This is a genomic window from Tepiditoga spiralis (assembly GCF_014701195.1).
Lineage (GTDB): Bacteria > Thermotogota > Thermotogae > Petrotogales > Petrotogaceae > Tepiditoga > Tepiditoga spiralis.
The window spans coordinates 2240315-2355657 of the sequence record NZ_AP018712.1 but is presented as its reverse complement, the minus strand read 5'-3'; the positions used below and the strand labels follow the sequence as shown (position 1 = coordinate 2355657).

At 24.7% G+C, this 115343-nt stretch carries 104 protein-coding genes (1 of these 104 cut by a window edge); 56 read left to right on the top strand and 48 right to left on the bottom strand.

Translation table 11 applies throughout. The annotated features are described in order from the left end of the window. Nucleotides 1–731, top strand: the 3' end of a protein-coding gene (locus IGS63_RS10950; protein ID WP_190614880.1) for a methyl-accepting chemotaxis protein. 1273 nt of this gene lie to the left of the window's left edge; only the last 731 of its 2004 coding nucleotides appear in the window; the start codon falls outside the window, past its left edge; its stop codon occupies nt 729–731. 213 nt (nt 732–944) lie between these two features. Here IGS63_RS10950 and IGS63_RS10945 read toward each other — a convergent pair whose 3' ends face one another. From IGS63_RS10945 to IGS63_RS10910, 8 genes are all read right to left on the bottom strand, one after another. Then, nucleotides 945–1406 carry a YfcE family phosphodiesterase gene (locus IGS63_RS10945; RefSeq protein WP_190614879.1) on the bottom strand — a complete coding sequence of 154 codons (462 nt, stop codon included), beginning with the start codon at nt 1404–1406 and terminating at the stop codon, nt 945–947. Further along, nucleotides 1403–2122 carry a class I SAM-dependent methyltransferase gene (locus IGS63_RS10940; protein WP_190614878.1) on the bottom strand — a complete coding sequence of 240 codons (720 nt, stop codon included), beginning with the start codon at nt 2120–2122 and terminating at the stop codon, nt 1403–1405. Before IGS63_RS10940 ends, IGS63_RS10945 begins: the two co-directional genes overlap by 4 nt. Nucleotides 2123–2251: 129 nt before the next feature. Then, nucleotides 2252–3190: a 5'-nucleotidase, lipoprotein e(P4) family gene (locus IGS63_RS10935; RefSeq protein WP_190614877.1), complete on the bottom strand. Its 939-nt coding sequence runs from the start codon at nt 3188–3190 to the stop codon at nt 2252–2254. A 66-nt stretch (nt 3191–3256) separates the two neighbouring features. Beyond that, nucleotides 3257–3823, bottom strand: coding sequence for an orotate phosphoribosyltransferase (gene pyrE, locus IGS63_RS10930; RefSeq protein WP_190614876.1), 567 nt, complete (start codon nt 3821–3823; stop codon nt 3257–3259). Beyond that, nucleotides 3823–4605, bottom strand: a complete 783-nt coding sequence (pyrF, locus tag IGS63_RS10925; protein WP_190614875.1) for an orotidine-5'-phosphate decarboxylase — start codon at nt 4603–4605, stop codon at nt 3823–3825. Before pyrF ends, pyrE begins: the two co-directional genes overlap by 1 nt. Before the next feature lies 1 nt (nt 4606). After that, nucleotides 4607–5512: a dihydroorotate dehydrogenase gene (locus tag IGS63_RS10920; RefSeq protein WP_190614874.1), complete on the bottom strand. Its 906-nt coding sequence runs from the start codon at nt 5510–5512 to the stop codon at nt 4607–4609. Beyond that, a complete protein-coding gene (locus IGS63_RS10915; protein ID WP_190614873.1) occupies nt 5500–6204 on the bottom strand; it encodes an iron-sulfur cluster-binding protein in 705 nt (234 codons plus the stop codon). The genes IGS63_RS10920 and IGS63_RS10915 overlap by 13 nt, the downstream gene beginning before the upstream one ends. Nucleotide 6205: 1 nt before the next feature. Next, nucleotides 6206–7387: a dihydroorotase gene (locus IGS63_RS10910; protein ID WP_420856932.1), complete on the bottom strand. Its 1182-nt coding sequence runs from the start codon at nt 7385–7387 to the stop codon at nt 6206–6208. 337 nt (nt 7388–7724) lie between these two features. Between IGS63_RS10910 and IGS63_RS10905 the strand changes: the two genes are divergently transcribed. Then, on the top strand, nt 7725–10052 hold the full coding sequence (locus tag IGS63_RS10905) for a methyl-accepting chemotaxis protein (RefSeq protein WP_190614872.1): 2328 nt from the start codon (nt 7725–7727) through the stop codon (nt 10050–10052). 35 nt (nt 10053–10087) lie between these two features. Here the strand turns inward: IGS63_RS10905 and IGS63_RS10900 are convergent, their stop codons facing one another. Genes IGS63_RS10900 through IGS63_RS10880 form a run of 5 tightly spaced genes read right to left on the bottom strand, consistent with a single transcriptional unit; the run spans nt 10088 to nt 16775 of the window. After that, a complete protein-coding gene (locus tag IGS63_RS10900) occupies nt 10088–11767 on the bottom strand; it encodes an ABC transporter permease (RefSeq protein WP_190614871.1) in 1680 nt (559 codons plus the stop codon). Between the two features lie 13 nt (nt 11768–11780). Next, nucleotides 11781–12752 (bottom strand): ABC transporter permease, encoded by a 972-nt coding sequence (locus IGS63_RS10895; RefSeq protein ID WP_190614870.1) that lies wholly within the window; start codon nt 12750–12752, stop codon nt 11781–11783. Nucleotides 12753–12810: 58 nt separating this feature from the next. Next, on the bottom strand, nt 12811–14562 hold the full coding sequence (locus tag IGS63_RS10890) for an ABC transporter substrate-binding protein (RefSeq protein WP_190614869.1): 1752 nt from the start codon (nt 14560–14562) through the stop codon (nt 12811–12813). A 30-nt stretch (nt 14563–14592) separates the two neighbouring features. Continuing rightward, entirely contained in the window at nt 14593–15747 is a 1155-nt protein-coding gene (locus tag IGS63_RS10885) for an ABC transporter ATP-binding protein (RefSeq protein WP_420856931.1), read from the bottom strand. Further along, nucleotides 15744–16775, bottom strand: a complete 1032-nt coding sequence (locus IGS63_RS10880) for an ABC transporter ATP-binding protein (RefSeq protein ID WP_190614867.1) — start codon at nt 16773–16775, stop codon at nt 15744–15746. The genes IGS63_RS10885 and IGS63_RS10880 overlap by 4 nt, the downstream gene beginning before the upstream one ends. Nucleotides 16776–16935: 160 nt before the next feature. Between IGS63_RS10880 and IGS63_RS10875 the strand changes: the two genes are divergently transcribed. Then, nucleotides 16936–17160 carry a S4 domain-containing protein gene (locus tag IGS63_RS10875; RefSeq protein WP_190614866.1) on the top strand — a complete coding sequence of 75 codons (225 nt, stop codon included), beginning with the start codon at nt 16936–16938 and terminating at the stop codon, nt 17158–17160. A gap of 52 nt (nt 17161–17212) precedes the next feature. Here IGS63_RS10875 and IGS63_RS10870 read toward each other — a convergent pair whose 3' ends face one another. Further along, complete coding sequence (locus IGS63_RS10870; protein WP_190614865.1) at nt 17213–18445, bottom strand: AAA family ATPase; 1233 nt, start codon at nt 18443–18445, stop codon at nt 17213–17215. A gap of 80 nt (nt 18446–18525) precedes the next feature. Between IGS63_RS10870 and hflK the strand changes: the two genes are divergently transcribed. From hflK to IGS63_RS10850, 4 genes are read left to right on the top strand one after another with little or no spacing between them, the layout of a single operon-like run. Next, entirely contained in the window at nt 18526–19503 is a 978-nt protein-coding gene (hflK, locus tag IGS63_RS10865) for an FtsH protease activity modulator HflK (RefSeq protein WP_190614864.1), read from the top strand. Then, a complete protein-coding gene (gene hflC / locus IGS63_RS10860; protein WP_190614863.1) occupies nt 19500–20351 on the top strand; it encodes a protease modulator HflC in 852 nt (283 codons plus the stop codon). The genes hflK and hflC overlap by 4 nt, the downstream gene beginning before the upstream one ends. Continuing rightward, nucleotides 20348–22075, top strand: a complete 1728-nt coding sequence (locus IGS63_RS10855) for a hypothetical protein (protein ID WP_190614862.1) — start codon at nt 20348–20350, stop codon at nt 22073–22075. Before hflC ends, IGS63_RS10855 begins: the two co-directional genes overlap by 4 nt. Further along, nucleotides 22068–22751, top strand: coding sequence for a tRNA1(Val) (adenine(37)-N6)-methyltransferase (locus IGS63_RS10850; RefSeq protein WP_190614861.1), 684 nt, complete (start codon nt 22068–22070; stop codon nt 22749–22751). Before IGS63_RS10855 ends, IGS63_RS10850 begins: the two co-directional genes overlap by 8 nt. Nucleotides 22752–22755: 4 nt before the next feature. Here the strand turns inward: IGS63_RS10850 and IGS63_RS10845 are convergent, their stop codons facing one another. From IGS63_RS10845 to IGS63_RS10820, 6 genes are all read right to left on the bottom strand, one after another. Beyond that, nucleotides 22756–23736 carry an ABC transporter substrate-binding protein gene (locus tag IGS63_RS10845; RefSeq protein ID WP_190614860.1) on the bottom strand — a complete coding sequence of 327 codons (981 nt, stop codon included), beginning with the start codon at nt 23734–23736 and terminating at the stop codon, nt 22756–22758. Continuing rightward, nucleotides 23733–25313, bottom strand: a complete 1581-nt coding sequence (locus tag IGS63_RS10840; protein WP_190614859.1) for an HD-GYP domain-containing protein — start codon at nt 25311–25313, stop codon at nt 23733–23735. The genes IGS63_RS10845 and IGS63_RS10840 overlap by 4 nt, the downstream gene beginning before the upstream one ends. 80 nt (nt 25314–25393) lie before the next feature. After that, complete coding sequence (locus IGS63_RS10835; RefSeq protein WP_190614858.1) at nt 25394–25981, bottom strand: NUDIX hydrolase; 588 nt, start codon at nt 25979–25981, stop codon at nt 25394–25396. A 4-nt stretch (nt 25982–25985) separates the two neighbouring features. Next, entirely contained in the window at nt 25986–26342 is a 357-nt protein-coding gene (locus IGS63_RS10830) for a nucleoside triphosphate pyrophosphohydrolase family protein (RefSeq protein WP_190614857.1), read from the bottom strand. Beyond that, nucleotides 26342–27340 (bottom strand): lysylphosphatidylglycerol synthase transmembrane domain-containing protein, encoded by a 999-nt coding sequence (locus tag IGS63_RS10825; RefSeq protein ID WP_190614856.1) that lies wholly within the window; start codon nt 27338–27340, stop codon nt 26342–26344. The genes IGS63_RS10830 and IGS63_RS10825 overlap by 1 nt, the downstream gene beginning before the upstream one ends. Before the next feature lie 44 nt (nt 27341–27384). After that, complete coding sequence (locus IGS63_RS10820; RefSeq protein ID WP_190614855.1) at nt 27385–27852, bottom strand: chemotaxis protein CheW; 468 nt, start codon at nt 27850–27852, stop codon at nt 27385–27387. A 102-nt stretch (nt 27853–27954) separates the two neighbouring features. Here IGS63_RS10820 and IGS63_RS10815 point away from each other — a divergent pair, with 102 nt between their 5' ends. From IGS63_RS10815 to IGS63_RS10765, 11 genes are all read left to right on the top strand, one after another. Continuing rightward, nucleotides 27955–28476, top strand: a complete 522-nt coding sequence (locus tag IGS63_RS10815; RefSeq protein WP_190614854.1) for a hypothetical protein — start codon at nt 27955–27957, stop codon at nt 28474–28476. Then, nucleotides 28469–29146 carry a 16S rRNA (cytidine(1402)-2'-O)-methyltransferase gene (gene rsmI, locus IGS63_RS10810; RefSeq protein WP_190614853.1) on the top strand — a complete coding sequence of 226 codons (678 nt, stop codon included), beginning with the start codon at nt 28469–28471 and terminating at the stop codon, nt 29144–29146. Before IGS63_RS10815 ends, rsmI begins: the two co-directional genes overlap by 8 nt. Beyond that, entirely contained in the window at nt 29121–30497 is a 1377-nt protein-coding gene (xseA, locus tag IGS63_RS10805; protein WP_190614852.1) for an exodeoxyribonuclease VII large subunit, read from the top strand. The genes rsmI and xseA overlap by 26 nt, the downstream gene beginning before the upstream one ends. 3 nt (nt 30498–30500) lie before the next feature. Further along, a complete protein-coding gene (locus IGS63_RS10800) occupies nt 30501–30749 on the top strand; it encodes a hypothetical protein (protein ID WP_190614851.1) in 249 nt (82 codons plus the stop codon). A 13-nt stretch (nt 30750–30762) separates the two neighbouring features. Beyond that, nucleotides 30763–32523: a phosphoenolpyruvate carboxykinase (ATP) gene (locus tag IGS63_RS10795; RefSeq protein WP_190614850.1), complete on the top strand. Its 1761-nt coding sequence runs from the start codon at nt 30763–30765 to the stop codon at nt 32521–32523. Between the two features lie 426 nt (nt 32524–32949). Then, nucleotides 32950–33459, top strand: a complete 510-nt coding sequence (locus IGS63_RS10790) for an NADH-quinone oxidoreductase subunit NuoE family protein (protein ID WP_420856930.1) — start codon at nt 32950–32952, stop codon at nt 33457–33459. Between the two features lie 13 nt (nt 33460–33472). Continuing rightward, a complete protein-coding gene (locus tag IGS63_RS10785; RefSeq protein WP_190614848.1) occupies nt 33473–33868 on the top strand; it encodes a (2Fe-2S) ferredoxin domain-containing protein in 396 nt (131 codons plus the stop codon). Between the two features lie 14 nt (nt 33869–33882). Further along, the gene (locus IGS63_RS10780; protein ID WP_190614847.1) at nt 33883–35706 is read left to right on the top strand and encodes an NADH-ubiquinone oxidoreductase-F iron-sulfur binding region domain-containing protein; all 1824 of its coding nucleotides are present in this window, start codon (nt 33883–33885) and stop codon (nt 35704–35706) included. A gap of 17 nt (nt 35707–35723) precedes the next feature. Further along, complete coding sequence (locus IGS63_RS10775) at nt 35724–37463, top strand: NADH-dependent [FeFe] hydrogenase, group A6 (protein ID WP_190614846.1); 1740 nt, start codon at nt 35724–35726, stop codon at nt 37461–37463. Nucleotides 37464–37669: 206 nt separating this feature from the next. Next, entirely contained in the window at nt 37670–39157 is a 1488-nt protein-coding gene (locus IGS63_RS10770) for a phosphoenolpyruvate carboxykinase (ATP) (protein ID WP_190614845.1), read from the top strand. 37 nt (nt 39158–39194) lie between these two features. Continuing rightward, nucleotides 39195–39623 (top strand): hypothetical protein, encoded by a 429-nt coding sequence (locus IGS63_RS10765; protein WP_190614844.1) that lies wholly within the window; start codon nt 39195–39197, stop codon nt 39621–39623. Nucleotides 39624–39647: 24 nt separating this feature from the next. Here IGS63_RS10765 and hutH read toward each other — a convergent pair whose 3' ends face one another. After that, nucleotides 39648–41180 (bottom strand): histidine ammonia-lyase, encoded by a 1533-nt coding sequence (hutH, locus tag IGS63_RS10760; RefSeq protein WP_190614843.1) that lies wholly within the window; start codon nt 41178–41180, stop codon nt 39648–39650. A gap of 206 nt (nt 41181–41386) precedes the next feature. Between hutH and IGS63_RS10755 the strand changes: the two genes are divergently transcribed. Genes IGS63_RS10755 through IGS63_RS10730 form a run of 6 tightly spaced genes read left to right on the top strand, consistent with a single transcriptional unit; the run spans nt 41387 to nt 45003 of the window. Further along, on the top strand, nt 41387–41872 hold the full coding sequence (locus tag IGS63_RS10755) for an alpha-ribazole transporter (protein ID WP_190614842.1): 486 nt from the start codon (nt 41387–41389) through the stop codon (nt 41870–41872). Beyond that, nucleotides 41850–42575, top strand: coding sequence for a hypothetical protein (locus IGS63_RS10750; RefSeq protein ID WP_190614841.1), 726 nt, complete (start codon nt 41850–41852; stop codon nt 42573–42575). The genes IGS63_RS10755 and IGS63_RS10750 overlap by 23 nt, the downstream gene beginning before the upstream one ends. A gap of 3 nt (nt 42576–42578) precedes the next feature. Then, nucleotides 42579–43103, top strand: coding sequence for a bifunctional adenosylcobinamide kinase/adenosylcobinamide-phosphate guanylyltransferase (cobU, locus tag IGS63_RS10745; protein ID WP_198423053.1), 525 nt, complete (start codon nt 42579–42581; stop codon nt 43101–43103). Then, a complete protein-coding gene (gene cbiR / locus IGS63_RS10740) occupies nt 43100–43747 on the top strand; it encodes a cobamide remodeling phosphodiesterase CbiR (RefSeq protein ID WP_190614840.1) in 648 nt (215 codons plus the stop codon). The genes cobU and cbiR overlap by 4 nt, the downstream gene beginning before the upstream one ends. After that, nucleotides 43740–44447 (top strand): adenosylcobinamide-GDP ribazoletransferase, encoded by a 708-nt coding sequence (locus tag IGS63_RS10735; protein ID WP_190614839.1) that lies wholly within the window; start codon nt 43740–43742, stop codon nt 44445–44447. Before cbiR ends, IGS63_RS10735 begins: the two co-directional genes overlap by 8 nt. Nucleotides 44448–44457: 10 nt before the next feature. Continuing rightward, nucleotides 44458–45003 carry an NUDIX domain-containing protein gene (locus IGS63_RS10730; RefSeq protein WP_190614838.1) on the top strand — a complete coding sequence of 182 codons (546 nt, stop codon included), beginning with the start codon at nt 44458–44460 and terminating at the stop codon, nt 45001–45003. A 224-nt stretch (nt 45004–45227) separates the two neighbouring features. On the opposite strand, the gene IGS63_RS10725 is transcribed toward IGS63_RS10730, so the two are convergent. Together IGS63_RS10725 and IGS63_RS10720 are read right to left on the bottom strand one after the other, a co-directional pair. Further along, nucleotides 45228–45947, bottom strand: coding sequence for a hypothetical protein (locus IGS63_RS10725; protein ID WP_190614837.1), 720 nt, complete (start codon nt 45945–45947; stop codon nt 45228–45230). Then, on the bottom strand, nt 45940–47868 hold the full coding sequence (locus tag IGS63_RS10720; RefSeq protein ID WP_190614836.1) for a RecQ family ATP-dependent DNA helicase: 1929 nt from the start codon (nt 47866–47868) through the stop codon (nt 45940–45942). Before IGS63_RS10720 ends, IGS63_RS10725 begins: the two co-directional genes overlap by 8 nt. A gap of 192 nt (nt 47869–48060) precedes the next feature. On the opposite strand from IGS63_RS10720, the gene IGS63_RS10715 reads away from it, so the two are divergent. After that, nucleotides 48061–52503: an MG2 domain-containing protein gene (locus IGS63_RS10715; protein WP_190614835.1), complete on the top strand. Its 4443-nt coding sequence runs from the start codon at nt 48061–48063 to the stop codon at nt 52501–52503. Further along, nucleotides 52503–52901: a hypothetical protein gene (locus IGS63_RS10710; protein WP_190614834.1), complete on the top strand. Its 399-nt coding sequence runs from the start codon at nt 52503–52505 to the stop codon at nt 52899–52901. The genes IGS63_RS10715 and IGS63_RS10710 overlap by 1 nt, the downstream gene beginning before the upstream one ends. Nucleotides 52902–52921: 20 nt before the next feature. On the opposite strand, the gene IGS63_RS10705 is transcribed toward IGS63_RS10710, so the two are convergent. Next, nucleotides 52922–53275, bottom strand: coding sequence for a carboxymuconolactone decarboxylase family protein (locus IGS63_RS10705; RefSeq protein ID WP_190614833.1), 354 nt, complete (start codon nt 53273–53275; stop codon nt 52922–52924). 99 nt (nt 53276–53374) lie between these two features. On the opposite strand from IGS63_RS10705, the gene IGS63_RS10700 reads away from it, so the two are divergent. The 3 genes from IGS63_RS10700 to IGS63_RS10690 all read left to right on the top strand — a co-directional run bounded on the left by IGS63_RS10700 (nt 53375) and on the right by IGS63_RS10690 (nt 55867). Beyond that, on the top strand, nt 53375–54565 hold the full coding sequence (locus IGS63_RS10700; protein WP_190614832.1) for a hypothetical protein: 1191 nt from the start codon (nt 53375–53377) through the stop codon (nt 54563–54565). Between the two features lie 11 nt (nt 54566–54576). Next, on the top strand, nt 54577–55044 hold the full coding sequence (locus IGS63_RS10695) for a deoxycytidylate deaminase (RefSeq protein ID WP_190614831.1): 468 nt from the start codon (nt 54577–54579) through the stop codon (nt 55042–55044). A 235-nt stretch (nt 55045–55279) separates the two neighbouring features. Continuing rightward, entirely contained in the window at nt 55280–55867 is a 588-nt protein-coding gene (locus IGS63_RS10690) for a hypothetical protein (protein WP_190614830.1), read from the top strand. A 31-nt stretch (nt 55868–55898) separates the two neighbouring features. Here IGS63_RS10690 and lpdA read toward each other — a convergent pair whose 3' ends face one another. The 4 genes from lpdA to IGS63_RS10670 form a co-directional block, all read right to left on the bottom strand. Then, on the bottom strand, nt 55899–57257 hold the full coding sequence (gene lpdA / locus IGS63_RS10685; RefSeq protein WP_190614829.1) for a dihydrolipoyl dehydrogenase: 1359 nt from the start codon (nt 57255–57257) through the stop codon (nt 55899–55901). Nucleotides 57258–57268: 11 nt separating this feature from the next. After that, nucleotides 57269–59305, bottom strand: coding sequence for an HD domain-containing phosphohydrolase (locus IGS63_RS10680; RefSeq protein ID WP_190614828.1), 2037 nt, complete (start codon nt 59303–59305; stop codon nt 57269–57271). Between the two features lie 14 nt (nt 59306–59319). After that, nucleotides 59320–62694: a DEAD/DEAH box helicase gene (locus IGS63_RS10675; protein ID WP_190614827.1), complete on the bottom strand. Its 3375-nt coding sequence runs from the start codon at nt 62692–62694 to the stop codon at nt 59320–59322. A 76-nt stretch (nt 62695–62770) separates the two neighbouring features. Then, nucleotides 62771–63145, bottom strand: a complete 375-nt coding sequence (locus IGS63_RS10670) for a hypothetical protein (protein ID WP_190614826.1) — start codon at nt 63143–63145, stop codon at nt 62771–62773. Nucleotides 63146–63308: 163 nt separating this feature from the next. Here IGS63_RS10670 and IGS63_RS10665 point away from each other — a divergent pair, with 163 nt between their 5' ends. From IGS63_RS10665 to IGS63_RS10630, 8 genes are read left to right on the top strand one after another with little or no spacing between them, the layout of a single operon-like run. Beyond that, nucleotides 63309–64112 carry a hypothetical protein gene (locus IGS63_RS10665; protein WP_190614825.1) on the top strand — a complete coding sequence of 268 codons (804 nt, stop codon included), beginning with the start codon at nt 63309–63311 and terminating at the stop codon, nt 64110–64112. Continuing rightward, nucleotides 64099–65229: a radical SAM family heme chaperone HemW gene (hemW, locus tag IGS63_RS10660; RefSeq protein WP_190614824.1), complete on the top strand. Its 1131-nt coding sequence runs from the start codon at nt 64099–64101 to the stop codon at nt 65227–65229. The genes IGS63_RS10665 and hemW overlap by 14 nt, the downstream gene beginning before the upstream one ends. 43 nt (nt 65230–65272) lie before the next feature. Beyond that, nucleotides 65273–66100, top strand: a complete 828-nt coding sequence (locus IGS63_RS10655; protein ID WP_190614823.1) for a 2-oxoacid:ferredoxin oxidoreductase subunit beta — start codon at nt 65273–65275, stop codon at nt 66098–66100. After that, nucleotides 66100–66711: a 2-oxoacid:acceptor oxidoreductase family protein gene (locus IGS63_RS10650; protein WP_190614822.1), complete on the top strand. Its 612-nt coding sequence runs from the start codon at nt 66100–66102 to the stop codon at nt 66709–66711. Before IGS63_RS10655 ends, IGS63_RS10650 begins: the two co-directional genes overlap by 1 nt. Next, nucleotides 66708–67163 (top strand): diacylglycerol kinase family protein, encoded by a 456-nt coding sequence (locus IGS63_RS10645; RefSeq protein WP_190614821.1) that lies wholly within the window; start codon nt 66708–66710, stop codon nt 67161–67163. The genes IGS63_RS10650 and IGS63_RS10645 overlap by 4 nt, the downstream gene beginning before the upstream one ends. Continuing rightward, nucleotides 67156–68205: a protein-glutamate methylesterase/protein-glutamine glutaminase gene (locus IGS63_RS10640; protein ID WP_190614820.1), complete on the top strand. Its 1050-nt coding sequence runs from the start codon at nt 67156–67158 to the stop codon at nt 68203–68205. Before IGS63_RS10645 ends, IGS63_RS10640 begins: the two co-directional genes overlap by 8 nt. Nucleotides 68206–68223: 18 nt before the next feature. Next, nucleotides 68224–69060, top strand: coding sequence for a peptidoglycan DD-metalloendopeptidase family protein (locus IGS63_RS10635; protein WP_190614819.1), 837 nt, complete (start codon nt 68224–68226; stop codon nt 69058–69060). Further along, nucleotides 69060–70421, top strand: a complete 1362-nt coding sequence (locus IGS63_RS10630; protein WP_190614818.1) for an N-acetylmuramoyl-L-alanine amidase family protein — start codon at nt 69060–69062, stop codon at nt 70419–70421. Before IGS63_RS10635 ends, IGS63_RS10630 begins: the two co-directional genes overlap by 1 nt. Nucleotides 70422–70592: 171 nt before the next feature. Here the strand turns inward: IGS63_RS10630 and IGS63_RS10625 are convergent, their stop codons facing one another. The 17 genes from IGS63_RS10625 to IGS63_RS10545 all read right to left on the bottom strand — a co-directional run bounded on the left by IGS63_RS10625 (nt 70593) and on the right by IGS63_RS10545 (nt 90704). After that, nucleotides 70593–72659, bottom strand: a complete 2067-nt coding sequence (locus IGS63_RS10625; protein ID WP_190614817.1) for a heavy metal translocating P-type ATPase — start codon at nt 72657–72659, stop codon at nt 70593–70595. A 13-nt stretch (nt 72660–72672) separates the two neighbouring features. Continuing rightward, the gene (locus tag IGS63_RS10620) at nt 72673–72981 is read right to left on the bottom strand and encodes an ArsR/SmtB family transcription factor (RefSeq protein ID WP_420856929.1); all 309 of its coding nucleotides are present in this window, start codon (nt 72979–72981) and stop codon (nt 72673–72675) included. A gap of 190 nt (nt 72982–73171) precedes the next feature. Continuing rightward, complete coding sequence (gene rsmD, locus IGS63_RS10615; protein ID WP_190614815.1) at nt 73172–73729, bottom strand: 16S rRNA (guanine(966)-N(2))-methyltransferase RsmD; 558 nt, start codon at nt 73727–73729, stop codon at nt 73172–73174. Nucleotides 73730–73739: 10 nt separating this feature from the next. After that, on the bottom strand, nt 73740–76061 hold the full coding sequence (gene recG, locus IGS63_RS10610; RefSeq protein ID WP_190614814.1) for an ATP-dependent DNA helicase RecG: 2322 nt from the start codon (nt 76059–76061) through the stop codon (nt 73740–73742). Beyond that, on the bottom strand, nt 76058–76939 hold the full coding sequence (locus tag IGS63_RS10605) for a DegV family protein (RefSeq protein WP_190614813.1): 882 nt from the start codon (nt 76937–76939) through the stop codon (nt 76058–76060). The genes recG and IGS63_RS10605 overlap by 4 nt, the downstream gene beginning before the upstream one ends. A 1-nt stretch (nt 76940) precedes the next feature. Then, entirely contained in the window at nt 76941–77180 is a 240-nt protein-coding gene (locus tag IGS63_RS10600; protein ID WP_190614812.1) for a hypothetical protein, read from the bottom strand. A gap of 6 nt (nt 77181–77186) precedes the next feature. Continuing rightward, nucleotides 77187–79802, bottom strand: coding sequence for an O-antigen ligase family protein (locus IGS63_RS10595; RefSeq protein ID WP_190614811.1), 2616 nt, complete (start codon nt 79800–79802; stop codon nt 77187–77189). Nucleotides 79803–80114: 312 nt separating this feature from the next. After that, entirely contained in the window at nt 80115–81281 is a 1167-nt protein-coding gene (locus IGS63_RS10590) for an alkaline phosphatase (RefSeq protein WP_190614810.1), read from the bottom strand. A gap of 4 nt (nt 81282–81285) precedes the next feature. Further along, on the bottom strand, nt 81286–81969 hold the full coding sequence (locus IGS63_RS10585) for a metal-dependent hydrolase (protein WP_190614809.1): 684 nt from the start codon (nt 81967–81969) through the stop codon (nt 81286–81288). Next, nucleotides 81966–82772, bottom strand: coding sequence for a hypothetical protein (locus IGS63_RS10580; protein ID WP_190614808.1), 807 nt, complete (start codon nt 82770–82772; stop codon nt 81966–81968). Before IGS63_RS10580 ends, IGS63_RS10585 begins: the two co-directional genes overlap by 4 nt. Then, nucleotides 82744–83256 carry a hypothetical protein gene (locus IGS63_RS10575; RefSeq protein WP_190614807.1) on the bottom strand — a complete coding sequence of 171 codons (513 nt, stop codon included), beginning with the start codon at nt 83254–83256 and terminating at the stop codon, nt 82744–82746. The genes IGS63_RS10580 and IGS63_RS10575 overlap by 29 nt, the downstream gene beginning before the upstream one ends. Beyond that, a complete protein-coding gene (gene lgt / locus IGS63_RS10570; RefSeq protein ID WP_420856928.1) occupies nt 83253–84059 on the bottom strand; it encodes a prolipoprotein diacylglyceryl transferase in 807 nt (268 codons plus the stop codon). Before lgt ends, IGS63_RS10575 begins: the two co-directional genes overlap by 4 nt. 94 nt (nt 84060–84153) lie before the next feature. After that, complete coding sequence (locus IGS63_RS10565) at nt 84154–85371, bottom strand: hypothetical protein (protein ID WP_190614806.1); 1218 nt, start codon at nt 85369–85371, stop codon at nt 84154–84156. After that, complete coding sequence (locus IGS63_RS10560; protein WP_190614805.1) at nt 85350–87821, bottom strand: esterase/lipase family protein; 2472 nt, start codon at nt 87819–87821, stop codon at nt 85350–85352. The genes IGS63_RS10565 and IGS63_RS10560 overlap by 22 nt, the downstream gene beginning before the upstream one ends. A 9-nt stretch (nt 87822–87830) precedes the next feature. Further along, entirely contained in the window at nt 87831–88682 is an 852-nt protein-coding gene (locus tag IGS63_RS10555) for a polyprenyl synthetase family protein (protein ID WP_190614804.1), read from the bottom strand. 31 nt (nt 88683–88713) lie between these two features. Further along, nucleotides 88714–89937 carry a tRNA uracil 4-sulfurtransferase ThiI gene (gene thiI / locus IGS63_RS10550; RefSeq protein ID WP_190614803.1) on the bottom strand — a complete coding sequence of 408 codons (1224 nt, stop codon included), beginning with the start codon at nt 89935–89937 and terminating at the stop codon, nt 88714–88716. 23 nt (nt 89938–89960) lie between these two features. Next, a complete protein-coding gene (locus IGS63_RS10545; RefSeq protein WP_190614802.1) occupies nt 89961–90704 on the bottom strand; it encodes a lysophospholipid acyltransferase family protein in 744 nt (247 codons plus the stop codon). Nucleotides 90705–90997: 293 nt separating this feature from the next. Here IGS63_RS10545 and IGS63_RS10540 point away from each other — a divergent pair, with 293 nt between their 5' ends. From IGS63_RS10540 to IGS63_RS10450, 19 genes are all read left to right on the top strand, one after another. Then, nucleotides 90998–91570 (top strand): TetR/AcrR family transcriptional regulator, encoded by a 573-nt coding sequence (locus IGS63_RS10540; protein ID WP_190614801.1) that lies wholly within the window; start codon nt 90998–91000, stop codon nt 91568–91570. Between the two features lie 24 nt (nt 91571–91594). Next, complete coding sequence (locus IGS63_RS10535; protein ID WP_190614800.1) at nt 91595–93037, top strand: radical SAM/SPASM domain-containing protein; 1443 nt, start codon at nt 91595–91597, stop codon at nt 93035–93037. A gap of 71 nt (nt 93038–93108) precedes the next feature. Then, nucleotides 93109–94074, top strand: a complete 966-nt coding sequence (locus IGS63_RS10530) for a 1-phosphofructokinase family hexose kinase (protein WP_190614799.1) — start codon at nt 93109–93111, stop codon at nt 94072–94074. A 16-nt stretch (nt 94075–94090) separates the two neighbouring features. Beyond that, a complete protein-coding gene (locus IGS63_RS10525) occupies nt 94091–94540 on the top strand; it encodes a CBS domain-containing protein (protein WP_190614798.1) in 450 nt (149 codons plus the stop codon). A 2-nt stretch (nt 94541–94542) separates the two neighbouring features. After that, nucleotides 94543–95823 (top strand): tRNA (N(6)-L-threonylcarbamoyladenosine(37)-C(2))-methylthiotransferase MtaB, encoded by a 1281-nt coding sequence (gene mtaB, locus IGS63_RS10520; protein ID WP_190614797.1) that lies wholly within the window; start codon nt 94543–94545, stop codon nt 95821–95823. Next, complete coding sequence (locus IGS63_RS10515; protein WP_190614796.1) at nt 95813–96631, top strand: aminotransferase class IV; 819 nt, start codon at nt 95813–95815, stop codon at nt 96629–96631. Before mtaB ends, IGS63_RS10515 begins: the two co-directional genes overlap by 11 nt. Nucleotide 96632: 1 nt before the next feature. Continuing rightward, nucleotides 96633–96926, top strand: a complete 294-nt coding sequence (locus IGS63_RS10510) for a DciA family protein (RefSeq protein WP_190614795.1) — start codon at nt 96633–96635, stop codon at nt 96924–96926. A gap of 3 nt (nt 96927–96929) precedes the next feature. Continuing rightward, nucleotides 96930–98855 carry a DNA gyrase/topoisomerase IV subunit B gene (locus IGS63_RS10505; RefSeq protein ID WP_190614794.1) on the top strand — a complete coding sequence of 642 codons (1926 nt, stop codon included), beginning with the start codon at nt 96930–96932 and terminating at the stop codon, nt 98853–98855. Then, nucleotides 98856–99320 carry a hypothetical protein gene (locus tag IGS63_RS10500; RefSeq protein WP_190614793.1) on the top strand — a complete coding sequence of 155 codons (465 nt, stop codon included), beginning with the start codon at nt 98856–98858 and terminating at the stop codon, nt 99318–99320. It abuts the gene before it with no gap. A gap of 14 nt (nt 99321–99334) precedes the next feature. Then, on the top strand, nt 99335–100615 hold the full coding sequence (locus IGS63_RS10495) for a cell division FtsA domain-containing protein (RefSeq protein WP_190614792.1): 1281 nt from the start codon (nt 99335–99337) through the stop codon (nt 100613–100615). A 16-nt stretch (nt 100616–100631) separates the two neighbouring features. Next, nucleotides 100632–101735 (top strand): cell division protein FtsZ, encoded by a 1104-nt coding sequence (gene ftsZ / locus IGS63_RS10490; protein WP_190614791.1) that lies wholly within the window; start codon nt 100632–100634, stop codon nt 101733–101735. Beyond that, nucleotides 101713–102783, top strand: coding sequence for an ATPase, T2SS/T4P/T4SS family (locus tag IGS63_RS10485; protein WP_190614790.1), 1071 nt, complete (start codon nt 101713–101715; stop codon nt 102781–102783). Before ftsZ ends, IGS63_RS10485 begins: the two co-directional genes overlap by 23 nt. Next, the gene (locus IGS63_RS10480; RefSeq protein WP_190614789.1) at nt 102780–103976 is read left to right on the top strand and encodes a hypothetical protein; all 1197 of its coding nucleotides are present in this window, start codon (nt 102780–102782) and stop codon (nt 103974–103976) included. Before IGS63_RS10485 ends, IGS63_RS10480 begins: the two co-directional genes overlap by 4 nt. Further along, nucleotides 103976–104854 carry a DUF5685 family protein gene (locus IGS63_RS10475; RefSeq protein ID WP_190614788.1) on the top strand — a complete coding sequence of 293 codons (879 nt, stop codon included), beginning with the start codon at nt 103976–103978 and terminating at the stop codon, nt 104852–104854. Before IGS63_RS10480 ends, IGS63_RS10475 begins: the two co-directional genes overlap by 1 nt. Nucleotides 104855–104998: 144 nt before the next feature. Then, entirely contained in the window at nt 104999–105463 is a 465-nt protein-coding gene (locus IGS63_RS10470; protein ID WP_190614787.1) for a hypothetical protein, read from the top strand. Between the two features lie 4 nt (nt 105464–105467). Then, entirely contained in the window at nt 105468–106766 is a 1299-nt protein-coding gene (locus IGS63_RS10465) for an ArsB/NhaD family transporter (RefSeq protein WP_232521232.1), read from the top strand. Between the two features lie 78 nt (nt 106767–106844). Further along, nucleotides 106845–107336, top strand: a complete 492-nt coding sequence (locus tag IGS63_RS10460; protein ID WP_190614786.1) for an HD-GYP domain-containing protein — start codon at nt 106845–106847, stop codon at nt 107334–107336. Nucleotides 107337–107988: 652 nt separating this feature from the next. Next, nucleotides 107989–109716, top strand: coding sequence for an ABC transporter ATP-binding protein (locus IGS63_RS10455; protein ID WP_190614785.1), 1728 nt, complete (start codon nt 107989–107991; stop codon nt 109714–109716). Beyond that, on the top strand, nt 109716–111500 hold the full coding sequence (locus IGS63_RS10450; RefSeq protein WP_190614784.1) for an ABC transporter ATP-binding protein: 1785 nt from the start codon (nt 109716–109718) through the stop codon (nt 111498–111500). The genes IGS63_RS10455 and IGS63_RS10450 overlap by 1 nt, the downstream gene beginning before the upstream one ends. 138 nt (nt 111501–111638) lie before the next feature. Here IGS63_RS10450 and IGS63_RS10445 read toward each other — a convergent pair whose 3' ends face one another. From IGS63_RS10445 to IGS63_RS10435, 3 genes are all read right to left on the bottom strand, one after another. Further along, nucleotides 111639–113360, bottom strand: a complete 1722-nt coding sequence (locus IGS63_RS10445; protein ID WP_190614782.1) for a proline--tRNA ligase — start codon at nt 113358–113360, stop codon at nt 111639–111641. 286 nt (nt 113361–113646) lie between these two features. Continuing rightward, nucleotides 113647–114525, bottom strand: coding sequence for a CPBP family intramembrane glutamic endopeptidase (locus tag IGS63_RS10440; protein ID WP_190614780.1), 879 nt, complete (start codon nt 114523–114525; stop codon nt 113647–113649). Between the two features lie 300 nt (nt 114526–114825). Further along, a complete protein-coding gene (locus tag IGS63_RS10435; protein WP_190614779.1) occupies nt 114826–115113 on the bottom strand; it encodes a hypothetical protein in 288 nt (95 codons plus the stop codon). Nucleotides 115114–115343: the final 230 nt, after the last annotated feature.

Here is a 115343-nt window from a genome sequence, read left to right as displayed (position 1 = left end):
AAATCTCAAATCAATCTAATGATTATCAATCTGTTTTAAAATCAACTTTTTCTGGAATTGAAGGAGTTGGAAATAAAATAATGAATACTTCAAATAAAATAAAAACAGTTGCAGATGAATTTGAGGAAATAAATACATCAACTAAAGAATTAATATCACATACAAAAACAATAGAGGGTATTATTGATACTGTATTAACTATATCAGAACAAACAAATCTATTGGCATTAAATGCAGCAATTGAAGCAGCAAGAGCTGGAGAAGCTGGAAAAGGATTTGCAGTAGTTGCAGATGAAATAAGAAAATTAGCAGAAGGAAGTAAAAATGCAGCTGAACAAATTGCAGAAATTCTTTCTACAGTAACTAAAAGTATAAATAATGTATCACAAATGATTAATAAAGAACATGGACATGTTGAAACTTCTTCAAACGAGCTTTTAAATGTTTCTAAAGAAACCAAGGAAGCAATATCAAAAATAGGAAGTGTTCAAACTTGGATAAATGATATAATAGTAGAATTTAATACAACAACACAAAGTTTAATGAGTATAGAAAAAGATGTTGATAGCTTGGCAGCAGTATCAGAAGAAAATGCAGCAACCTCTGAAGAAATTTCTGCCATAGCAAAAGAATTAAATATTTCATCTAAATCATTAAATACATCGTCTGAAGAATTAAAAGACTTATCTTCAACTTTGATAGCAAATATAAATAAATTTAAAATTAATTAAAAAATGAAATGAGGTTTCCTCATTTCATTTTTTTATTTACACAAAATTTTTTATGGTCTCCTATTTATTACCAAAAATCCTACTAAAAAATTCTGAAATTTACTCTTAAAGCATATTTCAATATAGTCGATAATTCTTATGGAAATACTTTAAAAATAATAACTAATTTTATTTATTTTTACCCTCCAAGAAGAGGCGTTTACACAAAAGTTTTTATGCTACCTTCATTTTTATATTTATCTTATCATTTATAATTATTTCTGCATATTTTCTATCACAAAAAGCTCCTGGATTTAAAACTAAAGTTTTTCCTATTTTTCTTAAATCTTTTACATGTGAATGACCATAAATCATTAAGTCTAAATTTTCAAATTTGTTAATAAGTCCTTCTGTATATCCTCTACCAGTTTGATGACCGTGTATTATCCCTATTTTTTTATCATTTATTTTTATAATCTTTTTTTCTGGTAAAATGCTCTTTAAATAATAATCATCCATGTTTCCATATACAGCATGTAAAATAGCATTTTGTGAGTTTAAATAAAAGTATGTATCTTCATCTGTAATATCTCCAGTTACTATTATATGAGAGTATTCATTCATATTTAAGGTTAAAAGCTTTTCAAACTTACATCTTGTGGGAATGTGTAAATCGCTTAAAACTAATATTTTCATTTTTTTGCTATAATAACCTTTATTTCTACTTCAGCTTGTTTTGCATTTTCTGGTATATGATTGTGACCACATCCACTACAAGAATGTTCTTCCTCTTCTCCACCACAGCTGCAAGAATGATCTTCTTCATGATTACAACTACATTCATGGTGTTCTTCTTCAACTTTTGAATCGTCGTCTAATAAATGAATTTTATATGTTCTTAAAGATTTTTCAAAATTTTTTTCAAATCCCATATTATTTAAAATAGTATTTAATTCGTTGCTATTTTCTCCAAGAGTTAAATTTTCTCCACCAATTATTATATCTTCATATTTTTTTTCATTTATATAGAATAATATTATTTTTCCATTATTTTTTAAAACTCTATTGCATTCTTTATAAATATCATGGTTATATTCATTTATATTAATGAAAACAAAATCCATTGAGTTATCTTCTAAAGTAAAATTTTTATCAAATTTATAATAAGACGTATTTTTACTACCTAATTTAGTCATTAATTGATTTAAAACACTTTCATGTTCTTCAAAGAGATGTATACTCTTTGCTCTATTCATCATAGTATAAGTTAAAAAACCATTGTCAGAACTCAATATACAAACATTACTGTCTTCTTTTACTTCACACTCTTCAATAATTTCTTTCATAAATTCCTCAGAAGGAATACCAAATCTAAGTTGGTCTGTTAGTTCTTTTTTTACTGCTAAATTCATACTTTTACCTCACTTTTATTATTTAATTTTTTCACAATTAAAATATTTCATAATCTATTTTATCAAATATTTGTATACAAAATAATTAGAATTTGTAAAAATAAAGTGCGACTAAGTCGCACTTTATTTTTATTTGCCTTCATATTTAATTATGTGATCTTTTCTTGCTTTATTTTTTTCTGAAGGATTCATACCCCAATTTCCATTGTATATAGCTCCTTCCCAATCACCATATATTGGATTAGGTAAAACTACAAACTTAATTCCAAACTTATCTTTATCTTGGTCAACTATGCTATTTCTTTCTTCTAAACTTTTATGTCTATACATTGAAGTAAAGTCATTCAAATTATCTCCCATGAGCAATACTACTCTATGATCTTTTTCAACTATTTCTCTTCTTGGACCTTTATCAGAAGTTGTCGTTTTTAATAAAACATGTTCAACATCTGCTTCTGGAAATCCTTCTGCTTTTAAATTTTTTATAGTAGCTTCTTTTAAAGAATCACTTCTATTTGAAATATAATAAACATCTCCACCATTTTTAACAACATAATTTAAAAAATCTACAGCTCCTGGTAATGCTTTTGCTACTGCTGCTTCACACCATTCTTTCCAACCAGTTGGATATGATGTATCTTTTCCTATGTGTTCTGCATCTGCTGGACTATTGTTGAAAATAGTTTCATCTATATCTACAATAACTGCTCTTTTTTCTGTACTTGTATTATTTTTCATATCATTATCATAAATCATCTTTGCTACATTAAATGCTTGATATGATAAAGCTTTCATTTCACCTGATGTTTGATACCAATTTAAAGCCATAACCATTTGTTCGTTTAAGTCTTTTTTAGTATAAGCTGGAACAAGTCTTAATTTTTGTCCTACTTTTATTAATCCATTTTTATTAAGATTATTAAATGAAATAATATCATTAACACTTACACCCGTAGTTTGAGATATTTTTGAAACTGTATCTCCTGATTTTACAACATAAAATTCAGTACTTGCAAATACTGAAAGAGCAAAAATAACAATTAATAAGATACTAAGACCCTTTTTCAATTTTACTACCTCCCTGTGTTTAATTATGTTACGCAATATTAATTTTACTCTTATTTTTATAATTTGTCAAATTTTTTTTCTACTTCCTGGTTTTATTGGTGTACTTCCTTTTTTACACATTGGGCATTCCTCTTTTGTATAAGTTTTAGCATCTACTTTTAAAAGGTATATGGGGTCTTTTTTATTTATTTTTACTTCATTGCTTCTATTTATTATACATGCAGTACCTACAACTATTCCGCCTTTTTCTTCTATTAACTTCACTACTTCTTTTGTTGATTTTCCAGTTGTGATAACATCTTCAACAACAAGAACCTTTTGACCTTTTTCTATATTAAAATTTCTTCTGAACACCATAGTACTTTCATCGTTTCTTTCTGTAAAGATAAAAGGTACTTTTAAAGAACTTGCTACTTCATGACCAATTATTAATCCACCCATTGCAGGAGATACAACAATATCAACATCAACATTTACTTTATTTGCTATTTCTTTACCAAATTCTTCTGCATAATTTGGATACTTTAAAACCTGTGCACATTGAACATATGTATCAGAATGTAGTCCTGAAGATAATAAAAAGTGACCTTTTAAAAGTGCCTTTGTTTCCAATAAAATGTTCATAATATCCATCATAATCCCCTCGCTTTATTTAAGTTTTCTTTTAATTCTTTTGCTGATTTTTTAGGATCTTCAGAAAATATTATTCCTCTTGAAGAGTTTATTACTATATTTTTATAACCATTCAATCCTTTAAACAATTTTTCTATACTTCCTCCTTGAGCACCTATTCCAGGTATCAAATAAACCATATTTCCTGAATTTTTTGTTATTTTTTCTATATGTTCATCATTAGTAGCGCCAACAACAATTCCTATTTTATCTTTAAACTTTTTATTGTATTCATTAACATTTTTTATTACTTTTAAGTATAAGTCATTTTCTAATTCAAAGTCTTTAGCACCTTTGTTTGAAGTTAGTCCAAGAACAAATACATGGCTATTTTCTAATTCAATATAAGGATTTATTGTTTCCATTCCCATATAGGGATTTATAGTTATTGAATCAACCTTTAAATATTTAAAAAATGCTTCTGCATATGCTGCTGCAGTATTTCCAATGTCTCCTCTTTTAGCATCGATAATAATTGGTAATTCTGTATACTTTTTTATGTATTCAACAGTTTTTTCGAGTGCTTGTATACCTTTATAGCCATGTTTTTCATAAAAAGCTATGTTTGGCTTATAACCACAAACATATTCATTTGTTTGCTCTATTATGTATTTATTGAATTCAAAAATACCAATTGCATCTTTTGAAAATTTAGAATTAAATTTATTTGTATCACTGTCTAACCCAACTATCAATACAGAATTATTTTTTTCTCTCATTTTTAAGTATTTTTCGTAAAACATTTTATACCTCCTGCGCAGATGAAAAAATTTCATCTAATTTTTTATTTTTTTTCAATAAAAAATTGTTCAAATTTTTTATTATATTCACTGGGATTTCATGATCTATCATTACTCCAGTTCCAATTCCAACTAAACTTGCACCAGCCATCATAAACTCTAAAGCATCTTCAAAATTCATGATTCCACCCATACCGATTATTGATAAATCAGGATATTTATTTTTTATCTTGTATACTGTTGCAAGTGCTATGGGTTTAATTGCTGGACCACTCAATCCTCCAATTTTTCTTTTTAGAATAGTTTTTCCTGTGTTGATATCTATTTTCATACCTTTTATACAGTTAATTAAAGTTACTCCATCTGCACCAGCTGCAACGGTGTTTTCTACCAATTCATCCACATTTTCTATTCCAAACTTTACAAAAATAGGCTTTTTAGAAATTTTTTTTGCATTTTTTACTACTTCATATACTAAGTTTGGATTTTGAGATATTACTGCTCCTCCTTTACTAACATTGGGGCAAGACAAATTCAATTCAAATGCTTTTATTTTTGTACTATTTAATTCTTTTATCATTATTTCAAATTCTTGTGAATCGTAACCACCTAAACTTGCAATTATATTTGTATTTAAACTTTCTAAAAAGGGTACAGTATTTTTTTTAAATTCAATATATCCATCATTTTGAAGTCCTATTGAGTTCAACATACCTCCATCAACATTTATAATTCTTGGAGGAGGATTTCCAATTTTTGAATTTAAGGTTATTGTTTTTGATGTAAATCCACCTAATTTTGAAATATCAATTAATTTATTTAACTCTTCTCCATTACCTGAAGGGCCAGACGCTGTTATTACTGGATTATTGAAAGTAATTCCACAAACCTTTGTTTTTAATCTTTCCATTCTAATACCTCCTTTGAATCAAATAGAGGGCCATCTTTACAAACCATTTTTACACCATTTGTAGTCATTACAGGGCATCCTTTACACATTCCTTCTCCACAGCCCATATTTTCTTCAAGGGACATATAAATCTTTTTATTTGGGTACTTATTTAATAAAGCTTTTTGCATTCCCTTACTTCCACAAAAAATTATTCCATTTTTTTCTTTTAATATAGTATCTAATTTATCTAATGGATTTCCACTTTCTTCATCAATAAATAAACTTTTGTGTTCAAAAATTTTTCTTATACTGGAATTTTTGAATCCATAAAGTTCATTTTCAACAAGATTAGGATAAATTTTTTTAAAGTATATCAATGAAACAGCACCACATCCACCGCCTACTAAAACATACTTTAAATTTTTGTCTATTTTATTTATATAAGGAACTCCAAGAGGTCCTTTTATATTCAATATATCATTTTCTTTTAACTCACTTAAAAGTTTTGAAAACTTTCCTACTATTTTTACAAAAAAGGTTAAAACTCCATCTTCAAAGTCCATTACTGAAAACGGTTTTGATAACTCTTTTTTTAATGGATGAGATAGCATAACAAATTGTCCCGGTAAGATATTCATATCTTCAGTTAGTTTTACCTTTAAAATACAATATTCTTTGGATATCTTTTTTAATATTATCTTTCCTTCCACATTATCCCTCCTCATATTTTATTACACCATTTATTATTGTTTTTTCTACTACTCCTGGAATGTTCATATTCAAAAATGGTGTATTTTTTCCTTTTGAATATAATGTTTCTTCTGTTACCTTCCAATTTTTATTTGTATCGAAGATAGTTAAATCAGCATTGTATCCTTCTTTTATATCTCCAACATTTTTTAAATTGAATATCTTTGCTGGATTATGAGTAACCATGTTAATTAATTTTTTTAATGGTATAGAGTGTTTTTTAGAAATCATTAGTATTCCTGAAAGAAAAGTTTCAAGTCCACTAATTCCAAATGGAGAATTTTCAATATTTCTTTCTTTTTCTTCTTTTGAATGAGGAGCGTGATCAGTTATCAATATGTCTATTGTTCCATCTTTTATTCCATTAATTAACTCTTCTAAGTCTTCTTGTGTTGGAAGAGGAGGATTTACCTTGTAATTTGCATTTTTTACATCAATATCTTTAAATAAAAAATGATTATGTGTAGCTTCACAAGTTATATTTATGCCTTGTTTTTTTGCATCTCTTATTATTTTTACGGTTCTTTTAGTTGATATGTGAGCTATGTGTATATGAGCTCCAGTATTTCTTGAAACTTCAATATCTCTAAATGCCATTATTGTTTCAGAAATATCAGGTATACCTTTTATTTTGTACAAATTAGAATATACACCTTCTCTCATACTTCCATTTAATCCAGTAACTTCACAATGATCAATTATTGGCTTTTTAAGAATTTTTAAAGCTTTCAACATTAAATTTGTATTATTAATAGGACTTCCATCATCACTAAAACCTACAGCATAATTTTGTATTTCAGAGATATTTACAAGTTCTTTTCCATCTCTATTTTTAGTTAATGCAGGAATAAATAAAACATTTGATAAATTTATTTTTTTAATTTGTTCATTTAAATTTTTTATTAGTTCTAAAGTATCTATTGTTGGATTAGTGTTTGGCATCATTCCAATAGTTGTAATTCCACCATGTACAGCAGCTTTTAATCCAGTTTCTAATGTTTCCTTGTATTCGTATCCAGGCGACCTTAAGTGTACATGCATGTCTATTATTCCTGGAATTATAAGTTTATTGGAAGCATCAATAACTTTTTCATTTTTAGTGCTTATATGATCAGATATCTTGATTATTTTTCCATCCTTTATTAAAATATCTTTTTTACCAGAATTACTGTGAGAAATTAAAGTTCCATTTTTTATTAAAATTTTTATTCACCTCCATAAAAAAATATCCGTCTCAAATAGAGACGGATATCATTATTAATTTAGATAAGAATACTCTTTTAAGGAAATTTTTCTTTTTCAATTTAAACATAAATTCACCTCCAAGAGTATTTTCATAATATTTTAGCATTTTAACTACAAATAAAATTTAATTTTTTGTAACAAATAAATATTTTTTTTATTAATAAAAAATTTTATTACTTCTTTTATGTTATAATTAAATTAATAAACAGTTAAAAATACACAGGGGGGTGAGAAAATGAGTTTAAAAAAGTTTTTTTATTTTATTTTTCCTAGTGTTATAGTAATTTCTTTAATTTTGTCAATGTTATTTATGTTTTTTGCACAAGTGAAGGTTAAAAATTTTATAGTTGAAAAACAAAAAAGAGATATTATTAATCAAACAAAAACTATTATAAATTTAGAAAATAAAAAAGCTGAAGTATCTCTTATAACTTTAATGCAAAACGAAAAAGTAAAAGAATTGTTTTATGAACAAAAGAGAGATGAATTATATAATTATTTAAAAAGTTATTATTCTACTATAAAAAATGATTTTTATATGTCAACACTTCATTTTCATAATAAAGATATAACTTCATTTTTAAGATGGCATTCTCCAGAAAAATATGGAGATAGTTTAACATGGAGAAATATGTTAGTTGAAGCAAACAAATCTAAAAAAAGATTAGATGGTATAGAGGTTGGTAAAGCTGGTTTAGTTATAAGAAGTATAATACCTGTATTTTTTAAAAATGAATTTATAGGAACATCTGAAATAGGAATTACAATATCAAAAGAATTTTTAAAATCAATAATTGGAGATAATATTTGCTATGTTCCTTATGACTACTCAGGAAAAAGAATAGATAAATATATTATTGAAGATGATGATTTTTCTAAATTAATTAAAAAAGATAAATTAGATAAATTAATAAATGGTGAAGAAAAAGAAATAAATTTTATAAAAAAGAATTTTTTGTATGTAACTATACTTATTAAAGACTATACAGGTAAAAATGTTGGCGTATTGATAACAAAAGATAATATTACATCTTTAAATCTTATATTTAATAATGTTAGAAAGAGTTTAATTATTGTATTTTTAATAATAATATTTGTTTCTATATATTTGTTTATAATCATTGGAAGAAATATAGTGAAAAAAGCAAAAGATATTCAATATATTTCAAACAATGTAGAAAATAATAATTTAATAATAAAAGTAAAAGTAAATGAAAATTCTAAAAATGAAATAACTCATTCTGTAAGTAAGTTAAACAATGCAATAAAGAATTTAAGAAAAATGTTTTTGAATACAATAAATAATTTAAAAGAGAATGTTGTAGTTTTTAGAAATACGGAAATTTTATTAACTTCAGAAAATAAAAAAATAAAAAAAATTGGTGAAAAGATATATGATTCTAAGGAAAATATCCATTCAATATCTTCTTCAATTGAAGAAGTAAACTCAGGGGTTGAAGAAATAAGTGCTGGAGCAACTTCAATAGAAAAAACATCTCAAAATATAGTATTTATAACTAAAGAACTAACTAATTTTTCTGAAAAAAGCAATGAATTTGTAAAGATAATTAATGATAATATGAATCATTTATCTAATTTATCTTCAGAATTTGTGATTACAGTAGATGAATTATTTAATAAAACAAATAATATAGCAGATATAGTAAATACTATTAATACTATAACAGAACAAACAAATTTATTATCTTTAAATGCAGCAATAGAAGCAGCAAGTGCTGGAGAAGCTGGTAAAGGTTTTGCAGTAGTTGCAGATGAAATAAGAAAGCTTGCAGGAAAATCAAAAATTGCAACTGAAAAAATAGAAACAATATTAAATGATATAAAAAATAACATAGTAATTGTTGATAAAAAAACTAAAGAAATAAATAAAAATGTTATAGATTCAACAAATAAAACAGATACTTTATTTGAACAAATAAAAAATATTACAGATAAGACAATAGAAGTAAATGATGAAATGGTTAATTTAGCTGCAGTAAGTCAACAACAATCAGCATCTACAGTTGAAATTTCACAATCGATGGATAATTCAACAAAACAACTTTTTGAAATTACAGAAATTTTTGATGAGTTATATGAAAATATGAAAGAATTAATAGTGATCTTTGATAAAATAACAGAAAATTCCAAAAAATATGAAGAAATATCTTATGAAAGATATTCAGAAAATAATAAAAAATATACTTTATATACAAATTTGGATTTAATAAATGAAATAGAAAATATGAAAGAAAGTCATATAAATTATTTAAAAGAAGTAGAGAATATTTTAAAAACAAAGAGATTGAAAAATTTAGAAATTAATCCAAAATATTGTAATTTTGGAATATTTTATAATTCTTATAAAATCAATAGTTTATATAAAGAAGAATGGAAAAAAATTGGGGATATTCATAATTTAATTCATAATGAAACAGAAAAAATATTAAAGTATATCTTAGAAGATAATATAAATGAAGCTAAAAGAATATATGAAAATATAAAAAATAAAAAAGAAGAGTTATTTCAAATATTAAATGAATTAATAAAAAAATTAAAATAAAAAAATGTACGGATTAAATATCCGTACATTTATTATTAATGACCTAAAGCTCTTGGATCTAAAGCATCTCTTAAAGCATCTCCAAAGAGATTAAATGAAAGAGCAGTTATAAATATTAAAAGTCCTGGTATAAGAAGCCATGGATAATTTGTTAAAGCTTCTAAGCTCTGTGCTTGTGATAACATGAGTCCCCAAGATGATGAAGGTTCTGTAATTCCTAAACCAAGGAAAGACAAACTTGCTTCACCGATAATATATGATGGTATTGCCATAGTAGCAGATACAATTATATATGTCATAGTGTTAGGTATCATATGTTTCCAGATAATTCTTCTTCCAGGATAACCCAAAGCTACGGCAGCTTCAATAAATTCAGAAGATTTCATACCAAGAGTCATACCTCTAATAACCCTTGCCATACCTGGCCAACTTATAAATGAAAGTATGACGATGATGAGCATATATCTTAATGCCGGAGATAAATCACCCGGTAATAATGCTCCAAGAGCTATAAGTAAATAAAAACTTGGTAATGACATTAATATTTCAGTAAATCTCATTAATCCTTCATCTACCCAGCCACCATAATAACCAGCAGCTCCACCAAAGAAGAGACCTATTGTAAATGTTATTAATATACCTACAAAACCAATTGAAAGTGATACCCTTGAACCATATAAAAGTCTAGAAAGCATATCTCTGCCAAATTTATCTGCTCCCCAAAGATAGAATATACCATCGTTTGAGATATAATCTTTTAAAGAAGGTAATTTGGTTTTTTCTACACCAATAAAATGTACATTTGTAGGGATAAAACCTAATAGTTTATAATCCCAAGATTTGATGAAAAACTTAACATCGTATCTTTTAAAGGTAACTCCTTGTATATCTGCTGGATAAATATCAACTTCATCAAAGTTATCAGTTCCAACATAAATATAGTCTAACTTAAAGTATTTATTTATTTTTACTATATCTTTATCTTTTATTTTAGAACCATACTTCCAATTACTCTTTGCTTCGTCAATTGCTATATCTCTTTTGTCTTCTTTATAGAGCACTTCATTTCCTGTTAAAAAGTTTGAAAAATTAGGCTTTAAAAATCCATCTTTATCTCTTACAGGTGCTGTAGCTTGTTTATCTTTTTCAAATAAAGAAATAGGAAGTAAAATTTGATCATTTACACTTTTTTTATCTAAAAGTATTTCTTGACCATCTTTTGTAACTGCTTTATTCACTATATAGTAATTAAAGTACATTTCAGTAATGGTAGAATTAAAAGTTTCACTATACTTTCCAAGTTGATATGTTTCTTCTTTACCATTATCAGAATTAATAGCTTTTAATTTATCAAAATGAGTAGCTTCAACAAAAGTTCCTTTTCTTGTAACTGGATCTCTTTCTAAAGTGTATAAGTTTACATATCTCTTTGTTTTTTCTCCAGTTATTAAGTTTGTACTGTGCATCTTTGTTGAATGCATAAATCTATATTCAATGTGGTTTTTATAAGGGTCCATTGGTGAGAAAAAGTCAGCAAATATTGCAAAAAAGTAAAGTATTGCAAGAACCCACATTGAAATAACACCAAGTTTATGTTTTTTTATGATTCTCCAAACTAATTGTGGAGTAGATAAAAATTCTTGTTCAAAAACATCTTCTTTTTCATTTTCTTTATTTTTTGTATCATTATTTATCTTATTTTTATCAGGATTCATCCTTTTACCTCCGTTAAGAAAGTCTAAATCTTACTCTTGGATCAACAGCAGCAAGTAAAATATCTGCTACTAAATTACCAATTATAAGTAAAAATGCACTCAACATAAGATTAGCCATAACTAAAAATTGATCTTGCATATTTAAAGCTTGTAACATTAATGAACCCATTCCAGGCCATCCAAAGATATTTTCTGTAATTAAAGAACCACCAAGTAATCCAGCAAGTGTATACCCTAATGCAGTAACAATAGGATTAATGGCATTTCTTAAAGCATGTTTATATATTTTTGTTTTTCTTGGCATACCCTTTGCTTCTACAAATTGAACATATTCTTTATTCATTTCATCTAATAATTGACCTCTCATAATTCTCATTGTACTGGCAAGAGAAGCATAACCCAAAGTAACCATTGGTCCTATTACATGCCAAAAATAATCTCCTATTTGTTTCCACCATGGAAGATTATCAAATGAATTTGAAATCATTCCACCAACAGGGAACCAATGTGTCTTTGCTGACATAAAAAGCCATAACAATGAAAAAAAGAACGTAGGAATAGAAATTCCAATAAATCCAAATACTGTTAAAAATTGATCAGACACTGTGTATTGATGCAGTGCTGAGTATATCCCCAGTGGGATTCCAATCCCCCAGGAAAAAATAAATGTTGTAATACTTAATAAAAGAGTAGCTTCAAGTCTTCCACCTAAAATATTCCATACAGGCATTTTATAAGAGAAAGAATAACCCCAGTTTCCCTTAAGAACATTCTTTATCCAAAGACCATACCTTATAAAGACGTTTTTGTCTAAACCATACTCTTTTTCAAGTTGATGAATCTTTTCTTGCTTAATAGTAGGATTCATTCTTTGTTGATCCAAGAAATCCCCAGGTGCCAAAGCAATTATTAAAAATGCAATGAAAGAAGCACCAATTAAAACAGGTATTGAAAAGAGTAATCTTCTCAAGATGTACTTTAACAACTTTTTCATCCTCCTTTAAAAAATATAGCAGGAGAGCTAAGCTCTCCATGCTAAATTATTATTTTGTTTCTTTCCAAATACAGTATCTTTTCCAAAGTGTTGGTGCTGCTGGAGATGGTGTTGGGTTGAATATATGTACTGATTTTTTATAAGCAACTAAGTAATTTTGAGCTACTGTATAAACTAATATTTGATTTTGAGCTACTAACATTTGATATTCATTGAAAAGTTCTTTTAATTTGTCTTGATTTAAAGTAACTGCTTGTTCTTTGAAGATTTCATCAATTCTCTTTTCATAATCAGGAACAAAATAATCATCTTTATCTACCCATTTTTGACTTTCAGGGCTATAGTTCCAGAAATGAAGACCACCGTCTAATCTATTTACATTCCAACCGTCACCGAGATCTACTCCACCTGTAAGACCTATAATTATTGAATCCCAATCTCCACCAAATAACTTTTGAACGAGAGTATTGAATGCAATAGGTCTAAATACAACTTCTATACCAAGTTTAGCAAGAGAGTCAGATAAAATATTTCCAATTTCTTCTCTTACATTGTTACCAACATTTGTTGAAAGTGTGTATTTAACAATATTTCCATCTTTATCAACTAATTTACCGTCTGCATTCCATGTAAATCCTGCTTTTTTCAAGTATCTCTTAGCTTTTGAAATTGAGAATCTGTAACCTAAGTTTTCTACTTCTGGATCATAGAATCCTGATGAAGAAGAAGTTGGTCCATAAAGAGGTACTCCTAATCCATTGTAAAGATTATCAATTATTGATTGTTTATCAAAAGCAAATGCAATAGCTTTTCTAAAGTTTACGTTTCTAAACCATGCTCTTTTATATTTGTCTGGAGCATTAAAGTTAAATGCAATAAATTGAGAACCGAGTGCTGGTCCACCAACAACAACATTCCAACCTTTTTCAGAAGCTTCTGATTTAATTTGTGGGAAATCTTTTGCATTTGGTGCAAAGATATCAGATTCACCAGCTTCAAACTTAAGTAATTCTGTATTAGTATTAGGAACTATATTGTATACAACTTCATCTAAATAAGGTAATTGTACTCCGTCTTTAGATTTTGCATAGTAATAAGGGTTTCTTTTTAATACTAATCTAACGCCTTCTTTATATTCTGATAAAATAAATGGTCCAGAAGTAACTAATTTATCAATTTGATCTACAGTCCATGTTTGTTTAAAATGTTCAGGTGTATCAACTTTATCAGCAAAATAATGTTTTGGGAATATAGTCATTCCACCAAGCATTGTGTAACCTTGTCTGAATTTTGATTTTTCATAAGTAAATGTTACAGTGTAATCATCAACTTTTTTTACTACAGGTAAGTTATCTTTATCATCAAGATAAGCACCATTTCCATTTGCTGTCATTTCATTAACAAATGCAATTTTTTCTGCTGTAAAAACAAAATCATCAGCTGTTATTGGTACACCATCAGACCATTTTAAGCCTTTTCTTAAGGTGAATGTGTATTTAACACCAGTGAATGTACCGCTTTGTGTTTCTTCTACGCTAAAAGATTTTGCCATAGCTTGTAATGAAGTAATACCTTTATTATTACTTTGCATAGCAGAATCAAATAACCATGCTAATATATCTGTACTTGAAGTTTCTTGTGCTTGATAAGAGTTTAAAGTTTTTGGGCCATCAGTGGTTGTTAAATATAATGTTCCACCTCTTTGACCTCCGCTAACATTTTCAACTAACCATTCAACATCATCAGCAAACATAGCCAATGCTGCAAAAACAACAACAAACAACACTAAAAGTTTCTTCATGTAATGCCCTCCCCTCTGAGTTTTTTTGTATCACTTATATAAGAAACATCCTACTTTGTGATTTTCTCCAACATCATAGTAATTTGGGAATGATTTTTTACATTCAGCCTTTACATACTTACATCTTGGACTAAAGAAACAGCCACTTGGTCTATTTATTGGAGATGGAATTTGACCCTTTATTATAAATTGTTTTCTATCTCTTCTTTTATGTGGATCTGGAATTGGAGCAGAGTTTAATAATGCTTCTGAATAAGGATGCTTTGGATTATCAAATATTTCATCTGAATTTCCAAATTCAGCCATTCTTCCCAAATACATTACACCAACATAAGAAGAAATAAATCTAACAACACCCAAATCATGAGAAATAAATACAAATCCAGCATTCAATTCTTTTTGTAAATCTTTTAATAAAGCAATAATTTGTGCTTGAACCGAAACGTCAAGTGCTGATGTTGGTTCATCCAATATTATTAATTTTGGTTTTAACACTATTGCTCTTGCAATTGCAATTCTTTGTCTTTGACCACCAGAAAATTGGTGAGGATATCTATCTACATGATATCTTTTTAAACCAACTTTTTCAAGTAAGTCCATTGCAATATTTTTAGCTTTTTGCTTACTAGTAACAACTTTATGAAACAACATAGGTTCTATTAAAGTTTGACCAACGGTCATTCTTGGATTTAATGATGAGGTAGGATCTTGGAAAACCATACCAACATTCTTTCTAAAGTAAGCTCTTTTTTCATGCAAATTATGCATCATTTCATTATAGAATGCATCTTCACCTTCATCGTATATTTTTTTAAAGTACTTTCTTTGGTATTCTGGTATTTGATCAAGAGCATTAGTCTTATATTTTTTCTTTAAATCTTTTGCAACTTCAACATATTCTGTTTTTAAAAATGATTTAGCTTCATTATGTTTCATAAAGTAATGAGCTGTTTCTTTATCTTCTAAATAAATCTTACCAAATGTTGGATCATGAAGTCTTATAATAGTTTTTCCAATTGTAGTCTTTCCACATCCAGATTCACCAACTAGTCCATATGTTTCTCCTGAATCAATTGAAAAAGAAACTCCATCAACAGCCTTTACATATCCTACAGTTCTTTCTATGATAAATCCATGTTTCATTGGAAAGTATTTTTTTAAATTGTCAACTCTGAGCAACATTATTTATCATCCTCCGTTTTTTTCGTTATAACCGGATTAAAACATCTTATAAAATGATTTTCTTCTATTTCTGTTAATTCCGGCCATTCTTTTTTACATCTTTCGGTTGCTCTTGGACATCTTGGTAAAAATGGACAAAGAGCAGGAGGATTTAACATTATAGGTGGTTGTCCTGGAATAGGATTTAATTCTTCATTTTTTGCATCATGCCTTGGAATACAAGAAAGCAAAGCATGAGTATATGGATGCATAGGTCTATCAAAGATTGTATTAACATCAGCAAGTTCCATTTGATTTCCACCGTACATTACCATAACTTTATCAGCAATTTCTGCAACAACAGAAAGATCATGCGTTATATATATCATACCAGTTTGATATTCTTTTTGCAAGTCTTTCATTAATTCTAAAATCTGAGCTTGAATTGTAACATCTAAAGCAGTTGTAGGTTCATCTGCAACTAAAACTTCAGGGTTACACGAAAGCCCTATAGCAATTATAATTCTTTGCCTTTGACCACCAGAAAATTGAAATGGGTAGTCGTCAATTCTTTGTTCTGGATTAGGTAAACCAACTTTTTTTAATAGTTCAATAGCTATTTTCCTTGCTTCTTCTGGAGTAACATCTTGATGATAAACGATTGTTTCAATCATTTGATCAGCAACTGTATACATTGGATTCAAAGAAGCCATTGGATCTTGGAAAACCATTCCAATATGTTTTCCTCTGATTCTTGTAAAAGCTTTTTGACTTAATTTAGCTAAATTTACTTGTTCCATACTTCCATCGTGTGAAAATTCATTAGTGTTAAAAAGAATCTGACTTCCATCTACTATGTAACCAGGTTTTTTAATCATACCCATTATTGATTTCATAGTAACACTTTTTCCAGATCCAGTTTCACCAACAACACCCAATGCTTCGTTTTTGTGTAGAACAAAAGAAACACCATTAACAGCCTTAACAGTTCCTTCTGCTATATCAAAGTACGTTTTAAGGTCTTTAACAACCAATACTGGTTCATTCAACATTCTCACCCCATATTTGAATTTTGCCTCTGATATATTATAATAAATATGAACTTTAAATGTCAAGTCATAAATTTTTGTTGAACGTTCTTTAAGTGTGTTAAAATATAGTTAAGATTAAAAAATGAAAAAATTTTCATCATTTCAAATGGAGGTACTTTATATGAGATTGGATAAGTTTTTAATGAACTCAAAGATTGTAAAAAGGCGTGTTTTAGCTCATGATTTGTGTGAAGGAGGAAAGGTCAAAAAAAATGAAAAAATTTTAAAACCATCATATAAATTAAAGGAAAATGATTTAATAACTATTGAACTTGCAAATAGAGTAATAACAATAAAAATAAAAGAAAATACTTCTTTTGAAATTTTAAAAGAACATAGAAAATAATTTATATTTTAATGACTAAAGTAATAGTTGAGTTTACTCCACTTATATTACTTTAGTCATATTTTTTTTTATTTTCCCACAATTTTTTTAATTTTTCTTCTATCTTTTTTTCAACAGCATTTTTTTGTGGATTATAAAAAACATAGTTTTCTAAGCCTATTGGCATATAGTTTTGTTTTACAAAACCATTAAAATCATGTGGATACTTATAACCAATTCCAAAACCTTGTTTTTTATGATTTTTATTAATAGAGTTAATTAGATGTTTTGGAATTTTAATATTTTTTTCTTTAATTATTTTTTTTGCTTTATTGTAAGCAATTCCAACGCTATTGGATTTAGATGTAACGCTTAAATAAATTGTAGCTTGAGCTAAAGCATAATAACACTCAGGATATCCTATTTTTTCAACGGCATTTAATGCAGAAATAGCTATATTAAGAGCATTTGGATCTGAAAGTCCAATGTCTTCAGAAGCCGATATTACCATTCTTCTTGCTATATAAATTGGATCTTCACCGCTTTCTAACATATAAGCAAGATATAAAATAGCGGCATCTGGATCGCTTCCTCTTATACTTTTTATATAAGCAGAAATATATGAATACTTATCATTTGTGTTATATGAATTAATTTTATCAATAAATGGAGTTAAAGAATCAATAGTTATATCTTTAATGCCACTTTCAAAAACAGCTTCTATTATGTTTATTATTCTTCTAATATCATATGAATAATTATATAGTACGTTCCTTATTTCATTATTTATTTTTATATTATAGTAATTTTCAATTTTTTCAAATAAAGATTGAAAGTCAGTTTTATTTAATTGTTCAATTTTAAAAGTTAAAACTCTAGATAAAAGAGCTGGATTTATACTTATTGCAGGATTTTCTGTAGTAGAACCCAATAAAATTATTTCTCCTTTTTCTACACTCAACAACAATACATCTTGTTCTGCTTTATTCAGTCTATGAATTTCATCTACAAAAAGTATTTTAGGTTTTGAAAATAAAGTTTTTTCACTTTTTATAATATTTTTTAAAGTTTTAGAACCTTCCATAGCTCCTGAAATTTTGTATAAATCGTAATAATTAGATACTTCATTTAAAAAAGCATTTATAATTGATGTTTTACCACAACCAGGATCTCCGTATAGTATAAAAGATTTTACAACTTCATTTTTTATCCAATTTTTTAAAAGAGTTTTTAATTTGTTATTTCCAAAAATTTCATTTAAATTTTTTGGTCTTAGAATTTCATAAAGAGGTTTTTGATCTTTCATATTTTCTCCTTTTATGGTATAATTTTTTTAGTGTATTTTTTCTTAATACAAAATATTATACACCAAAGGAGTGGTTTTTTGTGTCTGAGTTTGAGGTTTTTGATTCAGAATCACCAAAAAAGAGTAACAAAAAAACAAAATTATTTTTATGGATTACAATTGTTGTTGTTATTTTATTGTATATTTCAACAGGAATTTTTCAAGTTGGACCATCTAAAGTGGCTTTAATCCAAACATTTGGAAAATACTCTTATTCAAAAGGTCCTGGTATTGGTCTCCATCTACCTTTTCCTTTTCAAACTCATATAATCTATGATATTAGATCATTAAAAAAGAGAGAAATTGGTTTTAGAACTACTTTTTATAATGGTAAAACAGACTATATTGATGTTCCAGGTGAATCAAATATGATTACAGGAGATGAAAATATTCTTTCAATTCAAGCTGCTGTACAGTATAGAATAAGTGATCCAGTAAAGTTATACTTTAATTTAATTAAATATGATGACTTAGTTAAATTGACAACAGAAAGTGTTTTAAGAGAAAGAGTTGCTCTTTCTAAAATAGATGCTGTTTTAACTACTGAAAGGGATAAAATCGCCATGGAAACAGCTGAAGAAGTTCAAAAGATTTTAAATTCATACAATGCAGGAATAAATATAGAAAATGTTTACTTACAAGACGTGGCACCACCTAAAGATGTTGTAGAAGCTTTTGTTGATGTAAACAATGCAAAGCAAGATAAAGAAAAGCTAATAAATGAATCACAAAAGTATGCAAATGATGTTATACCACGTTCTCAAGGACAGGCAGAACAAATTTTAAAAGATGCAGAAGGTTATGCTTATGAAAAGGTAGCTCTTGCTACAGGTGAAGCAGCAAGGTTCAAATCTATTTTAAAAGAGTATGAAATTTCAAAAGAAATAACAAAAAAACGTTTGATTTTAGATGCAATAGATGCAATGATAAAAAATTCTAAATTAAAGATAGTATCAGAATCAGGAAATACATTAAAGCTTCTCAATCTTGATACTGTATTAAAGGAGGCAACAAAATGAAAAAAATAATATCTATAATAATATTAATTGTTGCGATTTTCTTTTTGTTTTCTTCTTTTTATATAGTTAATCAAACGCAACAAGCAGTAGTATTACGTTTTGGTCAAATACAAAAAATAAAAAGTAATCCTGGACTTGGATTTAAGACACCCTTTGTAGATAATGTAGTAAAGTTTGAAAAAAGAATAATGCTTTATGATATAAAACCAGAAAAAGTAATTACATCAGATAAAAAAACTATAGTAGTTGATACTTATGCTCTTTGGAAAATTACTGATGCTAAAAAATTCATGGAAAGTATGAATAGTGTTTCAAGAGCATTAACAAGAATTGATGATGTTGTTTACTCTCATGTTAGAGATATAATTGCAAAATACAACTTTACACAGATATTATCTATAAAGAGAAAAGAAATTTTAAATGAGATAACTAGTAGATCAAGAAACAGTTTAAAGGATTTTGGAATATACGTTCAAGATGTTAGAGTAAAAAGAACAGATCTACCTCCTGAAAACACACAATCGGTTTACAATAGAATGAAAGCAGAAAGATATTCAATAGCAGAATTAATAAGAGCAGAGGGGCAAAGAGAAGCTCAAAAAACAAGAGCAGAAGCAGATAAACAAGTCAAAATAATACTTTCAGATGCTCAAAAAAAGTCTGAAATAATAAAAGGTACAGCTGATGCAAGTGTAATTACAATTTTAGCAAATGCTTTTGAAGAAGACAAGGATTTTTTTGAATTAACCAAAATAACAGACATGTATAAAAATTCTTTTAAAGATAGTATACTTGTAATTCCTCAAGATTCCCCAATTTTAAAGTATTTTAAAGAGGTTAATAAATGAAAAAAGTTTTTTTTGTTTTGAGTTTTTTAATACTTTTATTCTTATTAGTTAGTTGTTCTCAAAGTATTAAATATAAAATAAATATACCAAATCTCAAAGTTTCAAAAAATTTTCCTTTAGCAATAAAAACAAATTTTAATTATTCAAAAATAAAAATGTCAATTGATAGTTCTCCGGTGAATTTTATAGCTTCACCGGAGGGATTTTATATAAAGAATTTAGAAAATGGATTGCACAAGTTAAAAGTAGAGTTTTTAGATAATAAAGATTCTTTAATTACAGATGTTTCTACAGAATTGTTTTATGATTCTATTTTGCCTAAAATACAAGATATAAATAAAGAAATTGAAAATGGAAAATTAAAAATAAAATTTAAGATAGATTCTAGTGATTATGCTTATTCAAATATTTACTTGAACGAAGTTTTTGAAGGTACAACAAAAGATTCTTCAATAACCATACCATTAATAAAAAATTCTGGAAACATAAAAGTTAAATTAAAAGTTTTTGATAAATTGAAAAATGAGAGTGAAACAAGTTTTATGTTAGACACATCTAAAGATTCCACACCTGTTATATTATCTGATACTTTAAAGTTAAATTTGTTTTCTAATTTAAATATTTTAACAAAAGATGATTGGGATAAATCTCTAAAGACCTTTATCTATAACGATTCAAAATATTTGTATCCATATGAAATATTATCTACAGATTCAACACAATCAACTGTAATAGTTTTTGATTCATCAAGAAACTATTCAAAAAAATTAATGAACATTTCATTTGATACTAAAATACCAAACGTAGTAAAAAATACAACTATTTTATTATCAAATAAAGATACATTGTTTTCTTGGGAAACAGATCCAAATATACAATCATATGTTGTTGAACATTATGAAGATAAATGGGGATGGAAACCATTTTTAGAAACAGAATTATCTTTTGCTGAAGTGAAAAATAATGATATAATGTTTGTAAGAAAAAAAACAAAAAATGGAACATTGGGATTTCCATCAACTCCAATTTATAGATTTTCGTCAAATATTAATTTCTATTCAGCAAGTACAATTGAAAATATAAAAAATAGTACATATCTTTTAAAAATAAATTCCCCATTTTTTGTACCTTTTGATTTTTTAATTGAAAAAGGGAAAACTTTATTTGTGGAATCTGGAAGTGAAATACGCTTTTCGAATAATGCAAGAATGATAATAAAAGGAACATTGTTTATTATGGAAGGTATTGAAAAATCAAAACTGTCTGGGAAAGGAACTATATATTTAGATGGTGGAACAATAATAATGTTCGATACTGATATAGAATCAATAAATATTGAAGGAAGAGGAAATGTAATCTTTATACAAAATTCTAATTTTTTAAATAAATCAATTATAAATTTAAAATCTATAACAAGGTTTTGTTCATATTATAATAAATTAAAAGATGTAAATATAAATTTAAATAATTCATCTGGAGTATACTTTTATAATACAAAAATGAATGATTTGAAAATAAGTAATGTAGCTGAAACATTAATTGAAGGCAGTATTTTTAATTCAATAAATACAAAAATAAAATCAAGAATATTATTTGAAAACTCAAATGTAAATATTTTTTATTTAGATACATTTTCTTACTTATATTCTCATAATTCAATTATAAAAGATTTAAAGAAGAATAGTTATTCTATTTTTGTAAAAAGAAGTGATAGAATTGATTGAAGTTTTAAAGAAAAAATTTATTGAAATAGATAATGTGTATAGAAAATTAAAAATAAAAGCACCTTCTAAAACTCACATGCCAAATCATGCGAGTTCTTTTTTAATATTAACATCTACTATTAAAAATAATATGAAAGTAATCGAATTTGGAAGTGGAACTGGTCACGTATCTATTTGCTTATCAAAACTTTATAACATAAATATAACAGGTATTGAGCTACAAAAAGATTTATTTACAAGTTCTATAAAAAATGCTGCAATTAATGATTCTAAAGTAAATTTTATAAATGATGATGTGAAAAATATAAAGAAGTATTTTTTAGCTGAAAGTTTTGATTATATAATATCAAATCCACCACATTATTCAGGAGGAATAATCAGCAAAAATGTTGATAGAAAAACGGCAAGAACATTAGAAAAAAATACTTTGATAAATTTTTTAGATTCTACAAAGTACTTATTAAAAAATAAAAAAATATGTAACTTTGTAATTCATCCATCAATATTTACAGACTTTATAAATATTGCTAAAAGTAAAAAATTAGAACCTCAAGAAATGTATATTGGATATGGGAAAAAAGATGGAGAAGCTCAATTAATTTCAATTATCATGAGAAAAAATGGAGGAACAAACTTTAAAATTCATCCTCCAATTTATTTAATTTCTTCTAATTAAATTTTTATTTAATAATTAAAAATGATGGTTCTCTTTCAGTAAAGCCTTGTTTATTTATTTTAAACTTTCCACCAAGTCCTGTAAAGGTTTCTCCTCTAATATTTTTTGAAATATTTTCTGGAGAATGATACTTATTTATAAGATAAGTTAAAAAAGAATAAGAATCATACGTATTTATGAAGGAAGTATTGAGATATTTATTATCTTTGATAGTTTTTTTTGCATAATCACGATTGTATAATAAAAATATTTTTGTACCTTTTATTGAAGAACCGCCGTATTCTCTAAATTGTTCATTATCAATATAATCACTTCCATATATTAAAGCATTTGGATAAATATTTTTTATTTTTTGTACAGCTAAAGCGGCATTTTTGGGTTCCAAAAGCAATAAAACTGCATTGATTTTATTATTTAAATTAATATTTTGATAATTTGTTATTTCGTATTTTCCATTAAAATTTTTTAAAAATAAATTTATATATGTATTTATATAAACAGAATTTTTGTCACTTTTAATTATTAATACTGAGGTACTACTTTTGCTTATTTCTTTAGCTATAAGTTTTGATTGCAAGTCATCACTAATGCTTATACTATAAAAGTAAGGATTTTTACCAATTACTTTTGGTGAAGTAACTGTAGATCCTATTCCAAATATTTTCTTTTCTTTAACAATGTCATCAATGTAAGAAAAAATTGTACTGCTGGTAGCATGAATAAAATACTTAAATTTGTATTTATTTAAAGAAGTTTTAAAAATACTTCTAACTTCTTCTCTTTCAACTGAGTCATATGGTATATAAACTATTTTAAAGTTTTTTCCTATTCCATTTTTTATAGCTGTTTCTATAGCTTCTCTTGGATAACTTTCTAAATCATTTGTAAATAAATTAAAAACTGCTATAGTTTTCTTTTTAGGAAGAAAAACAAAAATGGAAATAATAATAAAAACACTAATTAGTAAAATCAAGAATTTTTTCATTTTTTAATCTCCTCTCGATTTTTTTCATAAATTTCAACAGCTTTTAAAAATGCATTAAATAAATCTGGATTTAATTTTATACCTTGAACAGATTTTATTAATTTTATGCTTTCTTCTTTTGATAATTCATTGTGATAAACTCTTTTATTTCTAATTGCATCATACATATCAGCATAAGCAACTATTTGTGCTTCTAATGGAATTTCATTTTTATTAAGTCCTTCAGGATAGCCACTTCCATTCCAATTTTCGTGGTGATACTTTATAATGTTTTTTGAAATTTGCAAATTAGATATAGGTTTTAAAAGTTCATATCCATATTGAGGATGTTTTTTTATTTCTTTAAATTCATCTTTTGATAGTTTACCTGGTTTGTTTAATATTTCATCTGGAATAAATATTTTACCAATATCATGAAGTATACATCCAATTTCTACTTGCTGCATAAAATTTGTATCTTTTTTTAAATTTAATTGATTCATCATGTATTTAGTAAGTTCTAAAACTCCTTTAGAATGCCCAAGGGTATATTTATCTTTTAATTCTATACCTTTAGATAAAGATAAAAGAATTTGTGAATTTCTTGTATAAAGTTCTTTATTTAGTTTATTTAATTCTAAATATTTTTCTGAGAGTTCTTCTGAATAACTTTGAAGATTTTCTATTAAATTTATATAAACAGTATTTATTTTATCTAATTCTATTATATTAGAATTTTTAATATTTATAGTTTCTTTAATTGCTATATTTTTATCAAATTTACTCAGTTCCATACTAAATTCACTTATATAATCAACAATAAATGAAATTTTAGAACTTATAGTATTATAAAATTTAAAAAATATTATTGAAATAGTTATTAAAATTCCAAATAAAATAAAGAATAAAAATTTAAAAAAACTATTTAAAGAAACAGTATATACAAAGTATAAATCATTAGGTATTTCTTTTTTTATAAAAAATACATATTTATTAAATAATTTTGGAATTAAAAACATTGTATTGTTTTTCCAGTTTTCTATATTTTTTCCTATTGTAGAATTGTTATTAGACAAAAGAATTATATTTTCTGAGTTGCACAAATAAAATGTTTCATCTTTTTTAAAATTTAATAAATCTAAGATTTTATCTAAGCATATTTCTGCATAAAGATAATTATCATCTTGTTCTTTTCTTAGGATTTTTAAAGTATGTTTATTGAAAAATATGCCACTATCAATTTTGTATAATTTTTTATCATTTATCCAATTTGAAAGGTCAATGTAGCCATCTTTTGTTTTAAGTTTATTGTTAGTTATAATTGAAATGATAGTATTTTCATCTAAGTTAGCGGGGTATTTTCTGAAAGTCATAGTTTTTGAAGATAATATATCAAAAATAAAATTAATTTTTTTATTTATAAAAAAATTAAAGGTTTTAACTATCTCATTTGCACTTTCAGAAGCTTTTGTTTCATACATTTTTTCAAATCCTAAAAATATGGATAAAAATATTATTAATATTACTAATATAGTAAAAATAATGAAATTTATTTTAAAATTCTTTAAAACAAAAGTGTTTAAAGTCAATTTAATCATCTCGCTCTTTTTGATTAAGGTTAATAATAGATTTTAATTGTATAACAATATTATATCATATTCTGATTAAAAAAATTTATTTATAATTTTTCAATTAGTTTTTTAGTAAAAAATGCTGTTAGTCCCCATATATAATATTTGTTGTATTTATAAAAATAAACATTGTAAGTTCCCTTTTTCCATTTATATTTTTTACCATTTGGTATTCTGTTGTAGGGAAATAAATTTGGTTTAGCAATAATATTTACATTGTATAATTCTGGTTTTTGTAGTTTTAAATGATTTATTGGAACAAATAATAGTTTTTCTACTTCAGCTTTATTTATTTTAAAATCATTGGTATTAATAGTACAAATATAAGAATGAATTAAAAAACCAAAGGGTGAATAAAAATCATCACCTTTATTTAATATATTTATATTTTCTTTTTTTACACCAATTTCTTCATATGTTTCGCGAATAGCACATTCTTTGTAAGATTCATTTTCTTCTACTTTTCCACCTGGGAATGAAATTTCAGATGGTTGATTTTTTAAAGTTGAAGATCTAAGTTCATATAATAAAAAATATTCATTATTCTTTTTTATTAATGGTATTAATATTGAATAGTGATTTTTAATACCAATTGTTTCATTTTTAAAATTTTTAATTTTTTTTATGATTTCCATATAATTAATCCTTAAACATATTCATATGTTCTTTTTCATAATCTCTAATCATATTTTTCTCAAATTTTTTTATATAAATTTTAGAAAATTCTTCAGCGCTTATATTATAAGAAAGCATTATTTTAGTAAAGTAAAATATTATATCTGACATTTCTTCAATAAATTTTTCTCTTACAAAAGTATTTTCCATTATTTCGCTTTCTCCACGTTTTTTTAAAATTTGTATTGTTTCTCCAATTTCTTCAATCATCCATAAAAAAGTATTACGAGCTTCTTGTGGATTTAATGGAGACCACTTATCTTTATTTTTTTCCCAAATTTTATATGACATATCTTTTAATTCAGAAATTTTTAAATCCATTACGTGCTCCTCCTATTTTTCTTTGAAATAAGAAAAAATAAACTACCAATAAATAAAACAAAATAATATGTTGATAAACGCCATATTAATACTGACGTATTTAAAACATAAATACTGGCTTTATTAGAAAATATTAAGTAATAAAATCCTTCAGCTCCACCAGATGTTCCAGGTGTTGGTACAACAGAAGATCCAACATCTAAGATTAAACTTCTAAAAAATAAATCTAAATTTAATTTTATTCCAAAACCATTTAATATTATCATACTTGTAAAAACATAAAGTAATAATTGAATAATACTTAAAATAAATATACTAAATAATGAAACATAATTTTTTGAATTTTTTTTAAAAAAATTTACAAATTCCTCAACTTTATTCATTATTTCTTCCATATGTTTTTGTGGATTTTTTAATATTTTTATTTTTTTTAAGAAAAGAGTCGTTTTTTTGACAGTTTTTTTTGATAATTCCTTGTTTAAAGAAAAAAATAATATTAAAAAAACAACAAAACCGTTTAGTAAAATTCCAGATATTAAAATAATAAATATATAATTATTTAAATGTGAAGAGTACTGTAAACCAATAAATCCCATTAACACCATAACTATTTGAAAAAACATTGATTTATAAAGTATAGAAGCCGTTGCTACACTTGGATTTATCTTTTCTTTAGATAAGTAATATACTTGAAGAGGTTGACCTCCAGTATAAAACGGAGTTAAATAACTAAAAAATTGACCTAAAATAATTATTTTGAATAATTTAAAAAAAGATATTTTTTTTCTTTCATCAAATAAAGATAATTTTAAAATTAAAGTTTCCACAAACCATTTTAAAATTATTATAAACATAGAAAAAAAAGCGAACTTAATGGAAAAATTTTTAAGTTCTTTAATATTTTGTTTTACACCACTAGTAATTGTAAAAGAAGAAATGATTAATGTAGTTATTATTACTGAAAAAATGAACCCATTTAAATATTTACTTTTTTTCAACATCTGCCTCCATTAAAAATAATGGCGCTGAGCGCCATTATAGACTATATTTTTTTTACTAAAGAGTCTAATTCCATTTTTTCTTCAGCTGTTAAAAGTTTATCCATATCAAGGATAATTAACATTTCATTATCTAAACGAGCTATACCACTTATAAATCTAATATTATTCATTCCACCAACGGCAGGCGTTTCTTCAATAGAATCGGAGCTTATGTTTTTTACTTCTTTAACATCGTCTATCATTATACCAATTTTTCTATCCTCTTGTTTAATTATTAAAATTTTACATTTAGATTTATCTTCAAAATCAGGGAGTTTAAATTTTTTCCTCATATTTATTAAAGGTAAAACAAATTCTTTTCTAAAGTTTATTACACCTTCAACATAGTCTGCAACATGTGGAATGACTGTAACATCCTCGTATTCGGCTACAGTATCAATTTTCATAATGTCAAGAGCAAACTTTTCATTTCCAAGATTAAAGGTTACTATTTTTATTTCTGTTGACATAATAAACCCCTCCTTTTTTATATTTTTTTATATACTCAATGATAACATAAAATTGGGTAAAATTACAACTGTTCATGATATAATTTTTTGAGGTGATTAATTTTGATTGAAAAAGAAAAAAAATATATATTAAATGAAAAAAATTTCAAAAGATTAATAAAAAATGCAATTAAATATTCTGTTATAATTCAGTGGTATAATGAAAAAAATGAACGTATAAGAGTTGAAATATTAAATAATGAAGAATTATGGACAAAGAATATAAAAATTCCATTGAATGAATTGAAAAGAATAGAAAAAGAATATAAGATTTCAAAACCAAATATGGATTCATTAAAAGATTTTAAAGTTGTTATAAAAAAAAGATACTATCTTTTTTTTGATCCTGAAATAATTATTGATGAAATTTTAAATCCAAAAAATTCAATAAAGTATAAAAATTATGAAAAAATAAGATATTTACTTGAAATAGAAGAAAAAAGTAAAAGAATAGATTCTTTTGATAATTACATAAAGAATAAATTTGATTTTTTACCAAAAGCAGCAAACTTTTCAAATTATTTTCTTTCTGAAAAATGTAATATTTCACCAGAAGAACTTTTAGTGGAGGGAAAAAATGTCTAAATTATATTTAATAGGAACACCCATTGGAAACATGGAAGATATGAGTCCTAGAGCAATAAGAATTTTAAAAGAATCAGATGTAATATTTACAGAAGATAAAAGGGTCACTTTAAAATTAATAAATAAATTAGAAATAGGACAAAAAGAATTATTTACGTTTAATCAAACAAATGCAGAAAGAGTTTTAGAAAAAGCATTTGAATTGATTGTAAAAAATAATGTGTGTTCTTTGGTTTCAGATGCTGGAATGCCTGTAATATCCGATCCGGGATCTCATTTAGTTAAAAAATGTAGAGAAAATAATGTGAAAATAGATGTTGTCCCAGGTCCAAGTGCACCTCTTACAGCATTAGCAGCCAGTGGATTTCCCGGTTCTAAATTTTTGTTTCATGGGTTTATTCCAAGAGATAAGAATAGAAGAAGGTTATTTAGAGATATAGTAGATTTACCATATTTACATATATTTTTTGATTCCCCAAATAGAATTTTAAAAACGTTAAAGGATATAAAAAATATAATGGGAAACAGAGAAATTTTTCTTGCAAGAGAAATGACAAAAATTCATCAAGAGTTTTTTAAAGGAACTGTAGATGAAGCTATTTCTTTTTTTGAAAGTAAAGATAGTATAAAGGGGGAGTTTACTGTTGTTCTTTCAGGAAAAAATTCTTGAATTTAAGACATTATCTGAATTATTAGATTATTTAACTAATTTTTATAAAAGATCAGAAATTTATAATACTTCTGTTATTATAACAGGAGATATTACTTCTGCAAAAAAGAGTAAAAATGGAGATTTATATTTAGAAATCTCTCAAAGAGATAAAAATACTAATTATTCATTGACTGTATTTTTTTCAAAATTAATGATACCTTATTTGCTAAAAAGGTTAAATTTAAATAATGAAAGAGAGTTATTAAATAAAAAATGGAAAATAGAAGGAACACTTCAATTATGGAAGTATAATGCTAAATTTGTTTTAAATGGGTCTTCAATTATTCCATTTGGAAACTCTGAAATAGATAAAAAGAAAAAAGAAATTTTGTTAAAATTAAAAAAAGAAAATTTAATTAATAAAAATCAAAATAGTTTATTAGATCTTGAACCGATAAAAAAAATAGCTATTATAACTTCCCCAACAGCTGCTGGATATGGAGATTTTAAAAAAAATATTCAATACGCTAAAAATATTCCTATTATACATTTATATTCTTCGAGCATGCAAGGAGCTAAAACTGTTCCTAATATCTTAAAAGCGCTTTCAAAAATTAAAAAATCAAAAATTAATTATGATGTAGTAGTAATAACACGTGGCGGTGGATCAAAAAGTGATTTGATATACTTTGATAATTTTAATTTAGGCAAAGAAATTGCTTTATTTAAAATACCAATTTTAAGTGCAATTGGTCACGAACAGGATACAACTATTCCTGATTATACTTCTTGGAAAAGATATTCAACTCCAACTGAAGTTTCAAGAGATATTGTAAATCAAATAAATTATTTTAATGATATTTTATTGAATTTAGAAAAAAACCTAAAAGTATCCTTTAATTTCTTTTTTAATATATTTGAGCAAAATACAGTAAAAAATTTTAAATCGAATTCCAATTATTTATTTAAAGAAATAATAAACTATAATAAAAAAATAAATAACATTTCTACTTTTATAAAATTAAATTTAGAAAGATCTACTAAAGAAATAGTTTTGCCTAAAGTAAACTTTTTAAAAAATTTTTTTCATAAAGATATTGAAAAAGAAATAAAAAATTTGAATAAAATATTTATTAAAAATGATAAATATTTTTCTACCAATATTTTAATGGTTGAGAATAAATTTACAAAAGTGTTTTCTAAATTAACAGAAAATAGTCCTTTTTCTGCATTTTTAAGTGGAGGAGCTGTTGTGAAAAAAAGTAAAAAAATAATAAAAAGTATAGATGAACTTGAGGTTAATGATGAAGTTGATATTTTATTTAAAGATGGTAATGCTAAAGCAAAAATTAAACAAAAAGAGGTGTAAAAAATGGAAAAAATTTTGAAATTGAAAAAATCTGAAATACAAAAACTTTCTTTGAAAGAATTAATTTCTATTTTAGAAAGTATAAATAGTTACTTTGAAAGCAATCAAGAAAATACTGATATTGAATTATCTTTAGATCTTTATAAAAAATCTATGGAAATAATGACGTATGCTAAGAAAAAAATGATATTAATAAAAGAAGAAAAAGAAAAAATTGATGAAATGTATAAAAATATAATTTCTGAAGAATAGGGAGGGATAAGTTATGCGAAGTATTATTATTAAAGGTGACGTTTCATTTAATGCCAATTCACAACTTTTAAATTCAAATATTTTCAAATTATTAATTGGGGAAATAATTGAAGATTCAGAAAAGAAAAAGAATTCTCTTATGCCATTTTTTGATCTTTTTTTAGTTGATACGGATGTTGTAGATACATTAAAGAAATATGATATAAATGCAATTATACAGCTTCTCTTAATATTGACTAAAAATAAAATTGAAGAAGTAGATGGCTCACCATATTATTGTTTTCCAAAATTGGGAAATAAAAAAGACTTACTCGTAAAATTTGTTGAAAATTTATTTAATTTGTGGAGAAATAAACATAGGTTTATAGTTAAGGAAGATAAGTTTACTCATAATAGATTTGAAAGAATATTCAAACAAATGGTTTTAGTAAAAACAAATTCAGATTTAAAAAGTTTGGTTTTGAGTATGTATAGACAAATTTTAATAAATATTTCAGATACTAGATTAAAAATTCTTAGACAACTTCCAGGCGGAGCACAAGTTGGATTTATTGTTGATACACCAAATGTAAAACAAAAAGCTAAAATAAATGCAGAATGGTTGTATAAAATGGAACATGTGTGGAGCTTTGTTTTTGAACCACCAGTAATTTTTTATACTAAATCTAATAAAAGAAGAGGTTTGTTTAAATTAAAAGAAAAAGGAATTTTAGATAAAATAAAATTAAATCCTCAAAATTGGTTTGTATTCCCAATACATGTTTGTAAAAAATTAATTCATGTAGTAGTTAATAAAGAATATTTAGCTTTGGCAGCTGGATTAGGAAACTTGTTTGAATTGGCAAGTTTTGAAATAGTAAACAATGTAAAACCAGATGGTATTTATATTTTAGGAATGGATAAAAATTTTTTTGAAGAAGATGATGATTATAATGGAGTAATATATCATGAAAAAGATGGAACTTATGTTGGAATAGTTGGAGATGATCCTTCAATAGATTATTTTGGATATATGAAAAAAGTTATTTTAACAATACATAATCTAATAGTTATAGATGAAAATAGATTACCTATACATGGAGCACTTGCTGAAATAAAACTTAGAAATGGTAAAAAAGCTAATGTAATGATTATGGGGGATTCTGGAGCGGGAAAATCAGAAACTTTAGATGCTTTAAATAGGCTACATAAAAATGTTTCAGAAGTAAATATTTTAATTGATGATATGGGATCATTAGATATATTAAAAACTGGAGAAATAGTTGCATATGGAACTGAAACAGGAGCATTTGTTAGATTGGATGATTTACAACCTGGATATGCTTATTCTGCAATGGATAGAAGTATATTTATGAATCCTAATGAGATAAATGCAAGAATAATAGTTCCTTATTCTAATTATTCAGAGATAATAAAACCTACAAAGATAGATTATTTCTTTTATGCAAATAATTATGAAAAAGTTAAGGAAAATGAAAAAGCAATAGAATTTTTTGACTCATCTGAAAGTGCATACGAAATTTTTTCAAAAGGAGCAAGAATGGCAAAAGGTACAACTTCAGAAAAAGGATTAACTTATAGTTATTTTGCAAATCCTTTTGGTGCAATACAAAAAAAGCAACAACATGATAAAACTGCAAAAATTTATTTAAAAAGTATGATATCTTCAGGTGTTAAGGTTGGACAAATAAAAACTCAATTAGGAATTGCTGGTTTCGAAAAAGATGGGCCATATAATGCAGCTCAAGAACTATTAAATTTAATTAACAATTAAAATCATAGTTGACATTATTAAAAAAAATATGGTAGAATGACTTTGTTCAAAATCATTCTACCTTTTTTATATTTTAATTACTAAAAAAATCACAAAGTGTTTTTTATAATATTTATTAATAATAATATCAAAAAATATTTTTAAAAAGCTTTGAAATTATTGTTATTATTAAATAATACAACTTTTAATTTATTTATAAAAAATCAATATATAAATAATATATATATATTATATAAAAAATAAACAAAACTTAAAATTTAATTTAGATAATTTTAATCTTAAAAATTTTTTATGATGTATACTTGTATTAAGGGACATTATTTAAATTAAACATTGAATTAAAAGGTTTTTAAAAATGTGAATATGTGAAATAAAAAACAATTTAGATAAAATTTATCTTATTTAGGAGGGAAGAAGATGTCAGATATGTTAGAAACTCAGTTGAAACAAGTTGAAGCTTACATCGACTCTCTTGGCGTTGAAAACAAGAGCGAAGAGGAAAGAAGAAGTTATTTGATTAATTGTCTTCATAAAGCACAGGATTTAATAGGTTATCTTCCTGTTGAAGTACAAAAGTTGATAGCAAAAAAATTAAAAGTACATACTTCACAAGTTTATGGAGTTGTTACTTTTTATAATTTCTTTTCTATGAAACCAAAAGGTAAATATCCTATTAGTGTTTGCCTTGGTACTGCTTGTTATGTTAGAGGATCTGGCGATCTTGTTGATGAACTAAAGAAGGTTCTTGGAATTGAAGAAGGTGAAACAACAGAAGATGGCTTGTTTTCACTTCATACTGTAAGATGTGTTGGAGCTTGTGGTCTTGCACCAGTTGTTATGATAGGAGATAAAGTACATGGAAGGTTAAAAAAATCTGATATGAAAAAACTAATTGATGAATATAGAGCAAAAGATAAGGAAGCTGAAACCATATAAAGGAGGGAATTTTATGGCTAAAATAAAAAGTCTTGAAGACCTTTTAAAAATGAAAGAAACTGCTAAAAAGAATTTAACAATAAGAAATGCAGCTAATGATGAAAATAAAATAATACTTAAAGTAGCTATGGGAACTTGTGGTATTGCAGCAGGTGCAAAAGAAACATTTAATGCTCTTGTTGAAGAAATAGCAAAAAAAGGATTAGAAAATGTTGTTGTTGTACAGACAGGATGTATGGGATATTGTCATGCTGAACCAACAGTAGAAGTTAATGAAGTTGGTAAAGAACCAGTTTTATACGGAAACATAAAAGCTAATAGAGCTTCAGAAATAATTGAAAAACATATTTTAAATAATGAATTGTTACAAGACTCGATTATAGGCGAAACACATCAAAGAGCTGAATAATAGGAGGTTAAAAAATGGCTAACTATAAACAGTACATTCTAGTTTGTGGCGGAACAGGATGTACATCATCAGGAAGTAATGATATAATAGATATTTTTAATGAAAAACTTGAAAAAAATAATTTGAATAAAGATATACAGGTTGTAAGAACAGGATGTTTTGGATTTTGTGAACAAGGACCTATTGTAAAGGTACTTCCAGACAATACTTTTTATGTAAAAGTTGAAGAAAAAGATGTGGAAGAAATAATTAACGAACATGTTATAAAAGGTAGAAGAGTTGAAAGATTGTTGTATGTTGAACCAGAAAAAAATGAAAAAATAGAAGAATCACCTAAAATGCCATTTTATAAAAAACAAGTAAGAGTTGCACTTAGAAATGCTGGTTCGATAAATCCAGAAGATATAAACGAATATGTAGCAAATGATGGATATATTGCACTTGCAAAGGCTTTAACTGAAATGTCAAGAGATGAAGTTGTAAAGACAGTTTTAGATTCAGGTTTAAGAGGAAGAGGGGGAGGCGGATTCCCTACAGGTTTAAAATGGAACTTTGCTAAAAAAGCTAATGGAGATATCAAATATGTAATATGTAATGCTGATGAAGGAGATCCAGGTGCTTTCATGGATAGATCAGTACTTGAAGGAGATCCACATGCTGTTCTTGAAGGTATGGCACTTGCTGGTTATGCCATTGGTGCAAGTAAAGGATTCATTTATATAAGAGCTGAATATCCATTAGCAGTTCACAGACTTGAAATTGCAATTAAACAAGCAAAAGAACTTGGTTTCTTGGGAGAAAATATATTTGGAACTGATTTTTCATTTGATATAGAAATAAGACTAGGAGCTGGTGCTTTTGTTTGTGGAGAAGAAACAGCTTTAATACATTCAATTGAAGGATATAGAGGTGAACCAACAACAAAACCACCATTTCCAGCAAACAGTGGATTATTTAACAAGCCAACATTGATAAATAATGTTGAAACTTATGCTAATGTTGCAATTATAGTATTAAAAGGTGCAGATTGGTACAGATCTTTTGGAACTGATAAATCACCTGGTACAAAGGTTTTTGCTCTTGCTGGAGCAATTAATAATGTAGGTCTTGTAGAAGTTCCTATGGGAACAACTTTAAGTAGAAGTTCCTATGGGAACAACTTTAAGAGAAATTGTTTTTGTGAAATAGGTGGAGGAATTAGAAACAATGGTAAGTTTAAAGCTGTTCAAACAGGAGGTCCATCTGGTGGTTGTATACCTGCAGCATATTTAGATACACCTATTGATTTTGATAATTTAATGGCTCTTGGTTCTATGATGGGATCAGGTGGAATGATTGTAATGGACGAATCAACTTGCATGGTTGATGTATCCAAATTTTATTTAACCTTTACAGTTGAAGAATCTTGTGGTAAATGTACACCTTGTAGAATAGGAAATGTAAGACTTTTAGAAACTCTTGAAAAAATAACAAGTGGAAGAGGAAAGCCAGAAGATTTAGAAAAATTAGAAACTCTTGGAAAGGTAATAAAGGATACATCTTTATGTGGACTTGGTCAAACAGCACCAAATCCTATTCTTTCAACTATGCATTATTTTAGAAATGAATATGAAGCACATGTTAATGAAAGAACCTGTCCAGCTGGTGCATGTAAGAATTTAATAAAATTTGAAATTGATCCTGAAAAATGTGTTGGATGTACAGCTTGTGCAAGAGTTTGTCCAGTTGAAGCTATAAAAGGTGAAATTAAAAAACCTCATCAAATCGATCAGGAAAAATGTATCAAATGTGGTGCTTGTTATGCAACTTGTAGATTTGGTGCAATCACTAAATCATAATAAGGAGGGACTTGTTAATGCCAAAGGTAATAGTGAATAATATAGAGGTTGAAGTTGCTGAAAATGCAACTGTACTTGATGCAGTAAAAAAGACTGGTGGATATGTACCAACTCTTTGTTATATGAATCTTGAAGAAATAGGAATTGAAAATAAACCAGCTTCATGTAGAGTTTGTGTTGTAGAAGTTGAAGGTAGAAGAAATTTAGCTCCTTCTTGTGCTACACCAGTATTTGAGGGAATGAAAATAAGTACTCATTCAAGAAGAGCTGTTAATGCAAGAAGAACTGTTGTTCAGCTTTTATTATCTGATCATCCAAATGATTGTTTAAAATGTCCTAAAAATGGAGAATGTGATCTTCAAGACTTAGCAGCAGAATTAAATATAGTTAGAAATCCTTACATAGGAAAAAAATCTACATATGATAAAGATATATCGTCTGCAATAATAAGAGATCCATCAAAATGTGTTATGTGTAGAAAATGTGAAACTGCATGTAATGTTTTTCAAACAGTTGGTGTATTATCAGCAGTTGATAGAGGCTTTGAAGCAACAGTTAAGCCTTCATTTGATTTACCTCTTGAAGAAACAGCATGTACTTTCTGTGGACAATGTGTTGCAGTATGTCCTACAGGAGCTCTTTCTGAAAGAAGTTATATTGATGAAGTTTGGAATGAAATAGAAGATCCTAAAAAACATGTTGTTGTTCAAACTGCTCCTGCTGTAAGAGTTGCTATTGCAGAAGAATTTGGATATGAACCTGGAACAATATCAACTGGTAAATTAGTAGGTGCATTAAGGGCTCTTGGCTTTGATGCTGTTTTTGATACAAACTTTGCTGCCGATCTTACTATAATGGAAGAAGGAACAGAATTTATTCATAGATTAAAAAATGGTGGATTCATGCCTATGTTGACATCATGTTGTCCTGGATGGGTTAAGTTCCTTGAACATCAATTCCCAGGACTTACACAAATGCCATCAACAGCAAAATCTCCACAACAAATGTTTGGAGCTATTGCAAAAACATATTATGCTAAAAAGGTAAATAAAGATCCAAAAGAAGAATTGAAAGTTGTTTCAATAATGCCTTGTTTAGCTAAGAAATATGAAGCAGGAAGGCCAGAAATAAATTCTAGCGAAGAGTATCAAGATGTTGATTATTCATTAACTACAAGAGAACTTGCAAAAATGATAAAAGAAGCAGGTTTGAACTTTGATAATATTCCTGAAGAAGAATATGACTCTCCACTTGGTGAATCAACTGGTGCTGCTGATATTTTTGGTAGAACAGGAGGAGTTGCAGAAGCTGCTTTAAGAACTGCTTATGAAGTTTTAACAGGAGAAACTTTAGAAGAAGTTGAATTTAAAGATTTACATGGTTATGAAGGGACAAGATTTGCAGAAGTAGAAATAAATGGTAAACCTATAAAAATTGCTGTAGCATTTGGACTTGGTAATGTTAGAAAACTTCTTGATGATATATGTAAAAAGAAAATTGAATTGCATTTAATAGAAGTAATGGCATGTCCTGGTGGATGTGTTGGTGGAGGTGGACAACCTTATCACCATGGAGATTTGAGTATAATAAAAAAGAGAGCTGAAGCATTGAATAATGTAGATAGAAATAAAAAAGTTAGAAAATCTCATGAAAATGAATCAATTAAAACTTTGTACAAAGAATTTCTTGGTGAACCTGGTAGTGAAAAAGCTCATCATTTATTGCATACACATTATGTAAAAAGAGAATGGATGTAATATAAAACAAAAGAAGGTGTTTACACCTTCTTTTGTTTTATATATGAAAAAAATTTCATTATTTTTAATTACAAATAATAAAATGTGTTTTTACTTAATTGTTATAGAAAATTTTTGATTTGCTTTAAAATATAAACTTACATTTTTTTAAATAAAATGTTTTAATATGTATATAGAATTATAATTTTAATGATGGAGGTTTTAAAATGTTATCAACAAAGATTGTTCACGTTAACTCATCAAGAGCTTATCTTATTGAACAAGCAATAAAAAAAGGTGAAGCAAAACTTTTATCGAATGGTACTATAAACACTATAACAGAGCCTTATACAGGTCGTTCTCCAAGAGATAAATTTGTAGTAATAGATGAAATAACTAAAGATAAAATAAATTGGAACTCTATTAATCAACCATTTTCTAAGTATAAATATGTTGATTTGAGAAATGACTTAAAAGAACATATTGAAAACACAGAAGAAATTTATATTGAAAATGGCTATGCTGGTGCTGAAGAAAGATATAAGTTAAAAGTAAAGATTATTACAACTTCACCAATACAAGCACTTACATTTAAAAATTTAGTAATAAATGCCAAAGAAGACTTTAAAGAATCAGATATGAATATATATTCTTCTCCCGAATTTTCAGCAGATAAAAAACTCCATGGTACAAATTCAGATGCCTTTATAATATTGAATCCAACTGATCATGAAGTTATAATAGGAAAAACAAGGTATGCTGGTGAAATAAAAAAATCTATTTTTTCATATATGAATTATTTTTTACCACTTCATGGAATTTTTTCAATGCATTGTTCTGCAAACACAGATTTAAATGGTGAAAATCCAGCATTATTTTTTGGACTTTCTGGAACTGGAAAAACAACCTTATCTTTAGATGAAAATAGATTAATGGTTGGAGATGATGAACACGGTTGGCATGATGAAGGTATTTTTAATATAGAAGGTGGAAGTTATGCAAAAATAATAGGTGTTTCTGAAGATAATGGTAAAGAAATATATGATACTTTAAAGTTTGGTGTTTTTACAGAAAATGTAGTTCATTCTGATAAAAGATTACCAGATTATTTAGATTCGTCAATTACAGAAAATACACGTGCATCGATTCCTCTTTCTTTTTTTGGTAATACAGTAAAAAAAGATGGAATTGCAGGTCATCCAAAAACGATATTCTTTTTATCAGCAGATGCTTTTGGAATCTTACCGCCAATATCTGAATTAAATGAAGATCAAATTTTTAAATATTTTATGCTTGGATATACTGCTAAGTTAGCAGGAACAGAAAGAGGAGTTAAAAATCCTACAGCAACATTTTCAGAAGGATTCGCTAAACCATTTTTACCATTAAAACCTGAAGTTTATGGAAAAATGCTTGTGAAAATGGTAAAAAAACATGGTTCAAAAGTTTTTCTTGTTAATACTGGATGGATAGGAGGACCATATGGTATTGGAAGTAGAATAAAATTAAGGTATACCAAAAGACTTGTTGATGCAGCTATTAATAATGAATTTGAAGAATTTGAAGTATTTGAGCCTTTAAATTTAAAAATACCAACAAATTGTAAAGAAGTTCCTTCAAATATACTTAATCCTAGAAATACTTGGGAAAATCCTGAAGAATATGATGCAAGTGCAAATAAATTGTATACAATATTTAAGAAAAATTTTGTATAATAAGTTGTGTATAAAAATACAAATATGAGGTGATAAAGTGCACACTTATGCTATGATAATAAAAGCAAAGTCAGAAAATGAAGCATATTCAAATGCTAAAAAAGCTTCTTTAAGATATGGAGAATCAAGTGTTTCATCGTGCATAAATTATAAGAATGATAAAAATTTTTTTGAAGAAACAGTTAATACTATGATGAGTATGTACAAAGGATTAAAAGAAGCAAATGAAAATATGATAAAAAGGGTTGAAGGGAAAGTTCCTGAAGATGATTTTATTTTAAATCAAATGAAAGAAAATTTAAAAAGATTTAATTTGGGGAATTATGCATTTCCTGAAGAATGGAAAGTTGTTTACTATGATGGATATGATTTTAATCATATAGATGAAGATAAATATTGGGAAACAGTAAAAAAGGAAGTTTCAGAAGATGAACTTTATTTAACAATAATAGATACATCAAAATAAAAAAGCAGCTAAGCTGCTTTTTTATTATATTTTTATTTCTCCTATTATGTTTTCAACTTCTTTAACTATTGAATTATTTAAAATTAATTCTGCAGCATTATTTATATCAGGATACATTTCTCTATCTTTTTCCCAATATGAAATATTTTTTCTAATTAAATTATAAACGGATTTAGTAGCTGGACTTAATTTTTCTTTTCCTCCACGTAAATCAATAGCTTGAACAGCTGCAATTAGTTCAATAGCTAAAACTCTTGATGCGTTGTATATTATTTCTCTAGCTTTCCTTGATGCAATTGTTCCCATACTAACATGATCTTCTTGATTAGCTGAAGATGGTATTGAATCAACACTTGCTGGGTGTGCCAAAACTTTATTTTCTGAAACAAGAGCGGCAGCAGCATATTGAGCTATCATGAATCCAGAATTTACTCCACCATCTTTTACTAGAAATGCTGGAAGTTTACTATGTTCTGTATTAACTAATCGTTCAATTCTTCTTTCAGAAACATTAGCCATCTCAGATATTGCAATTGCCAAAAAATCCATAGCAAGTGCTACTGGTTGACCATGAAAGTTACCTGCTGATATAATTTTATCTTCATCAGGAAAGATTATAGGATTATCTGTAACAGCATTTATTTCATTGTTAATAACATTATTTACATAATTAAAAGCATCTTTACTTGCACCATGAATTTGTGGAACACATCTTAATGTATAAGCGTCTTGAACTCTTTTTTCACCTTGTTTTGTTGTGTTTTTTGAACCATTTAAAATTCTTCTTAAGTTTTCTGCTGTGATTATTTGACCAGTTTGATTTCTAACTTCATGTACTAATGAATCATAGGCATCTGTAATACCTTCTAAAGCTTCTGAAGTCATTGAAATTGCAATATCTGTAGTTTTTAATAATATTTTTGAATCATAAATAGCTAGTGCACCTATTGAAGTCATAACTTGTGTTCCATTTATTAACGCAAGACCTTCTTTTCCTTCTAATTCTATAGTCTTTATATTAGCTTTTTTCATAGCTTCTTTACCGCTTAATCTTTCGTTTTTGTAATAAGCTTCTCCCATCCCAAGCATAACAAGTACCATATGAGCTAAAGGAGCTAAATCTCCACTAGCACCTAAAGATCCTTTTTCTGGTATAACTGGTATAACATTTTTATTTAGCATTTCAAGTAAGGTTTCAACTGTAGAAATTCTTATTCCAGAAAAACCATTAGCAAGAGCATTTGCTCTTAAAAGCATAATACCTCTAACAGCATCTTCTTTTAAAGGGTTTCCAACGCCACAAGCATGACTCATTATTAAATTTTTTTGCAAATTTTTGCTTTCTTCTTTTGAAATTTTCACATTACAAAACTTTCCAAATCCAGTATTAATACCATAAACTGGTTTTTCATTTTCAACAATTTTTTCTACAACATCTCTTGATTTTTGCATTTTTTCTTTGGCTTCTTCAGTTAAATGAACTTCATAATGGTTTCTTGCTACATTTATAAAATCTTCTATATTAAGACTTTTACCATCTATAAAAAGTTTTTTCACTTTTATTCCCCCTATATAATAAATTTTCCGATTTTATTATAACAGATTATAAAATTAAAAAAAATTAAGTTATAGACGTTTTTGTTAGAAAAAATACTATCAAATATCGATTATTAATAAAAATTATATTTTTTATGCAAAAATTTTTTCTTAGAAGAAAAATATAGTATAATAAGATGATTAAACTTTTAAAGGAGTGATTATTTTTGAAAAAAGTTTCTAAAATAACTTTAGTTGGAATTTTTGTTGCTTTTTCTTTTGTATTGAGTTTTATTAAATTACCTTCTCCATTTGGATCTGTTGCATTGGATTCATTTCCAGGATTTTTTTTGGCTACTTTTTCTCCATTATTAGGAGGAGTTGTGGCACTTTTAGGACATTTTTTTACGTCTTGGAATTCTGGTTTCCCTTTTGGGTTTTATCATATTTTTATAGCAATAGAAATGTTATTAATAACTTGGATTTTTGGAAATTTGTATTTAAAAAATAAAATAATTGCTATTATTATTGGTGTATTTTTAAACGGGATAATTTCACCATTAACTGTAATACCTTTAATTGGATTGAAAGCTGTTATTAGCTTTATTCCATTTTTGATTTTTGCAAGTTTTATTAATATAATATTTGCATTCATTACTAACTTGGGGGTACAAAAATATCCAAAGGTTGGTGAACTTTACGAAAAAAATTAATACTTTTAGAGATATAAGCATTTTTAAAAAAGAAAATACTTACTTTGTCTTTGCTGTAGACAGTGTTGGAGCCATTGGCGAAAAAGAAAATGACAAATTAAATATTCCGGTTAAAATATCAGCTAAATATAACATGAGAGTGTGTTTAAACGAAATTTATTCTGTTGGAGTGAAGCCAGAAGTTGTTTTTTCTATTGTTAGTAATGAATGGAATGAAACGGGAAAAAATATTTATTCTGGTATTTTATCTGAATTAAAAGAAAATAATTTAGAAAGTATAGAAGTTAATGGAAGTACAGAAGAAAACTTTAAAACTTCTATGACTGCTTTTGGATTAACAGTGATGGGAACAAGTAATAAACTTTATTTCAGAAATACAAAAAAAGGAGATAAAGTATATTTAATAGGTTTACCAAGAGTTGGAAAAGAAGTTTTAAAAAATGAAAAAGATAATTTAAATCCTTTAATGATAGAAGAGATATTTAAAAATCATAAAATTGGAGATTTTTTACCATGTGGATCTAAAGGTATCTCAAATGAATTAAAAATATTAGAAAAAGAAAATAATTTAAAAGTAAATATAATAGAAATGTATGATATTGATTTTAATAAATCTGCAGGACCTGCAACTTGTGGTATATTTACTTCTTCAGAAAATATAATATTAAATAATGTAAAATTTATAGGTAGAATGGAGGAATAATATTTGAAAATTGTATTGATTACTGGTGGACAGGCATGTGGAAAATCAACTTATGCTCAAAAACTTGCAGAAATGGAAAAAAAACCAAGAGTTTATATAGCAACGGCAAGACCATATGATGAAGAAATAAAAGAAAAAATAAGGAAACATGTTGAAATGAGAAAAAATAATTTTATTACAATTGAAGAATCAGTAGATTTATCTTCTGCATTGTTAAAAGAAAAAGCGGAAGTTGTATTAATTGACTGTTTAACTATGTGGACTTCAAATATTTTATTGGATAATGAAAATAATTATGAAGAAATTATTGAAAAAGAATTATTAAAATTAAAAGATACACTTAAGAAAATAAGTAAAAAAACCAAAAAAGTAATTTTTGTAACAAATGAAGTTGGATGGGGAATAATTCCTTCAAATAAACTTTCAAGAATTTATGTTAACTTGTTGGGAAGAGTAAATAAATTTATAGCATCGATATCAGATGAAGTATATATGATGATGTCGGGAATAGAGGTGAAAATAAAATGATAGGAGTTACTTCATGGCAAGTACCAGGAAATTATTTAGAAAATATAAAAATATTTAAAGATAATGTGGATTTTACAGAACTTTTAGTTTATACATGGAATGATGAAGTTAAAGAGTTATTGGATAAAGAAATACCAGAAATACTAAAAATTATGAAAATATCTATACATCTTCCAACTGATTCTTTAGATAATTGTTTAAAAGCTATACATTACTTTAAAAATATAGATGTTTTTGCATTGACAATTCATCCATTTGGAGATATAAAAGAATTTAAAAAAGTATTTGAAGAAGGTAAAAACTTATATGGTGAAAAACTTTGTATAGAAAATTTAGAAGATGGAAATTTTAACAAATATTATAGAGCAATTAGTGCACTTAAACCATCAATTACTATGGATTATGGACATTTATTGATGTTAGAAGAAAAACCGGATTCGTTTTATAGAAGGTATGAAAATTTAATTAAAGAAATACATTATCATGGAGTAAAAAATTCAAAGGGGCATACTTTACCAGATGAAAATCAATTTAATGTTTTCCTTAAATTTTTAAAAAAATTTAAAATTAAATTACCAATTTGCATAGAATTATTCAAACTTGAAGATACTCTGAGTGTGGTGAAAAAATTAAAAAATGTTTAAAGATATTTTTGTAGCTTTTGGAAGTATAAGTAAAATACCAGTGCCAATAGTTAAAAATATAAACTTGAAAAGATCAACTATATATTTTCCATTAGTTGGAGTTTTGGCTTCATTAATAAATTACTTAACTTTTTTTCTATTGAAAAATATATTGACATTAGAACAGCTTTCGGCATCAATTATGATAATTTATTACTATTTATTTCAATACTTCCATTTTGATGGTTTTGTAGATATAATAGATGGATTTGGAGCACAAATAAGAAGCAAAGAAGAAAGAATAAAGATAATGAAAGATTCAAGAACAGGAGCTTTCGCATTACTTTTTGGAATTCTTTATTTAATTATTTATTATTCTTTTTTGAAAGAATTTATATTAGGATGTTTTTTTGCACCTATTTTTTCTAGATTATCTATGGTATACTTGATTTCGATATCTAAACCAGCAAAAAAAGAAGGATTAGGATCACTATATTTTCCATTTAAAAAAAAATATACTTTTTATTCTACTTTAATTACATTTTTAATAATACCATTTGGTTATAAATTTGTTATTTTGGGTATTTTAATAGCTTTTTTTTCGGCTTATATAATGAAAGTAAATTCTTATAAAAAAATAAATGGTATAACGGGAGATGTTATAGGAGCTACTTGTTTAATTTCAGAAATTTTATATCTGATACTATTAAAGTTTATATGATGGAGGAAATATGAAAAAATTATTTGAAAGATATAATATAAATATTGATATAAAAAGATTAAAAAAAAATGAATTACAAAAAAAAGCAGTTATATGTTATGCTGAAAATGAAGATGATGAAGTTTTAATGTTAGAAAGAATAAAAGAACCTTTTTTTGGAAAATTAGTTGCTCCAGGGGGTAAAGTAGAAAAAAATGAAAGTATAGAACAAGCTGCTAAAAGAGAATATTTTGAAGAAACAGGAGTTAAATTAGATAATTTAGAATTGAAATTAATTACTGTTGAAACTGGTCCAGAATATTATAATTGGATCTTATTTATATTTAAATCAACTATAAAAAAGTTTACTCCTAAGTACTGTAATGAAGGTGTTTTAAAATGGATAAAAAAAGAAAATTTAAAAAAAGAAAACTTATCAAATATAGACAAAAAAATTATTCCATATATATTTGAAAAAAATGGTATTTTTTTTATAGAAATAGAATATGATAAAGATAAAAACGACAAAATTTTAAATATTGAAAAAATAAAGAATTTTTATGAAGTAGACAATTAAATTAAAATATTGTAGACATAAATGCATGGTTTCGATATTTTAAAGAATCCATGCATCTTATTTTTAAAATATAGGACAATTTTATATATTTTTCTGTTGGCTTAGATATATCAACTCTATGTTCTTTGTATTTCTAGATATTATTGACATACAACTTTAATACCTTCTAATAAACAATCTAATTTTTTAATTAGATTTTCTATTTTGAAAGTATTTTATCAATTTTATACTCTTATTAACTTATTTTTCAATATTTTTATTTGAGTAAACTTACTTTGTTTAAAGTTTAAATCATTATCTATAAAAAGTATAGGTTCTTTTGGAATATAAAAATTTAAATTTGGAACTTCAATAAAAAATATATAGTCTGATATAATATAATAAGGAAAATCATTATTTCCAATTATTAAAATTTCATTATTTGAGTATAATTTGTACTCTTCTTTTGAAATTTCAAAGGTATCAATATCAATCATATGTATGCATTTATTTTGAGTAAACTCATTATTTATTAAAATATTATCTCCAGAATTTTTTATTATATACTCATATTTTTTATTTTTTCCATAAATATAATAAAGTTTATGTTTTAAAAGCTCTTTATTTCCCTTTATAAAAATTAAAATGGGTCTAAATTTTAAAGGGATTCGCTGAAATCTTACAGGAAAATGCTTTGAAGTACATGGAATAATTTCATATCCATCATTTTCTATCTTTTCTAATATAAAGGTAAAATTTGCTAATTTGTTTTTTGTTTCTTTTAATTCTTTTGTTTCTTCTTCGTTTAATTTAAACTTTGATTTCCATATACATTCTTTTTCAAAGAAATCTTTAAGCGTATAATTATAGTTATATAAAAAATAAATAATTTTATTTCTCTTTTCTAAAGTTATACTTTTTATCTTTGAAAAAGCCATAAAATAAACTAATTCATTTTTATTCAAAAGTTTCATCCTCCCCTATAGCAATTGTTAAAGGAATTACCTTTTTAGCACCTAAACGTTTTAATAAATTAGCAATTAAATTAATAGTATTTTTTTTATATACAGCATCTATTATTAAAATTTTTTTACCCACAAATTCATAAGATCTAGTACATTCAAATCCATATTTTGATAGTTTTAAATAATATTTTACTGGTATATTCAAAACTTTTCCTAGTTTAGCTGAAAATCTTTTTATATATATTTCATCTTCATTTGGAACATATAATGCCATATCAAAGTCTTCATTATCAAACTTGCTTTTAAAAGCTTTGGCTAAATTTAAAACCATATAATAAGGAAAATCTTCTTTATTTTTTATTATATAATTTATTTTTTTTGAATCTTTAAAAAAAGCCACTCCATTATTTAAGATATCATTTTTTGTATCAACTTTTATTTGAGGATACAATAAATCAAAAAAATCGAATATTTTTTTATTTTCATCATCATTTATTTTAACTGCATACTTTATTTTTCTATCATTATCACAATTATTGCATACTTCTGTTGTTTTATCATCTAAATAATTTCTTAGAAAATTCATTCTGCATTTATTTGTTAAAGCGTAATTAATCATACTGTTTAATTCTAAATACTTTCTTTCTCTTAATTTTTCAATGGCCATTTCATCAAAAACATTTGAATTTGGAATATATTCATAATAACTTTTTGAATTTTTTCTAATTATTTTTTGTTCTATTAAATCTGAGAGTATAGTTTTTAATTGTACCTCTTTTATTCTAAAACTTTTCATCAAATCAGATAGTTTTAAAGGTTCTTCTTTTAATTTTTTTATTACTTTGTTATACTTTGTTACAGAAGGTTTTGAACTTTCAATAAAGCTTTCTTGTAATTTTTTATCTTTTTCATTGTACATTAAAAAAATCCAAGCTTTTTTCCCATCTCTTCCTGCCCTACCTATTTCTTGATAGTAATGTATTGGTGAAGAAGGTATTTGAGTGTGTATTATAAATCGTATATCTGATTTATCTATTCCCATCCCCAATGAATTTGTAGCCACAACACATTTTACTGTATTGTTAATTAACTTTCTTTCGATCGTATATTTATCAGAAGATTTTAATTTTGAATGATAATATACAGAATTTATTCCATTAAACTTAAACCATTTTGAAAATAGTTCTGCATTTGAAGTTGTTCCAGTATAAATTATTCCAGTTCCTGGAACTCTATTTAATATTTGTTTTATAAACACCATTTTTTCATGTTCGTTTTTTACACTTACAACATTTAAAACAAGATTTTCTCTTAACAAATCTCCTCTTATTATTTTAGATTTTCCACCAATTTGTGTATGAATATCATTTTGGACTTTTTTAGTTGCTGTAGCTGTTAAAGCCAATACAGGTATTGATTCTGGAAGCAATTTTACTAGTTCAATAATTCTCCTATAAGCTGGTCTAAAATCATGTCCCCAAACCGATATACAATGTGCTTCATCTATTACAATCATAGAAATTTTTATTTCTTTTATTATTTCAAGCCAATTTGAATCTTCCATACGTTCTGGAGATATATATAATATTTTTATTTCACCATTTTTAGCTTTTTCTATTGCAAGATAATTATCTGTTTCATTCCTATCACTATTTATTGTTTCAACTGGTATACCTGCATTTGTAGCACTTTTTATTTGATCTCTCATTAAGGCTTTTAGTGGCGAAAATACAATTGTAACTCCATCAAATATAATAGAAGGAAATTGATAACATAAACTTTTTCCATATCCAGTTTTTTGAATTAAAAGTACTTTTTCATTATTTAATAAATAATTAATTGTTTTCCATTGTTCTTCATAAAATTTCTCAATTTTAAATTTGGATTTTAATATATATTCTGCTTTTTTTCTATCAATCATAAGTGCCTCCTTGAATTCATTATAACAAATTTAAAATTAGAAAAAACAAATTATATGTTAAAGATATTTATATAAAAGTTTTATTTTTTACAAATGAAAAAAGATATTATATAATTTAAGTAAAAATACATTTATTTAAATTAAAATATGTTAGAATTAATATAAAGACAAAATTAAAAAGGAGATGTTATTATGAAAAAAAGTATTAATTTTATTATTTTTATTTTATTTATAACTATTAACTATGCTTATGTTTATATTTCAGGAAATAATGTTATATTACCCAATCAAAAAATAAAGATAATTGGCAATAATGAAAATCAAATAATGATGAAAGTTTACAAGATAATATATCCAGAAAAAATATTTTTAGAAGGATATCCACTAGAAAAAGTATCTAAAAGATTTGTAATGGATAAAATTATAACTGGTAAAAAAATCGAATATTCTTTTAAAATATCTGAGCCTGGATATTATTTTATAACATTTGAAAAAAATAATAAAATTATTTCTTCTGGCCAAGTAATGGTAACAAATGTTGATTTTATAAATATTTATGATGGTAAAAATTTATTTGTTAAGACTTATGATTCTAATGGAAATAATGTAAAAGCGGATATTTACTTAATTACAGATAAAATTGAAAAATTCTCTAATATTTCAGAATTAAAAATGAAAATAATGAATTTAAAAAAAATCGTTGTAAAGTATAAAAATTCATATAGATTTACAAGAGTTTATAAAATATGGAAGTCTTATAAAGATAATCCTGTTAAAATAATAACCGATAGAAATATTTATAAACCAGGTCAAACAGTAAAATTTAAAATACTATCTTTTTTAAAAAATAATAATGTTTATAATTTATCCAATATTCAAAAAATATCCTATAAAATTAAAGATCCATCAAATATAGATATAAAAACTAATGAAATAGAAACTAAAAATGGTATGTATGATGGAAGTGTTTTTATAAGTAAAGATGCACCTCTTGGCTATTATAATATAGAATTAACATGTAATAATGAAAAATATTATTACGGATTTTATGTTCAAGATTATGAAAAACCAGAATATAAAATAAATATATCTTCTGATAAAACAGAATATTATTTAAATGATACAATAAACTTCAAAATAAATCTTGAATATTATAATGGAAATCCTGTAGGTAATGCTAAAATTGCTTTTTACATATATGCAAATAACTATCCAAATAGTCAATTAGCCTTTTCAGGGATAAATTATACAAATGAAAAAGGAGTACTAAATATACCTGTAAAAATAAATAAAAAAATAGAAGGTGATTATACTTTAAAAATTATTACTATTGATGAAAATCAAAGACAGCTTAAAGATGAATTTTCAGTAAAAGTTTACTCTGGAAACTATAAAATAACCTCAGATAAAGGTTATTATACCTCTTTACCTAATAAAGATATAACTATTTCAGGAACCGTAACTGATAGAAAAAATATTTTTCAAAACGGAACAATAAAATTATTTACTGAAGATTCTACATTAATTTCAACTGCTCAAGTTTTAAATGGAAGATATACAATAAAAGCAAATTTTAAAAAAGAAAAATATTATAATTTAAAACTTTTATATAAAAATTCAGAAAAATCATTAAATATTTACATCTCTAATAATGTTAAAGTACAAAAAAAATTAATCAATAACTTTAAAAAAATGGGAAATGAAATAACATTTGATGTTTCAAGAATAAAAGGAAATGGAGTTTTTATTTTATCAGGAAATAATTTATATGACATTAAAATTTTTAATGAAAAAAACACTTCTTATACATTTAAATTACCTAAAAATACTTTAGAAAGAAATCTTTTTTTAAATGCTATAATTTTTACAAAAAATGGAATATACAAAGATAGCAAAGAAATAGATTTAAATAAAATAAATTCATTAAAGTATAATTATACTTTAAAATTAGAAAAAAATTTATATAAACCAAAAGAAAATATAAAATTAAGTATAGATGCTGAACAGGATGGGATTTTTTTATTAAATGTAGTTGATGAATCATTGTATGCAATATCAAAGGATAACACAAGATTATTAGAATCATTATATCCAAAACTATACAGCCCTTCAATTTTAATAAATACAGGAAATTCTTATATATATTTTCCATATAGTGCAAAATACTTTGACATTGAACAATCTCATAAATTTGCATCATATAAAAAAAGTGAAGAAGTTAAGGTTAATACAAGAGAATATTTTCCAGAAACAGCTTTGTGGCTAACTGTAAAAACTAAAAATAAACATGCTGAAATTAATTTTAAGAATCCAGATACATTAACAACATGGAGAATAACTTCTTATGGAATTTCAAATGAAAAAATGCAAAAACAAAGTATAAAATATAAAACAAATCTTGATTTTTATATAAGACCAATATTACCTAATTTTGCTATAAAAGGAGATACTATAAATTTTGATATTGTTGTTTATAACTCTTTAGAAAAAGAAATAACTATTCCATATAAAAATATATCCAAAAATATTATAAATATTTATCCAGAAAGTGGACAAGTTACAGTATCAGCTAAATCAAATAAAGTTATTCATCTTCAAATGAAAGCTATAAATATTGGAAAGGAAATAATTGAATTTGATTATGATAAAGATATAGTAAAACTTCCTTTTGAAGTTAAGAGTCAAAATTTAATTAATGAAAAAATAGACCTGATAAATACTAAAAGTGGTTATTTAGTAAAAAAAGGAAGTTATTATCGAGAATTTTCAATAGATAGTTTAATAGATGACACATTAAATTATTTATCAAATTATCCTTATAGATGTAGTGAACAAACAATATCAACTTCATATCCACTTTTAATAGCCTATAAAAATGGTTATACAGTTAAAAATATGGATATTATAGCAAAACAAGCTATACAAAGACTTTATAAATATCAAGCAACTGATGGAGGATGGGGTTGGTGGAATTATGATTCATCTAATCCAGAATTAACAGCATATGTTATGGAAGGTATTTATGAATTAAATAAAAATTATTATATATCAAAAAGTGTTATTAATAAAGGATTAGAATTTTTAAAGAAACATATAAATTCAGGATATATATATTATGTTTTAAAATTATATGGAATAAATATTAATTATAAACCAATTACTATTTATGATAAAGTTTATTATGCATTTTTTAATGATACACTCTCTTATGTTTTAAATGATATTGAAGAAATTAATGATATTGCTTTTTTAAAGTATAAAGATAATAATTATTACTATTCAAATGTAGATATAAATTCTGCATTATTAAAATTACTATTAAAAAAAGATCCAAATAATCCTATTATTATGAAAATTTTTAAGTATTTAATTATGCAAAAAAAGAGTTATTCATGGTATTCAACAAAAGAAAATGCAAGAATGTTGGAGCTTTTAATTAAATTTAAAGATAATTTTAAATTTGGTAAAGAAGATATCTTTAAAAAAGCACAAGAAGATACATTAATAAAAAATAAATACATTGAAATTAAAAGTGTAGAAAACATAAATTCTAATATTAATAATGGAATTGACTTAGAAAAAAACTTGTACAAAAAAATAAATATCCCTGTTTCAAAAGATAATAAAATTCAATATGTTGATGCTTTTATAAATATAAATGAAAAAATTATTCCCACAAAAGTTGATTTTATTGAAACAAAATTTATTGTCAAAAATAATCTTATAATAATTAAAAATAATTATGAAAAAGGGGATTGGATAATAGAACCAAATTTAAAAATTGGCTATGATGGAAACTTTGTTTATATAAATAACTTAAAGTTTAAAAATATTAAAGAAATTCAAAAAACTAAAGACTATATATATCTATTAAATGATGATTTAATAGAATACAATACTCAAACAAATAAATATAAAACAATTTTAAAAAATGTTTATTCTTTTTCAATTTTAAATAATAATCCAATTGCAATTATAAAACTAAATGAAAAATTTTATGTTTACTTTAAAGATGTTTATAAAAAAATAGACAAATATTATAATATAGATACTTTAAATAATAAAATATACTTATTTAGAAATAATACATATGAATATGATTTTAAAGAAAATACATTAAAAAAATTATTTCCTGTATCAGGAGATAAAATAATAAATATTAATAAAAATTCTATAACTCTAAATAATATTAAATTTCAAGGGAATGAAAACTTTATAGGAGCTAAAAATGGGAGTTATAAAGTAACCTTTGAAAATAAAAAAATTAACTTAAAAAATGGTGATATATTAAAAATAAGTTTAAACTTAAGTAGTATTATTCCAAACTATATAAATGTAGAAGATAGATTACCGGGAAACGTGCAAATCTTAAAAAGATATCAAGAAAAAGTATTACAAGATAATAATAAATTTTATTCCTATTGGTATGATGCATGGGATTATTGGTATTCAGGCAGAGAGTTTAGAAAAGATAGAGTTTCATTCTTTTCTAATGGATATACAAATGGAAAATTTTACTATTATTTTAAGTTTATAAATTCTGGTAAAATAAAAATATTACCAGCTTTTGGTAGCACTATGTATTGGAGTGGAACTTATGGTACTTCAAAAGAGTATAATTTAGAGGTTCAATAATGAAAAAACTTTTAATAGTTATATTTTTAATAAATTTTATAATATTATCTGCATATTCAATACATTATTCTAATGAATTTAAAATTAAAAAATATTTAAATCCATTTTTAAAAAAACACAACTTTAATTTTGAAAAAATTTGTATTTTAGAAGCTGATAATTTAAATGAATTTACAGTTATAACTAAACTTCCATACTCTTATACGGCTGGTGCATACATACAAAATAAAGATGAAAAAGATTATATTGTTATATTACCAATATATATTTTGAAAAAAAAAGGTATTTTTGAAAAAACAATAGTTCATGAAATGCTGCATCATTATTTGACTAAATATTTTAAAATGCCAGGACCTTATCAAGAACAATTTATAAAAAATTACCTTAAAAAATTCTAAATAAAAAGAATGTTTGATTATCAAACATTCTTTTTATTATTATTTCTTATAGTTTCTAAATATTTTACTGCTTCTCTTAAATGAGGAATAACAATAGATCCACCAACAATTAATGCAATATCAAAAGCTTCAAAAAACTCCTTGTCAGTTACTCCAAATTCTATGCATTGTCCTATATGATAATCAATACATCCTTCACATCTTAAAACCATTGAAGCAACTAATCCCATTAATTCTTTATACTTTGAAGGAATTTCTCCTTCTTTGTATACGGCTCCATCTAAGTTAAAAAACCTCTTTGTGTTTAGTGTACCATTAGATAATATTTTTTCATTCATTTCACTTCTGAATTTATTAAATTCATCGAAATTCAAAGTACTTCCCCCTTATTTTTATTTTCTTAAAAATATTATGGTAAAATTTATTAAAAAGCAATTTATTTTATTATATCATAAAAATAAAGGAGGAGTTTTATGAAAAAACTTTTTATGGAAAAAGGAATCATTTTTTTTGTTTTACTAGTTTCAACCATTTTATTATCTAAAAACTATACATTTTTTTTCAAAGATTGTGTAATAAATTATATTGAATTTTCAGGAAATGAATTTGAAATACCTTCTGATCAAGAAATTTTTTGGATTTCTAATGTACAAAACTGGCAAATAAAAAATAAAAATAATGATTATTCTTTTTCATTTAAAATAATAAATTTAGATGATTATAAAGACTATTACATGGAAAAAATAGAAGATAATATATTTTCTTTAAAAAGTACACAAATTATTATATTTTATAATAATCAATTAAATAGATGGTGTGAAACAAATAAAAGCAATTTAAAATATTTAAGTAAAAAAGAAAGTATTGTTTTTGATAAAGATATAAAAGGATGGATAGGGTTGAAATCTAAAGGAACTTGGGATTTTATTTATGAAATGTATAATGATGGGACATTTAATAAAAATATTGAATTAAATGGAAGTATATTAGGAGAATCAAATGTTTATTTAATAAATCAAAAATTAAATACATCTATTAATTCCTCTGAAAGATTAATGAGAAGCTTAAATTCTGTACCTAAAATTTATCAAGATGTATTTACATTAAATATCGGAATGCTTAATACAAAAAATAAAATAAACTATATTAATTTAAAAAGTTATGATATTTTAAGTTTTTCTGATGACTACATTATAAATTTAAACAATGTTCAAACATCTGCTGAAATAATAAGAACTATTGAAAATACAGATTATAATGGAATGGGAATTGATATTGTAAATGGAAAAATATTAATACATGAAATCTTTGATGATAAATCATTTGCAATAAAAAAAGTATTAATTAATAACTTTTCAAATGGTGAAAATATAAAAATTGATTTAGGAAAAAGTTGGAATATTAAGTATAAATTAAACAAAACAAAAGATACTTTTATTTCTTCTTCTAGAACAAGATTTATAGAATATACATTAATTATAAATAATTATTCTAATGAAGAAAAAAAAATATCTATTGAAATGAAACAACCTGGTTTAGAATTAATAAATTATGACAACAATTATTTCAAAAATAATTCTTCAATAGGAAGTATAGAATTAAAAGGAAAAATGAAAATGAATTCTCAACAAAAAATTAAATTAAGTATAAAAATACAAAATTGAGGTGATATTATATGGATAAAATAAACAAATGGGATACTATATACATGAATATGACAAGAGAATTAGCAAAGGGTAGTCATTGTACACGAGTAAAAGTAGGTGCAATGATAGTAAAGGATGGGAGAATAATATCTACTGGAATAAACGGAACTCCAAAAGGCTATAAAAATTGTGATGATGTATTTAATTCAGTTAAAATAAAAGAACTTGGAGATAAATATTATGAAAAACACCACGATTTTTCAGAAAAATATGAAATACATGCTGAACAAAATGCACTTTTATTTCTTGCGAGAAATGGAGGTGCTGGTATAGAGGGATCAACGATATATGTAACTCATAGCCCTTGTATACACTGTGCTAAAATGATAGCAAATTCAGGAATAAAAAGGGTTATATTTTATAATTTATACGATAGAAATCAAGATGGAATAGAATTTTTAAAAGAACTTGGATTAGAAGTAAAACAATTAAAATAAAAACGGCACGGTTAATAACCATGCCTAATACAAAAACAAATATAGGGTGAATTACTTTTTAACTATCCTTATAATATATTGTAGCATACTTTACATAAAATTTCAACTTGTTTTTATTAAATTAACTAAAATACCAATTTTGTAATCCTAAAGATTCATTATTATTAATATTGTGTAAAAAACAAAAAGATGTGTTATAATATTATTAAGTCATTTTTAAAAAGGAGGTTACATTATGAAAAAAAGTATTTTATTATTTTTTATTAGTTTAACTGTTTTTTTATTAATTTTATCAAGTTGTTCAGCACCAAAACCAAATAATTTTATGTTACCTGGAACAAAAGAGTATATTGGTACAACTGGTAATTTAGAGGGAACATGGAATGTCATCGAATATAATGATAAAAATGAAAATTTTTTAAAAAATTTTGAAAAAGCAACATTGACTTTTGATTTTAAAAATAAAGTATTAAAATTAGAAGCTACTGTTCCAAAAGAATATATTGAAAGTTCTTTAAAAGATTGGAAAGCAAAATGGCCTGATTTAAAGGTTACTTCTTATAAAGTTATTATAAATGCAACTTGTAGTATATCAAACTCTGGAGAAATAATTTACGTTGATGAACAAAAAGTTTCTGTTGAAATAAAAGGATCTGGAGAAAATCTTGAAAGTTACATTCAAATGGAAAATGGAAAAGCTATGATACCTTTTGGAAATCCTATAAGTTTAAAAAAATTAGATTCACAATTTAATTTCAAATTATCTGGAAAAACTCTTCATTTATCTTCTTTCTCAGGTTACAACATACTTTTGAAAAAATAAAAAAAATATCAGCTCATTGAGCTGATATTTTTTAAATATGAATTGCTAATCCTTCTAAACCTTCTATTGCACCCAATACACTCTCAGTTAAAGTTGGATGTGGATGTACAGAGTTTGCTAATTGTTCAATAGTTAATCCATGCTTTACTGCTAAAACGCCTTCCATTATCATATCAGTTGCCGATGGAGAAATTATTGTAACTCCTAATATTTTAGATGTTTTTTTATCAGCAATTATTTTTATAAATCCATCTTTTTCTTCCATAGTTCTTGCCCTTCCATTAGCTGAAACAGGAAACTTTGATACTATTACATCATCTTTATTTACATCTTTTTCTTTTACTCCTACAGAAGCTATTTCAGGATTAGTAAATACTATTGAAGGAATAGCAGAATAATCCATTTCTAATTCTTTATTTGCAATATTATGTGCAGCTACAATTCCTTCAAAACTTGCGACATGAGCAAGCATTATTTGAGCTCTTATATCACCAATTGCATACACGTTTTCAATGTTAGTTCTCATTTTTTTATTAGTTTTTATTCCACGTTCTATATCCAAACCGAGATTTATTAAGTCTTCAGAAATATTTGGCTTTCTTCCAACAGATAATAAAACTTTTTCAGAAATAAGCTCTATTTCACCTTCAGCATTCGATAATTTTGATATATAGCCATTTTCATTTTTTTCTACAGAAGTTACTTTAAATTTTTCATATATTTCAACTTTTTTTCTTTTCAAAACTTTTTTTATTTCATCTGCTACATCAGCATCTTCAAATGGTGCTATATGATCTGCTAACTCAACTATATAAACTTTTTTTCCTAATGATGAAAAAAAGGTAGCGAATTCCAATCCAATTACTCCTCCGCCAATTATAGTTATACTTTCTGGTATGTTTTTCATTTTAAATATATCATCACTAGTCCATATACCTTCTACATTAGAAAATGGTTGGAAAATAGCTGGTATAGAACCATTAGCAAGAATAATATTTTCACAGTGTATTTTTTCATTCGTTTCCTTTACTAATACATTATTTTTGTCCAAGACTTTGGCAGTACCTTTTTTTACTTCAATTTTATTTTTTTTCATTAAAAATTCTATACCTTTTTTAGACATAGTTACAGATTTATTTTTATGTTTCATAATTCCTTTAGTTTCATAAGATAAATTTTCATATTTTATTCCAAATTTTTTAGATTTTTCTATTATCTCAGAATACAAATGAGAAGCACTTAACATAGCCTTTGCTGGGATACAGCCTAAATTTGTACAAGTACCTCCTAAATTATCTTTTTCAATTAATATAACTTTTTCACCAAGTTGAGATAATCTTATTGCAGCAACATATCCTCCAGGTCCTCCACCTATTATTACTGTACTCATTTAGTACCTCCTTAAAGATATAATAGTATTTCTAATTTCCTTTTAAATAGAGTTCTATTTATTGTAGCAATCTTATCTTCTGTCATATTTAAATATTTTACCCAGTATCTAACTAAGTTTTCTTCACTTTCAATTCTTTTTATTTCTCCAAAAATTACTATATTTTCACCATATGCATCAAAATCTATCATAAGTTTATCTTTTAAATTAAATAAATTTTCAGTAGTTGTAAAAGACAATTGATTTGCACCAAACATTGACATTCTTGCATTTAATGTATATTCGCTTATTTCTATTTGATCCATTCTTTTTATACCACTTTCTAATTTAAATAGATTAATTTTTTTTGCCCACATAGTTTTTATTATTTTACTTTCATATTCAGTTGTTTTTACTAGTACTATAAATCCATCTTCTTTTATATTTAAAATCTTACATTCAAACTTTTCTATTATACCATCTAAATTTGAATATAAGGTTATGCTATTACCTATCTTTAATTGAGGAACTTCTTCTAATTTTATATAGGCAAACCCTCCAGTTAATTTTTCTATTTTCCCATCTATTAAAGAATTTTCTTTAAATGGATTTTCAATAAATATTTTTTTATTATTTCTCAACAAACTAGTTAAATTTAAGTTATAAGATGTTTTTTCAAATATAGGAACTAAATTTTCTAAAATTTTAACTATTTCCTTATTTATCTTTCCATCTTTTGCCATAGAATTTAAAATCTTTAATGTTTTTTCTATAGATTCTGCTTTTCTATATGGTCTATCGTGTGTTAAAGCATCATAAATATCTGCTATAGCCAAAATTTGAGATTCAATAGGTATATCATTCATTTTTAATCCATAATATCCACTTCCATCTAATCTTTCATGATGTAATTTTGCAACTTCAACATAATCATTTAAAAACTCATTGTCAGAAAGCAATTCTTCTAACTTTGATGTATGTGATTGAACTTCTTTAAATTCTGAATCAGTTAATATTCCTGGTTTATTTAATACTCTTTTTGAAACGAAAATATTACCAAGATCATGTATCATTCCACAATTTTTTACAAAACTTATCCTCTCATTATCAAATCCATATAATAAAGCTAATATAGCTGATAAATCTGCCATTCTTACTGAATGTAAATATATATAAGGATCATAAGCTGTTGTTGTTTTTGCAAGATTTAAAATTGCTTTTCCCATATATACTTTTTGTTCAAAATCATTTTTTTGAGTATACATTGAAGCAGATAATTCATATAACTTTTCATCAATTTTTTTATTTAATTCAGAATCCATTTTTTCTTTTGTTATAAATAAAATCAATCCTGTATCTTTATTTTCAAATTCAATTTTTCTAATATAAATATAAGCATTTTTAGGTAAATTACTTATCATCCACCAAAATTTATTTTTTACATCATTAATTGAAAAAGTATCTGAAAAAATTTTTTGATTTTTTAAAGTATCATAAATTTTATTTTTTAATCTAAATGATATACCTTTATATTCTAAAACTATACTATTTGAATATCCATCAAAAAATGAAAGTTGAGTATATACTTTATTAGTTTTAATGGCTATTAAACTTTTTAAAATTTTATTATTAAAAGTTGTGGAAATATCCTTTAAAATATCATCTACTTTATTTCTTTCTAAAAATTTATTACTTGTAAATGTTCTTAAAAGATTATAAAGAACATTGAGTACAAATGGTTTTTTAATAAATCCAATAAATCCTTCGTTTTTACTCTCTAATCTTAAATTTTCATCAGCTGAAGTTAATACAATTACTTTAATATCATCTAATAAATTTTCTTTTTTTGCAATTTTCATAAACTCTATACCATTCATACCAGGAAATCTTAAAGCGGTTAATATTAAAGCTGGCTTTATTTCTTCATTTTTTAAAAAATCTAACATTTCCTCTGTTTTTTTAAATCTTAAAATTTCATTTGATAAACTGGATTTTTTTAATTCATTTTTTACATGTTCAAAATCATTATCATCATTTTCTACAATACATATTGGTCTTTTACTAAACATATTTCCACCTCACTTTAAAAAAGTTTGAAAAATTCTTGTAATTCTTTGTTTGAAAGACTGGTTATCCATTTTTCACCTGGAGAAATTATACTTTCTGCTAATTTTTGTTTTTTTTCTAACATATGGTTTATTTTTTCTTCAAAAGTTCCCAAGGTTATAAATCTATATACACTAACATTTTTCTTTTGACCAATTCTAAACACTCTATCAGTTGCCTGGTTTTCTACAGCTGGATTCCACCACATATCATAATGAATAACATGATTTGCAGCTATCAAATTTAAACCCGTTCCTCCAGCTTTTAAAGATACAATCATTACTTTTTGATTTTTATTATTTTGAAAATTATCAACAATAAAATCTCTTTTTTTTCTTGATAATCCTCCATAAAAAAATAAAGAATTTATATTTTTAATAGATAACATCTTTTTTAATATTTTGGCCATTTCTATGTATTGAGTAAAAATTAATACCTTTTCATTTTTTGACACTATTTTCTCAACGAGTTCTATTGTTCTTTCAGATTTTCCTGATAGCTCTATATCATAATTTTCTTCTTTTGTAAAATTTGAAGGATGATTGCATATTTGTTTTAAGTTTGTAAGTAATTTTAATATCAAACCTTTTCTTTCTATTCCATAAGAATGATAAATATTTTTATCTAAAATTTTTATTACATTTTTATATAACAACTCTTGTTTTTCTTTTAAAAAAATAAATTCATTGTATATATTTTTTTCAGGAAGATCATTTATAATATTTTTATCTGTTTTTAATCTTCTCAATAGAAATGGCTCTATTATATTTTTTAATTTATTTTGTTTTTCTGTATTATTTTGTTTTTCAATTGGAATTGCATAATTTTTTAAAAAGTAATTTTTATTACCAAGAAAGTTCGGCATTAAAAAATCAAAAATACTCCAAAGTTCCAGCAATTTATTTTCTATTGGTGTTCCGGTCATAGCTATTTTAAAAATAGAGTTTAAATGCTTTACTGATTTAGATTGAGCAGTAAGTGGATTTTTTATATTTTGTGCTTCATCTAAAATAATTAAAGACCATTTTTTTGATAACTTATGAGAATCTCTTCTAAGAGTTCCATAAGTTGTTATTATTACATCAGAATCATTTAATTCTCTATTATTTCCATGGAAAATATGAACTTTTAAAGAAGGAGAAAATTTTTCAAATTCTTTATACCAATTTCCAACTATTGTAGTTGGACATATAACTAATGTTTGATTTTTAATATTATTTTCTTCTTTTAATTTTAAAATTGTAGTTATAACTTGTATAGTTTTTCCAAGACCCATATCATCAGCGATACATACATTAAATCCTTTTTTTAAATTATTATATAACCAATTAAAACCCGTTATTTGATAAGGTCTTAAAGTTCCATTTAATGTATTAGGTATATTTAATTTTGGTATTTTTTTTAAATTATCAATAAAATTTTTGATTTTATTATCAGGAATAATTGGAACTCCATAATAATCTTTACTTAAAATATTTATTATTATATTTTTAGTGCTTTGTTTTTTTGTTTTTTCCAAAATTGAAAAATAATTTTCTTGTGTAACTAAAACATTTTTTTCATTAAAACATACAAGTCCATTTATATTTTTAAAATTTCTTTTAAATTCATTTAATGTAATTTCAATATCATCGATTTTAATAGTATAATTAAAATTTATTTTTTCAAAATCTAAGATATCTTCTTGACTACTTAATCTTAAAAGTAACTTAGGAACAACAATTTTATTAGGTTTAAAATTTAATATTATTTTTATACCTAAAAGTTTTAAATCATTTTCAGAATATATAACCAATTCACTTAATTCATCTAGATTTATTAATATCTTATCTCTTTTATCTCGTATTAGTTTGCTTATTGTTTCTGAATATGAAGCAATTATACCTAATTGATTATATAGTTCATTTTTATATTGATTTATAACAATAGAATTTTCAAAATCTTTTAAAGTATAAACATTTTCATTTATTTTATTTTTTATATTCATTGATAAATAATATTTTCTTTTATTTATTTTTTCAACAAATAAAAGTATAGAAAATATACTATCTTTTAAAAATAATGGTAATAGCCAATTTTTAATACTTAAAAAAATATTTTTTTCAAAGTATTTTTCAACTTTAAATATTTTCTTTTTAAAAAAAACATTTAATAATTTATCATTAAAGTTTTTCGAATATTTATTTATTATCTCTTTTAAAAACATAGAAACTATAAATTCAGTAGCTAAATAGGTATTCAATTCATTATTATTTTCATCTAATAAGATATCTTTTGGAGCAATATAGGATAAATAATTTAAATAATCATCTACATATTTTATTGTTCTATTTGGAGTATAATTAATAATAAATTCATTATTGTTTATAGTAAAAATTTCAGGAAGATACGCTTTTAATATGGATAGTTTATATGAGAAAGCTAAACATTGTTTTAAAAAAGATGTATATTTACTATCTTCTTTAAAATCAGAAAGGTTTAGTTCATGAAAAACATTAAAGATACTTTCAAAAGATATATTTTTTTTAAATATACTTTTAATTGTTTTTGAATCAATATTAGAATAAAACTTTGGTCTAATCTTTGAAAAAGATATGTGTATTTTAAAGTCTGTCATATTATATTTTATTTCTTCATTTATCATCAAGTTATTATTTAATTTATAAGAAATATCATCATATGTATTTAAGAGTATTTTCTTAAAATCTTCTTTATAAAAAGATGGGTGAGTTTGTAAAAGAGACAAATAAGATTCTATCTTTTTATTAGAAATATTTCTTTCTTTTGGCCTTTCTTTTAAAAGCTTTACATTCAAACTACTATATTTAAAAATATCTTCATTATAATCAATTGAAAATAAATCTGATTTTTTTATACCGTGAAACTCAAATAATAAAAATGGATTCTTATCTATTTCTTCTGTTAATTTATAAAAAACTGCTATCAAATGTTTACACGGTTTATTTAAATCCACACAATTACATTTTAAAATTAAATCTTCTAAACTATTAGGGAAAAGATCAATTCCATTATTTTTTATAATAGAATAAAGTTCTTCTGGAAATTTATTAATATACAATTGTAAATTTAAGTCTTTATTATTTTTTAAAATACTTTTTATTTTATTTTTTTCCGAAATAGTAAATTGTTTAAAAATTATGGTTTGTTCATAAGGTACTTTGTATCTACCAGAAACTTTAGATAAAATTTTATTCTTATTAATTTTTATATCAACAACATTTTTCGTATACTCTAAACCGCGATTTTTTTTTAAATCATCTTTATCAAATAAACTTAAGAAGTTTATCCATTTTTTCCCCCACCATGTTTTTATATGAGTTTCTTCAAACAAACTTTTCCAACTCCTTTTCTTTCAATAAACAATTATACCATGTATTTATTCGTAAAAAAACCTTTAAAACATGGTTTTAATTGAGCGTATAGGAGGATATTGGATAAGATATTAAAAAACCTGTTTGTTTGTATACAACTATTATTGGAGTTGCTATATCTGGAAAATCTAATTGAGCACTATCTGAATATGTTATAATTCTTTTTTGATTATAATGTTTAAAGTACAACACTACTATAAAATTTTTATTTGTATTTTTTACCATTAGCATACTATTATTACCATTTACATATTTTCTAATGTAAACAAAATTATCAACATATCCACTATAAACTGGTGTAGAAAATCTTGGTTTTATCAAAAATCTAAAGTTATAAAAAGAAACAGAACCAAAGTATAAAATTATTATAGAAAATAATAATAAAAGACCAATAATAATAAATTTTTTCATAAAAATCACCTCCAAAAATTTTATATACCATTATAATTTTACGACATAAAAAAAAACTTTATGTTAATTTAACAATAATATTATTTTGTTTTCTTAATTTTATTTTTATATATGATATAATTATTTTTAGTAAGTAATTTAAAGCTTAAGGAGGCTTTTAAAAATGAGTAAAAAATTATATATATTTTTTTTATTACTTCTTTTTTCTATAAGTTTGTTTTCAACAAATTATAATTTAAATTTAGAAGTTTTAAAAGTAAAACCATTAAAATTAAGTTTTAATGCAAATGACAATGCAATTAATTTTAGAATAAGTATAGAAGAAAAAGAACCATTTTTAAAAGAACAAAATTTATTTTTTAAAAAAATAAAAGTTAAAACAGGAGAACAAAACTTTAGCTTTTTTTTAGATATTCCAACATATAACTCTGAAATGGGAATTGGATTTAAGTACAATACATATAATAGTATTTTACTTGGAATAATAAAATATGATTACTTTAATACGTTTAATTTTAAAAGTAATAACTACTATATTTTCCAAGGATTTAATACATATTTTAGTATTCCAACCATAACAATAGGTAGCTTTAATAATTTTTTTCTTAATATCAATAGTGAAGTTTATTCTTTTTCAAGAATTGGATTTAAATTACAAAGATTTTTAGAACTTCCACTTTTTTTAAATTTTGGAAGAAATTTTGAAACAGGAATACAAGTTCTATCTTTTGATAAATACTATTCAACAGGAATATTTGGAGGTATTTCTTATAATAAAAATAAAATATATGTATTAGGAGATATTAGTACTAAATTAAATTTATTAAAAAAAGATTTTATAGTTGGATTTGGATTAATGTATAATGAAGAGTATAAGTATAGAATTTATTTGATAAGTGATACTAAAAATTTTCCAATATACATATACTTTAATGAATGTGGTGGTGGAATTTTTGCAGAATTGTAGTATATATATACATATTCCATTTTGTAAAAGCAAATGTTATTATTGTGATTATAATTCTATAGTTAATACAAATTATTTTGAGCAATACTTTAAAGCGCTTAATAATGAAATAGAATTATATAAAAATAATAATTTTTTAATAAAGACGATATATATTGGTGGTGGTACACCGTCCTTTGTTGATTCTAAATATATAAAAAATATTTTTTATAAAATCAATGAAATCTTTAATATGGACTTAAAAGAGTTTACAATAGAAGTTAATCCAGAAAGTGTTGAAGAACTTAAATTAATAGATTATAAGGAAATAGGAATAAATAGAATTTCTATGGGAATTCAATCATCATCAAATAAAATTTTAAAAACAGTTAATAGAATTCATACTTTAGAAAAAGCAAGAAAAAGTTATTATACTTTAAAAAAATACTTTAAAAATATAAATCTTGACTTTATTTTAGGTTTGCCTTTTGAAACAGAAAAAACTATTATTAATAATTTAAATTTAATAAAAGAATTAAATCCACAACATATTTCTTATTATTTATTTGATTCTTCACACGAAACTCCTTTAATGAAAAAAATTGAAAAAAAAGAATTAACTCTTCCAAATAGTGAGTTTTTAGAAGATATGCTTGATATTATTTATATCGATTTAAAAAAGATGAACTATAATAGATATGAAATATCAAGTTGGTCAAAAGATAATAATTTTTCTATTCATAATAAAGTATACTGGAAAAATGAAAATTATATTGGATTTGGAGTTTCTGCTGGTAGTCATATTTCAAAGAAAAGATATGTAAATACAGATTCAATTTTAAAATATATAAATTCTTTAAATAAAAATAAAATGGAATATGAATACTATCATAAAAACGATGAAAAAAAAGATTTTATAGAAACTATTTTTATGGGTTTAAGACTGTTAGAAGGAATAAGTATAAAAACTTTAAAAGAAAGATATTCTGAAAAACTTGTGATAAATTTTATAAATAAACTTACTGCCATACAATCAGAGTTGATAAGCATTGATGAGACTTTAAAATTAACTGAAAAGGGGCTTAATTTGTCCAATAGAGTATTTGAAAATTTAATAGAAATAGGGGAAAATATTTAATGTTTATATGAAAAATTTTTCAAATTAAATTTGGAGGTGTACTATGCCATCAGCAAAGTACTATGAATATTTGAGAAAAGACAGGCTTCCACACGTTTGGTGTCCTGGATGTGGAAATGGAATTATTTTAAAATCATTTCTTGAAGCAGCTAGTAATTTAAATTTAGATAAAAATAAGGTTGCTGTAGTATCTGGTATAGGATGTTCTTCAAGAAGTACTGGGTACTTAGACTTTAACACTATGCACACTCTTCACGGAAGAGCTGTTGCATTTGCTACTGGAGTAAAATTAGCAAGACCTGATCTTGAAGTTATTGCCATGGGTGGAGATGGTGACATGTTAGCAATTGGTGGGAATCACTTTATTCATGCTTGTAGAAGAAATATGGATTTAACTATTATTATTTTCAATAATAATATTTATGGTATGACAGGTGGTCAATATTCTCCAACAACTCCTTCTGAAAGCTTGGCTTCAACAGCTCCTTATGGAAATATAGAAAATCAATTCAATGCGGTTGAGTTAGCTATTGCTTCTGGAGCAACTTATGTTGCAAGATCTACAGTTTTTCATTTTATGCAAAGTGCAAAATATATAGAAAATGCAATTAAACATAAGGGTGTTTCAGTTGTTGAAATAGTAACTAATTGCCATACTTATTTTGGAAGATACAATAAAATGCCAAAACCAGCACAATTACACCAATATTTTAAAGATAATGGTATAATGCTTTCAAAAGCTGAAAAAATGAGTGAAGAAGAATTAAAAGGAAAAATAGTAATAGGTGAATTTAAAAACATCGAAAAAGAAGGATATCTTGAAAATTATCAAAAACTCCAAAACAAATTTGCAATTGGAGGTGACAAATAATGAATCTTTCAATTTCAAAACCATTTTCAGTTAGATTTGCAGGTGAAGCTGGTCAAGGGAATATAATGATGGGCCATGTTTTTGCAAATGCTTTAGTTAAAGAAGGATATAATGTAGTTCAAACTCTTCATTATGGTGCAAGAGTTAGAGGAGGACTTTCATATACTGATGTTTTATTTGATAAGGTTCCAATAGACTTTCCAAAAGCTGAAACTTTTGATATATTATATGTTATGCATGATGTTGCCGTTCCTCAAGTTGAACATTTAAAGAAAAATAGTTTAGTTTTTTATGATGATGAATTTGTAAAAAAACTTCCTCAAACAGTTTCAAGAAAAACTAAAAAAGTTATAAAAGTATCTGCTTCAAAAATTGCTTATAATGAAATTGGAAATATAAATGTTTCTAATATGGTAGGATTAGGTATTTTGGCTAGCGTTACAGGTATTTTAAGCTTAGATGTTTTAATTTCTACAATGAAAGAAAATGTTAAAGAAAATTATTATGAAATGGATGAAAAAGCTTTAAATCTTGGATATGAATTTACTAAAAAAACCTATAAAATAAGATCTGGAGAAAAAGTTACTAAATTAGGTAGAAATTTTGAATGATGAAAAGAATTATTGGAACAAAAAAATTTAAAGATAGTTTAAAGTTTGCCATAAATGGATTATTTGAAGTCCATAAAACTCAAAGAAATTTTAGAATACAAACATTTATAGGATTAATAGCGCTTATTACAGCGCTATTTCTTGATTTAAATGGAGTTAAATTATTATGGATTTCTTTTGCTGTAATGCTTGTATTATTAATGGAAGCTTTAAATACAGTTATAGAAAAGGTACTTGATTATCTTCATCCAGATTATAGTGAAATTATAGGTATAATAAAAGACATATCAGCAGCAGTTGTTCTAATTGCATCTGTTTTTTCAATTGTTATAGGGACAATAATATTTGGAGAATCAATTTTTAAAATTAATCCCAAGTATGGTATAATTATAGCGATAGCTTTCTTAGTATTTATTAAATTTTTTTCAAGAGGGGGCAAAAACAATGGATGAAATAAAAGTTCTTGTTGTAGACGACTCTGCTTTTATGAGAATGGTGTTAAAAGATATAATAGACAAACAACCAGACATGAAAGTTATAGGGATGGCAAAAGACGGTCTTGAAGCTGTTGAAAAAGTTGAAAAATTAAAACCTGATGTGGTTACCTTAGATGTTGAAATGCCTAAATTAAATGGTTTTGAAGCATTAAAAATAATTATGAAAAAAACACCTACAAGAGTTATTATGGTTAGTTCTTTAACTTCAAGAGATGCTGCAATAACAATAGAATGTCTAGAAAATGGAGCTTTAGACTTCATTCAAAAACCTGCAGGAAGTACTTCATGGACATTTAGACAAGTTCAAGATGATCTTTTACAAAAAATTCATGAAGCAATAAAGGTTTCTATTAATGTTTTAGCAAAACCACAAAAATCAATTACTACAAGGAAAAAAAGAGAATCAGTTGGAACTGTTGGTAAAAAAATATTATTAATAGCCTCATCAACTGGTGGACCTCGTTCTTTAGATAAAGTTGTTCCTTTATTACCAGAAAAAATTGGAGTTCCAGTAATAATTGTTCAACATATGCCAGCTGGATTTACAAAATCTCTTGCCAATAGATTAAATAAAATATCTGAATTAACTGTAAAAGAAGCTGAAGAAGGAGATGTTTTAGAAAAAGATACTGTTTATATTGCTCCTGGGAATTTTCATTTAGGTTTGAAAAAATCTGGGACTAAGGTTTCTCTTTATTTAGATTCCAGCGAAAAAATAAATAATGTTAGACCAGCAGCTGATTTTACTTTTGATAGTGCTGCAGAAATATATAAGCAAAATATTGTTAGTGTCGTTCTTACTGGAATGGGAAGAGATGGCACCAAAGGTGCATTTAAAATAAAACATTATGGAGGAAAAATAATAGCTGAATCAAAAGAGACTTGTGTAGTCTATGGTATGCCTAAAGCAATTGTTGAAGAAGGCTATGCAGATTATATATTACCTAATACAAAAATAGCAGACAAAATAGTTGATATTTTAGAAGGTAAAGAATAATATAGGAGTGTTCAAAAAATGAAACGATTAATTGTATTAATTATAGTTTTATGCGGGGGTATTGGATTTAGCGAAGCGGGGTATTATTATAAAGTTCAAAAAAATGATTCAATAATAAAAATATCAGAAAAAACAAAAATTTCAGTTCCAGTTTTAATTGATAGAAACCCTGAAATAGTGTATCAAAAATATTTAAATTTAAATCAAAAATTATTTATTCCAAAAGAAAATATTTTTTATTATGAAGTAAAACCTGGAGATTCATTAAATTATATTGCTATAAAATTTTTTACTCATCCAGATTTAATACTCAAAGTAAATTATATTAAAGATAAAAACTTTTTAAAAGTAGGACAAAAATTAAAAATACCTTATAAAATTATAGGCCTTTGTTATAATAAAAATCAAACTATTGGATGGCCTATAATTGGTTATGTTTCTTCACCTTATGGCTATAGAATGCACCCAATATACAAAAAAATAAAATTTCATACTGGAATAGACATAGTTGCTTCAAAAGGAACTCCAATAATTGCTGCCAATTCTGGAAAGGTTATATACGCTGGTGAAAGTGGTGGATATGGTAAACATATAAAAGTATTATTAAATAATAAAATATATTTATATGGGCATTTAAGTGAAATAAATGTATGTAAAGGTTATATCGTAAAAAAAGGTGAAATAATAGGAAAAGTTGGAAGTACTGGTATTTCAACAGGACCCCATTTACATTTTGAAATAGATAACTTTAAGGATAATAAAAGTATGGATCCAATGATGTTTTTAGATAAAAATAAAAATAAAGCTTATAATATAAAAAGTGATGAATATAAAATGTATATGGGAGGGGAATAATGTTTAATAAAAGAACTATTTCTATTTTTCTCTTTTTGATTTTTTCGTTTGCACTATCTTTTTCAAATGATGTTTACTTACAATGGAGAAAAATAGATTCTCAGTATTATTTTGAAAAAAATAATACTACATATATACAACTCAATTATGTTGCTGAAAAATTTGGTAAAGTAGTAAAAACAGATGAAGATTTAGTTATAATTAAACATGATAAATGGAAAGTCTTTTTATTTCCTAAAAATAAAATGTGTATTATAAACAGTATGGAATCATTCAAATTTTCTGATGAAGATATAAATATTGTTGATAAGAAAGTTTATTTAACTCCACAAGTTATTTCTAAGGTAATGAATTTAGATTTAATATCTAATGCTAAAGGATATTATTTAAATGTACCAGTTGCTAAAATAGAAAGTATAAATACTATTTTTGGAAAATCAAATGCACGAACTATAATAGAGTTAAGTGAAGATGCCAATGTAGAAGTATATCCACTAGTTAATGCTTATGGTTATTTAATAAAAATAAAAGGTGCAGAAGTTCCTGATTCTATTTACTATCATGAATATAACAATAAAGTAAAGTATATAAAAGCTTATCATTTTTCTGAAACAGAAGTATGGGTAAAGATAGTTTTAAATTATAAATCAGAATTAAAAAAGACTTTTGAAAGTAAAAGAGTTATATTAGATTTTTATTTTCCAGAATTAACAAGACCTGTTTTAGTCATAGATCCAGGTCATGGTGGTCATGATTCTGGTGCAGTTGGATTTAATAAACTTTATGAAAAAACAGTTGCATTAGAAGTTGCAAAAAAAGTAAAGGATTTATTAGCAAATGAAGATATAGATGTATATTTAACAAGAACAAAAGATGAATTTATAGAACTTTATGATAGAGCTATGTTTGCAAATAATAAAGATGCAGACTTATTTATCAGTATTCATTTAAACTCCTATCCAGATGATAGAACTGTAAATGGAAGTGAAATCTATTACTTTGATTTTTCAAAATCAAGCTATGCAAGGAGAATTGCTTGGAAAGAGAATTTAGATAGTAAAAAAGATAAACCAATAATCGAAACTTGGGTTAAAGATAAAGAAAGCTCTATTGAAGAAAGTAAAAAATTCGCTAATATTTTAGAAAATGAAATAAAAAGAAATAATATTACAGATAGAGGTATTCATTCTGCAGAATTTGCTGTTTTAGCTTATACAAGATGTCCAGCTGTTTTATATGAATTAGACTTTTTAAGTAATAAAACAGTAGAACAAAAATTTAAATATGGAACAGACTATGTAAAAAAGTTTGCTGGAATTATTAAAGAATCTGTTTTAAAATACTTTAAAGAAAAAAAATGATATAATTATAACTTATGAATAAATAAATGCATGATTTCTTTAAAAGAAATCATGCATTTTAATTTTAAATTTTTTTCTTATTGTAAAACTCAATACACTCATGAATTTTAGTTCTTCAGTAAAATAAAAACTTATGCATCTTATTTTTTATAATAAAAGAATTTATTTATTCTAAATTTTATAAATTACTTCTTTTTTATTAATTCTCATTGCATTTAAAATTGCAAGTAAAGCTACACCAACATCAGCAAATATAGCTTCCCACATAGTTGCTATGCCTAAGGCACCTAACACTAAAAAAACTATTTTTATTAACAATACAAAAATTATATTTTGCCAAATTATTTTTGATGTTCTTTTTGAAATTTTAATAGAAGTTATTATTTTATCTATTTTATCATCCATTATTACTACATCACTTGCTTCAATAGCTGCATCTGAACCTAATCCACCCATTGAAATTCCAACATCTGCTCTGGTTAAAACAGGTGCATCATTAATACCATCACCTACAAATGCAACAGTATTTGTAAAGTTTAATTCATTTTCTAATTTTATTACTTTATCATTAGGTAGTAATTCCGAATAATAATAATCTATTCCTAATTCATTAGCAACATATTTTGCCACTTTTTCATTATCTCCAGTGAGCATAATTGTTTTTATACTTAATTTTTTTAATTTTGCAATAGTTTCTTTTGATTCATTCTTTATTTTATCTGCAATTACTATATAACCTGAATATTTATTATTAATAGCAACGTGAATAACTGTTCCAAATTCACTTATTTTATCATATTTAATATTAAATTTTTTCATTAATTTTTCATTACCCACAAATATTTCAAAACCATCTATATTAGCTTTTACTCCATGTCCTGGAATTTCTTCATGTGAACTAATTAAATTTATATTTATTTTATTTTTATAATAAGTTTTAATTGATTTTGCTATAGGATGATTTGAATATTCTTCTGCATAAGCTGCAAATTTTATTATATTTTTTTCTTTTACATTAAATGCCACGACTTTGCTAACTTCAAAAACACCATGAGTTAAAGTACCTGTTTTATCAAATACTACTTTAGTTAAATTTTTTAATGCTTCTATATAATTACCACCTTTTACCAATACTCCATTTTTAGATAAAGCTCCAATACCTGCAAAATATCCCAAAGGAATAGATACTACTAAGGCACATGGACAGGATATAACTAAAAATAATAATCCTCTATAGAACCAGTCATTAAAATTACCTAAAAAGATAGGTGTTATAAATGCTATTACTATTGCTGAAAATACTACTATGGGAGTATAATATTTTGCAAATTTAGTAATAAATTTTTCTGTTTGTGCTTTTTTAGAAGACGCATTTTCTACCATTTCCAATATTTTTGATACTGTAGAATCAGAAAAAAGTTTACTTACTTTTACTTTTATTGTATTGCTTTCATTTATGTAGCCACTTAAAATTTCATCATTTTCTTTTAATGATTTTGGAATGGATTCACCTGTTAAAGCTAACGTATTAACTTTTGTTTTACCTTCAAAAATAATACCATCTACAGGAACTTTTTCTCCTGGTTTTACTAAAATAATATCTCCTATTTTTAATTCTTCTGGATTAATTATTTTTGTTTTTTCTCCATCAAATTTATTTGCAAAATCCGGTCTTATATCCATCAATGATGTAATAGACTTTCTTGATTTATTTATAGCTATTGACTGAAATAATTCACCAATTTCATAAAATATCATAACTCCAGTAGCTTCTGGAAATTCTTTAATTGAAATAGCTCCTATTGTAGCTATACTCATTAAAAAATTTTCATCAAAAAAATTCTTATTTAAAATATTTTTTATTGATTTCCATATTACTTTATATCCAGATATAACATAAGATATTAAAAATAAATATATTGAAATATTTTGAGTTGTAAAAAACCAGCCACTTATAAAAAAGATTAAAGCTATGGAAAATCTTATAGTTTCATTTCTAATTTCATTTTTTTTTTCTTCTTTTTCTTCTTCTTTATATAAATTTACATGAGGTTCTAATTTTTTTACTATACTTTCTACGTCTTCAAATTTATCATTTTTTGATTCAATCGTAATTATTTTAGTTATAAAATTTAAGTTTACTGATTTCACATCAGCTAATTCTTTTATTTGTTTTTCTATCTTTGAAGCACAATTGGCACAATCTAATCCTTCTAATTTTATTTTTTGTTTTTCCATAAAATTCACCTCCTTACTCTTGAATGTGTTCTAATCCTATATTAAATATGTTTTTTATATGCTCATCATTGAGAGAATAAAATACAATTTTTCCTTCCTTTCTATATTTAACAAGCTTAGATTGTCTCAAAATTCTCAACTGATGAGATATTGCTGAACGAGAAATTTCTAAAATTTTAGATATAACTTGCACACAAAATTCACCTTTAAAAAGTAAACTAATAATTTTAATTCTTGTACTATCTCCAAATATTTTAAAAAGATCAGATAAATCAAATAATATTTCTTCATTTGGCAAACTTTCTCTTATTTTATTAATCATTTCAGGTGTATCACTTAGACAACATTTTTCTTCCATAAAATTCACCTCCTATATATATCATATGTGAACATATATTCATGTATATTATATAATATTTTTTTTTATTTGTCAAATAATTATTTTTTGTTATATTTAAATCTTTTTAAAATAAAATAATCCTCATAAAGTATATTACTTTATGAGGATTATTTTATTTTATTTTTTTAAATATATCAAGAGTAATTTCACCATAATTTCTGCTTTCATCTAAAACAAAGTTTTTCAAATTTAAATTATAATTTTCTCTTTTTGATCTTTCTAATATAATATATCCACCAGAAATTATTATTTCATGATTTTTATCTAATATTTCTAAAAAATCATTACAAAAACCCAAATTAAATGGTGGATCAGCAAAAACTATATTAAATTTTTTTTCACTATTTTTTAATTTTGGAATTGCCTTTCTAAAATCATTTTTTATAACTTGAACTTTATTTGAAATTTTTAGTTTATTTAAGTTTTTAATTATTGATGAAACGGTTTTTGAATTAACTTCTATTATAGTTGAAGAAGAAGCTCCATTACTAATAGCTTCAAAAGAAAATCCGCCACTTCCCCCAAAAACTTCTAATAAGTTAACTTCTTGAAAATCAAAAATATTCATTAAAATTTGTTTTAATTTTCCTGGTGTGTATCGTGTTCTTTTATCATTAACTGTTTCATATGTTTGTCCTCTCATTGTTCCTGTTTCGATTTTAAGAGCCAATTTAATCACCTCATATTGCATTTATTAAGTTTAATTTCTTTCCATATCTTTTTAAAATTTCTTTTTTTAATTTTTCATCAAAATAACTTTCTTGATTCGATTCTAATTCTTTTCGTATTTTATCAAGTAATAACATATCTTCAACTATATCAGTAAATTTAAATTCATGGATACCATGTTGTTGTGTTCCAAAAAATTTTCCTGGTCCTCTCCAAGACAAATCTATTTCAGAAACTTTAAATCCATCAAATGTATTTGAAAATTCAAATAATTTATTTTTTGTTGTTTCTGGAATATTATTTCCTGTTATTAAAAAACAATAAGATTGTTTTTTGCTTCTTCCAACACGTCCACGAAGTTGATGAAGTTGAGATAATCCGAATCTGTCTGCATGTTCAATAACTATTACCGTAGCATCTGGTATATCAACACCAACTTCTACAACAGTTGTTGATACTAAAATAGAAATTTCTTTAGAAGAAAATTTTTCCATAATATTATTTTTTTCTTCTGATTTCATTTTCCCATGTAAAAGTGCTACATTATTAAATTCTAATTTTAATTTTTCATACATATCTTTTGCTGCTTTTAAATCTAATACTTCAGATTCTTCTACCAATGGATAAATGAAAAAAGCCTGATTTCCTTGATCTATTTCTTGATGTATAAATCTATATATATTTTTTAAATTAGAATCTGTTGATAATACTGTCTTTACTTTTTTCCTTCCTTTAGGCATTTGATCAATTATACTTATATCTAAATCTCCATATATGGTTAAAGCTAATGTTCGTGGTATGGGTGTAGCTGTCATTACAAGAATATCTGGTGATATTCCTTTATTTATTAATTTTAAACGCTGATTCACACCAAATCTGTGTTGTTCATCTATTATTATAAGTCCTAATTTAGAAAAAACGACATCGTCTTGTATTAATGCGTGCGTTCCAATTATTAAATCAATTTTTCCATTAGCTAATTTTTCTTTTATTTCTTTCTTTTCCTTATTTTTAGTTTCTCCCAATAAAAGAGCAACATTTATTCCTATATTTTTTAAATTTTTTTGTATTTTTAAAAATTGTTGTTTAGCTAAAACTGACGTTGGAACCATCATTGCAGATTGATATCCAGCTTCAAAATTATCTATTATTGCAAATTCTGAAACAACGGTTTTACCAGACCCAACGTCTCCTTGAAGCATTCTATTCATAGGAGATTTTGAAATAAGATCTTTTCTTATTTCATTATGGGACCTTATTTGAGCTTCTGTAGGTTTAAAAGGAAGAATTTTTAAGTATTTTTTTAATAATTCTCCACTTATTTTTTTTGATATTCCAAACTTTTTTTGTTTAGAACTTTTTTTTGATAAAAGCAAAGCACTCTCAAATAATATTATTTCTTCATATTTCATTGATTCATAAGCTAATTTTTTATGATAAAAACTCTTTGGAAAATGTATGCCTTTTATGCGTTCGTTTATATTTAAAATTGAATATTTTTCTATTAAAGGTTTTGGTATATATTCTTCATAATAATAAACTTGTGGAATAGTTTGTTTGAATATTTTTCTAATTACTTGTTGAGAAATACCATTAGTAAGGGGGTAAATTGGTAAAATTTCTTTTTTTAAACTTGATATTTCAAAAAATTCAGGTGATTTCATTTGACGTCTTCCATAAGAATATTCAACCTTACCATAAAAAGCAAACTCTAATCCTCTTTTTAATTTATCTTTAACAAATTTTTGATTAAAAAAACTCAATATAATTACACCTGTGCTATCTTCTACAGAATAGTTTATTATTGTTAATCCTTTATTTATTCTTAATTCTTCAAAATTTACTATTTTACCAGAAATTAAAGAAAATTCTCCATCTTTTGTATTTATTATCTTTTTTATTTTTCTCCTATCCTCATAATCTCTTGGCAAATAAAAAAAAGTAGTATATAAATTAGATAATCCAATATTTCTCAAAGAATTTGCTCTTTTTTCTCCAACATGTTTTAAAAATTTTATGTCAGTAAACAAATTTATTTTTTTTTCTGGTTTTTCAAAAGAATCTATTAAATATTTATTCTTTAACTTGTTTAATGCAGTTTTTAATTCTTTAAATCTTTTAATCTTTCTTTCTTCTGGTAATACAGCTAATGGTTTTACATAACCTAATAATTTTTTTATATCTTCAAGCATATTATTGTCTTTTAATGTTTTAGTATTAATTTTAGAAATAGAATAAAAAGCAGGAAAAATTTCTTCCCACTTTTTAATATTCTTTTCTTTTAAATCTAAAATATATTCATATTCATTTAAAATTTCCTCTATGTGCATCATTTTATTGGCTCTTTTTCTCCATATACCGCAAGTCCAAATACTTCAGGTCCACTATGAGAAGCTACTGTTGGAGAGATTCTTCCTTCTATAACTCTGTAATCTTTGATTCCAAGTTTTGAAAAATCTTCCATAAATAAATTATACGCCTTTAGCATTTGTTCTTTATTTTTTTCCAAACTATGTATTATATATATCTTTACATTATTTGGTCTATCTTTAATAAATTTTATGGCATTATTTTTCATAGTTAAATAAACTTTATTCATTCCTCTAATCTTAGCTATAGGAGCTATAAATCCATCTTCAACTCCAAGTATAGGTTTTATATTTAAAATTGTTCCAGCAAGTCCTTGAGCCTTACCTATACGCCCATTCTTTATTAAATATTTTAAAGTTGGTACAGAAAATTGCATATATGATGATTTTTTTATTTCAGGTAATAATTTTTCTACTTCCTCAAAAGATTTTGTTTGAAGTAATTCCATAATTTTTTCTGCAATTAAATAAGCGCCTATAGATATACTTTCTGTATCTATAATATGAATTTTTATATCTTCAACCATATTTCTAGCCATTTCACAAGTATTAATTAATCCAGACATTTTAGAAGAAAAATGTATATCAACTATTTCATCAAATCCTTTATCTTTTAAATCTTGATATATTTTAACAATTGATCCTATTGATGGTTGAGATGTATGAAATTCATTAACATCAAATATTTTAGAATAATATTCATCTTTTGTTATAGTAATTCCATCAATAAAAGTCTTTTCATCAAGTACAACATTCATACCAATTAATTCAGCATTATATTTTTTTAAAATTTCATCAGTTACGGCACATCCACTATCTATTAAAATTGCTCTTTTGGGCATTTTAATCCTCCTTCTTTACTACAATCTTTTCATTGTCTAACTTTATGATATATCCATTAATTTTTATTTGTTCTAAATCACCTTTTTTTATAAATTTTTTAGCTTTATTTACAGACATTAAATTTATATAATATTTTTCCAAAGAATTATTGGATACTCTTGTTATTTTATAGTAACAAATAAACGTAATTAAAAAAATACTAATTGAAAGTATCAATAAAAATGTTGTTATCTTATACAATCAAATTCATCTCTTATTTAAATAATGAGAATATGTTACTATAAACTTATCTATTCTTTGTTTATAATTAATGTATAAGTTAGAATTTTTATTTTTTTGATCTAAATAATAATTATAAACATCTTTATAATTATTTATTATTGCATTAATAAGTTTATCTTTATACTCAGTACTTGAAGCTAAATAAAGACTATCTAATAATTCTAATGAAACGTCTGGAATTCCTCTAAATTTAAGAGCCATATAATAATTGGCCATGCCATCTTGTTTTGTTATTTCAAGTATTTTATTGTATAAAATACTTTGGTTATAAATTCTAGAATTTAAAAGTATCATATTTAGTTTTATATATTCAGAATATATATTCTCCCATTCTGGAAATCTATTCCATGCACCAGGTAATAATTTTATAGCTTCATCATACCAATGAAAAAATTCTTTTAATTCATTATCCAATAAAATATCTATTTTTTTAGAATCTTTAACTTTAGACTTTAAAATATTCAATTTTTCTATTATAACTAAATGATACTTAGAAATTAGTCTGTAAGCATTTTTTTCATTAAAAGAAGTATAAGCATACTCAAGTTCATCTATTTCATCTAAAGTTGTTTGAATAGAAAGTATTATATTTTTAGTTTCTTCATTATAAGCTAAATTATAAATATCTTTTACTGTATCGCGTAATTTATTTGAAGTGAACGGCATTAAATCAATTGAACCTTTAAATTCATTTATAATATATCTATATTCTGGTCTTTTTAATTCAAAAATATCTGGTAATGAATTATAGTTCACTTCTTCATATCTAAATGGATACTTTGTAAAAAATTGAGCTAAATAAAAAGCAGATTTCCCAAAAGCAGGATTCATATCAAGCGATTTTAAAAAGTATTCTTTAGACTTCAAATAAGAGTTCTTTGCATTATTAAAATAATTTATTTGTTCTCTTTTTAAAGTATTTTTTCTACTTTCTAAAGAACTTATGGCTTCATTTATTTTTTTAAACTGTTCAGAAAATGGTGAATAATTTTTTAATTGATTTTTATAAGTATTTATTTGAGCATTTATATTATTTAAAACTTGTGGAATTTTAGTATTTGATATTTCATAATATTGATCTAATTTACTGTATTCATTATTTCCATACTTAAAGTATACTTCAGATGCTGTTGATAAAACTTTTAAGTAAGAAACTACTATACCAATTAAAATAATAGGTATCAAAACATACAGTGTATTAATTTTTTTGATTTTTATAGTATTAAATTGTTTTGAAACAGCTACTGATAATACGAAAAGTGTTACCATAATATTTGGATGCATATGCATTGGAAATTCAGTTGCAGAATGTACTATTGTTATAGTAGCTATCCATGCAAATAATGAAAATAAGAGCATTTTATTAAAGTTTTTTTCTTGTTTTATTGACTTGAAAAATATAAATAAAAGTGAAATTATTATACCTAAAATACTAAAAAAACCTATTAATCCAGTTTCACCTAAAACTTGTAAATAATCATTGTGTGCCCTTTTAAAATTATTCCAAGCATATAAAAATCTTTCTGGATTTTCTTTTTGTACATCTTTCATGTAATAAAGGGCATATACAGGATATGTATCAATACCTCCACCTATTATAATATGTTGAGGATGATTTTTATCTTGAAATTGTTTTATTGCAGCCATCCAAGACAAAGTTCTTTCATCCCAAGAAGAACCATTTGCCATTGCAACAAATCTACTTGAAGCATTAACTTCTCCACTTTTATTAAAAGGTGATTTTATGTTAAACATTCCAAAAAGAAATATAAAAATAATTATTATTGTTATAAAATAATAAATAAATTTTTTTGATTTTAAATACTCTTTAGATTCTTGATTTTTATACGAAATTAAAACAGACACAAGAGCAACAATCATACCAGCAAATAATCCCATATATACAGATCTTGTTTGAGCAAATAGTATAACCCAATACATTATAAAGATATTAAATAATCCATAAAATCTTATAAATAAATTAGAATCTTTTTTTAATGTAAAATAAACTGCTATCGGTAAAAGTTGAGCAAGATAATCAGAAACAAAGTTAGGATTTCCAATAGTTGTTCTTAAAGCAATTCTTGCATTTGGATCTCCTATTTTACCAAAAAATATATCAAATCCAAATAATTTATTTAATAATCCATCTATTGCAATAATTGTACCAGTTATCAACAAAGCAAAGAGGGCATATTCAATATACTTAAATTTTTCTCCAAATTTTTTAGTTATAAGAAAAGAAACTGAAATTATTAATATAGTATATAGAGATGTTTCTACTGAAACCCTTAAATATATAGGATTTTCAATAGCAACAGATATTAAAGATAAAAGGGTAGATATACCAAAAAAACTGAAAAAAATATGAACTGGTGTATATTCAATATTTATTACTTTATTTCTTTTTGTAAATAAATACGAAATAAATAATGCTGTAAAAAACAAAGCAAAAAACATATGTTTTTGAGTTGAAAATTCATAAACCCACTTAGGTATTATAAAAAATGGCAAAACAATTAAAAAGCTTAATATTAACCCTATATCATAAGGAAGTTTAATATCTTTTTTTAAACTCAATAGAATCACCCCACATAAAAAATTCTTTCCTTGAATATATTACCATATTTATTAAAAAAATACAATAAAAAAAAGCCCATAAGGGCTTTTTTAAACAAATTTGATATCTCAAATCTGTAAAAATTTCCGGGGACAGATCACTTTAGGAGGGAGGGTACCTTCTTTGGATGACCTGCAAAGCCATTATACAATAGTTAATTTTTTTTTCAAAATATGAAATATCTCTTTTACATCTGGTTAATGAAAAAAATTACAGAATATTTGCAGTTAATGAAAAAAATTTCATATTCTTGAATTTTTTTCTTAATTAAATTAAAATGAATATAAAATCCAAAGTAATTCTGTACTTTTTATTATATTTTTATAATTATAATTAGAAAAAACAGGAACATAATTAACAGTATATCCATAAGTACTCCATTTAATTCCAGAAATTTTATTTACATAATTTAAAACTTTTTTTGTTAATGGATTTAAATAAGTAGTAGAATTTTTAGATAAATCATATTCCTTCTTTAAATCTATTGGAAAAGAGAATTTTTTTGAAAATTCATAAAAATTTTTAGAATCTTTCATTATTTTATATATCTTTTCATAAGAATACTTTTGAATATCAATGTTTTTTATATTTATAAAACCATCGCCTAAACTCAATCCACCAGCTTCATGGCTACCACAAACAATAATTAAGGTATCTTTTATATGTTTTTTTGAAAACTCTATAGCGGAACTTATTGAATTGTCAAAATCTATTAATTCATTTATCATTGCATAAGTATCATGTGCTATTGAAGCATTTGCTATTTTAGAAGAATCTATTAAAATAAAAAATTTATTATTGTTAAATTTTTTTAATGCATAATTTAGCATAACGTTCATAGATTTTCTTTTATCAATAAAATATGGCATATCTGAGTAAGAAGTAACTATTAATTCTGGTTTTAAAGAAGGAGTATTTGGAATGTGTAGTTTATATTCAAAATTATTTATTGAATTTGGAAGATCGACTCTTCCACCACCAATTAATAAATCTATATTACTATTTAATAATTGATTAGAAATATTTTTGTTATTATTAAATGTAGAGTGTGCATATGCACTAGCTGGAGAAGCAGAAGTTAATTTTTTTGTAGTTATCAAAGCTATTTTATATCCAGAATCTTTCAAATAATAAGTTATTGGGAATATATTATTTCCATTATAATCAATATTTATATTTCCATTATTTGTTTGATTAAAACTCATTATAGAAGTCATAACAGCCGATGTATCCATTACTTTATTATAAGATGTCATTAAAGATAAATTATTTAATTTTTCCATATTTAATGTTTTTTTATATTTATATTCAGAATAAATATTTGCTAAATTAATATGATTTGTTCCCAGCCCATCGGCAATAAACAAAAAAATATATTTATATGAAAAAACATTTGAATACAAAAATAATATTAAAAGTAGTATAGGTATTTTTTTCATTATATCACACTTCCATATATGTAGAAGGGGACATTATCTTACAGTTAATTTTTAAAGATTCTACTTTTGATTTAAAAAGATTAGCATCTGCATTTATTATTGACCACGTATTATAATGAATTGGGACAACTAACTTTGGTTTTATAAAAAAAGCAGCTGTAGCTGCATCTTCAATATCCATTACATAATTACCTCCAATTGGAAGAAAAGCAACATCAATTGAATATTTTTCTAATAATTTCATATCTAAAGTTAATCCTGTATCACCTGCATGATATATTTTTTTATTATCTATTTCAAGTAAAAAACCACAAGGATTTCCAGCATAAATAATATTTTTTCCATCAAATATTGAAGAACCATGAAGTGCATTAATTAATTTTACACTACCAAATTCAAATGATTTTGATCCTCCAATATGCATTGAATGGATATTTTCAACTCCATTCATTTGTAAATATAATCCAATTTCATAATTACATACCACAGTAGCTCCCGTTTTTTTTGCAAGTTCAATTGTATCTCCAAAATGATCTCCATGACCGTGAGTTACAAATATATAATCAAGCTTTTTTATTGAATCTAAAGATACAGTGCATTGAGGATTTCCTGTAATAAAAGGATCTATAATAGCATTTATACTCCCTTCTATTAAAAGTACAGAATGACCTAAATAAGTTAATTTCATTTGAATTCCTCCTTTTTAAGTATGGAATTAAATTTTTTATCATTTAACTTTTTAAAATTTTTTGTTAAAAAACTTTCAAAGTCAATAATTTTATCAAAGTTATAATTAAAACGTTTTATAAATTCTAAAATATTTTTCCCATATGGAAATTTGTAATATCCAATAGTTTTTAAATTAGCTTCATTCAAATACTCTTCCATATTATTTCTTTTTAAGTATAATAGAGAATTTGTTTCACATAGTATTTCATGCCAAGTATCTTTTGAACTATGTTCTATTAAATTGCCAAAATAATAATGTGAATATTCATGAGCGATATCTTTTTTAGAATTTACAAACATAACATTAGGATTTATATGAAATGACCTGTTTTCAGTATACACAAAAAACAAATTTTGTGTTGGAATAGAAAGTTTTTTTAAAATATTAGATATACTATCAACGGTACTTAATATCCATTTTTTATCTGAATAAAAATTTTTATATTTATAAAATTTTTTATTAAAATAGACATATGCAGAATTATATTTAGATTGTTTTTGAATTAAAAATTTTTCATTTGAAAATCTTAAAAATGAATTTTTAAAGTTTATAATTGCATAATTAAAATAAGGTATTTTTTTATAAAAAAAGAACGTATTGCTCTTAAAAGTATCTTTTGTATTTAACACAATTAAGTTTATACCTGTAGAATATAATTTAATGCTATCTTTATCTGAAACAATAATAGTAATTGGAAAAAAAATTAGTATAAATATTATAATAAATAATAATCTAAACTTTAAAAACAATATATCCTTCAAGATTTCCACCTGTTTTTTGAGAATTATTTATATTTATTTTACTATTTTCTGGTAAAGCTATAATTGTATTATTAAACTCTTCATTTAAAATTACTGTTGATATTATGTTTATTTTATCTTCTTTTATATGTTCATCAATTTTTATGTTGGGATTTATTATATTCAATACTTTTTTATTCATAGTTAATTCATAATTAGTTTTTTCTAAAACAGTTAATTCATTGTAAGGTACTTGTATCAATGTTTTTAATGTCCCATTTAATTTTATTGTACCGATTATTGTTATATCATTATACTCTGAAATAGCAGATAAAACTTCTTTTAAGTCTTCAAACTCTTCTTTGTTTATATTTCCCGAAAAATTTCCAGACAAAATTAATATTTGAATATTCATATCACTTAATATATCTATAAAATTTTCTAATGTAACATTATTTTCATAAAAATCTTTTTTTGATTTATATTGTACAAGTGCAATATTCATTTTTTATTCTCCTTTTTTTTTATATATATAAACATAACAATTCCAATTATTGAAAGTATAAAACTTATTAAAACAGCAGTTTTCATTCCAAATATCATTAAACTATCAGTTCTTAAAGTTTCTATAAAACCTCTTCCTATTGAATATAAAATTAAATAAAGAGCAGTTACTTCACCAAAACTATTTCTTTTATTCCTAATATAATACAATAAAAACAAAAATATAGATAAGTCTAAAATAGATTCATATAAAAATGTTGGATGAAAGTAAGAGTAAGATTCATATCCAGGCATTCTATCTTTTAATGCAATAAACATCTTCCAAGGCAACTCAGTTGGTCCACCATAAGCTTCATGATTCATAAAGTTTCCCCATCTTCCAATTGCTTGAGCAAGCGGAAGCACAAATGTAAAAAGATCTAATGATTGTAAAAATTTCATAGAACATTTTTTTCGTTTTGTATATATATAAGCAGCTAAAATAGATCCCAAAACGCCACCATGAATAGCCATACCACCATGCCAAGTTTTTATTATTTCAGTTGGATATTGAGAAAAATAATTCCAATTAAAAGTAACATAATAAAGTCTTGCACCAATAATTCCAAAAATAATTCCAAAAATAATAGCTCCAAAAAAATCATTTTCTAAAATTTTTTCTTTTTTAGCTTGCTTTTCTGCAATAGATACTGCAAGCATAACTGCAATGGCAATTAATAAACCATACCACCTTGTTTCTAAAACTCCAAATTTAAATAAAATTGGATTAAAATACCATTCTCCAGAAAAACTTTTTGGAAGAATAAATATTGAAATAAATAAAAAAATTGAAATAATAGTTATAAATATTTTAAAGTAAAACTTATCTTTAAATATAATTCACACCTCCATTAATATTTTATAAAATATTTTCTTCATTATTTAATTCAAAAAATAATGTTTTAAACATCTTTTCAAGTTGAATTTTTGAATAAACTTTTGAACCATTATTTGTATTATCTTTTTCTATATCTTCAACTATTGAATTAAATCCATTTGCTAAATAAGCTTCTTTTTCAAATTCAGAAGTTTCTTCTTTTAAGAAGCTTTCATAATTTTTCTTCATTGTTTTATCTGGTTCAATAGCAGTTTCTACTGTTTTTAATTTTTCTTCAACTTCTTGTTTTTCTTTCAAAAATTTTTCTCTTTCTTCATCATCATCTTCTTCTACATTTTCTGATAATAAATCTGTAGAATTATCTATTTCTGGAACTTCTTCTTTGTTTTCAATATTTCCTTCAAGTTCATCTAACAAATTTTCAAGTTCATCAATATTAGCATCTTTTAAACTTTCATCTATCTTAGAAGATAATTCTTTTGTATTAGTTGTTTCTTCTAAATTTTGAGAAATATTTTTATCCATATTTTCTATATCTTCGTCATTTTCAAGATTTTGTTGTGGATTTCCTTCAACTTCATTCAATAATTTTTTTAAAGCCTTAGATTTATTCCATATATTTTCAACATTATCAAGTTTTAAATTTATAACTTCTTCAATTGAAATATTTTTAATATTTTGAAAGTTATTATCTTCATTTTCATTGTTAGATAATACTTCAACTGTTGAATTCATAAATCCAAATTTTTTTATTACAAAAAAAACTAAAAAACCTGAGAGTGCTGATAAAAGAAATACTATTAAAGTAATCATTATAAAACTTACAAAATTAAATTTTTCTTTTTTTGTATCTGTACTCTGTGGGGTTGGTTGAGATTTATCTAATTTAAAAGAATCAAAATTTAATTTTTCAGTTAAATTATTTTCTTTTATATTTTTTAAAATTTCTAATGCTAAAGCATTATCTGGAAATTGTGATAAGTATATCTTTGCTTTTTCATATTCTTCATTATGAAAAGCATCTATTCCAATATATAATTTTATTTCTGGAATATCTTGTTCTATTTTAGAAGAAATTGACAACGCTTTTTCTAAAAGCGTTTCAGACATCTTATAAGAGCCTGCTCTATAAGCTTTTATTCCAGATAAATAATAGTTATAGGCGGTCTGATAATTTCCAAATGAAATTACAAATAAAATAATGATTAAAAATAATACTAATTTATTTTTCCATCCCACAATAAATTACCTCTCAATGTTTTAGTTATAAAATAAAAAGTTTTATTATCAAAGTATACATCTTCAATTTCATTCTTAAATTTTTGATAATCACCATTAAAAATTCTATCTTTTAAATTTATCTTTGTTAATGTTGTTTTTCCAAAAACTAATAAAGTATCATTATTTAAAAATAAAGAAAGACGTCCTATATCTTGATTACCTATAATTTGAGTTTTAAAGTATTCTGTGTCATACATTATTAATTTATAATCAGAAGTTAAAATAAATAATTGTTTTTTATAGGGTACAAAGTCAATAAAGTCTCCAAAATTGTTTAATCCTTTGTTTATTAAATCCTCCTTATTTAAAACTGTTAAAAGCTTTCCATTATTAATAATTGAAATTTTATTGTTAAAAACAAAATATACATCTTTGTCTATAATTTTTATTTTTTTAAATAAAAATTTGTTAGATATCAAAGAATTATCTAAGTAAACAGAAGAATACATATCTTCATTAAATACTGTTATTAACCCATTATTAGGAAGATAATATGCTTCATTTGAAGTAATTAATGAATTTGATACTTTTACAAAAACTCCACCAGTTTCATCTGTTGCATAAATTCCATCCGGTGCAGAAATAAAATATCTTCCATTGTAAATTATTCCACCAAGCACTTTAACATTTAAAATTTTTTCAAATTTGTCATTGTATACACCATTAGGCGTTTCAAGGAAAAGCTTATTTTTTAATTTTTGTATTTTTATATAATCTTCTTTTAGGACTCCATAGTCATTATTTTTTAATATAAATGTTTTTTCCGAATAAGAGTTAGGAACCTTAAAAAAATTATAAGATTTAGCCAACTCTTTTTTTTCTGCTAATTCTTTTTCTTTATAAGTTTCAATGAAATTATCATTTTCAAAAGGCTTTATAACTATCTTATCTACTTTTGAATTCAAAAATAATTTTATGGAATCTAAAATTTTAGGATCGGTATAAATTTCAAAAAAACTTTTTTTGAATAATAGATTTTTTTCAAATTTGTCATTCAATGCACTATCTATTGTAACTATTCCATCTCCATGTAAAAATTCTGGATAAAATCTTTCTAAAATAGATCCTTTTATACTTTCATTTAATCCTGTAACACTACCGGCAATAGCCATATAGTGTATATCTTTTCTTAATCCAAAAGAATCTAATTTTTTCAAAACATATGAATTAGGCATTATTTCTTTATAATAACTATTTATTTGTTCAATATAAAAATTTACATTATGTTCAATTGATACCATTGTTCTTTCATTTATTCCAAATGTTTTACTTAAATCTGATATATTTTTTCCATAAAGTACATTAAAAAACAAAGGGTTTGCTATATTAGTTCCTTTATTTGGAGTAGAAATTAATACAATATTTTGAACATTTTTAATATCTGGATCAGATTCAATAGCCATTCTAGCAATTAATCCGCCTACACCATGAGCTATTATATCAAATGTTCTATTAGGAAGACGTTTTAATTCTTGCGCCAATCTTTTTGCTTCAAATTCTATATAACTATTTTGACCTGTTCTCATTAAAAAAGCTAAAAAAGAATCATAATAAAGCTTACTCTTTGTTTCAACCATTGGATAATTATATTTCCATATAGTTCTATCTGGAAATAAAACACTCCAAAGATTTTTACCATAGGGATCTGTAGCGGTTTTTGTGTTAGATAAATATCCAGAAAAATTTAGATCAGATCCACCCACTAAAATTATATCATTTTTTATTGAAGGTGGTTTTTCAACTAATGTCCTTAATCCATAAGAAGCTTCTTTTGGAGATTTTTGAATTAATCCAATCTTAGATAAGTGAAATGTTTCAGCTTCAATATAATAATCATTTCCATCTTTCACTATTCTACATCCTGAAAATTCAGATATTATAGGTGGATCATCATCGTTAGCATAAGCCAATGAAAAATTTGTATAATTATCCCCAAAATATAGTTTTTTTGGAATTTTATAACGAACTATTATAGGTTTCAATGAAGATTCTTCTTTACCATCAGATGGTTTTACATAATAAATTTTTCCAGTAAAATTTGCCATAGAAACTAAATTTTGATATTCGATGGAATCTTTTGAAAGTTCTACAATATCAAAAGTTTTTTTTGAAGGAAAAGCACCATCTGGTATGATAACCTTCAAATCTTGTGAAAGTATTTTTTGGTGTGCTTGTTCTTTTTGTTTTACCATTGAATTTAAATAATTTATACCTATTATTAACCCAATAACAAAAATTAAACCAATTGACATTATAATTATATTTTTTCTTGTTAATTTAAATTTTAATCTGTTTAAATAAAGTTTTATTTTTTTTATAAAGTCAAAAGATAATTTCTTTTTTTTATCTAAATTTTCTTTTTTATCCTTTTTTGATTTTTTTATTTTTTTTTCTTTTTTTGGACTCATAATTATCACCTATCTTTCTTGTATTAATTTTTTTAAACTTATTAATTTTTCAGAAAAATTATTCATTTTATACTCATTTAAAGTTTTAATACAAGAATTAAAAAATTCATTAGATTTTTCTTCTGTTTTAGTAACTCCCAAAAGTTTTAATGCTGTTAATTTATTTATATCTTTATTTACATCTTTTCCAAGAATTTTTGAATTTCCTTTTAAATCTTTCAAATCATCAAAAAGTTGAAATGCCAATCCAAATTTAACTCCAACTTCATAAAATTTCTTAGCTTTTTTTGAATCATTGACAATTAAAAAGGGAGCAGCAAAACTAAAACCAAACATTACTCCTGTTTTATATTCATACATTTTAATAATCTCATCTAAAGTTGGATTTAAAGAATATTTTTCAAATGCAACATCATTCATTTCACCACTAAAAAGTTTTAAAGATGTTGACAAAAACATATCTAAAACTTTTATCTTTAAATTATCTTCTATTGGTAAGTTTAAAATTATTTTATTTGGGACAATAAATCCATAATCACCAGAAAGTATAGCAGTATGAACATCAAATCTCATATGGTTTGATAACTTTCCTCTTCTTAAATTAGAATTATCTATAGAAGGTAAATCGTCATGTATTAAAGAAGAAGTATGTAAGATTTCAACAGCTAATCCTATATCTAAAAGAATATTTTTATCTATATCTAAAAATTTTCCTATTTCATTAATTATCCATGGGCGTAATCTTTTGCCACCATTAATCATACTATAAAATAAACTTTCTCTAAAGTATTTATTTTCAATATTATTATTTTCAAAGTATAATTTTATATAATTATTAAATTCCTTTTTAAAATTCTCCATTTAATCCTCCTCTGAAGAAAAGATAAAATCCTTAAAATACTCCACCTTTTATTTTAACAAAATCTTCTATCTTTTTTAATTCACCATCTATAAACTCAAATTTTTCTGAAGAATTAATTACTTCTTTTTCTAATTCTTCGAGATTTGGAATTTTTTCTTCTAAATTCCTTAAAATATCAATCTTTGATTTTGTTGCTGGTCTTGTAGGAACAAAAACTGTACAAGAATCTTCATAAGGTAATATAGATAAATTATATAAATCATATTTTTTGGAAAGTTGTATAGTTTCTTCTTTATCAAATCCGATTAACGGTCTAAAAATTAATCTTTTAGAAGCATCAGAAATTGATAATGCATTCTCAACTGTTTGAGAAGCTACTTGACCTAAACTTTCTCCAGTTATTAAAACTTTTGTATCAGTAATTTGTGAAATTTTTGAAGCAATTCTCATCATAGATCTTCTTTGTAAAATTATAGAATATCTTTCAGCATTTGAATCTTTTATTGCAAGCTGTACTTTTGTAAAAGGTATTGAGTAAAGATAAAAAGGCATTATTGAATATTCCGAAATTTTTGAAGCAATTTTAATAATTTTATCTAATGATTTTTTACCAGTATAAGGAGGACTCATAAAGTTAATTGCATTTAAAACCATTCCTCTTTTTAACATTAGCATTGCTGCAACTGGACTATCTATACCTCCAGACAACAATAAACTACCTTTAGAAGAAACTCCAACAGGTAATCCGCCATAAGCAGTAATACTTTCTGAATATAAAAAAGCACCTTCATCACGTACTTCAATATTTATTGAAAAATCATAGTTTTTCATTTTAACCTTTAGGTTGGGTAAGTTATTTAAAATAAATTCTCCTGTTTTTGCAGATATTTCTTGGCTTTCAAGATAAAATTTTTTGTCAGACCTTTTTGTTATTATTTTAAAAGTTTTATTATCTTTATTAGATATTTTTTTTGCAATATACAATGCCTTTTCAAAAATATCTTCTATATTTTTTTCAACTTTATAAACTGGTGAAAAAGCGTGAATGCCAAAAACTTTTTTTAATAGCTTAAAATCATTTTCTTCAATTATTACATTAGCTCTTGGTTTTAAATAAATTCTATTGAACTTTTTGATAATTGTATATCTTGAAGAAAGTTTAGATTTTATATTGTAAATGAGTTGTTTTTCAAAAAATTTTTTATTTTTGTTTTTTAAAGCTATTTCGTTTGTCTTTACTAAAATTAAATCCATTTTTTTACCTCCATAAAATTATATCACAAGTTATTTTTGTTTTTTATGATTAAATCTCTAATGTAATCACTTAAAATCTTTTCAGATTCGAAATCCTTTGGCTGTAATGGTTTTAATACTTTTAAATTTATTTTAGTTGGATTTAGCAATAATCTATTTTTTTTCATCATATTAAAAGTTCCATCTATTACAATTGGAAGTATTTGAATATTGAATTTATAAGGTACACTCAAAGATCCTTCTTTAAATTTTCCAACTTCACCATTGTTTGTACGTGTGCCTTCTGGAAAAACTGAAATTATAGATTTATTTACTTTCAATTCTTTTGCAAATGTTCTTAAAGTAATAGCACCACTTCTTGGATCATCTCTATCAACGGGAATAAAATCTAAGGCTTTAAAAAACTTTGAAATGAAGGGTACTTTCATATTTTGTTTTTTCAAAATAAAAATAACTGGAGCAATAAATCCAATAACAAGCGGTCCATCCATAAGGCTTTGATGATTTCCAACAATAACATATGGACCATTATCTGGTATATTTTCTTTTCCAATTAAGTTTACTGGACAATTTGTAAATTTAAAAGTTGCTTTACTAAAAACTACTGCTCTTTTTTTCAAAAATTCCAAGGCCTCTTTTTTATTTTTTTTCAACTTAATTAGGTATATAAGATAAACTATTTCACCATATATTCCAACATAAAATAAGAAACCTACAAAAAATACTAGAGTAAAAAATAATGAATTGAAAAAATGTATAAATTTCATGCTATTAACCTCCTAAAAGGTATTATACCATAAAAGTAGAAAGTTGTTTATTAAAGAAAAAATTATAAAGAATAAATTGTTTTTTGAAACAATTATAATAATTTTTAATTACAAATAAACTTTTTTGATCATGTATCTTTTTTTGTTATTATAAACAAAAAAAAGTGAAAAAAAACTAAACTTATTTATTTTAGATAAAAAAACTCATAATTGCATTATGAGATAAAATTAATGTATAATAAAAATGACTAAACGGTCAGTCAATTAAAAAATAATTTATTGAGGTGCATTGTATGGCAAATATGAAAAAAGAAAAAAAATTACTAAAAAAAAAATTAATAGCTGAAAAAGCCATAGAATTAATTACAGAAAAAGGTTTAAATAACTTTACAATGCAAGATGTTGCTCAAAAATGTAATGTTTCAAAAGGAACTTTATACTTATATTATAAAAATAAGAATTCTTTAATAATATCAGCATTTGGAATTTTAGTTGAAAAATTAAAAAAAACCTTTATTTATGAAACAAAAGATGTTTCTATCCCACAAAAAGCTGACTTTATTTTAAATACATATTCAGAAATATTAAATAAATTTCCATCAAAAGATTTAATGAAAATACTTGAAATACTAATAAGTTCCATACATGATGAGGAAATGATGGAAGAATTAACTAACATTTTTTCAACATATTATTCTCAAACATTAGATTTTTTTGAAACTGTCTTTGGTTCGAGGCAAAAATCATTATTGATTCATGCAATGTTTGATGGATTAGCAATATATAAAGCTCTTGGGGTTAATTTTTGTAAAGATGATATTGAAAATGACTTTAAAGAAATGATTTTAAAAATATACAAAAAATAAATTAATTTTTTTGGAGGTGTAATTATGTCATTGATGGATTCTATGAAAAACATGATGATGAAACAAGTTTCGAAGTTAGTTACAAATGTTGTTAGAAAATCAGATGTTGAACAACTTGCAAAATTATTCTGGACCTTATCTAAATTTACAAAAGAACCAACTAAAAGTGGTATTGTAAAACTTGCAAAAGGTGCTGAAAATCACGATCCAATGTTAGTTAATTGGGCTGAATTATTTAAAAAATCAAGTCCAAAACAAGTTGAGAAAATAATAAATAATCTCATAATCAATGAATTTGCAATAGGTGAAAAAGTAAGACAAGAAAAAATGCACGAACATAAAGTTGTTTTACCAAAATTAGCTATAATTTCTCCAACTTATGCTTGTAATTTAAGATGTGTTGGATGTTATTCAGCACTTTACGGTCACAAATATCAACTTTCTAAAGATGAATTATTTGATACAATAAGACAATTCAATGATTTAGGAATTTATTTCTTTATAATAACAGGTGGAGAACCTTTTGTTTATCCACATTTATTTGAAATGCTGGAAGAATTTGATGATTCATTCTTTATGATTTATACAAACTCAACATTAATCAATGAAGAAAAAGCAAAAAGACTTTCAGAATTAGGAAATGCAACTCTTGCAATATCTGTTGAGGGATTTGAAGAAATGACAGATTGGAGAAGAGGAAAAGGTGTATTTAAACAAATACAAAATGCTTGGAATTTACTTACAAAATATGGAGTTGTATATGGTGCTTCTGTAACTGCTACCAGTAAAAACCATGATTTAATTATTAGTGATGAATTTTGGGACTTCTTAAAAGATAACGGAAATGCATTTTCTTGGGTATTTCAATTTATGCCTGTTGGAAAAGATGCTACTATGGACTTAGTTCCTTCAGCAGAACAAAGATTAGAGAGATTTAGAAAGTTAGAAGAATTAAGACTTGGCGGTAAGTTTGCATTTGTTGCTGACTTTTGGAATCATGGTTTCTTAACTCATGGATGTTTAGCAGCTGGATCAAAATATTTACATATAAATGCAAAAGGATTTGCAGAACCATGTGTTTTCCAACAATTCGCAGTTGATAACATAAGAGATAAAACTGTATTAGAAATATTAAAATCACCATTTTTTGAAGCATATAAAAGAACTATACCATATTCAGATAATTTATTTAGACCATGTCCTATTATAGATAATCCAAAAGTATTTAGATCTATGGTAAATAAATTTAATGCAATTCCTCAACATCCAGGTTCAGAAAGAACTATAACAGACTTAGCACCAGAATTAGATAAATTAGCTGCAGATTGGAAAGTTTACGCTGACAAGTTGTGGATAGATGAAGGTTATTCTGAAAAATGGCCTTCAAAAAGAGGAGTGTATAATTACGAAACAAGAATGAGAAGATATGAAAACCATGAAGAAAAATTAGCATTAGATAAAAAATAAATTAAAAAAAAGTCGCTCGTGCGGCTTTTTTTTGTGGTATAATTTAATAAAAAAGAACAGGAGGTATTAGTATGAAATATGATTTGTTATCCGTTACAATGAATCCATCTCTTGATAGAGAAGTTGTTGTTGACAATTTTAAAACTGATCAATTATTTAGAATAAATAACCCTTCAAATTCAGTTATGGATCCTGGAGGAAAAGGAATAAATGTTTCTTTAATGTTATCAACTTTAGGAATTAATTCAATAAGTACTGGATTTCTTGGTGGTTTTATTGGAAAGGTTATTCAAAAAGGATTATCTAGTGTAAATGAAATTACAACTAACTTTGTGTATACAAGAGAAAGCACTAGAGAAAATATTGAAATACTAGATACCCTAAATAACACTATAACAGAAATAAACTCCATGGGACCTTTTATTACCGAAGAAGACTATGATCATTTTTTAAAAAGATATAGAAGCACTATATCTTTAACTGAAAATGTTTTAATTTCAGGTAGCATTCCTCCTGGCGTGCCAATAAATTCTTATTCTAAACTTTTAGAAATTGCTAAATCAGAAAATAAAAGAACATTTTTAGAAGCAATAGGTCCCCACTTTGATCAAGCAATTAGAGAAAATTGTGCTGATGTTGTAAGAGTTGATTTAAGAAAAAGAACTTCAAGAGTACTTGGAAGCAAATTAGAAAAAATCGAAGATTTTATTGAAACTGGAAAAGAAATACTAAATTATGGTGCAAAATTAGTAATTATGAGCTTTCATATTGTTGGAGATGTTGTAATTACAAATGATGGAATTTGGTTATTTACTGTTAAAGAAGAAATTGACAATTCACATCTATTAGGAACTGGTGATGCTTTTATGGCTGGAATAATATATTATTTATTAAAAAACGAATTAAACTATTTTGAAGCAGCTAAGTATGGAATGGCTAGTGCAATTTCTTCTGCACGATATATAGGGAAAATATTAGGTAATGAAGATGAAGTTAAAAATGATTTAGGCAAATTTGAAATCAAAAGATTAGATTAAAGCGAGGTAGAAAACAATGAAAGCAACTGATATAATGGAAAGAGATTTAACTGCTATAATGTCTGATGAAACAGTAAAAAGATTTATTATGATATGTCAAAGACATGGTATTTCTGCACTTCCAGTAGTTAATGATGATTACAAATTAGTTGGGTATCTTAGTGAAAGTGGTATTATTTCTTCATCTTTACCAGGATATTTACAATTAATGGAAAGTAGTGCTTTTATACCAGATAGTCAACAATTTTTTAAAGGGTTAAAAAATATAATAAATAAACCAGTTAGTGAATTTATGATTGAAAATCCTCATAAAGTTTATGTGGATGATACTGCATTGCATGTTGCAGATATAATGATAAAAAATAAATTAAAATTAATTCCAGTAATCGATCAAGAAGAAAGATTAGTAGGAATAATAAGAAGAATAGATTTATTGAGTAAAGCAGCGAAAGGAGAAAATATTTAATTTTGAAAAAAATATCATTAATTACATTTGGTTGTAAAATGAACCAGGCCGAAACACAAAAAATTTCTGAAGTGTTTGAGGACCTGGGTTTTTCTACATGTTTTGATGAAAAAGATGGGAAAAGTGATTTTTATTTTATTAATACCTGTACTGTTACATCAGAAGCAGAAAGAAAAATAAGGCAATTGATAAGAAGAATAAAAAGAAAAAACAATTCTTCTAAAATAATTGCTGGTGGATGTTATGTTCATACAGATGCTGAATCTATACTAAAAAGCGGAGCTGACTTAATTTTAGGAAATCATGAAAAAAAAGAAATACAAAAATATTATAATAAAACTGGAATTTTTTTAGATAAATCTTATTGGTTAAAAGAAGACAAAGTAATAGTTCCAGAAAGGTCTTATGGTAATAGAACGCGTATTTTTCTTCCAATAGAAGAAGGGTGTTTAAATGCGTGTTCTTATTGTAGAATAATATTTGCAAGAGGAACTAAAATTAGATCTTTAACTATACATGATGTACTAAACAACATAAAAAAATATATAAATACTGGGTATAAAGAAATAGTTTTAACTGGAATAAATATGGAATATTTTGGTTATGGTTTAAACGAAAATTTAGAAAAGCTTTTATTTCAAATAGAAAAAAATTTTTCAAAAGAAGATGTTAGGATAAGATTAACTTCACTCTATCCAGATTCAATAAATGAAAATATATCAAAATTATTGAATGAAAGCAATATTTTTGAAAAACATGTACATTTTTCTATGCAGCATATATCTTCAAATATCTTGAAAAATATGGGAAGAAGATATAGTGAAAGAACTATTTATAAAAGTGTAGAAATGCTCAGAAAATACAATGAACTTTTTTCAATTACAGCAGATTTAATTGTAGGATTTCCAGGAGAAACAAATAAAGATTTTGAAATATTGTTAAAAGGCGTAAATGATTTAAAACTTTTAAAAACTCATAGTTTTAGATTTTCACCAAGACCTTTTACAAAAGCAGAAAGAATGAAAAAACAAATTCCTTCTGAAATAAAGAAACAAAGAATTAAAATTTTAAATAAAGAATCTTTAAAAACTTCAAAAAAATATCTCGAAAATTTTCAAAATAAGAAAGTAAAAGTACTTTTTGAAAGTAAAGAAAATAATTTTTATTGTGGATATGATGAATACTATATATATCATTATTCTAAAGACGTTTTACAAAAAGGATTTAATAATACAATAATAAAATCTGTTATTCCGGAAGGAGTTGTTTCGAATGTTTTATAATGGAATAGAATGGTCTGAATATCCTTTAATTTCTGCTGATGATGATGGTTTTGTTAGAGGATATTCCATATATGAGGTTTTTAGAACTTATTCAAAACAATTTTTTGCTTTAAGTAAAAATTACTTAAGATTAAAAAAATCATCTGACTTTTTAGGTATTGAAATACCTTCTTTTGAAAAAATACTAGAAATATTAGAACAAGCTAAAAAATTACATTCTTTTCAAGAATACAGATTTAAACTATATGTTACTCCATATACTGCTTCAATAAAATCTTTTTATTTATTTGTTGAAGAAATAAAAGATGACAAAGAATTAATAGATGAAGGAGTAGTATTAAATATTGCCAGAGAAAGAAAACCTCATGCACCAGTTGTTCCATATTATGTAAAAACACCTTTAAATGGGTTCACTAGATATTTAAATAAAAAATATGATTATTACTATGATTCAATTGTTTTAAATGAATTTGGATATGTAACAGAATGTACGTATTCAAACATATTTTTTGTTAATAGTGGTGTATTAATAACCCCTTATCTCTCTGCTGGAGTTCTTCCTGGAATAACAAGGGAAAATGTTATAGAGCTTTCTAAAAATCTTTCAATAGAAGTTGAAGAAAGAAATGTTGAACTTTGGGAATTATTATCTGCCGAAGAAGTATTTATAACTCATACATCAAGAGGAATTGTACCAGTAAAGAGAATATATCCGCACTTTACATTTTCAGTTCCAGGAATAGTAACAGATACTTTATTACAAAATTGGTCAGACTTTATAAAAGACTATCCAGAGGAAAAAATTTAAATTGTCAGACTTTATAAAAGATATTTTGAAATCTCTTTCAAAAAAAGATAAAATAATAAAAAAAATATATAATACTTCTTCAATAGAAGATATTTGGAACAATGTTATAGAAAAAAAATTAAAAAAATATACAAAAATTGAAAACTATGAAACTAAAAATAAAATACTAATTGTATCATGCAATAAAAATATTGTTATGCAGGAAATCTTATTTAAAAAAAATGAAATAATAAAAATAATCAATGAGCAATTAAATGAAGAAATTGTTGTTGATATAAAGGTTATACGGAGGTGAAGTATGTCCGAAAAGCAATATTCAGGAAATGAAATAAAAATTCTTAAAGGTTTAGAACCTGTGAGAATGAGACCTGGTATGTACATAGGATCAACAAGTAAAGCTGGATTAAACCATTTAGTTTATGAAATAGTTGATAATTCAGTAGATGAACATATAAATGGTTATTGTGATGAAATAGATATAAAAATTCATTCTGATGACTCAATAGAAGTTATGGATAATGGAAGAGGTATTCCTGTTGATATACATCCAACAGAAGGGAAAAGTACTCTTGAAGTCGTAATGACTGTTTTACATGCTGGTGGAAAATTTGATAAAAAAGCATATAAAGTTAGTGGTGGGTTACATGGAGTTGGAGCTTCTGTTGTAAATGCCCTATCTGAATATATGGAAACAAGAGTTTATAAAGATGGAAATATTTATTTTCAACGATATAAAAGAGGTATACCAGAAAATGATGTACAAATAATAGGGAAAACGGATAGAACTGGTACTCATCAAAAATTTAGACCTGATCCAGAAATTTTTGAAGAAGGAGACGTTGCTGTAGAATCTTACTCTATCCAAAACAGACTTAGAGAAATAGCTTTCTTAAATTCTAATTTAAAAATAAATTTTTCAGATGAAAAAAAACAAATTAAAGAATTATTTCATTTTTCAGGAGGTTTAGAAGAATTTTTAGAATATGAAATAAAAAAGAGAAAAAAAATAAAAATATCTCCGCCAATTTATATAAATGGAACTTATATGCATAAAAAAGATGAAATGGAAATGCAAGTAGAAGTTGAATTTTGTTATACAAACTCTGATGAAGCCCAGATTATATCTTTTGTAAATAATATAAGAACAATTGATGGAGGAGAACATGAATCTGGGTTTAAATTATGCTTGACAAGAACTATGAATGAATATGCTAAAAAATTGAATATTATAAAAGAAAAAGATCCAAATTTTACTGGTGAAGATGTAAGAGAGGGCATATTAGCAATAATTCATGTTAAAATGGCTAATCCGATTTTTGAAGGTCAAACAAAAGGAAAATTAGGATCTAAATACGCAAGAGATGCAGTTAATCAAGTTGTTAATGAAAAACTAACCTTATATCTTGATTCTCATAATAAAGAATGTAAAACAATGTTAGATAGAATTCAATTTGCATCTAAAAAAAGATTAGCTGCAAAAAAAGCAAGAGAAAGTATAAAAAGAAAATCTGTTTTTGAAAATAGCACATTACCAGGTAAATTAGCAGATTGTACCTCAAAAGATCCAAATGTCTCAGAAATATTTATAGTAGAAGGAGATTCTGCTGGAGGGAATGCTAAACAAGCAAGAGATAGATACTATCAAGCAATTTTACCTTTAAGAGGAAAAATTTTAAATACTGAAAAAACAGATTTTTTACGCTTATTAAAAAGCGAACAAATAATGAATATAGTTACAGCTCTTGGAACAAGTATAGGAGAAGAATTTAATCCAGAAAAGTTGAGATATGGAAAAATAATAATAATGACTGATGCTGATGTTGACGGAATGCATATAAGAACTCTTTTGCTTACTTTTTTCTTTAGATATGCAAGAGAATTAGTTGAAAATGGAAATGTTTATATAGCACAACCACCTTTATATAGATTTGAAGTTGATAAAAAGCACTTTTATCTTTATACTGAAAATGAACTCGAAAAATTAAAAGCACAGTATTCAGGTAAAAAAATTAAAGTTCAAAGATATAAAGGACTTGGAGAAATGAATCCAGATCAATTATGGGAAACAACAATGGATATAAAAACACGAAAAATGCTGAAAATAAAAATAGAAGATTTAGAAATGGTAGATGAAACAATAGATGTTTTAATGGGAAGTGACCCATCATTGAGAAGAAATTTTATAGAAGAAAATGCACATAGAGTAAAGGAATTAGATGTTTAAATGAAATTTTATTTAAAAACTTTTATATTAAAAATGTTTTTAATATTTTTTTATATTTTTTCTTTAAGTTTAATATTGCCTCCTCATAATAATGAGGATGCAATTTATTTAAAAGAAAAAGATATAAAACCTTATGCAATGTACTCAATAAAAAAACTAAATAGATATTTTTTTTACAATGTTAAAAATGAAGTAGTGTATTTATATGATACAATTATACCAGGAATACCCGAAATTATATTTAGCAATGATTTAAAAGATGAAAAAAAAATAATTTTAAACTTTTATAATTTAAATAATATAATAAAAATAGATTTTCAAAAAAAAGAAATTTTCTGTTATAATAAAATTAGGATAAAGTTTTACAAACTTGGGGATTTGATATTTTTATTTGGCGAACAAGATATTTTATCCGGATTAAACCCCGGAACTTATACTGTTATTGATAAAAAAATAATAAAGTGAATTGGGGGAATACCATGGCAAAAAATTACTTAATTGGACTTGATATAGGAAGCTTTAAAACTAAAGGAATTTTATTTGAAGAAGAAAACAAACACTATAGAGTACTTTCATATGGAAGTAAAAAGACATCTGGAATAACTGGAGGAGAACTGAAAGATATAGAGAAAATTACTGAAACTATAAGAAGTTTAATAAATGATTTAACAAAAGACTTGTCTAAAAAAAGTAAAAGTATAGAATTAATTACTGGATATTCAACTAATGAACTTTATATTTCTTCAGAAAATTTTACAGTTGAATATACAGAAAAAACAGAAATTGTTCAAAAAGAATTAGAAAAAATAAAAAATAGTGTAGTAAAAAAATATAGTGAAGATAAAAAAATGATTTTAGATATAAGTTTTACTAAGTTTATAGTAGATGACAAAATAGTTTCAAATCCTATAGCATTTACTGCACAAAAGTCGCTTACAGTATCCTTAAATGTTGTTTGGGCTTCAGAAAATTCTTTTGTTACATTATCAAGTGCTTTCAAAAAAATAGTTTCAGATAATAAGTTACCTGCTTTTGATACAACACTTTCTATGGCTTATGCCGCAACAACTTCTCAAGATAGAGAAAATGGCATAACCTTTTTAGATTTTGGATATAGAGCTTGTAGAGCTATTGTTTTTAAAGATGGAATTCCTAGTATGTTCCATACATTTCCTTATGGAATAAAATATGTTTTAAAGGATATAACAACTGTTTTAAAAACAACTGAAGCAGAAGCAAATAGGCTATTAATAGAACATGCTGTTTGTTTAAAAGATACAAAAGTAACTAAAAAAATAGATTTTAATACAGTATCAAAACCTGATATGGCACATTGTACACAGAATTTATTAAATAAAATAGTTTATGCTAGAGTTAGAGAAATAATTAGTAGATTCAATGGTGAATTATCAAAAAAAAGATTTGGACGTTCAAATGAATTTGGTGGATTACAAGGTGGAGTCATATATTGCGGTGGAGGATCGCAAATAAAAAATATTGAAAATACAATTCAAGAATTAATGGGGGATAACTTTAGAAAAGGTCAATTGTCTTTAGAAATTTTTAAAAATGTGCCAGAAGAACTGAATAAAAAAATGGAATATTTGAGTGTTTTTGGTCTTATAGAAAGAAATGAAAACATGAAAATAAATGAAGGAAATGTTGAAAATACTAAAGAAATAAATACTGCAAAGAAAAATAAAAAAGGATTTGGGAATGCCTTTAAAAGCATATTTAAAAAATTGGTCAATGAAGATTGACGGAGGTGAATAAAAAATGCCATTTGAATTAGAAGATACTAAACAACAGCCATTATTTAAAAAAAAGGCAAAATATACAATAAAAGTAATAGGTGTGGGCGGAGCTGGAAATAATGCTGTTAAAAGAATGGTTGAAAAAGGAATAGATGATGTTGAATTGATAGCAGCTAATACTGATGTTCAAGTTCTTGAATTAAATCCTGCACCTTATAAAATACAGTTAGGAGAAAAATTAACTCGTGGTTTAGGAGCTGGTGGAAATCCTGTACAAGGAAAAGAATCTGCAATAGAAAGCTTAGAAAAAATAAAAGAATACCTTGAAAATACAGATTTATTGTTTATTACAGCTGGATTTGGTGGTGGAACAGGAACAGGTGCCGCTCCTGTTATTGCAAAATTAGCAACAGAAATGAATATATTAACAGTAGCAATAGTTACTACTCCATTTCATTTTGAAGGAACAACAAGAGATAAAATTGCTTCAGAAGGAATAAAAGAATTAAAAAACAATGTAGATAGTTTAATAAAAATTTCTAATGATAGATTAATAGATCCAAATGAAAATAAACCAATAGATGAAATTTTTGCAGAAGCAGATGAAGTTTTATATCAAGCTATAACTGGTATTTCTAATTTAATAACTAAACCAGGCCTTATAAACGTTGATTTTGCAGATGTAAAATCCGTATTAAAAGGAAAAGGATCTGCAATGCTTGGAATTGGATATGGAAAAGGTGAAAATAAAGCAGAAGAAGCCGTTAGAAAAGCTCTTGAAAGTAAAATATTAGATAATCCTGTAAAAAACTGTACAGCTGTTTTAGTAAATATTTCTGGAAAAAATCCAACAGTTCAAGAATTAAAAACAATTTCTAATAAATTAAAAGATTCTGCTATTGACGATGCAAATATGAAGTCAGGTATTTCAATTGTAGACTTACCAGAAGACGAAATTAAAGTTACAATAATAGCTTCTGGTTATGACAGATTTTCTGAAGAAAATACATATGAAGATAATATATATGAACAACCAGCTCTTTATAGATATTTTGGGAAATCTATAGTTACAGATGAAATTTCAAAAGTTGAAAAAATACTTCATGAAGAAGAATCTATGGAATAAAAAAAAGAAAGAAAAATATAAAATAAGTGAGAAAGAATCTTTTTCAGATCTTTTTTATAGAGATAAAGAATATCTTCAAGATGAAGGTATCTTTTTTCATATATTTTTTGAAAATTTAGATAAACGAATTAGTGATTTTCATTTTGAATCAAATGATAATAATGTAAAAATAAAAATAAGATACTCTGGGAAATTAATAGATTATAAAACTATAAAAAAAGCTGAATACTTAAGATTCATAAATATAGTATTAATTCATTGTAAGAAAGATATTATAAGAAATAATTACAATGTGGATGGTTCTTTTAATTTAAATGGTTTCAATTATAGAGTATCTATGATGGATTCTTTTTTTGGTGTGAGTACAGTCATTAGACGTTTAAGAAATATTGAAGATATAAATATAGAATTTAATAATAATCTTTTAAAAAAAGTATTTGAAAATACACAAAAAAAATCTAAAACAATACTTTTTTCTGGTCCAACTGGTTCTGGAAAAAGTACAACTATGCTTTATATTGTTAATAAACTTAAATCAGAATATAAAATACATACAATTGAAAATCCAATTGAATATATAATCCCTGAAATAGTTCAAATTCCAATAAAAACAGATGATGAATCAGAAATGATTTTAAAATATATTTTAAGGCAAGATCCGGAAATCATAGTAGCTGGTGAAATAAGAGATAAAAATTTTGCAAAACTAATCTTTAATGCTTCAACAACAGGACATACAGTATACGCATCAATACATTCTGATAGCGTTTTTTCAGCTTTAAATAGATTAATAAATTTGGTTGAAAATAAAAAAAATATAGTTGATTCAATTGATATAATAATAAATCAAAAATTAAAACCTAAAAACTGTACTAATTGTCAAGGAACTGGATGTAAAAAGTGTTATTATACTGGTAGAGATGGAGTAGAACCAAACTTTGAATATATGATATTGAATAAAAAAATTAAAGAAGATATCATTAATGGAATTTCTATAATAGAATTAGAAAATAAATATAAAAATATCCTCGTAGGAGGTGCTTTATGAAATACATAACAAAGAGTCCTAAAGAGTGGGAAGAATACGATAAAAACAAAAATAATAATAACAATAATTATAAGAAAATGAGAAAAATGACCTCTTTCATAATAATTGCTATATCATTAATGGTAATCCTTTTTACAATTTTTGGAGACAATTTTTTACCTCAAAGATTTGATATGAAAATCATAGATGGTTTTAATTTTACACTTTTAACAAAGGATACTTATTATTATCCAGAATTTCTTGATATAAAAGTTAAAATGCAAAATATAAAAAAACAAACAAATTCATTTACTTTAAAAAATTTCACATTTATAATTATAAACAAAGATGATGGAAATGTATTATATAATTTTGTTTATAATAAAGAAGTAAAAAATAAAATTAATACTTATGTCAATCAAACAATTTATGATTTAACAAAAGAAAAAAAAATATCCAATATAAAAAAAGGTAATTATGAAATTAGAGTTAGCTTTAAATTAAATGAAAAAGATGTTGTATTGACAAAAGAATTTTATTATTCACATGATTTAAAATTAAATCTATATCCTTATAAAGATTTTTTCTTATCCACAGAAAATCCTAAAATAGGTTTAGAAATATTCAATCAAACAAATGAAACTGAAGCCAAAGAAATAAAAGGTATACTAAAAGTAATAAAAAAAGATAAAGAAATTTATAAAGAAAATATAAATTTTGGAAGTATTTCATTAAATCCAATGACTAATAAAGTATTAAATATTGAATTAAAAACTAAATTAAATGAAGGAACATACACCATAACCTTTGAAACTCCTGCTTTTGAAAAAATGCTCATTACTATTTTAAATATAACTAAAAAAATTGATTATACATCCTCAAAATTATATTTGAGTAATTTAAGTTTACCAATAATAGAAAAAGGGCAAACACTTTATTATATAGCAAAACTAAACAATAGAAATAAAGAGAATAGAGGTATTGAAATAAAACAAATGATAATAAAAGTTTATTATAATGATGAAATTATTTATAAGTATATAAAAGTAAATCCTGTTAGAGTTTATTTACCTTCATTTGGAACAAAAGGAATTTTTGATCTTGAAAAAACAAAAAAAATAAAATTAGATAAAGCTGGAACATACAATGTTGAATTTATAGCTTTAATAAATGGAAAAACCTTTAATAAAAAACAAAAAATAGAGGTTAAATAATGTATGGATATATTTCATTGTACTTCAAACCAAATGATGAAGAAAGGAAAAAATACCTATACTATTATTGTGGAATTTGCCATTCTTTAAAAAAGAACTTTGGTAATATATATAGACCAACAATAATAAAAGAAGTTGTGTTGTTTGCTATGATGAATGAAGAGTACAAAGATATAAGTGAATTTAGATGTACTTGGATGCATTTTGGAAAAAGATATAAACCAAATAATTTATCCATTTTAGATAAATATTCTTATTTAAATATGTTAATTATTTATGGAAAGTTATTAGATTATAAGTTTGAAGGAACTCCTATTCCAAATAATTATATAAAAAAATTAAAAAACAAACTATTAAAAGAATTTGATGAACAATTAATAGAAGAATATGAGTTTTATTTAAAAAAACAAGATAAAATAGAAAAAAAATTATTAGATTTAGATGAATATGCAAAACCAAGTCAAGAACTCACTAAAATAATGATGAAAAATTATTTTAAAGATATAGAAGATACTGTACCAATAAGTATAGGTATGTTGATTTATCTTGTTGATAGTATATATGATTTTAAAAAAGACTTAAAAAAGAAAAAATTTAATGCCATAAGAGCTTCTTTTAATGTAAAAAAAATAGAAAATCTAAAAAATGAAGAAAAAAAAAGAATTTTATTTACGTATGATATATGTGCAAAAGAAATAATAGAAAATTCTGATAAACTTTCAAAATTTAATAAATATCTTGTCAAAAAATTATTAACTTTTTCATTTCAATTTCACAGGATAGAAATAACAAAAATATTAATGGGAGTTGATAAAAATGAAAACAAAAAAAACATTGATGGAAGAGGGAAACTTCAAAAAATTATTCTCAGAATATAACAAAAATAAAGAACTAAAAGAAGATATAAATAAATTCAGAGAAGGTTACTATGGATATAGAAGAAATGATTGTGGAGACTGTTTACAGTGTATAGGATCAATAGCATGTGCTGATTCTCTTTGTGAGTGTATGGGTGGGGATCTTTGCTCTTGTTTCTAAAAAATAAGATTGCCTACACATCCCTGATCGTTGTAACATTTTATATGATATTTATTTTATCGAGATTTTTAAGAATAGCACCAACTATTATTAGTATTTTATTACCTCTTGGAATGTTTTATTTAAACAAAAAAAATTCTATCATATATACAGTTTCACTAATTTTTCTAATCTTTATTAGTGGATTTATTATAGAAAGTATTGGTATTTTTGTCTTCTTTTTTGTACCAATATTAATATATAAATTTAATTTACCAAAATTTATATATATAGTATATACATTTTTGTTATATGCACTTTTACCTTTTTATAAACTCTATATACCTTTAAAAAATAATATATTATTAATTTCATTATATGTTATTTATTATATCTTTATTATGTATTATCCAATTTTATTGAACTACTTAAAAAAAGATATAGATAAATTTTTAAACAAATGGGGATGATACAGTGGATTTATCAATATCAAAAATTTTAATTATTGGGATTTTTTTTGTTACTTATTATTTGATAATTTTTGGTAAAACAAACAAATCAGTAGTAGCTTTTTCTATGGGGCTACTTGCCGCACTCGTAAAAGTTTCTAAGAATATAAAAGTTTCCAAAATTGGAGATTTTATAGACTTTAATACTTTGGGAATATTACTTGGAATGATGATTGTTGTTGGAATATTAAAAACAACTGGAGTTTTTCAAGCAATAGCTGGTTATATTGTAAAAAAATCAAAGGGTAATGTTATTTCTATTTTTATATTAACCTTAATTGCAGTAGCAGTTTTATCAAGTATGTTAGATAATGTTACGACACTTCTTTTATTCTCACCCGTAATCTTACTTATATGTCAAGAAGCAGAAATAAAACCAGAATATTTTTTATTTCCTATGATATTCGCAGCAAACATTGGTGGAACAGCTACAATGATAGGTGACCCTCCAAACATACTTGTTGCAAGTGCTTCAAATAAAGGCTTTATTGAATTTTTAAGTGTTATGATACTGCCTACACTATTAATATTTTCATTAACTTTACTGTTTTTTTTATTCAAATATAAAGAATTAAAAAATGCAACACCAGAAAAATTTGAGAAATTACTTCAAATAGAACCATCAAAAGCTATAACAGATAAAAAACTGTTATATAAAGGATTATTAATCTTTTCTATGGTAATCTTTGGTTTTATAATTCACGAATATTTAGACTATGAAGCTTCTTTAATAGCCTTAACTGGAGGAGCTGTTATGCTTTTAGTATCAAAGAAAAATTTTGAAGAAATTGCTGGAGATGTAGAATGGAATACATTATTTTTCTTTGTTGGATTATTTACAATAGTAAAAGCTTTAGAAGATACAAATGTAATAACAGATATTACAAGAATAATTTCATCATTTTCAAATCATCCATTAATAACTTTAATTTTGGTCTTATGGATATCTGGAATACTTGCAGCTTTTATAGGTGCAGTACCTGTTGTTACAATATTTATACCAATAATTCAAAAATTAATATTGATTAATCCATATGGAAATGAATTGTGGTGGGCATTGGCACTTGGAGCAAGTTTAGGTGGAAATGGAACTATAAGTGGTGCTGCCTCTAACATGGTAATTGTGGGAATAATAGAAACAAATTTTAAAAGAAAAATTAAATTTTTTGATTTTATGAAAATAGGAATTATTATTTCATTAATTGGGCTAATTGTGTCTACTTTTTATTTAATTTTAAGAGTAAAAATATTAAAATTTTTATAAAAAAATGATATAATTGATATATAAAGCAACTTATTTTAAATTTTTTATTTTTAACCCCATTCTTTGGAGATGAATAAAATGGAATATACAATAAGTTTTAATATGAATGAATTTATTTCATCAATATCTGAATGTTCTGAAAAAACTTCTCCACTATTAAATGGTCATATGAAAAGAGTCTCTTTTTTATCTTATTTAATTGGTAAAAAATTAAATATGAATAAAAAAGGCTTAAAAAAATTAATTATTTCTTCTCTTATACATGATATAGGTATAATATCTAACTATGATGCTAAGCAAATTTTTAACTTTATTTTTGAAAAAAATTCTAAACATGTTGAAATAGCATATTTATTATTGAAAGACATTAATTTTTTTAAGGAATATTCAAATATAATAAGATTTCATCATGAAAATTGGAACTATGGAAAAAATAATTATCCATATGAAAGTATGATTATAAGTGTTGCTGACAAATTTGACTTACTTTTTTATGAAAGTAGTAAATTAAATACAAATTATGAAGAATTTAAAAATATTTTAGAAACTTACACAACCTTTAATGAATAAATTTATTAAAGGTTGTATTTTTTTATTATAATAAAAAGTTTAATTAAATATATTTTGTTATAAAAAAAATATAAAGTATGAATTTATTAACATTAAAATATTTTTGACGAAATAATTTTGTAATAAAAAATGTGTATTATTACACATGAATAAGCATAAAGCAAAAAAATAAAAAGGAGGTAAAGTTATGAATTTAAGATTATTTAGTCAAAGTAACTCATGGGATAGCTTTACCTCGAAGTATTTGTCTATAAAGATTTAACTGTAAAATACAATCGGGCTATAGCTATCCAGCTATGGCCCTTTAATTTTACAAACAAAAATATAGGTATTTGTTTGTATAAATGGGCCTATTTAGGCTCATTTTTTTATTTATAAACATTATTCAAGTAAAAACATTAGGGAGGGATGACTATGTTAAAAAGAACAATTGAAAAAGGTTTAAGAAAAGAAAAAAGATTTTGTATTTCTCAAATTATACTTGATGAATTTAAAGTCAAAATTGTTGATCTTAATAGTTTTTAGGTTAATTTTGTGGTAGGAGTGATTTTTATGAAAAAAGATGTTTTTGAAGTTATTGATATTTTTACTAAAGAATTTGATGTTGACATTATTGATAATACTAAAAATAAAAAGGATACGGTGATAAAAAATGAAAAAAATTTTTAAATATTTAAAAAAATATAAATTATTGATTTTTTTTGCTTTCTTCTGTATGATTGCAGGAATAATTCTTGATATGATTAATCCATATTTAATGAAAATAATGGTAGATGATGTTTTAATTGGAAATAAACGTAATTTATTAAAAACAGTTTTATTAGGTATAGCAGGTATTTCCTTGAGTAGAGCTTTGCTCGGATATTTAAGAGAGTTTACCTTTGATTATATTGGTGGAAAGGTTCAAGGAAATATAAGAAAAGATTTGTTTAAACATATACAAAGTTTACATTTTGGATTTTTTGATAAAATGAATACTGGAGAACTAATGTCAAGAATAGGTAATGATATTGATAACATTTGGTCATTAGTTGGTTTTGGTATGGGATTATTAATAGAAAATATATTGTATTTTATAACAGCATCTTCTATAATCTTTTTTTTAAATTGGAAATTAGCATTAATTAGTTTATTGACTACTCCACTAATAGCTTATTTAGCCTTTGAATTTGAAAAAAAAATTGGAGAAGCATTTGAAAAAATCAGTGATCAAAATGCTGAAATAAATACAACCGCTCAAGAAAATATTTCAGGAGTAAGATTAGTAAAAGCTTTTACAAGAGAAAAATACGAAATAAAAAAGTTTTTAACTATGAATGAAAAAAATTATGATTTGAATGTTGAAAAGTTGAGGATATGGGGAAGATACTTTCCACTAATAGAATTTTTAAGTGATTTATCAGTAGTTTTAGTCGTTGTTTTTGGTGGAATGATGGTTATTGGAGAAAAATTATCTATTGGTACATTAATAAGCTTTTCTCAATATATTTGGATGCTAATATGGCCTATGCGAGAAATTGGGTGGCTTTTTAATATGTTTTCTGAAAGTAAAGCTTCTGCAAAAAAAATAAATAAAATTTTTGATACAAAACCAGAAATTTTTTTAAATAAAGAAACAAATAATCTAAATAAAGAAACTTTTAAAGGTCATGTAATATTTAAAAATGTTAGTTTTAAATACGAAGATGAGTATATCTTGAAAAATATAAATTTAGAAGCCAAACCAGGTAATACTATTGCAATAATGGGCCCAACTGGTTCTGGAAAAACTACTCTGATCAATTTAATAAGTAGATTTTATGAAGTATCAGAAGGTGAAATTACTTTCGATGGTTATAATGTAAAAGATATTCCATTAAATATTTTAAGAAAGAACATAGCAAATGTATTTCAAGATAATTTTTTGTTTTCTGAAAGTGTAAAAGAAAATATAAAGTTTGTAAATAAAAATGAAAGTATAAATGAAGCAATTAAACTATCTTGTTCTAACTTTGTATACAATTTAAAAGAAAAAGAAAATACTATAATTGGTGAAAGAGGTATAGGATTATCTGGAGGACAAAAACAAAGACTTACAATAGCCAGAGCATTCAATAAAAATTCTAAAGTACTCATTCTTGATGATGCAACTTCTGCATTGGATATGGATACAGAATTTGAACTTTTGAAAAACTTAAAGAAACTTCCAAATAAAGTTACAACATTCATCATAGGGCATAGAATTTCTGCTGTTAAAAATGCTGATGAAATTATTTTTATAGAAAATGGTGAAATAGTAGAAAGAGGAACACATGATGAATTATTACAAAAAAAAGGAAAATATTATGAAATTTATGAACAACAGTTCAAAGATTTTAAAGAAATAAAGGAAGTGTTATAATGGCAAAAAATGCAATAAAACAAGATGAATTTTTAAAACATAGATCAAAATTTGAAATAATAATGAGATTAGCAAATTATATGAAACCATTTAAATTATCAGTATTTACAATAACAGTATTTATGATATTTGTAATGGCAATAAACTTATTAAATCCATACTTATTAAAAGTTGCTATTGACAAGTATATAAAAGCCAATGACATATATGGATTATTAAAAATAGGAATGATAATGATAGGATTAAATTTTTTTGCCTTAATCATTTCAAAATTAAGAGTAACTATGATGGGAAAAATGACAAATAGAATAGTTGTAAACATAAGAAGAGAATTGTACTCACATATTCAAAAACTTTCTTTTTCATTTTTTGATGACAGACCTGTAGGTAAGATACTTGCAAGAGTAATAGGCGATGTAAAATCATTAGAGCAATTCTTTTCAAACTCTGTAAAACAATTTATACCAGAAATATTAAGAATTGTATTTGTAACTATAATAATGTTTTCAATGAACTTTAAATTGGCACTCGTTAGTATATCTATATTACCGCTTTTATTCATTGGACTTTTTACTATAGAAATTTTGAGTAGAAAAAGGTGGGACTTATTTAGAAAGAAAAAATCTAATTTAAATGCTTATACACATGAAAATTTTTCTGGAATAAGAGTAGTCCAATCATTTGTTGCCGAAGAAAAGGCAATAAATTCTTACAATAACTTTGTTGATGAAATGACAAATTCTTTTATAAAAGCTGTTAAACTTCAAGACTTATTTTGGGGAATGGTACAACTTTCATGGGGACTTGGAATGGTAATAGTGTATTTTTATAGTGTTAAAATGATAGATGAAAAAAGTATAACAATAGGTACTTTAGTTGCTTTTACATGGTATATAAGTATGTTTTGGCGTCCAATAATGAATATAGCAAACTTTTATAACACATTAGTTACCAGTTTTTCTGCAGCAGATAGAATATTTGAAATACTAGAAATAGAACCTAATATAAAAGATTATTCTACAAATAAGATGAAAAAAATAAATGGAGAAGTTGAATTTAAAAATGTATCTTTTGAATACGAAACAGGTATACCAGTTCTCCATAAAGTCAATTTTAAAGTTAATGCTGGTGAAGTAATAGCACTTGTTGGACCAACTGGCGCAGGAAAAACAACTATCATAAATCTTTTATCAAGATTTTATGATGTAACTTCTGGAAAAATTTTAGTTGATGGAGTAGATATAAAAACTGTTGAATTGGAATCTTTTAGATCTCAAATGGGAATAATGCTTCAAGACACTTTTTTGTTTTCTGAAAGTATAAAAGAAAATATAAAATATGGAAAACTTAACGCAACTGATGAAGAAATTATTAAGGTTGCAAAAATTGTAGGTATTCATGATTACATAATGAGTTTAGAAAAAGGATATGATACAAATGTAAATGAAAGAGGTACCAGACTTTCTGTTGGACAAAGGCAATTAATATCTCTTGCAAGAGCTTTACTTGCAGATCCAAAAATATTAATACTTGATGAAGCAACATCAAATATAGATACACATACAGAAAAATTGGTACAAGAAGGTATAAAGAAACTTTTAAAAAACAGAACATCATTTGTAATTGCTCATAGACTTTCAACAATTAGAGATGCTGATAGAATAATGTATATAGATAAAGGAAAGATAGTTGAATCCGGAACACACGATGAATTAATTGAAAAAAGAGGTTATTATTATAATTTGTATATGTCACAATTTGAATTTATAGCAAAAGGAGTTTAATAATAGTTACTAAAGTAACATATTTTTTGTACTTTATTCATACTAATACAAAAAAATAATAAAGTATAATTATCTTGACAACAAAACAACAAATAACCCAAAAACCTCTCTGAAATAAAAAAATAATCCCTAACGGGATTATTTTTTTATTGGTTTATAATTGTTTAATTTTTCTTCAACCTTTTCTAAAATACTTTCTGTATCAGCTTTTAATATTTCTCCATCTTTTTCATTTCTTAATTTTAATTCAACGTTTCCTTCTTTAAAAGAACGACCAACAACAATTTTTAAAGGAATTCCCATTAAATCGCTATCCTTAAATTTAAAACCTGGAGATACTTTTCTATCATCAAGTGCAGCATCATATCCTTTTTTTAACAGTTCATTGTAAATTTCTTCGGACTTTTGTAAAGCTTCAGGAGTTTTTGCTGCATTTATAACTATTACTTCAAATGGTGCAATAGCCTTTGGCCATTTTATTCCATTTTCATCATGCAGTTGTTCAACTATTGCACCAAGGGTTCTTGAAATTCCCCAACCATAACATCCCATTATGTATGGTTTTGGTCTTCCATTTTCATCAGCATATACTCCATTCATCTTTTCAGAGTATTTAGTTCCAAGTTTAAAAACTTGTCCAACTTCTATACCTTTTTTAGACTTTAATGAAGCACCACACTTTGGACAAGGTTCATTTTCAGATATTATTCTAATATCTGAATAAATATCAACATTAAAATCTCTTCCTTCATTAACATTTATATAATGTTTATCTTGTTCAAGTGCTCCTGTTACTCCATTGTTTATGGTTTTTATACTGTAATCTGCAATTATTTTTACATCTTTTATGCCAATAGGACCAATAAAGCCTATCTCAACATTAAATTTATTCCAAATTTCTCCTGGTTCTCCTAAATCTAATGTTTGATCATTTGCAACGGTTCTTATTTTTGATAAATTTATTTCATAGTCACCTCTTATTAGAGCAAGAACCCAACCTTCTTTACCTTTTAATAAAATAGATTTTATTGTATTTTGAGGAGTTGTATTTAAAAACTTTGAAATTTCTTCAATTGTTTTTTGATTTGGTGTGTCTACAATCTTTAAATCTTTCATTTCTTCAATTGTTTTTTCAAACTTTGTTCCAGACTCTGCTTTTTCATCTGTTGCATAATATCCACATTCTGAACAATAAAAGATAGTACTTTCCCCAGATTCTGCTAAAACTTGAAATTCATGAGAATTACTACCTCCAATTGCCCCTGTATCAGCTTCAACTGCAACAAATTCAACATCCATTCTATTTAAAATTTTTTCATATGCTTTATAAAAATCATTGTAAGTTTCATCTAAAGATTCTTCGCTTGTATGAAATGAATAAGCATCTTTCATAATAAATTCTCTTGCTCTTAAAACACCAAATCTTGGTCTTATTTCATCTCTATACTTTGTTGCTATTTGATACAAAGTAGTAGGAAGTTGTTTATAAGAAATGAGTTCATTCTTTACTATGTGTGTTATCATTTCTTCATGTGTTGGACCAAGTGTAAAACTTCTATTGTGTCTATCTGTTAATTTCATCATTTCTGGTCCATAATCATCCCATCTACCAGTTTGTTTCCAAAGTTCAGCTGGTTGAACAACAGGCATTAACATTTCTTGTGCACCTATTGCATTAACTTCTTCTCTAACTATATTTTCTATTTTTCTTATTACTTTCCATCCAAGAGGAAGATAAGAATATACTCCTGAAGCTACTTTTCTAATAAATCCTCCCCTAATAAGAAGTTCCATGCTTTTTATATCTGCATCTGAAGGTACTTCTTTGAGGGTTGGTGCGTAGAGCTTTGAAAATCTCATAATAATCCCTCCAATTTCGTTAGTTTTTGTTATTTTACCATACAAGGTTAACAAATAAGTTTTTTTAATGTAAATGTAGAAATTTTAGAAAGATATATATCATTTTTGAAATAAATAAATTTGATACTATTTTAATGATTTACACATTCAAAAAGCTCCAATACCTAAGAAATTAATAAAAAATCATTGTAAGAGACTTTTTCTTTTTTTAATATTTTTAGTTTTCTCTCTACACTTTTATTTTACCGGGAGATTCCTTTTTTTCAACTACTATTTTTTATCCTTCTTATTGATTTAATTCATAATCAAATTCTTCCATTTCAAGAGGTACATTTTTTACTTTTGATAAAGAATTATTCTTTAAAAACTTTATTATTGTTTTTAAAATATAAATGCTTATTGGAACAACAATTAAAAGTATAAATATTATATCACTTTTAAAAATAGTTATATCCTCAATTGATGTATCATCTGGTATAAAATCAATAATAAGTGTAATAAAATTAACAAAAAAATGAATTAACATTGGTAGTTTAAGACTCTTTGTATTAACATACACTATTCCAATAATTAGCCCATATATAGTAGCAGTAATAATATTAATCTTATTTACATGTATTAATCCAAATATAATCGATGAAATAATTACAGCTTTTTTTACATTCCACTTTAATGAAAATCGATTTATCATTATTCCTCTAAATATAAACTCTTCCAATATAGGGGATATAATTAAGGATTGAGCAATTGTATATATTAAATTTAAGAGACCACTATTTAAAATATTAGGTTCAACTTTATTTGTAAAGTGTATGTCATTTGGAAAATGTATATCATTCCCTGTTATCATAATATACATTAGGGCTATCAACATAAACACAGTAAGGTATACTATCCAAATAAATGAAGTTGCTGTAACAAACTTTATTGTATCTTTTTTTTTATACTTTTTACCATTTGTTTTAAAAAAATTTTTTATATAAATTTTATTTTTCTTAATTTTATAAAGAAACCACATTAAAATTAACATTTGAGAAATTATCAGGAAAAAAATTTCTTCTTTCAAACTTTTCCTATAAAAATATAAATGATTCAAACCAGTTGTTACTATATACATTGATAAAAACTCTCGAGCTTTAATATTTTCAAACTTTCTCACATTCATTTTTATTTTACTCCTCCATTTTTATTCATTTATATTAATAAGAGACACAAGTTGTGTCTCTTAAAAGTATTATTTATTTGGTTGAGCAATAACTTTTTGAGTTAAATATTGACGAACACTTGAACTATAATATGTTGTATGTGAACTATATACTTTTCCATATGATTGAAGCTTACTATTAGCAGAACTTTCAGCAATTTGACGAGCTTCTGATAAACTTCTAACTGTTTTAACCCCATAATCAATTACATCTACAACTTCCTTAACTAATTCTTTTATTTTTTTACCATTTTTCCAAACCTATTTTACTGTTCCAACAACTCCTTTTTTACCTATTCTCCAAGCTACTACCATCAATCTTCCCATACCTGTTGTTTGACCTATTTCTCCTACTTTATTAATTGAGTTTTTTTCTAAAGAATTTACAATAATATTTGTAGGCATTTTGGGAGTATTTAATTTTTCATTAAATAAACCACTATTTATAACTGGGTTTGAAGCATGAATACTTTGATCTCTTTTAGGTGATACGGCAAAAACAGAAAACGTCATTAAAACTAACATAAGTACTACAAAACTCTTTTTCACTTTTGTTCCTCCTCTAATTTGTATTTTTATTTGTGCGCACAAATATTTTAATATTATAATTTTTATTTTAATTTAATCAATTAATTAATCAATTCTCTTTAATTACATAAATATTATAGCAAAAAAAAAAAAAAAATCAACTATTTTTAGTGTACTAATTAATATTTTTACCTGAATATAATATAATTTTGATTAATTTATATCATTTATTTTATTTTTTTATGTTATTA

Excerpts from the sequence above, each read along its gene's own strand:
- IGS63_RS10945 (WP_190614879.1), bottom strand. The coding sequence starts at position 1,406 with ATGAAAATATTAGTTTTAAGCGATTTACACATTCCCACAAGATGTAAG.
- IGS63_RS10940 (WP_190614878.1), bottom strand. The coding sequence starts at position 2,122 with ATGAATTTAGCAGTAAAAAAAGAACTAACAGACCAACTTAGATTTGGT.
- pyrE (WP_190614876.1), bottom strand. The coding sequence starts at position 3,823 with ATGGATATTATGAACATTTTATTGGAAACAAAGGCACTTTTAAAAGGT.
- pyrF (WP_190614875.1), bottom strand. The coding sequence starts at position 4,605 with ATGTTTTACGAAAAATACTTAAAAATGAGAGAAAAAAATAATTCTGTA.
- IGS63_RS10920 (WP_190614874.1), bottom strand. The coding sequence starts at position 5,512 with ATGGAAAGATTAAAAACAAAGGTTTGTGGAATTACTTTCAATAATCCA.
- IGS63_RS10905 (WP_190614872.1), top strand. The coding sequence starts at position 7,725 with ATGAGTTTAAAAAAGTTTTTTTATTTTATTTTTCCTAGTGTTATAGTA.
- IGS63_RS10900 (WP_190614871.1), bottom strand. The coding sequence starts at position 11,767 with ATGAATCCTGATAAAAATAAGATAAATAATGATACAAAAAATAAAGAA.
- IGS63_RS10890 (WP_190614869.1), bottom strand. The coding sequence starts at position 14,562 with ATGAAGAAACTTTTAGTGTTGTTTGTTGTTGTTTTTGCAGCATTGGCT.
- IGS63_RS10880 (WP_190614867.1), bottom strand. The coding sequence starts at position 16,775 with ATGTTGAATGAACCAGTATTGGTTGTTAAAGACCTTAAAACGTACTTT.
- IGS63_RS10875 (WP_190614866.1), top strand. The coding sequence starts at position 16,936 with ATGAGATTGGATAAGTTTTTAATGAACTCAAAGATTGTAAAAAGGCGT.
- IGS63_RS10870 (WP_190614865.1), bottom strand. The coding sequence starts at position 18,445 with ATGAAAGATCAAAAACCTCTTTATGAAATTCTAAGACCAAAAAATTTA.
- hflC (WP_190614863.1), top strand. The coding sequence starts at position 19,500 with ATGAAAAAAATAATATCTATAATAATATTAATTGTTGCGATTTTCTTT.
- IGS63_RS10855 (WP_190614862.1), top strand. The coding sequence starts at position 20,348 with ATGAAAAAAGTTTTTTTTGTTTTGAGTTTTTTAATACTTTTATTCTTA.
- IGS63_RS10845 (WP_190614860.1), bottom strand. The coding sequence starts at position 23,736 with ATGAAAAAATTCTTGATTTTACTAATTAGTGTTTTTATTATTATTTCC.
- IGS63_RS10840 (WP_190614859.1), bottom strand. The coding sequence starts at position 25,313 with ATGATTAAATTGACTTTAAACACTTTTGTTTTAAAGAATTTTAAAATA.
- IGS63_RS10835 (WP_190614858.1), bottom strand. The coding sequence starts at position 25,981 with ATGGAAATCATAAAAAAAATTAAAAATTTTAAAAATGAAACAATTGGT.
- IGS63_RS10830 (WP_190614857.1), bottom strand. The coding sequence starts at position 26,342 with ATGGATTTAAAAATTTCTGAATTAAAAGATATGTCATATAAAATTTGG.
- IGS63_RS10820 (WP_190614855.1), bottom strand. The coding sequence starts at position 27,852 with ATGTCAACAGAAATAAAAATAGTAACCTTTAATCTTGGAAATGAAAAG.
- rsmI (WP_190614853.1), top strand. The coding sequence starts at position 28,469 with ATGTCTAAATTATATTTAATAGGAACACCCATTGGAAACATGGAAGAT.
- IGS63_RS10800 (WP_190614851.1), top strand. The coding sequence starts at position 30,501 with ATGGAAAAAATTTTGAAATTGAAAAAATCTGAAATACAAAAACTTTCT.
- IGS63_RS10795 (WP_190614850.1), top strand. The coding sequence starts at position 30,763 with ATGCGAAGTATTATTATTAAAGGTGACGTTTCATTTAATGCCAATTCA.
- IGS63_RS10790 (WP_420856930.1), top strand. The coding sequence starts at position 32,950 with ATGTTAGAAACTCAGTTGAAACAAGTTGAAGCTTACATCGACTCTCTT.
- IGS63_RS10785 (WP_190614848.1), top strand. The coding sequence starts at position 33,473 with ATGGCTAAAATAAAAAGTCTTGAAGACCTTTTAAAAATGAAAGAAACT.
- IGS63_RS10780 (WP_190614847.1), top strand. The coding sequence starts at position 33,883 with ATGGCTAACTATAAACAGTACATTCTAGTTTGTGGCGGAACAGGATGT.
- IGS63_RS10775 (WP_190614846.1), top strand. The coding sequence starts at position 35,724 with ATGCCAAAGGTAATAGTGAATAATATAGAGGTTGAAGTTGCTGAAAAT.
- IGS63_RS10770 (WP_190614845.1), top strand. The coding sequence starts at position 37,670 with ATGTTATCAACAAAGATTGTTCACGTTAACTCATCAAGAGCTTATCTT.
- cbiR (WP_190614840.1), top strand. The coding sequence starts at position 43,100 with ATGATAGGAGTTACTTCATGGCAAGTACCAGGAAATTATTTAGAAAAT.
- IGS63_RS10735 (WP_190614839.1), top strand. The coding sequence starts at position 43,740 with ATGTTTAAAGATATTTTTGTAGCTTTTGGAAGTATAAGTAAAATACCA.
- IGS63_RS10730 (WP_190614838.1), top strand. The coding sequence starts at position 44,458 with ATGAAAAAATTATTTGAAAGATATAATATAAATATTGATATAAAAAGA.
- IGS63_RS10720 (WP_190614836.1), bottom strand. The coding sequence starts at position 47,868 with ATGATTGATAGAAAAAAAGCAGAATATATATTAAAATCCAAATTTAAA.
- IGS63_RS10715 (WP_190614835.1), top strand. The coding sequence starts at position 48,061 with ATGAAAAAAAGTATTAATTTTATTATTTTTATTTTATTTATAACTATT.
- IGS63_RS10710 (WP_190614834.1), top strand. The coding sequence starts at position 52,503 with ATGAAAAAACTTTTAATAGTTATATTTTTAATAAATTTTATAATATTA.
- IGS63_RS10700 (WP_190614832.1), top strand. The coding sequence starts at position 53,375 with ATGAAAAAACTTTTTATGGAAAAAGGAATCATTTTTTTTGTTTTACTA.
- IGS63_RS10695 (WP_190614831.1), top strand. The coding sequence starts at position 54,577 with ATGGATAAAATAAACAAATGGGATACTATATACATGAATATGACAAGA.
- IGS63_RS10690 (WP_190614830.1), top strand. The coding sequence starts at position 55,280 with ATGAAAAAAAGTATTTTATTATTTTTTATTAGTTTAACTGTTTTTTTA.
- lpdA (WP_190614829.1), bottom strand. The coding sequence starts at position 57,257 with ATGAGTACAGTAATAATAGGTGGAGGACCTGGAGGATATGTTGCTGCA.
- IGS63_RS10680 (WP_190614828.1), bottom strand. The coding sequence starts at position 59,305 with ATGTTTAGTAAAAGACCAATATGTATTGTAGAAAATGATGATAATGAT.
- IGS63_RS10670 (WP_190614826.1), bottom strand. The coding sequence starts at position 63,145 with ATGAAAAAATTTATTATTATTGGTCTTTTATTATTATTTTCTATAATA.
- IGS63_RS10665 (WP_190614825.1), top strand. The coding sequence starts at position 63,309 with ATGAGTAAAAAATTATATATATTTTTTTTATTACTTCTTTTTTCTATA.
- IGS63_RS10655 (WP_190614823.1), top strand. The coding sequence starts at position 65,273 with ATGCCATCAGCAAAGTACTATGAATATTTGAGAAAAGACAGGCTTCCA.
- IGS63_RS10650 (WP_190614822.1), top strand. The coding sequence starts at position 66,100 with ATGAATCTTTCAATTTCAAAACCATTTTCAGTTAGATTTGCAGGTGAA.
- IGS63_RS10645 (WP_190614821.1), top strand. The coding sequence starts at position 66,708 with ATGATGAAAAGAATTATTGGAACAAAAAAATTTAAAGATAGTTTAAAG.
- IGS63_RS10640 (WP_190614820.1), top strand. The coding sequence starts at position 67,156 with ATGGATGAAATAAAAGTTCTTGTTGTAGACGACTCTGCTTTTATGAGA.
- IGS63_RS10635 (WP_190614819.1), top strand. The coding sequence starts at position 68,224 with ATGAAACGATTAATTGTATTAATTATAGTTTTATGCGGGGGTATTGGA.
- IGS63_RS10630 (WP_190614818.1), top strand. The coding sequence starts at position 69,060 with ATGTTTAATAAAAGAACTATTTCTATTTTTCTCTTTTTGATTTTTTCG.
- IGS63_RS10625 (WP_190614817.1), bottom strand. The coding sequence starts at position 72,659 with ATGGAAAAACAAAAAATAAAATTAGAAGGATTAGATTGTGCCAATTGT.
- IGS63_RS10620 (WP_420856929.1), bottom strand. The coding sequence starts at position 72,981 with ATGATTAATAAAATAAGAGAAAGTTTGCCAAATGAAGAAATATTATTT.
- recG (WP_190614814.1), bottom strand. The coding sequence starts at position 76,061 with ATGATGCACATAGAGGAAATTTTAAATGAATATGAATATATTTTAGAT.
- IGS63_RS10605 (WP_190614813.1), bottom strand. The coding sequence starts at position 76,939 with ATGCCCAAAAGAGCAATTTTAATAGATAGTGGATGTGCCGTAACTGAT.
- IGS63_RS10590 (WP_190614810.1), bottom strand. The coding sequence starts at position 81,281 with ATGAAAAAAATACCTATACTACTTTTAATATTATTTTTGTATTCAAAT.
- IGS63_RS10585 (WP_190614809.1), bottom strand. The coding sequence starts at position 81,969 with ATGAAATTAACTTATTTAGGTCATTCTGTACTTTTAATAGAAGGGAGT.
- IGS63_RS10575 (WP_190614807.1), bottom strand. The coding sequence starts at position 83,256 with ATGAATATTGCACTTGTACAATATAAATCAAAAAAAGATTTTTATGAA.
- IGS63_RS10560 (WP_190614805.1), bottom strand. The coding sequence starts at position 87,821 with ATGAGTCCAAAAAAAGAAAAAAAAATAAAAAAATCAAAAAAGGATAAA.
- IGS63_RS10555 (WP_190614804.1), bottom strand. The coding sequence starts at position 88,682 with ATGGAGAATTTTAAAAAGGAATTTAATAATTATATAAAATTATACTTT.
- thiI (WP_190614803.1), bottom strand. The coding sequence starts at position 89,937 with ATGGATTTAATTTTAGTAAAGACAAACGAAATAGCTTTAAAAAACAAA.
- IGS63_RS10545 (WP_190614802.1), bottom strand. The coding sequence starts at position 90,704 with ATGAAATTTATACATTTTTTCAATTCATTATTTTTTACTCTAGTATTT.
- IGS63_RS10540 (WP_190614801.1), top strand. The coding sequence starts at position 90,998 with ATGGCAAATATGAAAAAAGAAAAAAAATTACTAAAAAAAAAATTAATA.
- IGS63_RS10535 (WP_190614800.1), top strand. The coding sequence starts at position 91,595 with ATGTCATTGATGGATTCTATGAAAAACATGATGATGAAACAAGTTTCG.
- IGS63_RS10530 (WP_190614799.1), top strand. The coding sequence starts at position 93,109 with ATGAAATATGATTTGTTATCCGTTACAATGAATCCATCTCTTGATAGA.
- IGS63_RS10525 (WP_190614798.1), top strand. The coding sequence starts at position 94,091 with ATGAAAGCAACTGATATAATGGAAAGAGATTTAACTGCTATAATGTCT.
- IGS63_RS10515 (WP_190614796.1), top strand. The coding sequence starts at position 95,813 with ATGTTTTATAATGGAATAGAATGGTCTGAATATCCTTTAATTTCTGCT.
- IGS63_RS10505 (WP_190614794.1), top strand. The coding sequence starts at position 96,930 with ATGTCCGAAAAGCAATATTCAGGAAATGAAATAAAAATTCTTAAAGGT.
- IGS63_RS10500 (WP_190614793.1), top strand. The coding sequence starts at position 98,856 with ATGAAATTTTATTTAAAAACTTTTATATTAAAAATGTTTTTAATATTT.
- IGS63_RS10495 (WP_190614792.1), top strand. The coding sequence starts at position 99,335 with ATGGCAAAAAATTACTTAATTGGACTTGATATAGGAAGCTTTAAAACT.
- ftsZ (WP_190614791.1), top strand. The coding sequence starts at position 100,632 with ATGCCATTTGAATTAGAAGATACTAAACAACAGCCATTATTTAAAAAA.
- IGS63_RS10485 (WP_190614790.1), top strand. The coding sequence starts at position 101,713 with ATGAAGAAGAATCTATGGAATAAAAAAAAGAAAGAAAAATATAAAATA.
- IGS63_RS10480 (WP_190614789.1), top strand. The coding sequence starts at position 102,780 with ATGAAATACATAACAAAGAGTCCTAAAGAGTGGGAAGAATACGATAAA.
- IGS63_RS10475 (WP_190614788.1), top strand. The coding sequence starts at position 103,976 with ATGTATGGATATATTTCATTGTACTTCAAACCAAATGATGAAGAAAGG.
- IGS63_RS10460 (WP_190614786.1), top strand. The coding sequence starts at position 106,845 with ATGGAATATACAATAAGTTTTAATATGAATGAATTTATTTCATCAATA.
- IGS63_RS10455 (WP_190614785.1), top strand. The coding sequence starts at position 107,989 with ATGAAAAAAATTTTTAAATATTTAAAAAAATATAAATTATTGATTTTT.
- IGS63_RS10450 (WP_190614784.1), top strand. The coding sequence starts at position 109,716 with ATGGCAAAAAATGCAATAAAACAAGATGAATTTTTAAAACATAGATCA.
- IGS63_RS10445 (WP_190614782.1), bottom strand. The coding sequence starts at position 113,360 with ATGAGATTTTCAAAGCTCTACGCACCAACCCTCAAAGAAGTACCTTCA.
- IGS63_RS10440 (WP_190614780.1), bottom strand. The coding sequence starts at position 114,525 with ATGAATGTGAGAAAGTTTGAAAATATTAAAGCTCGAGAGTTTTTATCA.